Raw genomic sequence first — 115,343 nt, 5'->3', positions numbered from 1 at the left:
CCAGAATAGACAGGGCAAGTGAGTACAACGACCAGTGACGTTTGCGAAAGTAAAGGAAGCAATTTTTATTTATAAATTTTTATTTCAAAAGGAAAGGTGAATACCAATGGCTAAAAAATCTAAAGTAGCAAAAGAAAAGAAACGACAGGCAATGGTAGAGAAATACGCGGAACTTCGAAAGGAGCTAAAAGCGAAAGGAGATTATGAAGCCCTTAGAAAGCTTCCACGTGATTCATCTCCTACTCGTTTAACCGGAAGATGTGAAGTAACAGGAAGACCTCGCGGTTATATGCGGAAGTTCAAAATGTCCCGGATCGCCTTCAGAGACTACGCTCATAAAGGGCAGATTCCAGGAGTGAAAAAATCAAGCTGGTAAGGAAAAAAAGGGGATTTGCTTATGTACAAATGGGTGATTATTGGCGGAGGGATACAAGGGTGCTGTGTAGCGGCCCGTCTACTTGAAGAAAGGGTTGAAAAAGAGGATCTGTTAATTATCGATCCTCATCCTGAACCGATGTACTCTTGGCGTTCGTTGACCGAAAAAATCGGTATGCATTATTTAAGGTCTCCATCCGTGCATCACGTAGATGCGGATCCTTACAGCTTAAACAAATATGCGCAGTCAAATGATTATGCAGAGCCATTCAGAGGGAAGTATGCCCGCCCGCGTTTAGATATGTTTAACCAGCATAGCCTGGATGCTATAGATCATGCGGGGATCAAACAGTGCTGGAAGCAAGGAAAGGTAGAAGGGCTTTCATGGAATTCAGGCTCCTGGGAGGTGGCGGTTGCATCTTCCCACACAATTCAAGCGGAACAGGTGGTGCTTGCGATCGGTACAAACCACGTTCCCTACTATCCTGAATGGGCTCTGTCTTTGAAAGGCGAAAACGTGAACCTTGTCCATCACGTGTTTGAACTGGAAGAATCCCTGCCCGAAAATAAAGCGGCTATTATTGTGGGCGGGGGCATGACGGCCGCACATGCAGCTTATACATTATCAAAAAGAAACCCTGATCAGCCTGTACGTCTGGTGAAGCGGCATCCTTTCAGGGTGGAAGACTTCGACAGTGATCCAGGATGGCTGGGCCCAAAGTATTTAAGAGACTATGAAAAAATTAATTGCTATAAAGAGCGTCGCAGACAGATTCAAGAAGCTAGGAACCGTGGTTCGATTACGAGGGGTCTTCATGTGAAATTAAAGCGCCAAATGAAAGAAGGCAATCTGCTGATGTACACGGATGAAATCAAGACCGCTCATTATGTCGATGGAGCGGTTGAGCTAGGTATGCGGAAGAATGAAAATATCCGTGGCGATTGCCTATTGCTCGCAACAGGTGCAAATGCTGACTGTCCCGGGAAATCATGGCTGCAGCCTGTGATTGACCAGTTGGACCTCCCTTGTGCCCCTTGCGGTTTCCCGATTGTGCAGCCTTCATTGGAATGGAAACAGGGTTTATTTGCTGCCGGGGCTCTTGCAGAACTAGAAATCGGTCCTGTTGCAAGAAACATTGCAGGAGCTAGAAAAGCAGCGGAGCGCATTGTTCAATCCTCTTAGGAGGGATCAATTTGGCCAATCGGTACTCTGGGAAGAAGCTGTAAGGAAAAAGTAAAAAAGTCACAGCGGTTACAGACTGTGACTTTTTTTATAGATCTACCCGGCAAATTCTAAGTCTTCATATACATAAGGTTCATCGGGGACATCGATCGGCTTTATTTCAAGGGGTTCAATTAAAGGAAGTTCCCAGCCGTTGTATTCAGCTTTTTGTAAAGTACCTTTAATTTCTACCCACGTGTCATTCTTAAACTGCTCCAGATTTTCACCCTGGACAAGAATTCCGTACACGCCACCATCGGCAACACAGCAGCTGATGCCGAATCGTCCAACAATGAATTGATTGGAAGGAGAAGAATCCTCACGAAATACGAATCCATGAGTAATAATTTCTTTACCCACATAGCCGTCCATATTGTCTTCCATTAATGTGATGGCACCAATATAGTTCGTATTATTCAGGTGGATCTGATCCGTCTGCTGTAATTCATTGTAGAGGTCAGGGTATCTTTTTTGAGGAGTCAGGATCGCTGAATCATCTATACCTTCTTCAGAAATTGAATCCTCTGCTGAAGAATCATTAGAAGTTCCTGTCGTGTCTGGTGCCGTGGAGTCTGAACGTATCTCATACTTGAAACCTTTATTAGAAGCGGCTGAGCTTCCAATAATGTGGTCGGAAAACATAAAGCCTGACAGGATAGGCACAATGAACAAAAGGTAGACCAGGAATGATCGGAGTTTAGAGGTGGAATAGTCATGACTGTGGTCACATCCGCAATGGATGTCTTCGTGTTGAGAGCTGCTTTTAAAATATTGAACGACAGCAAGTATGCCAAGAACAATCAGAGTAAAGTAGATGTAAGGCATCATCCGCGGGGCAATAAATTTCTGAATATCACCGGAGAGGATCAGCTTAGTAACGAAGAGGAAAAATCCAAAAAGAATAACGCTTCTCAGAAACTGGTGAGCCTGGCGATTCATAGGGGGAGCCTCCTTTTAAAGATAGAATACGTCAAACAGGATCGTTATCGTATAAACCACGATCGTTACAATTAGAATGAAAGCTAGCACAAATCGTTTTCTGAAATAAGCCATCATTAGAATGGTATTTTTTAAGTCCGTCATAGGCCCATAGACGAGAAAGGCCAGGATGGAACTTGAAGAAAATAGCCCTTTAAAAGAAGAAGCTACAAACGCGTCGGCTTCTGAGCATAGAGATAAAATGTAGGCAAGCCCCATCATAACGGCAGGTCCCGCTAGAACGCCGCTTCCAATCTCCAATAACGTTTCCCTGGCAACATACGTCTGTACCACGCTTGCAACCAAAGCTCCTAAGATAAGAAATTTCCCCATATCAAAAAATTCATCACTCGCGTGCTGAAACGTCTGCGCGATTTTATTTCCTCGCTGGTGCTCGTGATCATGACTCTTTGTGATCCCAAGCGTGGTTCTTTGATTTAACTGCCAGCTGTTACCGAAATAGGAATAAATCAACCCGCCAATAATCAGGGAGACCAGAAAAGCCAGTCCCATTCTCGCCCATGCAATTGTAAGATCGGTCTGAAAAGCGTAGAAGGTGGATAAAAATACGATTGGGTTCAGCACAGGTGCCGAAACAAGGATGACCATTCCAACATGAAGCGGCATTCCTTTCTGAATAAGACGTCTCACAATGGGCACGATAGCGCATTCGCAGACAGGGAATATCGCTCCTATAGTCACTGCTGGAAAAAGCGCTAAATAAGGGTTCTTAGGGATGAATTTTTTCAGTGTTTCTTCTTTTAAAAACGTCTGAATAATGGATGAAATAAACACACCAAGAAGGACAAAAGGAATGGCTTCTAACACAATACTGAGGAACATGGTGTTTAAGTCCAAAATGGATGGAGGAATCGCCAGAAAATTGTCAAATGGAAAGTTGTCTCCGAACACAAATAAAGCGAAAAAGATGACCATCAAGAGACAGCTGAATTTGATGGGGGATGAATATGCTTGTTTCACTTAAGAACCTCCTATTAGATAGAGATAATTACCAACTCACCTGATCCATATCAATCTATTAATTTACTTTATGCTAGATTCTTTAATTAATTCGTTAATACGTAATGATTACATTTTAAAAAGGGGTAAGATGTGAACCTCCAGGCTAATTAAGACGCGTGGAGGGTAGGAATTCACATTTAATTTACGCTTTATTAACGAGATGGTTAGTTGTAACAAGCTTTAAGTGAGTAGGATAGGTGAAACTATGTAATTGCAGACTAAAAAGTAATGATTACTATTTACAAATCGTAATCATTACGATAGAATAACCATGTAATTAAAGAAGGGGGAATTTATAATGAAACATATCTTACGTACATCCATGCTCGTTATACTTATATTGATGCTTGCTGCGTGTGCAAATGATGAGTCGACCAGCAATGAAGAAGGCAACAAAGACGAAGGTGCAGACGAGGAACTAAAGATTTTTACAACTGTTTATCCGCTGCAATTCTTTGCCAAGCAAATTGCAGGAGAACAAGCCTCAGTAGAATCTATACTCCCGCCTGGATCGGACCCGCATACATATGAACCCACAACTAAAGAGATGGTTGAAATTGCGGAGGCGGATGCATTTATTTATAACGGCGCAGGGTTAGAACCTTATGCCAAACAAATCTCGGATTCTATTAAATCTGAAGATATAAAAATTCTGGAAGCTGCGAAGGGAATCGACTTAGAAGAACACGTCCACAACCATGAAGAAGAAGGCGATCATGAGGGTGAAGCTCATGAAAAAGAGGGCAGCCATGAAGGTGAGCATTCTAATGAGGGAGAAGAAGGAAGTCATGAAGAAGAGCATGCGCATGAAGGTGAAGAAGGCAGCGACGAAGGTGACCATGCTCACGAAGGAGAGGAAAGCGAAGAAGATTCTCATGAGGGACATAACCATGGGGATCAAGATCCGCACGTCTGGCTCGATCCGATTCGCTCTATTCAATTAGCTGAACACATTAAGGAAACGCTTGTGGAGCTCAATCCTGAGCAAGAGGAAGCCTTTACTAAAAACTTTGAAGAACTCAAAGGGGAGCTTGAAAGCTTAGATCAGGAGTTTCATAACCAGCTAGAAGAATTACCTCAAAATAAAATTATTGTTTCGCATGCCGCTTATGGATATTGGGAGCAGGCTTACGGAATTGAACAAATTGCCGTATCTGGTCTTAGCCCTACGAACGAGCCGTCACAAAAAGAGTTGGAAAACATTATCGAGAAGGCTGAGAAGCATAACTTGAATCATGTATTTTTCGAACAAAACGTAACGCCTAAAGTCGCCGAAGTGGTCAGGGAAGAAATTGGAGCTGAAACATTGCGCCTTCACAACGTATCTGTATTAACAGAGGAAGACATTAAAAATGAAGAGACTTACGTAACTCTTATGAAGCACAACTTAGAACAATTAACCAAAGCTTTATCTAATTCCTCATCAGACGATTCTTCTGAAGGCGAAGAGCAGAGCGAGAGTGAACATGAACACGACCATGATCATAGTCATGGAGATGATGAAGAAGCTAAGAAAATCTATGATGGTTATTTTGAAGACAGTCAAGTAGAGGACCGTCCATTATCTGATTGGGAAGGAGACTGGCAGTCCGTTTATCCTTACCATCAGGATGGAACACTCGATGAAGTGTATGATCATAAAGCGGAAGATTCCGAGGACATGACAGCGGAAGAATATAAAGAATACTACGAGAAAGGCTACAAAACGGATGTAGACCGAATTGTCATTGATGGCGCTAACGTTACCTTTTATAAGGATGGTGATGAAAAATCCGGTGAATACACGTCTGATGGGTATGAAATTTTGACTTATGAAGCAGGAAATAGAGGGGTAAGGTACATCTTTAAGCTTAAAGAAGAGAAGGAAGGACTTCCTCAGTATATTCAATTTAGTGACCATAGTATCGATCCGACAGATGCTGATCACTATCACCTTTATTGGGGCAATGACCGCGAAGATTTATTAGATGAAGTGACGAACTGGCCTACCTACTATCCGTCTGATATGAGTGGCGAGGAAATTGTTCATGCCATGATGCAGCATTAATCTAGATAGCTGAAGACCAGCGACATGGTCTTCAGCTTCTTTTAGTTGGTTGGCTGGACTGCGCATAGGCCGCCTTTATGGTAAAATCATTCTTTAAGGGTACCATAGGCGTGTTTCGGTAAACCGCTTAGGTACAGCGAGGAATTAGGATTTGGAGGTTTTTACATGGATAATAACGACATCGTTATAAGATTAAGATACGCACTTGATATCAAAGATCAGGATATGGCAGAGATCTTTAGGCTGGGCGGCGAGGATCTCACCACCGAAGAAGTCGGTAAGGTGCTCACCAAATCAGAGGATATCGATGAAGAAGAAGAAAGTGAAGATCATATTAAATGTACGAACAGTATGCTGGAGTCGTTCTTGAATGGTTTAATTACCTTTAAACGAGGCCCTCAGGAACCGAAACCCGGACAACCCAATAAGCCCGACCGTTCTATTAAAAATCAGTCCAGTGTGAATAACGTTATGTTGAAAAAAGTAAAAATAGCCCTCAAGTTAACGGCCGAGGATATTATCGATATTCTGGATGAAGTAAATGTGAAAATTACGAAAGGGGAAGTCAGTGCGCTGCTTCGAAAAGAAGGGCATAAAAATTATCGCCAGTTCGGTGAACAATATGCGCGGAATTTCCTGCAGGGGTTAACGAAAAAATATAGAGGGTAGCTTAAGAGAAGCTATTTTATTTTCAGTTTTATACATTAAAAGAATCCCTTCCCTAAGTTTCTTTGCTAGGGAAGGGATTCTTTTAGTTATGGGATAGGTCCCAATAATAAAGAGTTTATTCCTTATTAAGTTGTCTTCTTAATACAAGGAAAATACCCGCTGCAGCCGATACAGTTAATCCTGCGAACATCCCCATTGGATCGCTGGAAGAAGTATCAGGTAGCTCTCCACCTTCATCATTCTTTATAGAAAATTCTTCTTTTTTCAAAAGGTCTTCTGGAGCTTTTCCAATCTCTGAGGAATGGAAATAATCTCGAATGACGCCATCCTCCAAGTAGTTGGCGATCGACACCATGATCATGCCTTGATCAAGGGCGAGGTAGGCATTTGTGACTTTGCCGGTTTCAACATTAACGGAATCTAAGAATCCATATTTGCTGTAGGTATCGAAACGTTTCAATTCCTGGATGTTTTCAAATGCCTTCATAGGCGTATAGTCCAGGGTCAGGAAAGTGGCATGTGGAGTGACGGTTCCATCTGATTTATATCCATCTGTTCCTAGAGGAGTTGCGGCAAATTCCGAGTATCCCTCCGGAGTAGCGGCAGGTGACTCACCCCAGGCTGCATAGCCTTGTTCTTTCGCATGCTCAATTTGAATTTCTGCATGGCGCTGGTTATTCAGCCCAAGAGCATCTTCCCCAAGTTCTTTTTCTTTAAGGACGAGTTGTGGCATGAGTGCTTCAAACATGCTGCCGCCCCAGCTCGGTACATATTTTTTACCGTTGTAGCTGTAGTGGCCCTCAAACACTTCGACACCATCATAAGTAGTGGTATAACCTTCTGGCGTCTGCTGCTGCCAATCCCAGCTGTCCGGCATTGTACGGTTCATTTTCCACCAGTGTTCTTTTGGAACATCGCCTTTACCAATGGCAATGTAGCTTGCTACACGCGGTTCTGTATAAAAAGCGCCGTAGTGATGCTCGGTGTAACTTTCGGCTGCCACATCATAGCCGCCTCTCATCTGGCCGACTTCAGGCGTATATAATTTGGAATAATCCATGTTCTCGACAAGTTCATTGGATTGGTCATAAAGTTCGGGGTAGGCTTCACCGACAACGATTAAACCAGCTGACAGCCAGCCATTGTCCACGGTAGAAATGAATTCGCCCCAATCAGTGAAAAGCGATCCATCAGAGGAGTTATACCAGTTATAAAATAACCCGTTCCACTTTTTCATATCCTCCAGACTATTCAGGGTAGCCTGAATTCTTTCTTTTGATTCTTCGTGGGAAATTAAACCCGTTTCTGCGGCCGAGATCGTGCTCATCATATACATGGAGATGTTGGTGGGAGAGGTATGTTTGTCGGCGTTCATTTCATCGCCGTCAAATCGAACCGCATCATATGTAAGACCGGTCTCCTCAATTGTAAATTCTTCAAAGTATCGATACGTTTTCTTTGAAATCGCTTCCAATTGTTTGGATAAAGCAACCTCTTTACCTTTTGGGGACGCAATTGAAGCAGCTGGGAAAACAGTAACAACGGTTAAAATGAGCACCAGGAACAATAGGCTATACTTTTTCAATACTTCCACTTCCTTTCAAGATTTAGTGAAACGTTTCGATTTATAGGTTACAGTACCATAACTTTGAGGTAAATGATGAAAAAGTATGAATTATGATAATTTTCAGATAGTTAAAAAGTAGCGAGGGCATTGAAAAAAGGTCATCCAGAATATGGATGACCTGAGGTGGAAATTTATTCCTATCGAAATGTTAATATAGGGAAGATCATGGCAGCTGATCTTGTCCTGATTGCTTTTTCTGCCTCAAAAATCCGATTAGGAAAACCATCATTAGTACGCTGTAAAGAGTGAACCAATATAACGTCCAGCTCGACGTAACAAAATTGGAAAAATCCATAACTGTCTTGTGAAGATGGTTAGTCATTGCCCAGGTTAAAATGGCAATAGGAATGATGAAGGGTCTATAGCTCTTCGAGTTGGACAGGTGTTTGAAGCCCATCATGACAACTAGGAAACAGACAGTGATTTTGAAAAAGAGCCCTGTGATCCAGGCAAGGGCAATTAAGATTTCAATTCTTTCAAAGATGGTTGTAAACTCTATATCTCTAAGGACCGAATAGGTAGGGTAGGTTTCCCTTGCTACCATATAAGCTCCATCGTTTCCGATAATAAGCAATACGGCGATGACGAGGGTAATTCCTCCTAAAGATATCCCAGATAAATAAACGAACATCAATTGTTTCTTTTGTTGCACATAGTGAAAGAAATTCCCTATTATTAGGGCTTCAATAAAGGGAAAACCAAGTGTCGCATAGGCTCCTTCAAAAATCGATTGGAAAGATGAGTGAAAAACCGGCTTTATTTCTATAAAGCTGAAATCTTTAATGATTAAGATCAAAGACGTGCCTACGATGAGAAACAGCAGCGGGGATAACAATTCATTTATAAGAAATAAGTTCCTTACTCCATAAAAAGCCGTAAAAGCGACGATTGAAATCACCAGAATTTGATAAATCCATGGGTGAGCATTCGGAAATACACTGGAAACGATGAAATTACTTAAGTTTCTTACAACCATCGCGGCAAGGTGCAAGGCATAGAACATAACAACAAGATTCAATAAAGTGCCGATCCATTTGCCTGCTGCTCTGTCGATTAGACTGAAAAGAGAAGGGTATTGGTGCTTTTTTAAGATCAGGACATAAACGAGATTCAAAAGAAGTCCTATGATGAACGCGAATAGCATGCTGATCCATCCATCCTGTTTAGCGGCTGTGACTGTAAGGGCCGGGGCCATTAAAATGGAGCTGAAGATGACAAAGTTCGTCGTTACTGTAAACAGCTGGTATTTTGTCAATTGTATGTTCATGATGGACCTCCGAATATAGCTGTATAGATAGGTTTATAAATAGCCTTCAGCCAATAAGTCACAGGAAAAAAAGGACGGTCTAGTAAATACCCGATGGTGTAGTACATGGAAAACAGCCACGCTCCGATAATAAACCCTTTTTCTTTCCACGTTTTTTTATTGTGTTTGTTCATTATTATCAACTCTCGCTCCAGGCGATTCCAAGTAGGTTTTCACATGAGCCTGTATTTCCATATTCTTATACAATTCATCCCATTCACCCTTCACCTCTTCCCATTGCTTCGTTTCATTTCGGAAGAGCTGATTGCGGATGCCAAAGTAATCCAGCTGTAACTCGTGAGCCTTCTCTAAGGAAGAAGTCAAATCTTTTTCAAGAGTATTATTGATGAGCTGCTGGAGCTCATCAACCCCCTGATTCGTAGATAATTTCAATGGGCAGGTGAATCCTTCAAGAACGATTTGGGCGTTTAAATTTATGACGTAGGTCAGTTTTCCATTCTCAAGCTTAGGTTTAAAATCCTTTTTCATCTCTTTTAAACGGAATCCAATGGTCCCTTCGCCTTCGTTACAAGAGATGGAGTAGGGTAATGTCTGACGTGTATGACTGGTGATCAGGGCGTAGCTTAGCGTTTCTTTTGGAGTTAGCCAATCTTTTAGCCGGTTGTTTTGAAAGGCTGCTAAACCAGTCAACCTCACTGCATTTTTATTTCCTTCGATATTGTTGAGGATATCTGCATTCGTCGATTGGACTTCCTTATCCACCTTTTCTACTCCAAGAGCTACGGGGTCACGTTTGTCCCCATAGGTCCATTTAATAAAGTCTTCAAGCTTGATGCCATCCTGCATACCGTGAGCACCTCCAGGTATAGCGACCATCCGCTCCATAGTAAACACGGATGAGTTTTCAATCGGAGTAAACAGGTTCATGATGGTTTCTGCTTTTTCACCTTTGGCGATGAATAAAAGGTAACTGTCCCTGATTTCATAATGCCTCTCCATGTAATCAATCAATTCTTTGATCCCCTGGTTTCTTGCGTAATCCTCACCCACGACGAGCGCTGATATATGCGCAAAAAAAGGTTTTCGGCCTAGGAGTTCATTCACATTGGAAAAAGCTCCAATAACGTCTTCACCTTCGCTTACAAATGTATAACTGGGAGCCTGGTTGCTGCCTCCGCTTTCCTGCCCGCTTGTACTAGCTTGTGGGTTGGTTGCTTTAAGAATAACTTTAACTCCACCATCTTCACCTTCATCGATCCCAATCCCTGAAAGGATAAGGATCTCATCCAGCTCGTTTAGTGAGCTGCATCCACTGAGAAGAAGGAAGACAGCTATCATACAGAAAGGAATAATTTTCATAGAATTCAAATCCCCTGACTCTTCCTTTTTTTACGACTCGTCCACCAAAGAGGGAGACGGAAAAAAGTATCTTTTTGTTTTTGTAATTGAAAAGGGGCGAAAGGAGCCATGTAGGGCTGCCCTAATGATTCCAGCGATACCAGGTGGATGCATAAAGCCAGGGTGAAGATGAGCATGCCATAAATGCCTGATGTTGCTGCGAACAACATCAGGACAAAACGAAGCATTCGGGTGGAACCTGCCATAGAGTAATAAGGACTTGCAAAGCTCGCGATAGCTGTCAAGGATACAACAATGACAATGGCTGGCGAAACGAGTCCCGCCGATACAGCAGCTTCACCAATAACGATCGCACCGACAATGGAGACAGCTGGACCTATAGGACGAGGCATTCTTACTCCAGCTTCACGGAGAATTTCAAATACAGTCTCCATAATTAAGGCTTCGATCAAAGCTGGAAAGGGGACACCCTCCCGCTGGGCTGTCAGGCTGATTAACAACTTTGTTGGTATTAATTCTTGATGAAAGGTTGTCAATGCTACATAGGTAGCAGGTAATGAAAAAGCAATCCAAAACGCTATGAAACGAATTAACCTAATAAAAGTGGCCAAATCAAACCGATTATAATAATCTTCAGCAGTCTGGAAGAACGAAATGAATGTAACGGGGCCAATGATGGCAAATGGAGTTCCTTCCATCATAATGGCGAGCTTTCCTTCCACAAGAGCAGCACAGACCACATCAGGACGTTCGGTATTTGAAAGTGTAGGGATAGGAGAATACCCTTTTTTCTCCATCAATTCCTCAAGCATTCCCGTTTCAAAAACCTCTCTTGGCTTCGCATTCGTCAATTTTTCTATTGCCATTTCTAGTGCTGACTCGTTAACAAGCCCTTCTATATAGGTCACAATCACCGGTGTTTGGGTGATTTCACCGACAAGAAATTGTTTAAATCGGAGGGCAGGATTCGAAATTCTTCTCCGAATTAAAGTTGTATTGATAGAGAGCGTTTCAACAAAGCCCTCTCTTGGACCTCTGATCACCGTCTGGGAGCTCGGCTCTTCGATGGCTCTCGTTTCCCATCGCTGATCAGCCGTTATGAAGGCTTCTTTTCCTTTTTTAACAAACAAGATGACATTTCCACGCAGCAATTGATCCAGGATTTGAGAAAAGTTGGATGTTTTACTGAATTTTTTAGGTAGTTGGATATGCTGTTGAAAATCTTTTTTCTCAAAGTCCCATGGAGATCGATGTTCTTTGAACCAGTCCATGAGCGGGAGAATGACTGTTAGCTCTAGTTCGTCGCTGCTGATCATTCCATCTATATAACAAACGGCAAAAGCATTATGTTTGAATGTGTACACTTTTGAGACCAGGTCAGGGGGATACCCGAGACTTTTTGCGACCTGATTGATGTCTTTTTCCACATCTCCTGAAAGGCTCAGGTGACTGTAATTACCTTTGCTCAAGTGAGGTGGAAAAGTCTGATCCTTTCCCATAATAAAACTCCTGACGTTTTTAAACCATTCTTGGCAAAATATCCATGTTTTATACTAGTCAGCGAACCGAAAAGGCAGTCAGGAATGAGAAAGAGCTTGGCTCTTCTAAAGGTGTGTGCCGAGTAGGATGTGCTCCGGCTGCGCAGAGTGTCGTTTTACCAGAGGAGTATGCGGTTGAAGTGGCACAGCGTTTACATGATTGGTTTATGGAATTGGAAAGTAAGAAAGCATCCATCGCACTTTAAAATAAAGAAGACCGGTTCCAGAACGGGAGCAGGTCTTCTTTTTAATGGAAAACAGGTCATCCATATTATGGATGACCTGAGGTGGAAGTTTATTCCTTCAATCAATCCTGGACACTTACGTTAATCTTGGTGCTCCTCCCTTTCCAGATTATGATAAACTTGAAAAAATGACCTCAACGAGGAGATATACTATGAAGAATTCAAGATTTAAATTGAGCACGATGATCATTTTTTATGTGCTTTTAGTTGTCTTATTTTCCTTACTGATTACGGATCTCCTGATCACGGAAAATACAAGCGATACGATCCGTAACCAGCTGGAAGAGAAGGCTCTGATTGTTTCGCGGACGGTAGCGGAATCGCAGGTTGTCCAGGAGGAACTGCAAGATCCTGCTGATAACCAGGTCATTCAGGATTATGCGATGAGTATTCAAGAAGCTTCTGATGTAATGTTTGTAGTAGTTATGAATATGGAAGGAATTCGGCAGTCCCATCCGAATCCTGATTTACTTGGAAAGCAGTTTGTCGGAGGGGATGAGAAAAGAGTTCTGGACGGTGAAGAGTACATATCGATATCTGAAGGAACGTTAGGGCAGTCGGTTCGTGCCTTTACTCCGATTATGGCGGACAACGGGGAACAGGTAGGTGCCGTTTCGGTTGGAATCTCTCTGAATGCAGTAGAGGCTGCGCTGCAAAGCAGCCATCGAAATATTTTGATAGGATCTTTGATCGGGGCACTGGTCGGTGTGCTCGGCGCGTTCTTACTAGCCCGGTACATTAAAAGAAGCTTGTTCGGTCTTGAGCCGGTAGCGATTGCCCGTATTCACGAGGAGCGGAACCGGATGCTTCACTCCGTACGTGAAGGGATTATTGCTGTGGATGCGGACGCAAGAATCACGCTCGTCAATAAGTCTGCCCGAAACATTTTCCAAAAAGCCGGGATTCAAGAGGAAGATCCGATCGGGCTGCCAATATCTGAATATATTCCTCAATCGATGCTCGAGAGGGTTCTCCGGACTGGAAAGGCAGAGCTAGATGAAGAGCAGACGATTAATGGTTCGTCCATTATCGTGAATCGGGTCCCGCTCATCGTCAATGATGAGGTGGTTGGAGCGATTTCCACATTCCGGGATAAAACGGAGGTTAACCAGCTCGCCGAGCAGCTGACTGGTGTAAGGTTATATGCGGAGTCCCTTCGCGCCCAGTCGCATGAATTTAAAAATAAACTTCATGTCATGCTGGGAATGGTGGAACTGGAGTCGTTTGAAGAGGTGAAATCGTATATGAAGCGGCTCGTGGATCATCAGGTTCATGAAGCAGATATCATTACGAATAAAATGAAGGATCCGGTGCTCGCTGGGTTTATGATCGGCAAATTAAGCTATGCCCGTGAACAGAACATCCGTTTATCCGTGAATTGTGAAACTGTCATCCCAGCCTCTTTAGATGAATCAGTGACGCATGAACTGGTTACCGTCATTGGAAATCTGATCGATAATGCGATTGAAAGTCTGGACGGAAGGGAAGAAAAGCGGATCAATCTTGTCCTGTCTTATGTAGATGAACTTCTGGAGATTGAAGTGAGCGACACGGGAGGCGGAATAGAAGCACAACAACAGACAGAAATTTTTCAAAAAGGGATGTCGACCAAGGGCGAGGACAGAGGCTATGGCCTTCATCTTGTGCAAGCAAGCGTCGAATCCCTTGAAGGCTCGGTCGAGCTGGAGTCAGAGACAGGGAAAGGGACGACCTTCCGTGTCATTATTCCTTATGAATCGGAGGTAGAGCAAGCATGATTCAAGTGCTGATTGTTGAAGATGATCCAATGGTGGCGGATTTAAATAAGAAATATGTGGAGCAGGTGGAAGGATTTCAACTAGCGGCTTCGGCTTCCGATGTAGAGGAAGCATGCAAGTGTCTGGAAGAAGCTCAAGTCGATTTAATTCTTCTTGATGTTTATATGCCGGGTCGGAATGGGCTCCAGCTTTTGAAGGAGCTTCGTGAGAAGGATGAGCAGGTGGATGTTATCCTGATTACGGCGGCTTCTGAAAGAGAACAAATTCAGCAGTCGCTCCGTCTTGGAGCGGTTGATTACTTAATTAAACCTTTTGAATTTGAACGTCTTCAAGAAGCGCTCGCAAAATATAAAGAGAATCATTATGTGCTTCAGGACAAGCAGAAGGTAAGCCAGAATGAGCTCGATCAAATTCTTAGCAAGCAGGAGGAACGGCAGGATAACCGCCGCATCCAGGTGCCGAAAGGGCTGACACAAACGACGCTTGAACACATCATCAGTGTGATCAGAAAGAAGGGCGATGCAGCCTTTTCAACCGATGAAATTGCCAATGAAACGGAGATCTCCAGAGTATCGGTTCGTAAGTATTTAAAGTTTCTTAAGGAAATTGATTTCCTCGATGAGACTCTTATTTATGGTGTAGGACGCCCGGTTTATCAATATCAAATGAAGCATACACATGACTTAGACTTAGAGTTTTATCATTAAAAAGCAGCCTCCCCCGGGCTGCTTTTTTTAATTACAATAAGATTTTTACTTTCATATGATGGGCACGTAAAGCGTTTGCATTTACTATGAAATCAATCAATGAAAACGATTTCTTTAAGACGGGAGGTTTAGAAGATGATAAGAGATAACCTTTGTGAAGAAACCCTGAATTTACATCGAGCATTTAGAGGGAAAATTGAGGTGGCCAGTAAACTGCCCGTGGATACGGAAGAGGATCTAAGCCTGGTCTATACACCAGGAGTGGCGGATATATGCAGAGCCATTGCCGACAATCCAGAGCAGGCAGATGAACTGACATCGAAAGGGAATATGGTCGCCATTGTGACTGATGGGACAGCGGTATTAGGACTCGGGGATATCGGACCCAAAGCAGCGCTCCCTGTTATGGAAGGGAAGAGCCTGCTGTTTAAAAAGTTTGCGGGAGTCGACGCCTTCCCTTTGTGTTTGGATACGCAAAATACAGAGGAGATCATTTCCATTATCAAAGCACTGGCTCCGACTTTTTCAGGTGTAAATCTTGAGGACATTTCGGCACCGCGGTGCTTTGAAATTGAAGAGCGCTTGAAGAAGGAGCTGGATATTCCTGTCTTCCACGACGACCAGCACGGAACAGCCATCGTTGTTTTAGCAGCCCTGTTAAACTCGCTGAAAATCGTCAACAAATCCAAACGAAAAACGAAAGTGGTTATCAACGGAGCCGGAGCCGCTGGAATCGCGATTGCTGATTTGCTTTTATATGCCGGATTTACGGATGTGACGCTCGTTAGTCTGGAGGGCGTAGTGATAAAAGGAGCGTCCTGGATGAACTCAAGACAAGCTTCCATGGCAGAAAGAACAAATCTTAAATGCGTGCAGGGAGGTTTGAATGAAGTTATCGCTGGCGCTGATATATTTATTGGTGTATCTGCACCCGATGTACTTAGTAAAGAACAGGTTCAGATGATGAACCGTGATGCGATTATTTTTGCTATGGCAAACCCGGTACCTGAAATTGATCCGGAGGAGGCGCGTACGGCAGGAGCTGCCGTTGTCGGAACCGGACGCTCGGATTATCCTAATCAGATCAATAATCTGCTTGCTTTTCCTGGGATATTTAAAGGTGCTATCGATAAAAAAGTACGAGATATAACGATGGATATGAAAGTAGCGGCAGCTGAAGGAATCGCAAAAGTGGTGACTGATGAGGAGCTGCGACCGGAATATGTGGTTCCAAGCGCTCTTAATAAAACTGTTGCTCTGACAGTAGCGAAGGCCGTGGAACAAACGGTCAGTGAAAAAGAAGAATGCTTAGTTTAACGTTATGCATGACCAGCAAAGGAAGATTGCCTTAGTTGAGCTTTCGATTCTTTAAGATTTGATTTCGAGATACTGGTTATGAGAAAGGTCCTTCGGGGGACGATTTCGCTTTCCGCGGGCATGTGGTGAGCTTCCTCGGGCTTAACAGCCCTGTGGGATCTCACCGATCATGTCCATCCCGCAGGAGTCTACATCGTCCCCCACGGACCTTGCAATATATGTAGCTCGAAATCTTGTTCGAAACGCGCCGGTTTATGATGGAGATAAACTTACAGCATTGAGCGTATGTGTGGATAATTACCGCTATAGAAGGATTTGAAGCGGATCAAGCACCCCTCTTTTGACCCATAATATTTCGAAATGGAGTCTACAATTCCGATCCTATAGTTTTATAACCTGTTTGTGAAACCAACGAGAATGTGTAACAAAGTTAATAAAAAAGGAGAGATTACATGTCCAGTTCAGCGGAGAGAGTTCAGTCCAGTCAGCCAGTCAGTCAAAATGTAACTTCCATAAACAAAGAAAAGAAAGCGATTACAATATATGGCCTTCCTCTTATGTGGTTCTTAATCATTACTGCTCTTACTCTAGTAAGCATGTACACTGGAAATCTGCCAGGCGGAATGATTGGGAGTCTTCTCGTCATGATGGTACTGGGAGAGTTGTTTGGATGGATTGGAGATCATACACCTGTCCTTAAAACTTATTTAGGAGGCGGCGCGATCCTCGCTATTTTTGGTGCAGCTTATATGGTGTATGCGGGCTTCATTCCGGAAACTACCGCTACTATGATTAATGACTTTATGAAAGATGGCGGCTTCTTAAACTTTTACATCGCCGCACTGATCACCGGAAGTATATTAGGAATGAATAAGAAAATCCTAATCAAAGTCGGTCTCCGTTACTTCTTGCCGATTTTTGGTGCCGTGTTCGGTGCTATGGCGATTGCTGGGTTACTAGGTTCTCTCGTCGGGTTCTCGTTACGAGATGCTGTACTCGTCATTACAATGCCGATCATGGGTGGCGGCATGGGAGCTGGTGCTGTACCGATGAGTCAGATATATAGTGAGCTTATGGGCAATGATCCGAGCTATTATATTTCCATGCTGGTGCCGGCTTTAGCTCTGGGTAACGTTTTCGCTATCATTCTAGCAAGCATGCTTAACCTTCTTGGTGAAAAAGTCCCTTCTCTAACGGGAAATGGCCAGCTGCTGAGAGGGTTCGAGTATAAGGAAGAAAAGCCATCCTTTGACATTCAGAAGATGGGAATCGGCTTAATGGCTGCGGTCCTATTTTTCACGATTGGATCCTTATTGGGCGGATTTATCCCTATTCACGCCTATGCAATCATGATTATCATTGTAGCCATAGCTAAAATTGCGGGCGTTATCCCACAAAATATCTTAGAAGGAGCAAACCAGTGGTATAAATTTGTTGCGAAAAACTGGACGCTTGCCCTGCTGTTTGGGATTGGCATAGCCTACACAGACTTAGGTACCGTCATTGAAGCCTTAACACTTCCTTACATTGTTACAGTGCTGGGTGTCGTTTTAGGTGCCGTAATTGGAGCAGGTTTGCTCGGTAAGCTTGTTGGATTCTATCCGATCGAATCAGCTATTACGGCAGGACTTTGTATGGCTAATATGGGAGGGACAGGAGATGTCGCCGTCCTATCCTCCTCAAGAAGAATGGAACTAATGCCATTCGCGCAGATTTCTTCTCGTTTGGGAGGCGCCATTATTCTACTCTTAGCAAGTTTAATCATTCCGTTCCTCATGTAAAAAAAGAGAGTCCGCCCTCAACTTTGGGGGCGGATTCATTTAGTTTTAAAAACTCTTTCTATGGAGCTCTATTAAATTGGTTTTTAAATCCAAGTCCTCAATTTTTAAGGTTGCTTTCACTAAATTGTTAATGAAACAACCTACAAAACCCTTCGATCGTCTGGTATAACTGTAAGTAATGCAATGAAACATATCCCAGTACTATTGGAGGAGATACAATGAAACTTAAATCTATACTTTTTCTTCTGCTTATTATGGCGATCCCATTTCAAGTAGAAGCTCATACTCATTTAGAAAGCTCAGAACCTGAAGAAGGGGAGGGAATCTCCGCTGAAAGCCCAATAATTACGCTAACGTTTGATTCAGCTGTTCAAGAACCGAATGTTATTAGAGTGACGGACGAGTCAGGGGAGGAAACAACGATTGATAATATCACCCATTCCCCGGAAAATGTCATAGAAGTCACGCTTCCTGAGGATATAGCAGGGGGAGAATTGGACTTATTTTACAGCATTGTTGGCGCAGACGGCCATGTGATGGAAGACGAACTTTCTTTTACTTATGAAAGTAAAGAAGAAGCGGAAGACACGGAAGAAATTGCCCAATCTGAAAAAGAAGCCGAAGAACAAGCTGAAGAACAAGCGGCAGCGGAGGATACAGAGTCTGAGTCGCAGGAATCCCAGTCCCAGGAAACAGAAGAAACTCAAAGTGAATCCGCGGAAGAATCTCAGTCCTCTTCGCTTATGCCTGTGCTGATTGTTGTGTTGATTGGTGCCGCTGTGGCCGGATTTTTAATGGTTAGGAAGAAGGGATGATTTACGCGTTAACGAACGGAGGGTTATATGTATGCTTCTCTATACTATTAGGCACGAACATACTGGCTCTCCTTTCTCCCTCCCATAAAGTGGAGATTGCGATCAGAAGACATATCCTAATCCTCCTGGCGGTTCTTATCCCTGTCATTACCATTATTCCTGTCCTCGAACTTACGATTACGCTGGGTGGGTATAGAGATACAGGGCTCTTATCAAGTTTTATCCATGTGTTGACGGAATTAGACTCCGGACGAGTGTGGGGAACTCTTCTACTTCTCGTTCTCTTCTATATTGGTATTAACCTATTCTCGACACAGAGTAAGGTAACTTATATCGCAGGAATATTTTTAATTGTGGCGATGGTGTTCGTTCATTGTACGTCCGGGCATGGGGCTAATATCGAGGGGTACAAAGGCACTTTATATCACACGTTTCACATGCTTGCGGTTTGCGCCTGGGCTGGCATTTTATTAGTGGTCAGCTGGTTTTCCTCAAATGATGAGAATTGGAGACCGTTTGTTCATTGGTTTACGCGCTTTGCAGTAGTCAGCGTATTGATACTCACGATAACAGGAATCATCATGAGCTTTCTTTTTACCGAGAGTATCGTATCTTCCTGGACTCTGCCTTATGGGCAAGCGCTTTTGATCAAGCATCTGTTATTCTTTGCTATGCTGATCTTTGCCTTTATGAATGGATTTCTAATCAAAAAGAAAGTGAAAAATTCTCCTTCTTTTTCTCCCCGAAGATGGTGGAGAGCTGAAAGTTTTCTGATTCTCTCTATTTTCAGTGTGACGGGATTTATGACCGAGCAGGAGACCCCTCAAAATATTGCTCAATCGTTAAGTAGGCAGGATCCATCTATCCTGTTTCAGACATTTACTTCTGTAGATGTCAGCCATGAACTGATGCTTTCTCCTAATCTAATGAGTGTGCTTTTTGTATTCGTTTCACTGTTTTTTACAGCTATGACTATTTATTCTTTTATAAAAAGAGAATCAACGTTGGTCGCATTATTCATGGTCGCCATGGCCGTGTTTAGTTTGTACGTCAGCCTCATGAACAGTGTGGCGAACGTAGTATGATTTTTCTTTGGCATTGGGTACATGAAAATAAATCATTCTCGGAAAATTATTCTCTTAAGGCATGTTGCTCAGATTCGAGATATTGAGTGGAGAAAGGGGCTCCAGGGAACGGCTCGCTTTCCGCGGGCATGTGCTGAGCTTCCTCGGGCTTAACAGCCCTGCGGGATCTCACCGATCATGTTCCTCCCGCAGGAGTCTTCGCCGTTCCCTTCCGCCCCTTTGCAATTATTGAGAGCTCGGAATCCTCTGCATAAACGCCTTCCAATGAACATGTATAACCTGGGATCCTCACCGGGGTTTACGTGGTTAAAACTGTAGGAACCCTGTTATATAAGCATTTTGAGGCAGATATAGAATGGATTCTATCTCCTATAGCAGGGTCCGTGATTCAAAATCATGTCGGGTTGGTGGGGAAATAGCGAGACCCTACAAGGAGCGATAGCGACTGAGGAAGCTCATGGTAAAAGGAGGATCGACTAAGGTCGCCACGTCCTGTGGCAACGTCGATCGACCCTACGTCGTGTAGGGCCATAGGAAAGCGAGTTATTTCCCCGCCAACCCTTTTCCATCTAGAGTAACGGGCCCATTTATATCGAGACTGAGTCTTCCACGAACGGGAGCTAATCTTTAATATCAACGTGGAACTTTAAGAAAGCAAAGAAGGGGCGAAGATCCTGCACGTGATCTTCGTCCCTTCTTTGCTTTTTTAGAGGCTTTTCAAAATCATACTAAAGCAGTCGAAGCTGCATATAGTTAAACAGTGAAAAGAAGGGGGAGAACGATATGAATGATCAGGCGCTGATCAAATATCTCCGTGAAATGGACACGTGGGCGAATCATATAGCGAAAGCGGATGCTTCCCGTAAATTTTATGAGGATCCATCTTTCCAGGAAGAGATAGATGAATTACTGGCTAACATTAAGGAATGGAACAGGGATGCTTCATCCTTTAATTTGGATAATGCTCACGAATTGAATGAGCTTGCAGAAAAGATCCAGAAACGTCTCGGCAGTCATGAGCGGCAGGGGAATGCTGTCCCGATCGGAGGCCATCAATTACCGCCTCTTCCATATGGTTACGCAGCCCTTGAGCCGTATATCGATCGACGGATTATGCAGCTGCATCATGATAAACATCATAAGAGTTATGTGGACGGTTTAAATAAAGCGGAGATTGAGATGCAGAAGGCTAGAAAAAATAATAATTACGATTTAATTAAGCATTGGGAACGTGAAGCAGCATTTAATGGAGCGGGTCACTATTTGCACACGATCTTCTGGGAAATTATGAGTCCAGAAGGCGGCGGAAAACCGGGAGGGGATCTTTTAAAGGAAATTGAAAGCAGCTTTGGAAGTTTTCAGAAGTTCAAAGAACACTTTTCTGCAGCTGCAAAAAAAGTAGAGGGCTCGGGCTGGACCATTCTGGTGTGGGCACCCCGATCGCACCGGCTTGAAATATTGCAGGCGGAAAAGCATCAAAACTTAAGTCAGTGGGATGTGATCCCCTTGCTTCCGCTAGATGTGTGGGAGCATGCGTACTACCTGCAGTATGAAAATGATCGAGGGAAATACGTGGACAATTGGTGGAATGTCGTGAACTGGGATGCTGTAGGGGATCGTTATAAGAAAGCGAGACAAGTAAAATGGAAGAAGTTTTGATATAAACATATCCATACAGGCGTTAAAATATTCAAGGTTACAGGCAGAAACTCAACCTGGAACCCTTAAATATTTGTTTACCGCAAGCAAGGACCCATCTACGACACCATCATCGAGCGCTGGTTTTTCCTGATCCAGCTGTTCCTCCACGTTGCGAAGTCCGTGCAAACCCAGGATGCTAAAGAAATTGTAAAAGGAATAATGGATATATGGGAATATGTGTGCTGTGATATTTGTGCTCATTCTGGTATCTCGATTAATACTTAGAGGGGGAGTGGAGGGGTATTTGTCGAGGATCATCTACAACTACTTTACAACTGTGGCTAGTATCTCCAGTGGGTATAGATGTTTTAAATTGAAATTGAAAAGCTTTCTATTCGTCAAGGGTATCCTATCGTTTATTGTTTCTCGCACGAGGTGTATAAATTAATATCGGATAATCATCCAAACTTAAAAGCCTTTCTTGTTATTTAATCAGAACCATTATTTTATTATGCCTATTTATCTTTCTGCAGTAGGAGAGAAAAAAGCCTCTTCTCCCGGCAATGGATTCTAACAATCTGGTTTCTTGGAACATGGCATTTGATAAATGTCCGTCAAAAATATTGTAAAGTAATAAAAAATATAAATCGACTAATTCCGTGTTGTTAAGTTTTTCATAAGAAGTATTAGCACCAGTCAGAAATTAGCCTCCTCAAATATAAATAGTACAATTGGCTTTTACCTGTGTTTGGAATGGTTAAACAAGAGATTATCATATGGAAATAAATAGATAGCGGGATTATTTCAAATAATAACAGGATTAAGAACCGATTTAAATATTATAGGGAAATAAAAGCCTGAGATATGGAGGGTGAACGAGGGCGGGTGAATAAAATAAAGAAAGTTTCTATAAAATCATCTTATTAAATATTACAAACTAATTTCATAATCTAGTAAATATTAATTATAAAAATCTTCCACCTCAGGTCATCCAGAATCTGGATGACCTGAGGTGGAAGTTTATTCCTTTATTCTTTTATCTTCTTTTTCTTCTTTTCTTACTTTAAACGAAATTTCTTTGCTTTGTTATCGCGACTATTGGTTCCTACGAATACTTCAAATTCTCCTCGGTCACTTTTGTGCTCCATATTCGCATGATAGTACCGGAGCTGACTTTCTTCGATGTGGAAAACGACTTCCTGTGATTCGCCCGGCTCAAGATGAAGCCTCTTGAAATCTTTCAATTCTTTAAGCGGCCGTACAACTTCTCCAGCCAGATCGCGGATATAAAGCTGAACGATTTCCTCACCAGCTGTGCTTCCGGTATTTGTTATCGTAGAGGTTACGGAAAGCTGTTCATCCTGTGTCATCTGGTCGGAGGATAAAGTAAGTTCCCCATACTCAAATTGACTGTAACTGAGACCATAACCGAAAGGATAGAGGGGTTCGTTCGGTATATCCAGATACTGAGATACAAAGCGTTCCGGCGCATCGGGTGCATCTTTCGGGCGGCCGGTGTTGTAACGATTATAATAGATCGGAACCTGGCCGACAGCGTAAGGCATGGACATCGTGAGCTTCGCAGATGGATTGACGATACCAAATAGAATATCAGCCAGTGCGTTTCCGCCTTCAGTTCCTGGATACCAGGCTTCGATGACGGCGTCAGCGTTTGCCGTGACCTCCCTTAAATCCAGAGGCCTCCCGTTAAATAGTACACCCACTACTGGTTTACCGAGTTCTTTTACCCTTTTTAGAAGGTTCAATTGAACTTCAGGGATCCGAATGTCGGCCCGGCTGCCTGCTTCCCCGCTCATATCTGAGTGTTCGCCTAATGCAACAACAATTACTTCCGCATTTTCCGCTTGTTCCAGAGCCGCTTGCAGCTGCTCATCCGTTCCTTGCTCAATGCCACAGCCTTCTGATATAAATAATTGATCACTGTCGAGGTAGTTGGAAAGACCTTTATCTACCGTAATGGTATCTTCTGGAGAACCGCCCCATGACCACGGCCCAAGGATATCTGTACTTGTGGAGAATGGTCCGATCAGGGCTGTCTTCTGTCGACCATCCAGAGGCAGGACATTGTCGTTTTTTAATAATACAATGGATTTACCTGCGAGTTCCCGGGCAGCTTCCCGGTTTTCATCGGTTAAAATGGCTTCAGTTTCTTTGGCTTCACTGGCTCCGCGGTATGGATTTTCAAAGAGTCCGAGTTTTTTCTTCAGCCGGAGAATCCGCAGAACAGCTTCATCCACGATCGATTCTTGCAATGTTTCTTCTTTTATTAATTCCTGGATGTGATTGGTGTAGCAAGCGGTCATCATTTCAATATCCACGCCGGCTTTCATCGCTTTTTCAGCTGCCTGTTTCGCATCTTCTGCTACTCCATGAGGGATCAATTCCTTTACAGCACCCCAGTCGGAAACGAGGGGACCATCAAATTTCCACTCGCCTCTCAGAATGCCTCTCATGAGTGCTTCATTACCAGTGGAAGGGATTCCATTTAAAATATTGAAAGCGGTCATCACCATTTCACAGCCTTCATCGAGTGCAGCTTTATAAGCGGGGAGATAATTTTCACGAAGCTGCCATTCGGACATGTCGACTGTATTATAATCTCGGCCGGCTTCCGGCGCGCCGTAAGCAGCGAAGTGTTTGACACAGGCGGCAACTTTGGAATCATCGTTCTCTAAATCTCCCTGGAATCCTCTAACAAAGGAGCGGGCGAACTCGCTGTTTAAGTGAGGATCTTCTCCTGTTGATTCCATGACTCGTCCCCAGCGCGGCTCGCGGGACAGGTCGACCATCGGAGCAAAAGTAACATGGACCCCTGCAGCAGCAGCTTCTTTGGCTGCGATGGACGCACTTTTTTCAGCAAGTTCTAAGTCCCATGAGCATCCAATAGCTAGCGGAACAGGGAAGATGGTTTTAAAGCCGTGAACAATGTCCGACATAAACAATAAGGGAATGCCGAGACGGTTTTCTTCCATATGTACTTTTTGAATATTCATCGTTTCTTTAGCTCCGGAAGCCCCCAGAACGGATCCAGTAAGAGGAATATCATTTTCACTAATATTCATTTGAACCATCGGACCTGTAATTTCGCCCCGGTCTGTAGCTCCTTTAAAGAAAGGAGTCGCGAGCTGTACAAGCTGTCCGACTTTCTCTTCTATTGTCATTTGTTGAAGCAGTTGATTCACATCGGTCATTTCTAGTCCCCCTCTAAGGTTTAGTGAAACGTTTCGATTTAAACATAATTGAAGTATAAGCAGGTGTAAGGCATTCGTCAACCCAATAAACCCTTAAGTAATAGATATTTAATAAATTTTCAAAAAAATTCAGTAAAGTTATTGAAAGCGGATACAAATTAAATTATAATGCAGTTATCGAAACGTTTCAATTAAAAATTTACCAAAGGGGTGCTTGTTTCGTGAAATGGAAATTAGGAACTTTGTTATCTGTACTTATTCTTACAATGGTGCTTGTGGGATGCTCAAACAGTTCTTCGTCTGAAGGAGATGAAAATACGGTGACCGTATGGGCGATGGGGGAAGAAGGTAAAAAACTTCAGGAATTCAGTAAAACATTCGAAGAAAACAATCCGGATTTGACCGTCGATGTACAGGCTATTCCCTGGGATACGGCGCACGACAAATTACTAACGGCCGTAGCTTCAGGTAATGGACCGGATGTCGTCCAATTAGGAACAACGTGGGTGCCGGAGTTTGCTGAAGCCGGTGCGCTTAAAGACTTGTCTGAATACATGGGAGACTATCCTAACTTTGCGAAAGAAAACTTCTTTGATGGTTCAGTTACGACTATGGAACATGGCGATCAAGTGGTTGGAATTCCATGGTACGTTGACACCCGTGTAATTTACTACCGTACAGATCTCTTGAAAGAAGCGGGTTATGAAGAAGCACCCAAGACATGGGATGAAATGAAAGATGCAGCTACTAAACTAGGCGCACGAGGAGAAGATTCCTACGGGCTTGATATTGACCGGAACGACCAGATTACTCCATTTATTTTTGCCTGGCAGAATGGATATGAAGCAAACCTTGATCAAAACGAGCTGAATTTTGATTCGCCTGAATTTAAGGAAGCCTTAGAGTATTATACAAGCTACTTTGAAGAAGGTTTAAGCCCTACTCAAGAGGGAGTCGACATTGTAGAAGCTTTTAAGTCTGGTTCAAAACCAATGTTCTTCAGTGGACCATGGATGATCAATATCATTAATGATCAGGCGCCGGACCTTGAAGGGAAATGGGCAACAGCGGTAATGCCTACTAAGGAAACCAACACATCAAGTATGGGCGGTTCACACCTCTCTGTCTTTGAAAGTGCAGACAACGTAGAAGGAGCGCTCAAATACATTTCCTTTATGACAGATGTAGATACACAGATGGACTGGCTGGAGGAATCAAATACGCTGCCTTCCCGTACTGAAGCATGGGAAAAACCGAAAATGACGGAAGATCCGAACTATGCAACCTTTGGTAAACAGTTGGAAAATACGAAGCCTGGTCTGCAAACGGAACAATTCGAACGTATTGCTCAGGAGCTGCTCTCTTCGATTGAGCGAATTACAGAAGGCGGAGCGGATTTAGACAAGGAACTAGAAGCCTTTAGACAAGAAGCTAATAAATTGATTGAAGAATAGAAGAGACCAGACTGGATGATGGGATGCTTGATCATTCCATCATCCTTTCTAATCGTTATGATCAGATAGGTGGGTTTCCATGAAACAGTTCAAAAACAGACATCCTTATATGTTTATTGCACCAGCTGTTCTTCTGCTATCCTTATTCAGCTTGATTCCAATCCTGATTGCTTTTTTCATCAGTTTTACGGATATGAACTTGAAGGGACTTGCGGACTGGTCCAATATCACATTTATCGGCTTTGAAAATTATAAAGAATTATTTTCAGACAGTACGTTTCTCAAATCGATTTATAATACTCTTTTTTACGTTGTCATCGGTGTTCCTCTTGTTATTATCTGTTCGTTATCGATTGCTTTGCTGCTCAACTACGGAACGAGCTGGCTGTTTAATACGTTCAGGGCAGTGTTTTACATGCCTTCGATTACCAACATCATCGCAGTTGCAGTGATTTGGGGATATCTGTATAACACCGAATACGGTTTGTTTAACTATCTGCTTTCGGTTCTTTCTTTGGAAAGCGTTCCCTGGTTAGAAGACCCGACGATTGCCAAAATATCGTTAATTCTTCTAGCAGTTTGGAAAGGGATCGGTATTAATATGATTATCTTCCTGGCTGCTCTTCAAGGAATACCAAAATCGTATTATGAGGCAGCAGAAATGGATGGGGCCAATCGCTTTCAAGTCCTGTTCAATGTGACATTGCCTTTACTTCGCTATGCTACCTTTTTTGTAACCGTGACCACACTGATTGGCTGGATGCAGTTCTTCGAGGAACCGTTCGTCATGACCGACGGCGGCCCTTTAGATGGAACGATTTCAATTGCTCTATTCATCTATAAAGAAGGCTTCCAATTCAGTGAATTTGGTTATGCCGCTGCCGGATCCTTTATCCTGTTTGCCATGATCATCCTTGTCACGCTGGTCCAATTTAAGTTCAGAAAATCAGATACGGAATATTAAAAGAGGGGAGTGTGGAAGCTTATGGCTGCAGCAACAAAGAAGAGTAAGTTAGAAAAATCGATTGTCATATTCATCATGGTTGTAGGTGGAATCCTCGTTTCGATTCCGTTTATCTGGATGATTTCAAGTTCGTTTAAGCCGGAGAGTGAGGTACTGTCGATGCCTCCTGCGATTATTCCGGATAATCCAACCATACAAAATTACATTGAATTGTTTACGAATTTAAATTTTGCCGTCTACTTAAGGAACACGTTAGTGATCGTGCTTTTCTCATTCTTAGGACTTCTATTTAATGCGATGGCTGGTTATGGGTTTGCGAAATACAGCTTTAAGGGACGAGAGAAGATCTTTTATATTGTCCTTGCTACCATGATGATTCCCGGTCAGGTGACGATGATACCTGTTTACCTTTTACTTAATGCGATGGGCTTGACCAATACGATGACGGGAATCGTACTTCCAGGTTTAGCGGTGGCTTTCAGTATTTTCTTATTCCGCCAGTTCATGACGACCATTCCGGATGACTTACTTGAAGCAGCGAGACTGGACGGGGCTGGAGAGTTCTATATATTCTTCCGTTTGGTCGTCCCTATCGCGAAACCGATCTTTGCAGTGCAAGGAATTCTGACGTTTATTGCCGGTTGGAACAGTTTCCTATGGCCGTTAATTATTGCAAACGATGAAGGTCTTTACACATTGTCCGTAGGCTTGTCCTTATTACAGGGGCAATACGCCAGTAACTTTGCCTTACAAATGGCCGGGGCCGCATTTATGGTCGTCCCGATCATCATTATTTTCGCTTTCTTCCAGAAGTATATTGTGGAAGGGTTTACCATGTCCGGTCTTAAGTAAAACGTAAGGGTTTAAAAACTGATACAATAGAAGTAACGAACCCATATAGATGGAGGATTTCAATGGCTACGATAAAAGATGTGGCTAAACGAGCAGGAGTAGCTGTTTCAACGGCTTCTTATGCCTTAAATGGCAGTGGGAAAGTCAGTTCAGCAACGATTGATAAAGTCCTGAAAGCCGCAAGAGAGTTAAACTATCAGAAGAACGGATTTGCTTCGGATCTGAAACGAACGAAAACAAATACAATTGCCTTAATCTTAAGCGATATGTCCGGTCCCTACTTTTCTGAATTGATTAAAGGAGTTCAGGAAGTGACTGCAAGTAATCAATATGATTTGATTGCTTGCAGTTCTGTCGGAGGAGATCGGTCGACAGCGGCCAAGTTTTTAAGGGAGAAGCGGGTAGATGGAGCGATCATTTTAGCTACCAATATTTCTACAGAAATGATTGAAGTATCTGCCCGGGAGGACTTTCCTATAGTTGTGCTGGACCGCGATGTAGAGAATCCACATGCCATTCATGTGGAGGTTAATAACCGCCAGGGCGGGTATCAGGCGACTGAGCATCTGATTCAGAAAGGCCACCGGTCTATTGGATTTGTAAGTGGACCGAACGATTCTCATGATAACGAAGAACGTTTTAAGGGATATATCGATGCATTGAAAGATCATGATGTGCCCTTTCAGTCACGTTTTAAAATGGGAGGGGAGTTTACTCGAGAAGGGGGCTATCGAGCAACGAAGATGCTGATTGCTCAACAGAACTTACCTGATGCCATTTTCTATGCGAACGATGAAATGGCCATTGGAGGTCTTCAAGCGTTCGATGAAAAAAAGATCTCTATTCCTGATGATGTGTCCATTATAGGCTTTGATGATATTCAATTATCCGCGTATGTCAGTCCTCCGCTTACAACGGTGCGTCAGCCCAAGTACGAAGCGGGAGCACTGGCGGTCCACATGATCTTCCAGATGCTTGTGGGAGAGAGTGTGGAAAGAAATTATAACCTGTCCACCGAATTCATCGAACGAGCATCCGTCCAACCAAAATAATCATGTAAAAATATCCCACCTCAGGTCATCCAGATTCTGGATGACCTGAGGTGGGATTTTATTCCTTTAATCCTTATTCTTTTATTTCTTTATTTGTAGAGGAGGTATTGTTCTCGGATGTTTTTGAAGCCTTTCAATTCTTTCTCCCAAATCTTCTGCATGCTTGAAACGGATTGACCATTTTCAATTCCTTCACGGACCCAGCCGTTACCGATCAGATAGTCAAAGAATGAAATGCCAGAGCTGTTTTCTTCACGGAACTGGAAGTCCGCCGGATACATATCATGAATGGTTTTCACGAGGTGAACACCTGTAACTACAGGGTTGAACTTATCGCGATCCATCACATGCAGCTGAACTCCGTGTGTTAATTCACCAGCATGCTTCGAGAATGCCGGAGTGAACGAAGCTGCTCGGAACCTTACGCCAGGCAAATCCAGTTTATTCATCGCCTCTGCCAGTTCTGTACTGTTAATGAAAGGGGCGCCAATCAATTCAAATGGACGGGTCGTTCCGCGTCCTTCTGAGACATTTGTCCCTTCAATCAGGGCAGCTCCCGGATAAACATAGGCTGTATCAACCGTCGGCATGTTAGGGGATGGAGCGACAAATGACATATCGGTGTCATTATAGTCCATACTGCGGTCATATCCGTCCATTTCTACGACCGTCAAATCAGCCCCAATATCATATTCATTATTGAAAAGTTTAGCAAGCTCACCAACGGTCATCCCGTGGCGCAAAGGAATCGGATAGTTCCCAACAAAGGACTTGTAATCTGTATCAAGTACAGGCCCCTCGACTTTTTCCCCGCCGATAGGATTTGGGCGATCCAATACGATAAACGGAATATCGTTTTCCTGAGCTGCTTCCATGGCATATGCCATCGTGTAAATATACGTATAGAAGCGTGTACCTACATCCTGAATATCAAACATTAATACATCAATGTCCTCAAGCATCTCAGGGGTCGGTTTACGAGTTTTACCATAGAGGCTGTAAACAGGTAAACCTGTTTGTTCATCTGTATAGAAGTCTACATACTCACCAGCCTGTGCACTTCCTCGCACCCCGTGTTCCGGACCGTAAAGAGCCGTCAAATCGACATCCTTATCGTTATGAAGGATATCAACAATGCTGTTCAACTCCTGATCGACACCAGTCGGATTTGTGATTAAGCCAACCTTTTTACCTTCAATCAATGCTTTTTCTTCATCTAAAAGTTCTTCCACGCCAAGCTGGAAAGATCCATCGTGTTCTTCTTCATTTTCTTCCTCATCTTCATTTCCGTCTTCATCTTCATCACCATGATCTCCATAGCTTAAGCCCGTACCAAATGGGTATAAGGTACCGCCATCTTGAGCTGGAATGGCAACTGGTAACTCTCCGGATGGATCGTTTTCACCAAATAGGGTCTCCGCAGTGGCTTCAAAACTTGCCGCTCTGAATCCGTATTGGGCGATAAAGGCGTCCACTTCCGGATAAGCCATAATGTCATATGGGTTACGGATGCCGATACCGATCACATCGCCATCGGTTGTGTTCATAACGTCGTGCATAAGCTGCATTTGCGGATGATCATCCGCGCGAGTGGATACATTATACGTGTAGGTTCCTACAATAACTTTATCTGCTTCTTCCACCAGCTCTTTTTGCTCGTCTGTCAATGAACCCGAGCTGCTTTTAATGAGGGTGGTGTTCTCATGGTGTTGTTTCACCTGATCGGCTAATTCTTCACTAAATGAATTTCCAATAACCACTAGTTCTTTGTCTTCGTCCAAGTTAAGAGGAAGGACGTTATCGTTTTTCACTAGTGTGGTAGAACGTTCAGCCGCTTTTTCTTCCACTTCCTTATGAGCTTCACTTCCCACCACTTGTTTGGCCTTTTCAATTTTCTCATCTACAGATGTTGGATTCTCTGACTTGATAATGCCGCGATTTAATTTTAACGTCAAAATTCGCTCCACAGATTTGTTGATGGTGTCCATCTCAATCTCTCCAGAATCAATGGCTTCATAAATGCCATTTGCCACTTTTTCCAGACCGACAGGCATCAGTACGATATCTGTACCAGCATTAATGGAACGGATGACCGCATCGACAGGGCCAAAGTGATCCTGAATGGCGTTCATATTCAGCGCGTCAGTAATGACAACCCCTTCAAAGCCCATTTCCTTGCGCATCAGCCCGGTCAGAACTTTTTCCGATAAGGTAGCAGGAAGTGCAATTTCCGTGCCGTCTTTTTTCGAAGTTACTTTCGTATCATCAATCTTCGGGAAGGTGACATGAGCTGTCATTACAGCGTCAATCCCCGCATCCATTGCTTTTTGGAAAGGATACAGTTCTACTTCTTTCAATCGTTCTTTATCATGTGGAACTTCCGGCAGTCCCAGATGGGAATCGACAGCTGTATCTCCGTGACCCGGGAAGTGTTTAGCTGTTGCTGCCACGCCCGTTTCCTGCAGACCTTTCGTGTAAGCTACTCCCATTTTAGCCGTAAGCTCAGGGTTTCCACTGAAGGATCGTACGCCAATGACCGGATTATCAGGATTGTTGTTCACATCTACCACAGGAGCCAGGTTCATATTAATACCTAGAGAAGAGAGCTCCTCACCAATTGCTTGTCCGACATTTTGAGTGATTTCCTCAGAACGTGTGGCGCCTAAGGCCATGTTCCCTGGAAAGTCCGTACCTGATTGTAGTCTTGTTACGATACCGCCTTCCTGATCAATCGTCATAAGTAAACCGTATTTTTCAGCGGCCGTTTGATAATTGGACACAAGTTCAGCGGTTTGTTCTGTTGTAACGACATTCTCACGGAATAAAATCACGCCGCCAAGGTGATACTTTTTCACTTGCTCTTCAATTTCCGGCAGCATTTTCGTTACATTTTCTCCGTCCCATTTTCTAAAGTCCGGCATCAGCATCTGGCCGACTTTTTCTTCCATCGTCATATTTTCAAGTGCGTGAGCCACCAGATTGTAACGATCACCTTTTTCTTTAATAAGGTTCTTACTTATATAGGCTTCTCCATTATCACGCTTCGGTTTGGCGTGCGCCGCAATCCGGTCCGTATGATCCCCGTTCGTAACCGAGATCCACGCTCGGCCCGGTTTTCCTGTAAAAGTAACGTTCCCGTTCTGATCTACCTTTGCGACTCTGGGATTTTCCGAGGACCATTCCAACCCTTCGTTCACCTTTTTGAAATAACCGTCCTCATAGACATTTAAAGCGCTGAGGTCAAAGCTGTCCCCTTCTACGTTTACATCCGACTGCGGAACATTTTGAAGGATGATCAAATCAGACTTGTTTCCCTCATCTGATGCCGTCGCCTTTGAATTTTCAAACATCGACGGAAGCAGCATACAAATGGTCAGCGTGACAATGAACATCCATTTTCCCATTTTTCTCATTCATCATTCCTCCTTAAATTTATCTATTTGAAAAAGGTGGACCGCTATGTAAAAGATCCAGCTTTTGCAAAACATCAGAGATTATGTACGAGATCATAGGTTGTTTGTACGTTGAAAAGAAGGATAAAGAGAGGATAATTGTTGAAAGCGTTTTCAATATGTAATAAAAGCGTACCGTATAAATGATATAGTCGTCTATACCACTTTTGGCCCTGTCTGCCACCTTTGGTCTATTTTTCCATCCCTAAATTCCTGCGACATAGGAACCATTTTTGAAATATCATGTCGGAATAATATATAAAACATAAAATAATAAGTTATGAAAGCCAAATACTGGATGACCTGAGGTGGAAAAGAATGTATGATCTGAGGTGGGGTTTTATTCCATATAATGTAATTAATAAAGAGAAGCGGGGGGTGTTCCTGCTTCTCTGAATGCTGATAGTTTCGTGGCTTATACTTCTTTAAAATTAATGGAATTAATTCGATCTGTATTCGGATTATAAACAACCGATCCCTGAATATTGGTCGTTTCCTGAGGGGAGGTCATGACAAATTTAAAGACTTCTCTAATTTGTCCGCCGTTGACCTGATTTTTACTAACCTTACTATAATCCGTTACGTTATAGTTCGGGTAGGCTGCCTGAATAATCTCGAGCAGATATTTTCCCCATTTTTCTTCTTCCAGCTCAGGGGAGGGCGTAATATCTACATTAATAATCCCTAAATCAATATTGGCACCGAGAGCTTCAAAAGCTTTTCTATGGAGATTTATTTTATTGGCTGGATAATTCGGTACTTTGTCGACCACAGTTACGATCACAACTCTGCCGTTCGTTACATTACGCACCTTAATTGCCTGACCGCATTGGTACGGTGAATTACTGCCTACAGCCGCAGTCATGTACTGGTTATTGGACCAGGGGATGCCGCATTGGGTGACAGTTCCGCCTTCTGTCCATGTGGCCTGACCTCGAACAGGCTGTCTATAGTCGTAATAACTTTGATGGTACGGAAAGTAGTCAGGATAAGAATATCGAGAATAAGATTGCTCTTGATAAGGGACAGGTATATACGGATAGCCGTAAGGCCCAGGGTAATAATGAGAATGCATCCGCTTTCCTCCTTAATTTTCTTTAATATCCTCATTAGCCTATGCATTCCCTCGTTAAGCTGTGAAAAAGGTGATTATTAAGCAAGTCTTTCAGACATCCACCTGGTAATATAGTTGATTAAGAAATTAAAGTGGATAAGGATTTTGTTTCTTTTTCACAGTCTATGAAGAGTCAATCCATTCAATTAAAATATCACCCGGGCAATATTTTTCCCAATCATAATTGTATCCAACGATAATTGAAGTGGATTCTGTTCGACTAGGTGGATTATCTTTCCACGGCAGCCAGATTCATAAGCCATGAAGATAATCCATAGAATAAATCTTTCTTAGTAAGGAGTAGAAAAATGATAGAAGAGATTAAAGTATTTGTGTTAATGATTTGAGTGTAAAAGTAGTAATTTTATAGTAAAACTCTAATACAAAAGCAATACCTGTTGGATTATAGATCCCGCAGGTATTTTTTGTATCCACTCAAATAACATTCAGACAAAAGCCTTCAATTCTAAAAAGAAGAGTTTTAAATATTTCACTAATGAAATATTTAGAATAATTTGAAATATAATGTAAAATAATTTACAGTTGTGTCATGGTAACGATTACATATTCGTTTTAACGAAAAAGGAGGGAGCATGATGAAAATAAGACCAATAAGGCAGGGGCTATTATCGGGAATCATGGTGAGTCTCCTGCTTGTGGCAGGGTGCAGCTCGGACGAATCAGCTGGAGACAGTGATGAAGTCACCCTTGTTTATGCGAGAGGTGTCGATACAACGGAAGGAAACGAAAAGTTGATCGAAGCTTTTGAAGAAGAGCATCCGAACATTAACATCAAATACCGGGAAATGCCATCAGACAGTGGTCAGCAGCACGACCAGTATGTGACCACATTAAGTGGGCGAAGTGCAGAAATTGATGTTTTTGATGCGGACGTTGTATGGCCAGCGGAATTCGCTCAAGCTGGTTATGTGATGGGGTTAGACCGGTTTATCGAAGAAGATAACTTCGATATGAACAAGTATTTTGAAGGAACTGTTGATTCCGTTACGTTTAATGGCCGGACGTGGGCGATTCCTAAATTTACCGATGCCGGCTTATTGTTTTACCGGGACGATATTGTAGACGAGCCACCGGAGACATGGGATGAACTGAGTGACATGGCTGGTAATCTCCAGGGAGAAGCGGGGACCAACTTTGGTTATGTGATGCAGGCAAACCAGTATGAAGGGATTGTCGTGAACGCGATTGAGTTCATCCATGCCTATGGCGGTGAAGTCATTAATGATGTAGGAGAAGTGGTGGTCGATAGCCCGGAAGCGATTGAAGGAATTCGTAAAATGACGGAAATCGCCCAGTCCAACTACGTGCCGAATAACATATTAAACTTTACTGAACTGGAAACGGAAACAGCCTTTATACAAGGAAATACAGTTTTCGCCCGGAACTGGCCTTATTTGCAAGCCTCTTCTGCTAATGAGGAAAAATCAGACGTTGCGGGAGATGTCGGGTTCTCTTTACTGCCAAAAGGCGATGAACAGTCAGCATCTACGCTTGGCGGCTGGGTTACGATGATCAACAAGTATACTGAACATCCAGAAGCTGCCTGGGAATTTGTTAAGTTCATGACGAGTGAAGAAGGTCAGAAAATTAGCGCGACCGCGGGAGGGGTAGCTCCGACCATTAAGTCTCTTTATGATGATGAAGCAGTAAAAGAAGCTTCTCCAGTATTTGCAAATGAGGCATTTGTAGAGACATTACAGAATGCTGTGCCTCGCCCGGTGACACCGAATTATCCGAAAATCACCGACATTATTCAAATTGAAATTTCTAAAGCCCTGGCTGGAGATGTCTCGCCAGAACAAGCGGCGCAGAATCTGCAAAGAGAGATAGAAAGCGTTGTTAACGAATAAAAGCGAGAAGGAGGATGAAAAATGAGTAAGCGTCGATTCTCGCTTAGCGAGAAGCAGCTCGGGTATGCGATGGTAGCGCCTTCCTTAATACTTATCGCTGTCATAGTATTGTGGCCGATCATGTTGTCGTTTTGGAACAGCTTATTTGATTACCGTCTCAATGACCCTTCCTTATCCCAGCGTACACTCGGGAGTGAGATTAACATGGAGCGGTACGCGGATAACTACGATTTCGTAAACAAGACCATAGAAGAAATTCTTGCGGATTCAAGTACGGAAGAAGTAACTAGTGAAGTAGAAAATATTCAGCAGGGAATTAATGAACGGCACCGTACATTCCTTGCAGAGGGCGATCATGAAGAGAAGTTTAATGAAGTGCTGGAAACGGTTCGATCGCATTATGCCGTAAAGGATCAATCACTGAAATACGTATCCATAGATGAATCCTTTAAGGAAGATTATTCTGCTTACTTAACCGAACGGTCGGAGACGCTGGCTTCGCTGTCAAGTGACCAGGACGGTGAGATGGCGACCAGGCTAAGCGACTTATCCGGTCAAATGAAACTAATGGACTCAAGTTTTATGAAGGAGAACTTTGTCGGCTTTGGGAATTACGCTCAGTACCTTCAAGAACCTAGACTATGGTCATCCATTGGTGTAACCACGTTATTTACCGTCGTTTCTGTATTTTTTGAGCTGATATTAGGACTGGCCATTGCGCTTCTAATCAACCGTGCGTTTATCGGGAGAGGAGCCGTCCGGGCATCGGTGCTTGTCCCATGGGCGATCCCAACGGCCGTGTCTGCGATGATTTGGAAATTCCTCTATGATGGTCAATCGGGAGTCATTGCCCACTATTTCGAGCAGCTCGGAATCATTCAGGATGCCGGTCAGCTGCTGACGACGAGTGCAGGAGCGATCTTCTCCATTATCTTCACAGACGTGTGGAAAACCACACCTTACATGGCGCTGCTGTTACTGGCAGGTTTGCAGACCATTCCTAATCAGTTATATGAATCTGCGGAAGTGGATGGAGCCAATGCCTGGAACCGGTTTTACAAGATCACCCTTCCAATGCTCCGTTCTACCATTCTCGTGGCGCTTTTATTCAGAACACTGGATGCCTTCCGTGTATTTGATTTGATTTACGTATTAACGGGAGGAGGACCAGCCAATGCGACAGAGGCTGTTTCCGTGTACGCCTACAAAGTTTTATTCGCACAGCAGAACTTCGGAGCAGGATCCGCTCTCTCCGTAATTGTCTTTATCTGTGTAGCGATTATCAGTACATTATTTATCCGGTTTATCGGTTCTGATCTTATGGCAGGAAAACAAAAAGGTTAAGATACTAAACTTACCCAGTTAGGAGGAGCATTATGCAGCGAAAAGCAGGACCGTGGTTTTACCTATTTTTAATAGTCTTTGTCTTTCTTGTCATGTTTCCATTTCTATGGATATTCTTGACATCGATTAAGCCCCTCGGGGATATATTCGGAGCACCTTTTGCGTGGTTCGGATCTGGTATTTCTTTTCAATCGTATGAATCTGCTTTAACGACACGTCCGCTGCTTCGTTATATGCTGAACAGCTTTATCGTCTCCGGGGCAACAACGGTGTTAGCTATAGGCTGTGCTGCTTTTACAGCTTATGCCGTCACGCGTCTGCCCATCCGGTTTAAGAGTGTGATTCTTGGGGTGGTGCTCGCATCATCCATGTTCCCGCCCATTGCGATTATTTCGCCCATCTATGACTTTGTGACGGACTTTGGGCTGCGGAACACATACCCGGGGCTGGTGATTCCTTACATTACCATCAGCCTTCCGCTTGCGATCTGGATTCTCGCGACATTCTTTCAGAACATTCCTTATTCGCTAGAAGAATCAGCGAAACTGGACGGGGCGACTCCGTTTCAGACGTTTAGAAAAATTATTTTACCGTTAGCCGCTCCCGGCGTATTTACGACAGCCATCCTGGTGTTTATTGCCGCCTGGAATGAGTACTTATTTGCTCTCACGATTAATACACAGGATGCGATGAAAACAGTGCCTGTGGGCATCTCGCTATACCAGAGTCAATATTCCGTTCCATGGGGAGATATAACGGCGGCAACCGTTCTGGTGACGATTCCAATTGTCATTATCGTGCTGATTTTCCAGAGACGGATTGTAGCTGGACTCACCTCTGGATCTGTAAAAGGATAAGAGATTCTGATTAAAAATTGATACATTCATAGGAGGTCGATCAAATGGAAAGAAAATGGTGGAAAGAAGGCGTGGTCTATCAAGTATATCCCAGAAGCTTTAATGATTCGAACGGGGATGGCATTGGAGACTTGCGTGGAATTACACAGAAACTGGATTATTTAAAAGATTTAGGCGTGGATATTCTATGGCTGTCTCCCGTCTATCAATCTCCTAACGACGATAATGGCTATGATATCAGCAATTATCGAGCCATTATGCAAGAGTTCGGGACGATGGAAGATTGGGAGAATATGCTCGAGGAGATTCATAAACGGGAGATGAGGCTGGTGATGGACCTGGTGGTCAATCATTCATCTGATGAACATGCGTGGTTTCAAGAGTCCCGTAAGTCTAAAGACAACCCCTATCGCGATTACTATATTTGGCGTGATGGAAAAAATGGTGCCGAACCAAATAACTGGGTATCCTTCTTCAGCGGGTCTGCCTGGGATTACGACGAGGCCACCGGTCAATACTATCTGCACCTTTTTACAGACAAACAGCCGGATTTAAACTGGGAGAATGAACAGGTCAGGCAGGAAGTGTACGACATGATGAACTTCTGGATGGATAAAGGCATCGATGGATTCCGTATGGATGTGATCAATTTAATCTCGAAAACTCCGGGTCTCCCGGATGCGGAAGTTACCAATGAAGATAACAAGTATCAATGGGGAGGCGAGCACTTCGTCAATGGTCCTCGTTTTATGGAGTTTATGAACGAAATGAATGAACAGGCGCTCAATCATTATGATGTGATGACCGTAGGGGAAACCCCGATGGTGAAGCCTGAAGATGGAGCTGCGTTCACCGACGAGGAATCAGGTGTCCTGAGTATGGTTTTTCAATTCGATCATATGGAAATCGACGGCGATCCGGGAAGCCAGGAAGGAAAATGGTCGGTCAAACCATGGAAGCTTTCCAGAATGAAAGAAATTATGACGGATTGGCAAACCAGTTTGAATGGAAAGGGATGGAACAGCCTGTATTTGGAAAATCACGACCAGCCCCGTTCCGTTTCCAGGTTTGGCGATGCGGAGGAGTATCATCAGGAGTCCGCTAAGATGCTTGCGACCTTCTACCAGTTGATGCAGGGTACTCCGTACATTTACCAGGGGCAGGAAATCGGAATGACCAACGTCCAATTTGATACGATCGAGGACTATCGAGATGTCGAGATTCACAACTGGTATAACGAGCAGGTTACCGAAAAGGGGAAAGACAAGCAGGAAATCATGCATTCCATCTTTGTAAAAGGAAGAGACAATGCGCGTACCCCGATGCAGTGGAGCGATGAAAACTACGCCGGATTTTCAGACGCAGAACCATGGATCAAAGTGAATCCAAATTATACGTCGATCAACGTTGAGCAGCAGCAGGAAGACGAAGAGTCTATACTCAATTACTATAAAGAGCTCATCCAGGTGAGAAAGAGCCATGATGTACTTATTTATGGATCGTACCAGCTTCTCGACCCTGAAGACGAGCAGGTCTATGCTTATACAAGAGAGCTGGATGGAGAAAAAGCATTGATCGTAGCGAACTTTACCAATGAAGCGATTGATTACTCCGTAAGCGAATCCTTTCCAGTGGAACAGGCCGAGCGGCTGATCGGCAATTATCCTTCCGAGCAAGAAGAGGGGGGAAATCTTCAGCTGAAGCCTTATGAAGCGCGAGTGTATCGCGAATAAACGTCATAGAGAATAGTATGATAGACAAGCTGTCTTTGGAAACGGGCAGCTTGTCTTTTTTCTGGGAGACTCTGTTAAAGTTATTTATTAATATTTGTACAATTCAATTGTAAGTTCCGTAATCAAGTCCTCAAATAAGATTGGTGATGGATGTAAGAGCATTCGATTTGCTTAAACTAATCAGAGATTGAATCCATCGGAAAAGGGTTGGACTATCGCATCTTACTGAACTCGTCATCCCCATCGTTGGATGAAATTTATTGAAAGACAGATAGTTATCTCGAAACTGAGTCTTCAAGTATAGGGCAGGTTAGTTGAAGACTCAGTTTCGAGATAATATGATGTTTGAAACGTTTAATAGTACTAATTCGTACGTAGATTAACGACTATAAACAGAATTGAACCGTAGATTATTAATACTAATTTCTAGAGAGGGGATGGAGAATGCACAAAATATTATATCTATTATTCTTTTTAGGCATCTTTATTGTATTTAACATTCTATCGTTAGGGGATTATAATGTACCTTTTGGTGTTAATGTTAAAGAAGTAGATGAACAAGTAACCTTGATTGAAAAATATAATTGGAGAGGTAACATAATTAACCAACACTATGTCAATGAAGGTTCTGTGGAAGGAACCCTTAGTGAGCTTACATATTTGCAGATAAAGGAAAGTCAATTTAAGAAGAACTTTGCATTTATTATTTCTCTAATCTTATCCATATTTTATTTCCCTTGTTCCAGGGCAATATCGAAAAAATTTAACATTAAAGAAAATGAATCTGTTTTAAGCCCTTTTTGGGAAAAGTTTTTTCTGATTTTAGCTATAGGTATTTATATGGTGGTATTAATAAATGTTTTTGTTCAATATCCTGAACTTATGGAGGAGACTCAAGAGTTGATAAATGAACTGGAACCATATATAGAGAAGAAATAATCTCTAAATCGAGTGTTCCTGAAACGGGGGCTTTAGTTGAAAAAGCATAGAACCTATTCTGAGAGAGGTGAATCTATGAAAAAAATATTTTGGATATTCGCTCTATTTTTCCTTGTATATATTATGGTCAATCAATTAAAAGGGGTATTTAATTATAATGAAGTAACTTACAGCTCTTTGACTGATAAGGAAATAACTGAATTCCTATCCAAACAAAACTTTGAGCCCTCACTTATTGAAAACATAAATAATGAGACGGTCATTATTTTTGAAAAGGTAGATTCCTGGGGTTTTTATTCGTTAATGAAGCAAGACAACGAGGGAATTTTATCCAATATAAATGTGTTAGATTCTTCTGATAGTCCAATACAAACGGCAGGCAAGAAACAGCCTAACAATTACCTTATAGTTAAGATCAGTGAAAACTTATCTGAAAACGGTGACAGTATTCTAGCAATAGGTGAAAATGGATCTAAACAGAGGCAAGAAATTACGAAGAATCAAATTTTCTATTTCTCCAATTGGGTAGATAATGAGAAGTTAAAAAACATTAAAATCTTAGATGAACAAAATGACACCATCAGCAATTTGAGAGACATATAAAACTCCCAGAAGTGATTCCTTAATTTATCTTGAATTCAAGTCTTTCGTTATTGGGGGCTTTATCTGAATTACCGATTCCTAAAGTCAGCATCTTTAGCTGGCTTTTTCGCGTTTTTCGTATGATTATGTTGCCGCAGCCTTTTACCACCCAATTAATTATAAATTATTATTATATCTACCAAAGAAGGAGACTAAGAATGAAGCAATTAATTTTCATTATGCTAGTTACAATTGTTTTAGGGGCTTGTTCTCCACTAGGGAGTTCTAATAAGGAGGAGTCTCAAAACTCAAATAAAGCTAGTACGAATCAAATAGCAGACAAAATAGATGTAGATCAACTTGATAAAGTGCAATTTATTTATAACAATAAAGCTTATGAGGCGAAATATAAACTGAAGTGTAAGACTTCTGCTGAATGTTCTGAGGGTAATGATTTGCCATTAAATAAGATAAAGCAAGAAATAAAACCAAAGAAAATTGATGCTAGCATAGGCGATCAAATAGAGATTAGGATTCCAAATACTTTCCCTTGGCCAGATCAAATTCTGTATCATCAGCAACAAGGCGCCACCGGAATTCAAGAAACAGCAGATAAGAATGTTATTGAAGTCACTGGTGATAAGGGAGAGGAAATCACTTATATAGTGAATTTTAATTGGAGAAGCAACGACAGCGACAATACAAAAATCATTTATTCAGTAGCTTACTATTTTGAGGTTCCCAATCCAACATAAAAGAGATAATAACGAGGCCAGTAAGTGTAAAGGGTAGCCGGTTATTATGAAATTGGAGGCTGGCCAAGTCAGTATATGTTTAGAATACCTTGAATTCGAGTCTTATAGAAAAGGGGGCGATTGTTCAATATGAGCAATCGCCTTTTTACTAAACGAGCAGGTTAGTTGAGGATTCATTTTAGAGATAGTAAGTGTAAATGGATAATTTTTGAAACTTTAAAGGTGAGTGTTCGTAATTTATACAAAGGGGTGCTGAAGCTTTTTTTTAAATTCATATATAAAGGAGGGGAATTTTTGAGAAAACCAACAAAGTATTCATTAATTTTAACTGCTTTAATCTTAATTGCTAGTATTTCCGTAGCGATTTTCTTTTCCGCGGGGAATACGGGGCTTGCACTAATTCTAGTTCCAATTATAGCGACTTTTTCATTGGCAGGTATAATACTAGCTTCGAGGGAAATTTATACGGCGCAAAGTAGAAAAGATAAATTAATAAATGTTCCTTGCTTATTTATTCACCTAACTGTGTTTATACTACCTATAATATTCATGTATCTCTTGGAAATTGGAAGTGGTTGAATAGTAAAAAGTCTCGAATTCGAGTATTGATGAAAAGGGGGCTTTTCTTCAATAAGCAACTTTACGAGAACATTCTTCTGCAAGCGCACATAAAGAAAGACGTCTCCCGCTAGGGAAAACGTCTGCAAACTCATTATTGAAATTTAGCAAAAGTGATTTTTCTTGTGTAAGGAATAAGTAAGGTGAGGCTTAAAATGATAATGATCAAACCAGCAAAAGGAATGAATGCCGTCCATATAGGCTGCTGTGTAATGATAAATGGAAAAACACTATAGATCGGTGAGAAAACTTCTAATGATAGGTTTGCTGTAATGATGTGTGCTCCCCAATAAATAAGAAAAGGCAGGGAGAAAGCTAAGATCTTGTTAATTTTCATTAGTAAAAGTAGCGACAGCGAAGCATAAATAACTGTATTAATAGCAACCCAACTAGAATATACGACTCCATAAGTAATTGTTCCATAATTCATTAACTGACTAAAAGTGTGACTGTCCCTTTCAAAGGTTTTCATAACAGTATAATCTACAAAACCTAAGAGAGGCTCAATGTAAAAAGCAAAAAGAAAAGGCAAGAAAATGAATGAAAATGAAAGTAAAAAGAAAAAATATGAATTTAATAATAGACGGTTTTTAATAGGTAACTCATTATTAAGGATTCGTTTTTTCACAGAAGGAGTAAGGTATAAAGCTGTAATAAGTAATGGAAATAATGCTGGCAAAAGACCTTCAAGATGGAGAGTGAAAAAGTCAAACGGTTCAAATAATGTGAAATTAGGCGCTCTGAACAAAGTGACACTCAAGTAAAGAAGGATAAATGCTCCTAATGTGAAGATAATTCTACGATTCACTAAAAATTTCAATTCTCTGATCAAGATGATTTCCCCTTTCAGTTGGAGATTCTAAGTTGTCCCATAATATTATGTGAACAAATTGAAAGGTATGCAATAGTTTATGAAAGGCCACTCACTTTGTAAGTAAAGATTAACGAAAGTAAACTTTATCAACTCTTTTAAAGGCTGAGCGCATTTTAGTAAGATTATCTTGATTTCGAGTGTTCCAGAATAGGGGGCTTTAGTTGAATAAGCCAAATATAAAAAAAAGGAACTTCCATATTATTGGAAGTTCCTTTTTTGTAGTAATATCAACACTAAACTTTAACAGAGCCAAAAAAATAAAAAGAAGTATAGTAAGCGCTCCATCCAGATCCTTCATGCAGTCCCTCCTAAAATAAGTTCTTAGGTTTAATATATTGCTTATTGGAATATTTTACAAAATATATATGTACTGTCCAAAAAGATCAGATACGCACGCCGCATATGAACATTCTTCAGATTATCTTGATTTCAATTCTTAAACAATTGGGGAAGTTAGTTCAAAAAGAAATATCTCCAACATTAAAAGCTAACACAGCCTTCTGGAAAAACATCTCTACAATCCGGCCAGATAATTTCGCGACTTCTGTACCCCGTCTTTTACTTTACTGGGCAGAACTACACGTGGTTCGACCGGGAAATCCTGTTTTTAACAATCAGAAATAAGGGAAAAGAAAACCAATAACAGCAACTTTTTTATCAATTTTATGATATCTGAGATATATTAGAATATCCTTCCTTTTTCATATGCTATCATGATTCTATAAGTGGTACGTTTAAAGGAGGCCCGGCGCATGTTTACATTAAAACAAGCGATAGCTATGCGTTTAGAGAATATACTGGAAGAAAAAAAACATCTAAGGGAAATGATCGAAAAGCTTACAGATGAACAGCAGGATTTAATTCGACGCCTGGAACATCTGGAAGAGAGAAATGAGGATCCCGATACTTCCGCTATTTTAAAGACACTTGCCGAAACGGATGAAGATTTAAAGCGATACGGCGCGAATATTCCTGCCGATCTTTTAATAGAAAAGACTACGAATCATTATAAAGAAGAACATTCGAAAGAACCTACCAAGCATGATTATATTCTATCCACGAACTCTGAAGCCTTTTCAAAGGATTCAGATAAGAGTATGAGTTATAAAGAATTGACCCGTATATTAATTAATTATGCAAAAGAACATAACAATCAGGTGGATCATGAGGCATTTGAGCAATATTTGATCGACCACTACAAATTCGCTCCTGCAAACTTTTCTCAGATTATATGGAGAGCAAGAAAGGTGGATCCGCGCTTAAGAAGTTTAATCAGTGGTAATAGGAAAATTACAATCCTCGATGACAGATCATCCGAATAAACTATATGGAATAATGCTGAAAAGACCTATACATAGGCTTCTGAGAACCTCTCTTACCATTCATGGTTAAAAGGGGTTCTTTTACATTAGCAAGGCTGATTATTTATTATAAATGTATAAATGTGGTATGTGCTGGAATGTGTCGTATCGTGCATGAGGAAATAGATTACGGGTATCGTACTATGACATGTTTACTAGTTAATTATGATCGGAAACGCGGAAGCTTGCACTGGGGTAACAGTGCAGGTTCAATTGGCCGCAATGATTATTTATATAAACCCATATAAATGGAGGAAAGGAGCGCTGTCTATGACTTCCGTTATTGAAACAGATGTGCTTATTATTGGAGCTGGTCCATCAGGGCTTATGGCAGCTAATGAACTGCAGAAAAGAGATGTAGATTTCATCTGTTTAGAGAAGAGGGCGGGACCGTCAGAACTTTCGAAAGCGCTCGGCATCCAGGCAAGAACGATTGAAATGTTTGAACTTTTGGGTATTCATAAATCCTTTTTGAAAAAGGGATATCCTGGCCCCGGGGCTAAGCTTCACTTGGGTGGAGAGAAACCATCGCTGGTTGAACTTTATCATATAAAAAGCAGGTATCCTTATCTGTTCATTATCCCTCAAAGTCAGACAGAAACGATATTAGAAGATCATTTACAAACTTCAGGCGGTAAAGTCGAGCGGGAGCATGAAGTTGTAGAAGTGATCCAGTCCGATCGGGGCGTTTATGTAAGTGCTGTGCATGAGGGTGAGCTGAAAAAGTACTTCTCCAAATACTTAATCGCCTGTGATGGTGCCCATAGTAAAGTGCGTGAAGACCTGGGTGTAGATTTTATTGGTGAAGATGAAGGATTAACATTTTTCCTTGGGGATGTAGATATTCCTGACCTTAACGAGATATACATTGATATGACCCTTAACGACCGTGGCGCCGTCGCTTTTTTCCCTTATGGTGATGGCAGTTATCGTGTGGTTGGTATGGGTCGGGCCAAGCAGGGGCTTCCCCATCAGGACGATCTCTCTTTAAAAGAACTGCAGGAAAGTATGAACACGATTCTTAAATTGTCTTATGAAGTAGAGAATCCAACATGGCTCACCTACTTCGGTACGGCTCATCGACAGGTTCCCAATTATCGGTCCGGACGCGTATTCTTTATAGGAGATGCGGCACACATCCATAACCCGTTGGGCGGGCAGGGGATGAATCTCGGTCTGCAGGACGCAGCGAACCTCGGCTGGAAGCTTGACGCTGTATTAAAAGGGTTTGCTGATGACGCCTTTCTTAACAGCTATCACGAAGAGCGGTCTCCAATCGGAAAGGAGATTCTGAAGGAAACTTCCGCCATGCTCAAGGTCATTAATTTAGTAGGAATCGGAGGTGAAATCCGTAACTGGACAGGGAAAGCAGCATTAACACAGAGCTGGATAGAAGGGATCATAGCTAATCGCTTATCCCATGTAGAGAACGAATACAACAAGACGGAGAGAAATAAGAAGCTGCGGAATTCATCCCTTAAAAGAGGAGCCCTTCAAGCAGGCAAACGAGTTCCGGATCACTTGTTATTCTTTGATGGAACGAATGACGAGAGACTGTACCCTCTTATCGAAAAACATGGATACCTCTGCTTTATTTATATCGACGCTCAAAATCAGGATTTAATCGATTACGCCTACTCCTTTTCTGAAAAGGTTAAAGAAAAATACCAGAATCTCTTAAAAATTTTCCTTGTTGCGAAGGGAGGTACCATTAGAACCGACGGGGACGAACTTCCAATTATTTACGATGTCCATCGGGACTTGAAAAAGGAGCTCGGGATGGACAAAGGCCATACTTTAGTTATTCGTCCTGACGGCCATGTTGCGTTCCACGAAACGTCGACGGATCCGGAAACGATGATGGACAAGCTTAACCAGTTTTTTAGGTAGACTGTACAAGCAGCCGGCACATCTGAAAAGGAGTGTGTTGGCTTTTTTAATGTACGACCTGTCCATAACTATTAACCGTGAAGTCGAGGAGCCAAATCCCCGCTTGTTTTATTTTTTTCATTGTCATCAGCTATTTAATCTACCTAATCCAAGAAATGCATTTCAAATAGGAGTCAACATTAGTAAAGGGATCACTTCTCCAGTGACCCCCTGGCTTTTATATAATTTGAAGGTGTTGGCTCTCCCCTACATTATTTTTCCGTTTTAAAACCGTTAATTTTCCTTGAAGCTCTATCTAAAACGATTTTCCTTTATTATTTATTTGAATGGGCTGTTCTCGAGATTGCAGTCCTTTCTCGATATTGCCAATGTCGCTAAATCTACCGATTAAAAATACCTGCTCCTTCTTCTCCAATAAACGTGGTGCCGGTGGTGTCACCACTATGGAAACGGCTCGAATTAACTTTAGCTAATTCATACACCTCCTAAGTTCAGGATAGATTATTATATGAAGTAGTTATTGATAACGTATAGATTAATATCCTTAATGTGCGAACTATTTTCATTAAGTAAAATAGATATAAAAAATTGATAAGCCAAAGCAGAGATTCACTTAACTGAGTCTCTGCTTTTTTTACATTACTTACTTTCCATGCATGACCATTTTTCAGCGTACCTTAGGCTTGTAATAGGGTTTGAAGGATTCATAAATCCTAGCCATTCCTTAGGAACCCCGCAGGGCGTTGTCAATATGGTGGTTACTCCAAACGAAGCATTTAGCGAAACGGTTCATAACAGTAAAGACGTTCGCAAGCTTACCTTTACCGGTTTCACCGAAGTCGGCAAGCTGTTTAATGAAACAAAGCGCAGATCATGAAAAAAAGTTTCGCTTGAGCTGGACGGACAGGCTCCCTTAAGTGTCCTGCACGATGCGGATGTGAAGCCGCGGGAGAAGGGACCATCGCTTCAAACTTTCGGAATGCCGGTCAAACCTGCATATCCGCTATTTGTAAAAAATTACAAATGCAGGTTTATTACCTATCTGAAAGATGGTAATAAAGAAGGAGAGGTGCCGGGGCTTAGCGGATCCCGGGCCAGTTCGTATTACATAAAGTTTCCGGTGATGAGGATGTCTGTGTTAAGGAGGTGGGTTAACAAATGCAAAGTGACTTGGTTAAAACTATAATTTGGGTAGTAGTGATCATCTTGCTCATCATTGTAGCTCTTTTTGCTCTCGGAATAACCGGTTTAGTAAGCAGATAATAATCAAGCCAAAAAAACTCATGACCGAGGTGCTTTTTCGTAATGCCACCGAATGAAAGTTCCAATTACTACTTAAGGTCTTTTTTCAGAAACTCTTTAAAGCTAATCATATCTTTAAAGCAGGTTCCATTTCTATCTTTCTTCATATGACTTATCACCAGCGCTATAACGGTTTTACAAAGTAAGGGGGAATAGCATTGGATAAGTTGAAAGAAGGAATAATCCAAATCGCAACAAGTATGTTGGCTGCATTAGTCGTCAGTCTTTATTTTTATTCGCGAGGCAGCGCAGGATATACGTTGCTAGTATTTTTAGTTGCTTTTGTAATTTTTGTGGGGAGCGGGATAATTGTTAAGATTATGTACTTATGGGTTCAATGGAGAAACCGCTACCTGACTAATTTTCTCGTGTATTTGTTGAGTGGGGCTGTGATTTGGGGATTGCTTATGTTTTTCCCGCCTATTTACTCCATTATCTTTGAAGATTTTACGGTAGAGGGATTTAAATCATCTACTTCAATAATAGATTTTCTAAGAACTGTTGCAATTGGGGCAATTTGCGGGCTAAGCTTTTATCACATTTATCTCGGACTAAGCGGGTTGTTTGCCAAGGTTGCAAACTTAATGCAGAGTCATTGATTGAAAATCTTACTTTAAGGACGAAGCTGACTCAGGTTGGACTTTATAGATAATGGGGTATCGCTTGATCATGAATCATACTCTGGAAAAGTATTTGACAACCTGGAAATGATATCGATTCTTAACCCATTGAAGGTGATTATCTACTTTAGATAATCGCTTTTTTACTTATATTGGTTCAGTTATAAACTTATAGTCGAAGGAGGATTCCAATGAGTGAAGTAGTTATGCCGGTGATTATTTTTCTATTAATTGCTGGAGGATGGGGAGCTATTATTCTTAAGGATTATGCAAATGCAGAAGGGAGACCTAAGGGGAATTGGGTTCATACAGGAGGTGCTATAATATTTGCTTTATTAATTATTTGGATAGTCACAGGCCTTTGAAGTAGCTGATGAGGGTTGAGTGCGAGCATTTTTTAAAAAAGAGAATTCCGATAACTGGGAAAGTAAATCTTCGTTGAATTTTAGTTATCGTCGCTATTCAAAAGTCACGGCTACAAACGGGAAGGTACTTTTTCCTTCTTATTCAGAGCTTTGTAATGATTGGCTCGGGAAGGAATCCGCGTTAATCATCTATAATGTAAGTAAAAAAGCAGAACCACCATGGCTCTGCTTTTCTTTAAATATCCGGATGGGTAAAAATATCGTGCTCATCTGTACTTGGTGAAGAGTATTCTGCAGTTACCGCTCCGGCTTCCCCGGCTTGAAACCAGTGTTTGGTATTCGGCGGGATGGTATATTGATCGCCTGCCTTAAGAATGACTTCGTGAGCTGCGGTAAAATGCTCTTTCTCTCCTTTTGGAGGTTCAGTTTTGGGATGTTCCGTAGGCTCGCCCTCTACATAAAGGTAGACACTCCCGAACTTCACGCGAAAGGTTTCCTCTTTGCCAGGGTCTCCTTCTGTGACGGGCGGGTGGTGGTGCTCCGGACACGTCTGGCGTGGGAACAGTACCCACTCTTTGGCGCAGTAGCGGTCTGTATTTATATATACAAACAGCTGAAGGCCAATCTCGTCCAGACGGTTAATCCCGAAATCATTCACCTGAATGGATTGGATTTCTTCATCACTTAAGATTATATCGGCCATTTGAAAATACTCATTTGTTTTCCGCTGAACTTCTCGTTTTGATAAGCTTTGTAAACTCATTGAAGTCAGCCTCCTTTCTTATGAAGTCATAATTTGACCGCCGTTTACATGAATACACTGGCCAGTCATGTAGGACCCTTCTTTAGAGGCTAGAAGGACATAGGGTCCTACAAGTTCAGAAGGCTGGCCTGGACGGTTCATTGGTGTATCTGTTCCGAATTTGCCGACCTTTTCTTCATCAAAAGTCGATGGAATGAGCGGCGTCCAGATCGGACCAGGAGCTACCATATTGACGCGGATACCTTGTTCGACGAGGTTAGCAGCCATGCTTCGGGTGAAACCAACGATCGCACCTTTTGTTGCTGTATAATCAATCAGCTCGGGATTCCCTTTATAAGGATTTACTGAAGTCGTATTGATAATGGAATTTCCTTCTTTTAGATACGGCAGTGCAAATTTTGTTAAATGAAAAATAGCGTAAATATTCGTTTTAAATGTCTTATCCCATTGCTCGTACGAAATGTCCTGCAGGTCATCGGTTGGGTACTGAACGGCTGAATTATTGACGAGAATATCAAGTTTTCCAAAGTGGTCAACTGTCTTCTCAATTAACTGTTTACACGTGTCTTCTTCTGTAATATCTCCCGGGACAAATAGACAATCTGCCCCTTCCTGTTCAATCCATTCCTTCGTCTGCTCTGCATCACTTTCTTCACCACTAACAAAGTTTATGGCAATGTCAGCTCCTTCTTTCGCATAAGCAAGAGCTACTGCACGCCCAATTCCACTGTCTCCTCCTGTGATTAGAGATACCTGCCCCTTCAATTTTTCGGCTCCTTTATAATCAAGCGGCTGGACAGGAAGTGGATCCATCTCAGACTCGATTCCCGGCTGTTTCGCTTGTGTCTGTTTCGGCTGGCCGCCCAGCTGGCGTTTTTGGATATTCATACCATTCTCCTTTTATTCTTTATTTTTTGCATATGTAAGGAAAATACCTTTTCCCTTCACCATGTAAACATTTGTAAACGGATGCAAAAAATGTGTATTAAATAACGTGGAGGTTTTTAATATATGGAATACCTTTGGACTACCATTTTATGCTGAACTTAATGCAGATGATTTGAAGTTAAATGATATTGTTAATTTAAACGAGGTGCCTAGACCCAAAATTCGACCAGCTTCCTATTAAACTGGTCCAATACTTTTATAGAAAGATAGAATTCTCAGATCTATTCGGAAATTTCTATATTTCGACGGCCGCTTTCGACATTAAATTCCCAATCCCCGGGAGTATAATATTTCCAAGTACACTAAGGGAATTAATGGAGGAGAGAGAATGAAGCTAAGGAAAATTGCGTTTGCACTGGGGATCTTGGGAATAAGTTTAGGGTTGATGGGAAAGCCGGCTGAAGCGGCACAGAACGAAGCCATTATTATTAACAAAAGTACCAACCAACTGGCTTTTTATGAAAAAGGTAATCTTCAGAAAGTATTTCCTGTGGCAACAGGACGGACGAAGAGTTTAACACCGGAAGGGAAATTTTATCTGGTTAATAAGGTAAAAAACAGGCCGTGGTATAAAGAGAATATACCAGGTGGCGATCCACGGAACCCATTAGGCGCAAGGTGGCTCGGGATAAAAGTTCCGGGAGACTGGGGACATACCTCTGGAAATGTTTATGGAGTGCATGGCACAAATAATTCATCCTCAATTGGAACCTACGCGTCCAGTGGCTGTATCCGAATGTATAATAAGGACGTCATCTGGTTGTACGACCGGGCTGATAAGAATATTCCAGTTTATATTACAAGCACATCATCTTCATTTACGGCGTTAGCGCAAAAATATGGAGTTGGGAAATCCGCCAAAGTAGTCGCGGGATATGAAACCTTTAACGAGACCCTGAGGTATGGCAGTAAAGGGGATTCAGTAAAAATCCTGCAGAGAAAGCTCGCGATTACTGCGGATGGATCCTTTGGCCCGCAGACGTTAAAATCGGTGAAGAATTTTCAAAAGTCAAAAGGATTAGTGGTGGATGGTATCGTGGGACCTAATACAAGGAAAGCATTATTCAGTAAATAAAAACCTCATTGGGAAAGCTCTCCCTGAACACACCCCGGGCTAAGACATTTTTAAATATGTCTTAGCCCGGGGTGTTGTGTGTTCGGAAATCCAATTCTCCCTTGATAATCAAACCAACGATAAAGAGTAAAGTTTATGAATATGCCTAAATCATTAGGACTGATAGGGATTCCCAGCAGCATCATGTAACTGAACCGATTTAACGTAGTTTTTATCTGTAAGAGAAAGACTTTCATATGTTAGGATAATAAGAAGATTTGGTAAAAATAACTAGGATCAGTGTGGGGGACGAGATGAGACGGATCGTAAAAAAGGCAAGCGTGCTCAGCGGAGTATTCATAGCGATGGCAGCCATTGGAAAGGTAATCTATGATACGAATGTTTTTAAACGAAAAAATATTCGTATCAGTCATAAGAAAATACCGCAAGACAGCCGGTTCAGAATCTTGCAAATTAGTGACTTACATAATAAAGTATTTGGAAGAAACAACAAGAAGCTCCTGCGGACAATTGAAGAAGCAAAGGCCGATATGGTGGTGATCACCGGAGATTTAATAGACCGGAACACAAAGCAATGGAATCAGGTCTTTTCTTTAATTGAGCAGATCGTCAGGGTGTATCCACATGTTTTTTACGTTACCGGCAACCATGAATGGGACCATCCTTTAACCCAGCCTTTTTTGGACGGTCTTAAGGAGCGGCAGGTATCGGTTTTAAGAAATGAGCACACGTCTGTCCCATTAAATGAGACTTATAGAATGAACATCGTTGGAATTGATGACGTTAATTCCAGTCGAGAGAATGTGGAGAAAGCTTTCCACGGGATGGATGAGCAGCGTTATACCATCCTGCTTTCTCACTCTCCCGATTTTGTAAATGAATATGAAAATAAGCCGGCTGATTTAATCCTGAGCGGTCATACTCACGGAGGAAAAGTGAAGATTCCGTGTATCGGATCTTTGGTAGCGCCTGGACAGGGGCTGTTGCCAAAGTATGATGAGGGGATGTACTCCATTGACTCAAATCAGCTTCTTTACGTCGACAGAGGTCTAGGAACAAGTGTAGTTCACGTACGTTTTTTTAATCAAAGTCAGTTAAGTTTAATTGAAATTACTCATGAAGACTGAAAAGTAGATATGCCGTTTACTATGTACAGTCGGTCAGGGTAGCTATTTATTGTATGGAAGGAAGAGAGGAAAATGGCTAAAAATATCATCACTGGAGTCGCAGCTGCCTCCCTGGTCTCAACCTACAGTCATCACGTAAGCGATACAGGCATGTCTACGATTTTCGTCTTTTACGTGGCAGCGTTTTGGTTCATTGCCAGTGGACTCGGGTTAAAAGCTTTACAGAAACAATTGGAATGGAAGAAAACTTACGGGGTCAATCTCTCGGTTTATTCTCTCACAGGGGGATTGATTATGATGGCTTTGCTGTTTGGTGTGCATGTATTTGATCTCGCCTCAGGAGGCAGCGTGGACTCCTTGTACTTTAGCGATATCAGCAGTATGTTTGGAACCGGAGTGATCTGCGGGTTTACTTATTTTCACCTGCATCTCTTGGTAAGCGCAATGGCAGCTAAGCTTGCAACTCAATACAAATATACAGAATCATAGGTTGTTGAATGCCGGCAGGAGCGTAAAGTTCTGTCGGTTTTCTTGTTTTATGTAAAGTATAGCATTCCCTCCCACTAGAACTGAAAATATTTCTGTAAGTCTATCGTATTGAATATTAATGCTCTTTTATTTAGAAGTTTTCTGGCTAAACTGTCAACAATTTTGGAATTATGTCGAAAATATAAGTAAAGAATTAAAAGGAGTAATGAATAAGTGGTGCCTAATGTGGAGTGTTACTTGGAAGTTATTGATCAGACTGACCACTATACATGCCGTAGATGTTCGACCCTGATGAGTCCGAGGAGAATCATATTTATCAGTGAAGTTAAAATAGATATATTACTGGAGTGCGAGGGCTGTGGTACGGCTTTATCTTTAATGATAGATAAGTAGCACGTGTTTTTCTAGAGAAATACGTACGATCGAAGTTATCGGAGGTGTAATCGTTGGGTTTCCTGTCAGACGCCATCCAGCATTTCATCCATTCCGAGGTGAATGAACCGGCTGCTAAATTAGCCGTTCTCTGTGTGTGCTTATTTATAGCTGTTTTTGCCGTTAATTTCTTACTCCGGTTTATTCCACTACCGAGAAAAGTGAAGGATATTGTTCTAATGTGTTCAATGGGAGGGGGAGCTTTTCTCTGGTATTCGGTTACGTTTATTTGAAAAATATAGGTTAGATTGAAGAAGGGATCCTGAGTTGATCGCTTCTTTTTTATTGCCTCTATTTTTTGATTTATTCATAAGATGTTTATTACACAATAGGGCCGGATAGTTGAAGACTCAGTTTCGAGGTAATTTGGGTCCTTTACGATATTTGAAGATGGCTGGTGGGGAAATAACTCGCTTTCCTATGGGGGAACGGTGAGCTTCCTCGCTCGTTACACTCCCTGCGGGATCTCACCTAGTTCCTTCTCCCATGGGAGTCTCGCCATTTCCCCACCAACCCAGCCACGGGAGAATAACGGACCCTCTGAAAAGAGAGTATCCTATCCTCCTTATCCCGCCTGACTGCTTATATAACAGGCAATCCCGCACAGTTTCAAACTGGAAAAGTATATACGCCCATATGATTATTTCTTCTCAATGGGGTGAAGGATGAAGCCGTTTCGAGTTTCTGATTCGGCCAGGTCCGGAGGGGAACGGGGAGACTCCTGTGGGATGAACATGATCGGTAAGATCCGGGAAGGCGAAGCCTGAGGAAGCTCAGCACAAGGGATGTTCGACTAAGACCGCCACGTCCTGTGGCAACGTCGAACGACCCTTCGTCGTGCAGGGCCGGAAAGCGAAATCGTCCCCCGCAGGACCTAATTCTCACAAAAGTCTCGAAACTGAGTCTTCCAGTAACGGGAGCTTTACTTTAAATTCAACACGGAAGATTAACAGAGCTTTTTATTTGAGAAAAAAGAAGGAAGGGACAATGATTCTAACGTTCCTCAAGTTAAATAATCCGCTTATTAAAAGCGACAACATTTAACAGGAGTGTAAAACGAACATTTTTAATTAATATTTAAGATTCGTTCGTTAAAATACCTGTTTATCCTTGAAATATACCTATAATTGAATTTAGAATGACTATAAACCCAAACATTCAGGAGGAGAAGCTATGTACGGAGCACCGAACAATCGTAATTCAAAAAAGATGATGATGCTTGGCTCAGGAGAACTCGGGAAAGAAGTAGTTATGGAAGCCCAGCGGATGGGAATCGAAACCATTGCCGTAGATCGTTACGAAGGTGCGCCCGCCATGCAGGTAGCTCATCGATTTGCTGTCATTGATATGCTTGATGGAGTTCAGCTTCGCCGCGTCGTAGAAAAGGAACAGCCGGATTACATAGTTCCTGAAATCGAAGCCATTGCGACCGAGACGCTATTGAAGCTTGAGGAAGAAGGCTATAACGTTATCCCTACCGCTTACGCCACGCAGTTAACGATGGACAGAGAGGGAATCAGACGCCTCGCCAGTGAGAAATTAGGTTTGCCAACCGCAAAATACGAGTTTGCTAATTCGTTAGAGGAACTGAAGGAAGCGGTTCAAACCATTGGTCTACCATGCGTCATTAAGCCGATTATGAGTTCTTCCGGAAAAGGGCAGAGTCTCTGCCGCACAGAAAGTGAGATCGAGGATTCCTGGCAGGAGGCTCTCGGCAGCGGTCGGGGAAACAGCACGCGGGTGATTGTGGAAGAATTTATCCATTTTGACTCTGAGATCACACTACTGACTGTAGAGGCTGCCAATGGTACCTTTTTTTGCCCGCCCATCGGTCATAGGCAGGAGGGCGGAGATTACATTCAATCCTGGCAGCCGCATGCGATGAGTGAGGGACACGTCAAGCAGGCGGAAGCTATTTCTAAAAAGATCACAGGTGAAATCGGTGGATACGGAGTATTCGGAGTGGAACTGTTTATTACCTCCAATGGGGTGTATTTCAGTGAAGTCTCTCCGCGTCCCCATGATACAGGTATGGTGACTATGGTCACCCAGGAACTCTCTGAATTTGCCCTTCATGTGCGGGCAATTCTTGGACTGCCGATTGAGGATATTCAGCTTGTTTCGCCAGGGTCAAGTCATGCCGTGAAATCGTCGGTTGAAAGCAATGACTACTTCATTTCCGGTCTGGAAAAAGCGTTAGCGGTCCCGCATACAGAGGTGCGATTATTTGGAAAACCATCAGCCACGATCGGACGCCGCATGGCTGTTGCGCTAAGTACAGGGGAAAATGCAAAAACAGCCTGTGATCGGACGGAAGAAGCTGCCTCTTACCTGAATGTTCTCAATCGCAACGATACGAAATCATAAATTTAATGGACCATCCTGACTCTTGAAGAGCGTCAGGATGGTTTTTTTAATTGTTCAGCCAGTCATAGTACAGAGTGGCTGGGTCATCCATCACTTCTTTACGCACGGTCTGTTGGAAAGCTGCAAGCATCCCGCCATAAAAGTAGGCAAGAAACGTTTTCTTGATTGAGCCATTCTGTTTAGCAAAAACCGCCTGTTTGAACGTCTGCGAAATGATGGTTATGTAATGATCGACAGGGTAGCTTAATTTCGTTTGCTGGTAGGCGTAATAAACCCTTTTCCATGCACCAAGGATATCCTTTACATTCAAAAAGGTTTGAGAGAGCTGAATAAATGCTTTTGGTATGTAAGTGGGTAAATAATCGGTATCTATAGCCGGTTTGGCAGCAGAGGATACATGCTTGACTGGTTCTAGGGTTTCAGTTTGTTCAGGTTTATCAACTCTTTCAGCTGTCTTTTGACTAGCGAGGTCTTGTTTCTCAGGAAGTGGAGTTTCCTCTGCCGGATTGATTACCAGAATGTTAACTCCGCGCTTTCCATTCGGACGAATCGTAGGAATGCGTGCAAGCAACCCCGCTTGCTCGAGAGTGTTAATCGCTCGGACAATGGTTCGGCGGCTGCGTTTTGTAGCTTTTTCAATGGTTTCTATTTTAGCAAAAGAGACACCAGGATATTTAACGGAATGCCGCCAGATAAAAGTTAATACTTCCAGGGAAGCTTGAGAAAGTGAGGCTTTATGGTGGTACAGAAAAGAACGAACGCGTAGATCTAATTCTTTTTACTCGGAAAGGATTGAAGCTTGCTAATGTCATGGATATTCATTTTTCATCACCTATTCTTGTCTTGTTAATCTATTAATCGAAAGTTTTAAGAATTTGGTGTCGAAAAAAATAAAATATTTTTTATATCGTGTTTTATTTAAAATCTTTTTTTAATTAATCTTAGTTTATTCTTTGTTTCGGTGGATGATTTTGCTGGATGGGTTCAGCCGTACCATTGGTTTGGTGGTGGTGCATGCCGTGTCATCTGCCGTGTCAAATAAGGGTGACAATCATCCTTAGTGGTACAGGAAGAATCTATTAAAGGATAATCATTGGGAGAGATGTGTACTGCCGGTACCCTTAAAGCCATATGAAAAAGCCCTATGGTAGCTGATGGGATCCATCTACCATAGGGCTTTTAAATTATAATATAGGCCTTGTCCTTTACCCCGCCTTTTCTTTCCTTTTATCAGTACTTTTAATGGAGGCTGAAGAGGGTTTTACGCTAAGTACGATAACCGTAACCAATATAATTGCCATTCCAAGAAGTTGAATAATGGTCAAGTGATCTCCGATAAGCAGAAAACCAAATAATGAAGCTGTTACGGGCTCAACCATAGCGACCATTGAAGCAGTCGTTGGCGCAGTCCATTGAATGCCAATCACATAAAGAATAAACGAAACCCCAGCTCCCAGGACCCCCAGTAAAACAAACCAGCCTATGTCGTTTGAGGTCATTACGCTAGCGGCTTCATCCATGTCGGCGATAAGCAAAAGGATAAGACAAAATGAAAAGAAAGCGATAGTTAAAGTGGTCTGTGGCTTTCCGATGGAGGAGGCGTTTTTAAAACCGAATATAAATAAGGCGTAGGAAAGACCTGCAGCAAGCCCGGTTGCCACCCCTAGTAAACCCACGGATAGCGAAGCGGTATTGTAGGCCCCTGTAAGCATCACAATTCCTATAAGTACCCCTAAGATGCACCCCCATTTAAACCAGCTCGGACGCTCGATTCGTAATAAAAAAGAGATGACAAGGACGAACACCGGGGCTGTGTACATTAAAGTAGAAGCAACAGCCACGCCTGACGCCTGGATCGTGAAAAAATAAAAAGTGAAATTTCCAGCAACTCCTACGCCAGCCAACGAAGACCAAATGTATAAGCGAGAAGAGGAGCTCCAATTTTGTTTAAAGCGTAAAAGAAACCAAGTAAAAAAACATACAAAGCCAATAACCCCTCGATAAAGAGAAATTACGATAGGATCCCAGCCTTTATTCATTAAAATATCTGCAATTCCTCCACTAACGCCCCAGCATATAGCTGCAAGAATAACCAAACTTACACCTACTGATCTCACCGTTTGTACGCCTCCTAAAAAAATAATAGAAATCTAAAGTGGACTTAATAACCATGAAACTTCAAGAGCCAAGCCAGTTCTTAATAAAAAGGTATGTTTTTTAGAAGGCGTACATGGCAATTTTTCATTCGACTTAACTTTCAAGTGGCATACAATATGTAGTTAATCTTGTACTGGAAACTCAAGTGCTTTTCAGAAAACGAAGGAGATGCAAGAAACTTAATAAACATTAGGATGGAAATAATTAGTAAATGCATTTTAAGCTTAGCAGGGAGATATCTATTAATCAACCAAAAAATAGAAAATATGGTATTTATAAGAGGTTTAGGCAGATTGGTGAGCATAGGAGTAATTAGTTCTTACTGGGATGGATATTTTGAGAGAATCGTAGAAAGGGTATAGTTGGTTACACAAGTTTCTACCAAAGGGTGAAGGGATATGAAAATATATACGATTGGGCATTCCGACCATGACAAGCAAAAATTCTTGCAGATGCTTGAGGCTGCAGATATCGAATATGTAGCTGATATCCGCGCCTTCCCTGCGAGCCGTAAATACCCGCAGTTTAACAAGGAAAGAATGGAAGACTGGCTTAGCGAAGCAGGCGTAGCGTATCAGCATTTTTCGGTACTCGGTGGCAGGCGGAAGCGGTCAGGCGAGATTGGGGAGAATCTAAATGCCGGATGGGACAATCGCTCGTTCCACAACTATGCGGATTATACATTAACGAAAGAGTTCCAGAATGGGGTGGAGGATTTAAAAGCGGAGGCTGAAGGAAAGAATCTTGTCTATATGTGCTCCGAACGGCATCCAGCCAAGTGTCACCGCCTGTTAATTAGTAACTGGCTGCAGGCGAATGGCTGGGATGTTTTTCATATGATCAACGACTCCAAAGGAAATACAGAGCTGGTCGGCCATGAACTTGGGCGGTGGGGTGCGATGCCTATCGTGGAAGAGGATGGAACAGTAGTGTATCCAATGCTTGAGGAGTAAGGTACTAAGCCGCAGAGATAAGACTGAATAGGCGGAGAGTAGGACAGGAATGTGGGGGAATATCGATAGAATGATAATTTACTTTTTGAGGAGGAATATCATGTGGATCGTGTTTATGATCATTTTTGTGGTAGCGGTAATCGCTGCTTTAGCCTTGCCGATTCTACTGCCTTCGAAAAGAAATAAGGAAAATCCGGATAAATATCATGAGTCGCGCTGGATGTAGCAAATAGAGGTTTTAATGAGCGGGTCTATAAGAACCTACTGCTTACATAAAAATAAATAAACAAGATGCACACGAGGGTGGTAAAGTGAAATTTCTTTTGCTTATGTTCGTTACGATATTGATTACTGACTTTTTATCGACACAAGTTTATGCCTGGATTAATTTGGAGTACCGCTTATTTCAAGATTCTTTTAATCTATGGTTGTTTTTACTAGACTTCGGTATCTTTCTCTTGATTGCTATGGGAGTTTATTCTCTACTGAGTAAACTATTTTCAAAAGAAAGTTCTGCTCGTTCATAGGATTGTTAAGGGCTTGGAACTTGGCGGGGAACACGGCAAAAAGCATGATAAGAGAATTAGGCGTACCGGCATGTTAAAATGGACTCATCTTATGAAAGTATCGATAAGGGGAGAAACATGCCGAAATATAAATGGAAAACAAAATTTAAAAAAGCCGTTTCGGAAACATTCGTAAAAATTATTCTGCCTATCATTCTCGTAATCGGCGGTATTTATCTGCTTACAAGCAGCAATCTGGGAGCCGGTTTAACCAGCAGCACCAATGAATCTACCGGCTTGTCCGATCAGGTGCTGCAATATGAAGATGAAGTTCGAAAGTATGCAAAGCAGGAAGGAATAGAGGAACACGTAGATGTGCTATTAGCGTTAATGATGCAGGAATCGGGTGGAAGAGGAGATGACCCTATGCAAGCCTCCGAATCCTTATGCGGTTCGGTCGGTTGTATTGACGATCCAGAGAAGTCGATCGAACAAGGAGTGTCCTACTTTGCCGATGTGTTGGAGCGGGCTGATCAGGACGTTAAATTAGCGCTTCAATCCTACAATTTTGGCGCGGGTTTTATTAATTATGTCATGAATAACGGTGGAGAATATACTCAGGAATTGGCCATTGAATTCTCTGCGCAGAAATATGAGGAGTTGAAACATACGGGCAAGTACGACTGTATTCGTGAGGAAGCGGAGCAGTATGACGCCTGTTATGGGGATATTTATTACGTGAATGCGGTTCTTGATTATTATGATGATGAAGAAATTCAGGATTTGTAATGTAGCGGCTTTAAAAATAGAAATGGGAACTTCTATTATAGAGAAGTTCCCATTTTTTAATGGAGTGGATGATCAGTTTTATTCTTCTGCAGCTATCGCTTCAGCCTTCGTAGCATGCACGGTGCCGAACGGATGATTAGGCGGGGCGTAGATCGAGTATAGTTTGAGCGGCGTATTGCCCGTATTGGTTAAGTTATGCCACGTGCCTGCCGGGATGATGATAGCCGAATCGTCCATCACATTTCTTGTGAAGTTCAGGTTGTTTTTTTGTTTGCCCATCTGTACAAATCCCTGGCCCTGCTCAACACGTAAGAATTGGTCGAGATTTGGATGCCTTTCTAAGCCGATATCTTCTCCTGGTTTAATACTCATCAGGGTCAACTGCAGATGGTCACCGGTCCATAATGCTGTGCGAAAGGTCTTATTTTGCTTGGTGGCTTTATTGATGTCCACTACAAATGGGTTGGGGCCATAATCTTTTAGCTGGATATTTCCTTGCCCGTGCGAAGGACGCCAGGCATGGTGCCCGTAGTCCTGAGGGTATGCCCAGTACCCCGCCTGATTCCCATAATTGTACATAGGTACATTTCCATCATAAGGATAACGATATGGATACATATAAGGATTATAATACACTTTTCTTCATCCTTTCTTAGTTCCTAAAGTTATCCTATGCATGAGCCCAGTGAATGTACATAAAAATTAATCCAGAAATCCCCGTTAGCTCATTCTCATAGCACTTATAATGGTAGGTTACTAAATGACTATGTGGATATTTTAGAAAAGCTCCCTTTTCTGGAAGACTTGATTTCGAGATATTTGTTGAGCGGAAGGTCCTCCGCGGGAATGCGCGGAGCCTCCTCAGGCTTCGCCTTCCGGGGTCTCCCCTGTCATTTTCATCCCGCAGGAGTCTACATCGTCCCCCTCCGGACCTGGCTGAATCAGAAACTCGAAACCACTAAATACACGGTTTGCTTGGCGAGAAAAAAAGATGGGATGAAGAGTGTATTTTCATGCTAGAACGATGTAAAAAAAGCTTGTCATAGAAGCATTTAGCACCTATTTAGAAGGAGAGCATTCTCTCTTCTGGAAGGATCCGTTATCCTCCTGTGGCTGGGTTGGTGGGGAAATGGCGAGACTCCCATGGGAGAAGGGACTAGGTGAGATCCCGCAGGGAGTGAAACGAGCGAGGAAGCTCACCGTTCCCCCATAGGAAAGCGAGCTATTTCCCCACCAGCCCTCCACCAACTAACGTAACGGACCCAAAATATCTCGAAACTGAGTCTTCCACAATCCGGCCCTTTAGTTTAATAAATTGCTTATGAATATTCCGCAGCAATATTTTACGGGATTAGAAAAAAGATTGAGATCGAGCAGTGGATTTGAAATAATAGATGAGATCTTAAATGTAACGAATAGCGACTCAACCAGGAGGTATCATCATCCATGAGTAAAATCCGCCAGCTTTTCAGCGGGCCCATTTTTTCTGAAAAAATCGATCGTTTTATTCTGATCCCGCTCGCCCTAATCGGAGTTCTTCTTGCCAGGTATTTAAAATCAGCCGGGTGGACCACAGGCGATGCTTTAGGCATTCTGGTGCTGGCAGCTATCCTGTTGACCATCGGCTTGCGTATCATAGGTGCTCGTTGGAAGGAAAAGAAAAACATTAGCCATTAAAAGCCGTCTTTTCATAGAAAAGGCGGTATTTTTTAAAGGTATGTGTACAAAAAGGGTCGGTTTTTTAATAAGGACGATCTACAGAGCAGAACAGAAGTGAGAAGTGAGTAATTATCAGTAAAAAATTGAGGGGGAGAAAAACTATGGAGATAATTATTCGAAAAGCCAAAAAAAGCGATTACGATCCTTTACTTCCATTGTTTAAGCAAATTCATGAACTACACGTTTCGATAAGACCGGATGTGTACAAAGAGAATTCTACTCCAGTGGAGCCGGAGTTATTTGAAAGCCAGTTGAATGATGATCAACAGCACATTTTTGTGGCCGAGAAAGGTCAAGATTTAGTCGGAGTAATAGTTACAGAAGAAGAAGAGATAACTGAAAATTCATTTGTCAAAGCGAGAAAAGTATTAGTCATACACAGTTTATGCGTTGCTGAAAACTATAGAAAACAAGGGATCGGACAAAAGCTGACTGAATACGTTTTTGATTTTGGAAGGCACCTGAGTGTCGATAGTATTGAGTTGGGTGTAACTGAGAAAAATTCTTCTGCCATTGAATTCTATAAGTCTATTGGGATGACAACAAAGAGTAGAAAAATGGAGTTAAAATTAAATTAACCTGGAGTTTCTGCGTAATCATTTATTAAAATGATCTCCAACTCAAGTTTTCAGGAACGGGGGCGACTTTTTTGATATGCTCCTCCTTACATAGTTAGGAATTTTTCTTTGGGCAATACGATTTCACAAAGGAACTAAAGCAAGAAAAATAGCTACGAAAAAAGGTCCACGATCGTTAGCGGGACCTTTTTGTAGCAGAATTATCCAGGGTTTTGCACTCATTATTTTCATCACTGGATTGTTTGATATACACTACACTCTGCTTCGTATAAGTCTCTCTCTCTTCTTTCCTTAACGGTTCTAGTGGGCTCAATTTACAGGTTCTCATTAAAAAGAGTGATGTAATTAGGTAGACTGATTAAAATTATATTAATAATGAAAATTGAATAAACAGTCATGAAATAGAGTCTTCCAAAAAATGCAGGATTGTGGAGACTCGATTTCGAGGAGTACTCCCTCTAACTCACCTAATTTTTCTTCTAGAAATTTTCAGAATAGAAAAAATTTTACTTTTATTTGAAAACGCCTTCATATATATCACTAGTGCCTTTATACTGAAAACGACAGGAATAGACAAAAACGGCAGAATTATGAATTTTCACTTGCCGTTTTTTTATTTTTTGAGAAAAGAGAGGAGAGAACCGTATTGGCTGACAAACGAAAGGGTATGTTTCAAAAGGGATTGGATGCCATTGAATATGTGGGGAATAAGCTGCCTCATCCAATCACACTATTTGCTATTTTGGCGCTACTGGTAGTAGTATTATCTGCTATTGTTTCCAGTTTTGGACTGAGTGTTGAACATCCTGGGGAAGAAGGGGAAATCGTTGAGATAAACAATCTTCTTAGCGCAGAAGGTATCGAGTACATCTTTTCCAGTATGACAGAGAACTTTATTGGATTTGCTCCTTTAGGTGTCGTTCTCGTCACAATGCTAGGAATCGGAGTAGCCGAAAGAACTGGGCTGATCAGTGCTTGTTTGCGCGGATTTGTGCTATCCGTTCCAAGAGCATTGATTACCTATGGTCTTGTATTTGCAGGGGTCATGTCCAGTGTTGCTTCTGACGCTGGTTACGTAGTATTGCCTCCGTTAGGTGCTGTCATTTTTGCTGCTCTTGGACGTCATCCATTAGCGGGACTAGCTGCTGCTTTTGCAGGGGTTTCTGCAGGATTCAGTGCGAACTTGTTTTTATCAGCGACGGATCCTTTATTAGGAGAGCTAACGATTGATGCTGCTGCGATTATTGACCCTGCTTATGCTGAAAATATGAACATAGCTATGAACTACTATTTCATATTTGTTTCTGTATTCTTGCTGACGTTTGTAGGAGGATGGGTCACAGAAAAAATTGTAGAACCACGTTTGGGAGAATATAAAGGCGAATTCCGTGAAGAATTAAAAGGACTGGATGCTACTGAAAAGAAAGGTCTAAAGTGGGCAGGTATTTCTGTCGCTATAGCAGCCGTTCTAATTGCTCTATTAGTTCTTCCAGCTGGTGCTCCTTTAAGAGGAGAGGATGGAGGTATCATTCAATCTCCATTTATGAGTTCCCTTGTGCCTATTATTACCATTCTTTTCTTTATTCCTGGGTTGTTTTATGGCATCGCAGCAAAAGAGATTAAAAATGATAAAGATGTTGCTGACCAGCTTTCTGAGACGATGGCGTCCATGGGGATGTTCATTGTACTTGCTTTTACTGCCGGACAATTTGTAGCTTACTTTTCAGAAACTAACATGGGACTCGTGATCGGGGTGTACGGTGCGGAATTGTTAGAATCAGCTAACCTGTCAGGCATACCACTCATTCTAGGTTTTATTTTGGTGGCAGCTGCAATTAACTTGTTTATAGGCAGTGCGTCTGCAAAATGGGCTATGATGGCTCCGGTATTTGTACCCATCATGATGCAGCTCGGTTATTCACCTGAATTAACCCAGATGGCGTACCGCGTTGCAGATTCTACAACAAATATCATTACGCCGCTCATGACTTACTTTGCCATTATTATCGCATTTGCGCAAAAATACGATAAACAAATGGGAATCGGAACTTTAATTTCCGTTATGTTCCCATACACGATCTTTTTCCTGATCTCCTGGACAATCATGTTAATTATTTGGATGCTGACTGGGGTTAATTTGGGACCAGGCTCACCAATCCACTATTAACGGATAACGAACTTGGAAGAAAGTACAGTTGTAAAAAATGGAATTCCATATCATTGGAATTCCATTTTTTTGAGATTCAACCGTGAAAACAGCTTAGAAGTCTTTACCCGTTTACAATTATGCCGCCGTTGACATGCAGTGTCTGACCAGAGACAAAACTTGCATCCTGGCTCGCAAGATAGACGTAAGCCGGGGCTACTTCTTTCGGCTGACCGGGGCGCTCCATCGGGTTGTCGGAACCGAATTCGGCAACCTGCTTCCGGTCGAAGCTTGCAGGGATCAAAGGTGTCCAGATGGGACCAGGAGCTACACCGTTCACACGAACCCTCTGACCAACAAGAGATTTTGCAAGCGCGCGGGTGAACGATGTAATGGCTCCTTTTGTGGATGTATAATCAATCAATCAATTGCTCGTTTCCGGCATAGGCCGTAACAGAGGAAGTGTTGATGATCGAGCTTCCTTTTTTCATATGTGGGAGTATGGCTTTTGTCATGTAGAAATAGGAGAAGATATTGACGCGAAAGGTGCGCTCAAGCTGTTCATTCGAGATATCCAGAACACTGGTCTGCGGATATTGAACGGCTGCGTTATTGACCAGCACATCGACCTGACTGAATTTACGCTTGATTTGTTTTACAGCATCTGTACAAAAGTCAGGATCGGCAATATCCCCGCTGATCAGTAGACAGGTGCGTCCTTCTTGTTCAATTAAGCGTTTTGTATCCTCGGCATCTTTATGTTCATCGAAGTAAAGGACAGCTATATCTGCTCCTTCACGTGCGAAATGCAGACTTACCGCCCTGCCTATGCCGCTGTCGCCTCCAGTTATCACCGCGATTTTTCCCTCAAGCTTTCCGCTGCCCTGATAGTTTTCATCAATATATTCCGGAAGTGGCTTCATTTCATATTCAAATCCCGGCTGACGGTTTTGATGCTGTTTCGGCTGGATATCTTTCTTTTGATTGTTCATAGGTCTCCTCCCAAATAGTGATTGGCTATTTCTAAGGTACCCATTAAGGCAGAGAATATTTGTGCCGTCCATTCAGGATTTGCAAGGTCTTTTTCATTTAGGGAATGCTTATATCTTCCAGTTTAATTTGCTCTTTGTTGTGGTAAAATAAGAACAAATGTTCGATAAGAAAGGAAGATACCTCATGGATGGCTTGTTTGCACGATCCCTGGATAAAAACGAGAAGCTGGTGGTCATCTATATGGACAGCCGGGGCGAGGTCTCCCAGCGTTCGATTCGGGTTATGGATGTACGTGCCGATGATATTTTGGTGTATTGTTTTGCGAGAGAAAAGGTAAGAACGCTTAAAAAAGACAGAATTCTATCGGTTTTTCCAGCAAGAACTGTAAAGCGAAGAAGAAGTGCCGCAATGGAATAGATTGCTCTATGGTCTGAGGTGGCTGTTAATAGATTTTTTTAAGTTCCGTCGTATTTACCATCATAGTCCTTCTCATTTCCGCATATCCTACAACTAACGAAATGAAAGTAAGGAGAGGGATAGGATGGGCTTCACTTATGGAAAAAGAGAGTTAATGCAGGATTTGCAAAGGGTGTTTGCCAAACATAATGTCCAGTCCATTAAAGTCAATAAGCCAGGCACACTGTTTAAAATAGAGGATGATGGATCCATGAAAGTGGAAGTAGGAGCAACGATCACAGCTTTCGATTATAAGCCAGGTGAAAAACCAGTGAGCAAATTCAGAGTCGTAAATGGTGGGAATCGAAAGAAGCAGTAAAAAATCAGCGCGTTTGACCGGGATTCTGGTCAAACGCGCTGTTCGATTTTTCGAAGAATAAACTTTTCTAAGTGCTTTTGCCCCTCTGTTAGATGTTAATAGTACATGAAGGCGATCATTCCAGCTAGCGCAATACGGTACAAAGCAAAAGGTAATAACTTGACTCTATTAATGAGCTTTAAGAAGAACCGAATCGTGATCAGAGCAAAAATAAAGGCGCTGACAAAACCGATCGCAAAGAGAGGAAGAGCCTGGGCTGTGAAATACGCCAGGTTATCGATGATAGAAAGACAGCTTGCGCCAAGCATAATCGGTACGGCCATAATAAAGGTAAAGTCTGCAGCCGAGCGGTGGGTCATACCAACAACCACTCCGGCAGAGATGGTCGAACCGGAGCGGGAGAAGCCGGGCCACAAGGAAAAGCACTGCATCAGTCCAATTAGAAGAGCCTGCAGGTAAGTGATTTGGTCGACACTCTTTAAAGAGGGATTGCGTGCTCCATAAAGATCAGCGAAAATCATAAAAAAGCTTCCTAATAGGAGTCCTATGATGACGGTTTCGACCGTAAATAAATGTTCATCGATATAGTCCTCAAAAAGAAAGCCGAGCAGAGCTGCCGGAAGCAGCCCTGTCAGGACATGACTGATTTTAAGACGGCTAGAGTTATCCTGAGCACGCGATCTCGCACCCAGTAAATCCATAAACCGATGTCTGAATGTAATGACTACCGCAAGAATTGAACCAAGCTGGATAACGATTTTAAAGGTGTTGGCCGTATAGTAGCCTAAAAATTCGCGGGAATGTAACCACATTTCATCGATGATAATCATATGGCCCGTAGAAGATACGGGAGCGAATTCAGTTAATCCTTCAAACATCCCGAGAAGCATCACTTTGATGACTTGAATAATGTCCATTCTGATCCCCTTACGCGCTTAGTATTTTTTTACGAATGATAATGAACATCAGGAGGGCGCACCCTGTTCCAAGTCCGACATAAGTGATGGTGGAATAAACCTCCAAAAGCCGGGAAATTTCATTCCACGATTCCCCCATCAAAGCACCCACTAAAATGAGGATGGTATTCCAGACCATTGTGCCAAGGATGGTGAACAGTAGAAACAAGGACAGCTTCATGTTAGCCATTCCGGCAGGCAAGGAAATCAGACTGCGGATGAGCGGAACCATCCGGCCGAGCAGCACCGCCCATATTCCGTAGCGGTGAAACCATGATTCTACTCTCTGGACGTCTTCTTTTTTTATGCGAAGACGATGTCCATGCCGCTCTACTAAGGATTCTAATTTTTCTACATCCATCAAGGATCCGATCCCATAAAGCACAACCGCTCCTGCAAGAGATCCGGTCGTTGAAACTACAATTACCCCAGCTATGGATAGATTGGCAGCTTGAGTCATAAATCCGCTGAACGGAAGAATAACCTCAGATGGAATGGGAGGAAAGATATTCTCTACCGCCATCATGATAAAGATGCCTGCATACCCATAGTGACTCATAAATTCAGTAATCCAATCCGCCATTGTGTACCTCCGTGATTTTGTAATAACTGGACTTCAAGCAGTTTTTTCAGCCGCTCTAAGCCCGTCCGCTCTATTTACAATCCTATGATTTGTTTCAGTTCTTTTATGTTAACCATGCTCCAGTGAAATTCAATCCAGTAGTCCTGCCATTCCACACCTGTAAACAGACCGGACGTCCAGATCCCGCCAAATAGTAATAAGAAAATCACGAACGTAACTGAGTAGTAGGTGATCCAATCGTTCATGTTTGAATTTTTCATTTCAATCTCCTTCAAATGTAGTTAAAAACGCACACGAAAAATAAGCTTTCCTATAGTGCTCAAAAGAAAAGCTGTGAAGCCTCTTCGTAAAAAGGAGACGATGTATTTACAGATAATTGGAATGGAATTTTTCTATCGTAAAGAAACCGGATGAGTCGGCAAGTGGTTCGAGGGTGCCCGTGGACGCTGAAAATAACCCTTTAACATCCAACTGGGCAGGAGGAAACAGGAAAGGTGGTAAAGCGTAATCTGCTTTTCCTTTAGGGAGAAGGATCGGAGAGATAGCCAGGGCTTCCTGTTCCACATCCGTGAAACTGGCCACGAGAGCATCCGTCTGTTCGATAGTCTCATAAGCCTGTAAAGACACGGCAGGGCTCAAACCTAAGAAATAGGCAGCAGTGAGCACTGTGAATAGAACTTTAATTATATTCATGTCCTTCTCCCTCCTTTCCAGTTATTAGATCTACAATACCCTAAGCCTATGGGAATGGGAAGCTTTTTTTTAATATATGGAAGGGGAGGCTCATCCATGCCAGTATGGGTCATAGAAGTGGTATTGATTCCTGCGATCGTGGCGATTATGACGCTCGTATTTAATTTGGTTCTGCACTGGGGGAAAACGAAATTTGAATACCGCATTGATACCACGAAGTTCAGGCGAGAGCACGATTACTTGCAGTTGAGTGAACTGTACATGGAGCTTTATGCAGTTATTGCGCAGTCAGAATTTCTAAGAGTTTTTCACCATTTAGAAGATTTAAGCTCTTTGCATGACCTTCCTTTTGTAGAGGTGGAGCACAGGTTAAAACGGTTTACAGATGATTTATTTCCAGGCGAGTTCCAAGTACACCAGGGGGCGATGGCGAATGCCGCCATCCATTCGTTTAATAAGATGCAGCTGGTAGAACTGATACTGGAGAAGAAGCCATACGCCTCTCAGGAACTCATCAAGCTTGCGGTCGGCTACCGGTACTGTCATGAATTTTTAAATAAAGATGGTCTCGTGGAGACGCAATATGAAAAATTTCTAGTCAGCGGGTTGGAATATATTTATAAAATCGTGACCACAGTTGTGCGGGAAACGAATGAAAAACGGGAAAGCTGTCATTTGGAGTTTATTGAGTCGGAGAAGCAAGAAGGGATCATGGAGCACGACATATTCAAGCTGCGGCATAAGGGGGGAAAGAGTTGATCATTCCAATATGGAATAATTTAACATTCATATAAAAAATGTACTTAAACAAAGGATCAGGGGCGTTTGGTGAAAGTTTTTACCAAGATATCTTGATTTTGAGCCTTCTGTTAACGGGACTTTAGTTAAAGATGCTCAATATAGATGCTAACTCGGGACGTAGCTTATCCAGGATTGCCATAATAGCTTAGTTCCTGTTATCAGATGAATAATGGTTCATTACTGCTGCAGTTATCCAAATTAATCGGCTTCCAATCGAACAAATTCCAATAACTGATTTGAAACACTGGAAATGAAGTATTCAATTTCTTTCTTGCTCGTTTTTTTTATAAACAGTGCTGATAACTAATTTACTTAGAGACGCAGGAATAAAACGCGCCTCCTTACGAACACTATATAAAAAGGGGGTGGGTCTTGTGAAAACAGCGATTATCGGGGCAGGGCTTGCCGGTCTTTCATGTGCAGTGACATTGGAAAAACATGGGCATACTGCTGATATATTTGAACACAAAAAGGAATTAGGTTTTCGCTATGACATTGCGGAACTAATAACGCCTATACTTGACTCACCCATCAATGACGCGGTGAAATTCTTTTCTGAAACATATGATATCCACTTAAAGCCGTCCAGTAATGTACAGAAAATATATGTCCATTCCGAAAATGAATCCGCCAATATAGAAGGAAATATTGGTTTTATCAATCTGCGGGGCGAACATAAGGATTCCTATGAAAGCCAATTAGCCCAACAGCTGGTGCATAGCAAAATCCATTATGACAGCCAGGCGACTTATGAAGACATCTCAAAAGAATATACCCATGTGGTATTAGCAACAGGCGATCCACAGGATACACAACAAATTCAGCCATATGACATAGCATTACCTTCCGCATTTGCCGGTGCTATCATCAAAGGGGATTTCGTCCGTAATGAGGTACATACCTGGTTCGATAATCGTTTTGCTCCAAAAGGTATGGGTTACTTGCTACCTCACTCCCAAACACAGGCGACTCTCGTGATCGTCTATCCGCAATATGAAGACGATTGGTTACAAAAAAGAAGTGAGTTCTGGAAAGAAATGGTGAAGCAAGCCTCCCATACCCTAAACCAGGAAATTATAATTGAAAAAGAATTTACGATCTCCGATTACATGGTAGGAAAGTGCAATTATCCACGAATCGGCAACACGTTTTTTGTGGGCAACTGTTTCGGAGCCACAACTCCATTCTTAGGTTTTGGTCAGACGGGATCTATTCTCAGTGGCATTTATGCTGCTCAGGATATCTGCGGGCTGGGGAATTATGAAGCCCTGTGTAAACTCCTCTATAAGGATTATGATGATTCCCTGGTACTCCGAAGAGCTATCGAAAGCCTGAGCAATCATCAACTGGATTTAGTGACTAAATCTCTTCACAATTCGATGGTGAAGAGAATTATCACCCAGCCGAATATGAGTGTTTTGAAAGGACTCAGCCACTTGTTGAAGCCTTTTACGTCCACATAACTAACACTTTCCCTTTTAAAATTGAAAAAGCCTGACTCCTTTTTTACGGGAGGTCAGGCTTTTTTGGTATAATTAAAAAATTCGCTAAAATCATTTGGTTAATTCATTATAAATAGAATCTAGCTGTTCTTCTAACTATTTTTTAGAAATTGAGCAGAAAAAAATGACAAAAATAATAATATTGGCAGGATTGACTCCAGGGGTTTTTGTTCAATTAAGAGCATTCGCTTTTTTGTTAACGTAGAGGTTCATGGAATACTAAGGTACAAGATACTAGAACCTAATATTGAAACATCAGTATGGTTTTTCGTATGTATACAAAGGAGGTACAGAAGTTACATGAATAAGCTCTTAAATTTTCTGTTTCTATGCTCAACCCCAAGTAAATAAACGGAAAGGTACACTGTAACCATCTGCTAAAGGTTTAGTCAGCGTGAGGAACCACATTTATCTTGACTGAAGGGGAGGTTTGAAACTAAGATCGCCTTAATCAACATATACACTTTGTGTTATTTTAAGTACATACTAATCAAATGGAATAATGTAAATGGGAGAGGAAAGAAGATGGATAATCAATATTTTGTAGGCTGGGGAACTCTCGCCTTGATAAATGCTGGGCTTGCTCAAGGAAAGAACAGGACGGGACTAAACTGGTTTTTTCTTTCTCTAATAATAGGGCCAATAGCCACACTAATACTTTTATTTGTGGAAAAAAGAAAGCAGATCGTACCTTGAGATAATGTGGTATTAGTGATCCACTAAAAGAGGGCGCTGGCTGAACAGGGGTCCATCACTTAATTCATTAACGGAGCAGGCTTGGTTAATAATCAAAGACAAATACTATACATAACTTACAAAAAAGCTTAGAGCCAAATCATCTCTAAGCTTTTTTGTATTCTATTTTTTTACATGTCTTAAAACACTTTTTAAAGGGTTCCTTCGATTTTCTAAGATATCACTTTCTTTTGTACAGATGCTTCAGTCACTTTCGGTTTGATATAAATAATACTTCCGATAAATACGGCTAGTACATTAAGGAATAGGGTCAAACCTACGACACCAGCGGCGTGCAGGGATTCATAGAACATTGCGTTAACGACAACTAGCACGGCAGTGGCAGCCAGCACAACGGCTCCTTTAACAGAGCGGTCGTTGGTAATCTTCCAATTTCCATAGTTGAAGGCAACGGTAAACAGGACCATGACAAGAATATTGACGCTCATTCCTACCCAAACCGGATGGATGTTCAAGAAGAAATCAGCCGGGTGCCAATTACTTAAGTGATACCAGGTTAATCCTGCTGCGAACCCGCCAAACAGGGAACCGAGGACGGCTCGTTTTGTGACAAGCGGCCAGAATAATGCGGCCACTACTGGTGCGAAAGTGGCCGAGTTTCTCATTGTCCAGGCGAGTACGTTCCACCAGGCAGATTGTTCTGTGCGCAGGAAGCCGAAGATGATCATGAGTCCTGTCAGCAACAGCAGCGACCATTTGGTGTATTTAACAAGCTGTTCTGGAGATGCACCAGGGAAAATGGCGCTTCCGACGTCTTTTCCAAGACTGGTTGCCCCTGAGAACTGACAAGGAGCACCCCACCCGAGAGCACATGCCCAAATGCCTAAGAAGAATAGGCCCACGAAAGGAGCAGGCAGTACTTCCATGAGATATTGGGGAAGAGCAACGAGTCCGAGACTTGCGTCAGGAACGACCGCAGCGGCTGACAAGCCAAATAGAATACCTAATAGAATAAAAGGAACACTCATCACTTCTGCAACAATTAAGCCTTTGCGACCTTCTTCAGGTGTTTTACAGGATAAGGCCATCTGAAAAGCGGCTTGCGCTAAAATCACGTTTACTAGGAAAGTGGCAAACCATACGAGGATCACTTGAAGGCCGGCGCCACCCCAATCAAACATGCTCGGCTGATCGGCTGCAAGCTGCTGTAATCCGGAGATGCCTGGGTTGATAAAGAAAGCCACAGTTCCAATAATGAACATAATGGCAAAAATAATCGTGTTCATGGTTTGTGTAAAGGCAACCGCCCACATACCGCCTGACTGCAAATAAACAAATAGTAAAATAGCCGTAAAAGCGACGGACAAGGATAACGAAACGCCGGTAAACACATGAAAGGCAGAAGCAAAAGCAATCGCTGTAGCGACGGACCACATTGGGAAGGCGAATGCTGTAATCGCACCTGATAAAGCTTTAGCACGTCTGCCGAATTGATCTCCGATTAATCCTGAGATCGTTACAACTAACTTTTCACGGAATGATTTAATTAATAATAGCGCAATCAGTAAGACTTGCAAGGTTTCGGCGACACCGTACCATATGGCTGAAATTCCTGTAAGATAGGAAAGTTCGACAATCGATATGTACGTTGAACCCGAGAAAAGGCCGGTTATACAAAAGGCCACCGTCCACCATCTAAATGTCCGTCCCCCTACGAAATATTGCTCGCCGCGGTTGGCTTTTCGTTTCGCAATATTACCCACGATGATGAGGGCGAGCGTGTATAATAAGGCGAGTGAAATCATCCAAATTCCATATGAACTCATGTTTGTACCTCCTTGTTGATTTTCCAAATGACTTCAATTTCTACGTTTGCATCCTTAAACAAGTTGTAAGCCGGGCAGCGTTTTTGAACGTGTTGAATAAAATCTTCTTCGTCTACTTCTTCCTGCGCAAATGTAACGTCCACCTTAAGCGTTGCCGTTTGAAAGTGGGGGCTCACATCAACGGTCCGAACAGTCCTCTGCGATCGATGGCTCCACTTGAAGAAGCCTCCAGCTTTTCAATGGTTAACTCTTTTTCCTTTGCCACCATTTCAACAACGATCATGAAACATCCGTTTAGCGATCCAATGATATATTCCATAGGAGTTAACGCTTCATTAGAACCGCCAAGCTTCTCAGGTTCATCAATCGTAAACGTAAAATCCCGAATGGCGTGCTCATTCTGAAACTGGCTGGTGCGCTTGCTTAGTGTGTCAATGGAACGTAATGCTGACTTCTTCTGTGTTTGCTGATCGACCATTTCATTTCCCTCCATTTTTGAATATAAAAAAACCCTTCTACTTTTCTGTAAGAAAAATAGAAGGGTTGGTTTGAACGTCCCGGCTCTTATCTTTCAGACAGAAAATGTCTGCTGGAATGAGCACCTTGTTTTTTAAACAGGTTGCCGCGGGATCAAAGGACCAGTTTCCTCCACCGCTCTTGATAAGAAGATTATGAATTTAACGAATATTCTACTTGTAAACTTAATCATCTGTCAACTGCTTTTTAGAAAATAGCTTTGGAAACAAGAAGAGACAGGGTGAGCGATCCGTTTAACGGTTGCCAGGTTTAGGAAAAAGAGTTTAACCCGCCTGACGTCTTTGTTCTTTTTGCCCAAGCTTACCGCCGAACTCATTTATGAAAATAGCCGCAAGGATCAAAATAATGCCGGTCCACTGGACAAGAGTGACCGTTTCTGAAAGGATCAGCATAGCTGAAATAATCGCCACCGGAAGTTCCACAGAGCTCAGCACATTAGCGAGCCGGCCTGAAATAAGGGGAGCACCTCCTGCGAAAAACAGGGGAGGTATAACGGCACCGACAAGCGCAATCCCAGCACCTATCGCCCATAAGCGCGTGTCCAGGACGGGAATGGTGGGGATGTCGCGGATGAACACAAGCATCACGAGCACTAAAGATCCTGTCACCATAAGAGAACTTCGCAATATAGGGTGGGAGTTGACAGCCACCTGACCGCTGAAAAAAATAAAGCCGGCATAGGCAAACCCTGACAGCAGTCCGAGTATAAGACCGATCGGGTGTAAATCCAGACCATCACCGCCTGTAAGTCCGGAAGCTAACACGACTCCTGTAAGTGTGACGGCCAATGAAATCAAGTGGAGGCGTTCGGGTGGAGTTTTCGTGAAAATCCATTCATACAGCATACCGATCCAAACAAATTGGAAAAGCAGAATAATCGCAATAGAGGCAGGGAGGTACTGCATAGCTCCGTAATAAAAAATACCCGTCAGTCCCACCGTGCTGCCCGTGGCGATAATTTTGACAAGATCTGATTTCTGAATTTCTTTAATACGAAGTCCTTTCCAAAGAGACAAGCCCCACAGGAAGACAAAGGCGGCGAGCATTTGGACTATATTTAACTGACCCAGGGAGTATCCGTATTGAAAGCCTGTTTTTACAAATATGGGGGTAAATCCAAAGCTTGCCGCCCCCAGGAAGACCAGGGTGATTCCTTTCCCATTCATTGCTTAAAACCTCCGATCCTAACGATCTGCTTCTATTATTCGACACACTGATGCTATTATTTCAAAGCCCCCTTGAAAACTCAATGTAAAAGAGGAAAATAATTCAAGTATGTCGTATTTTGAGGTGAATGCTTGCAAATCATAGCGATAAATGTAAAACGATTTTTACAGGGATTTTCTCCCTTTCGTCGAAATGATTGGTATAAGGAAATCACTATAAATCAGAAAAAAAGGGAGTGTTCGTGGGGATGTTCAAGAATAGTCTATTAAAGTTAATGCCGTATAAAGAGCAGGGTATGGTGGAAACGAATCTGGTCAATGTGATGAAGCGTTTGAAAATTGAGGATTTTACATTCAACTGGGACCGCAGCAGTTGTTATGTGGAATTTAGTTATAAAGAAGAGCCATATAAACTGGAACATTCGTTAGAAAAAGCGCGGAAACAAGGGATCATCTTAAAAAATGGGATGGATTGTTTAATAGAACTGACTCAGTCACTTGAAGATTTATGCGTAATTATTGACCGTGGCACCTATAAGTTCGAGACTTGGATATCCGGCATGAAGCAGCAAGAAGCTATGAATGAGACCCCTATTTATCAAGAAGAGTTTCATATCAGTTACAAATCTACCGGCGAACAGGCTAAAAAGGAAGTTTCCAAACAGGAATCTTCAGATCTGGAAGAGCCATCTTCTGATAGAAACGAACAGCTTTTCCCTTTTGGACCTGAACTGTCACTCAAAGATTTTTATTTAAATCAAATCACTCAAAGTGCGGAGCGGAAATTATAGGATAGTCAGCCAACTGATTTGTATAAGTATATAAAAAAGAACTCCCCAATCAGGAGTTCTTTTTTAATGGTCCTGCCAACCTCCATGTTAAATGTTGAAGAAAAGCTCCCGTTTCTTTAAGACTCAGTTTCGAGATAACTCGGGTCCATTGCCAGAAAAAGGAGGGGGCGGCTACGGAAACAACTCGCTTTCCTGCGGGGGAACTGGCAAGCCTCCTCAGTCGTTAACACTCCTTGTGGGGTCTCGCCTCGCTCCTTCTCCCGCGGGAGTCTCGTCGTTTCCCTGGAGCCCCTATCTCTACAAAATATCTCGAAACTGAGTCTTAAAGTATACGGCCCTTTAGTGCAACAAGCGTATTTGAAAGTCAACAACATTGTTTAACAGACGCCTTTCACTATATAAACTTATCTCTTCATTCCGCTTACAGACTTAGCTGTACTTTCCTGAATACGCAGTTCAAAGAAAAAGTCAGGTCCTTTGTTTAAAGGACCTGGCTCTCTGCGCTCATTTAAATAGACCAGAAGGTTTGAAAAACGCCTCCGGTATTGAGAAGTGAATCATCTGAAACGGGTATCAATGACTCACTACTGTATTCATACTAGTTATAAAAAGAAGCTCCAACAATAATCAATAGAATGAACAAAACAACGATCAAGACGAAAGTACTACCTCCGTAGTTTCCGCCACCGCCGCCGTATCCACAGCCACCATACCAGCCCATATCTTCACCACCTTTTTTTGTCCTATACGATAGGCTATGAAAATTCAGGCAAGTTGGGAGGGCGGATGACCAGGGTGGTTTTAAAATAAATCAGGAGCCCTTTTGAATGCGTTCTTGTTCATTACGGTCATTTAATTCACTCGGACGGAGCAAGCCGGACGTTATCGCTTGTTTGTAAATGCTCCAGAAGGTTTGCTTTAATTTTCTGCCCATGTTCTACCATGGTCATGTCGGTGATATCAAGTTCCATCATCGTCCTCTGCTGTTCCATAATTTTTTCCGAAGATCCTTCTGTGTTTGCGCTTAACTGCTGAGTGAGCCGGTGGATTTCCGCGAATTTCTCCTGGGTCTTATCCTTTTCGTTCATAACATCAGCGGAATGAATCTGCACTTGTTTGGATTGGACATGGAGTTCAGAAATATTTTCAATAACCTGATCGAAAATCCCAGTCATCTCTTCGGCTTTCTCTTTCCCTGAATTTAGGGCTTCTGTTTCCGTATCATACGACTTTTTCTGGTCAGAAATACTTGCGTTGACCTGGCTGATGACATTTTCAATCGTAGCGGCACTCTCTTTCACCTGAGCGGAGAGCTTACGGATTTCGTCTGCTACGACACCGAAGCCTTTTCCATGCTCACCTGCTCTTGCTGCCTCAATAGAAGCATTTAAGGCCAGCAGATTGGTCTGATTGGAAATGTATTCGATAGCTCCGAGTGCTTCCGTTACTTTTTTCATTTGTTTCAGAAGTTTCTCATTAAAACTGCCAAATAGTTAGGTGAACCGTATGATCTCGGTAAACACATGATTAAATTCATTCACTTTTTCTTTCCCGTCATTCGACAAAGAGCGGACATTTTCAGACGTTGAAGCAGAGGTTTCAATGATATCACCGAGAGACTGGATCATTTCATTGATGCTTTCCATCTGGCTCTGGAACTGTATTAAGTGTTCACCTTCGATCTGGATGTCTTCTACCATTTCCATTAACTGCGTACTGACCTGCTCAGAAGACTAGGTTACTTGTTAATTCATCTTATTCAAATGTTCACTATGTGCTTCGACGTGCCGAAGTTCTTTCAGGGAGTGACGGATAGATTCATATTCACTTTCTTTTTCTTCCCTATGAGCTTGCTCTTCCTGCCAATTACGGCTCTTTGCAGTGGTAAAAAGCAAGATCAGAACGACGACAGTTATAATGGTCAATCCTCCGGAAATCGAGAGCCCGGCTGCGGGCGTGAAATGGAAGGATAGACTGTAACATAAAGCACCATAAATGATTATGGCTAAGCTGATAGATAAAGGTGAGAGATCGTTTCAGTTTCATAAAAATGCTCGCTTTCTTTTAGAATTAATGATTCTGTCCAGACGGAAGGAGAAGGGTAGGCCGACTCCATACATCATCACAATTTTTGCGGGCGAAGAAAAATTCCTGAGTATTTAGTCAGTAATTTTCATCATAAGTTCGTTGTAAGTAATCAAAATTACCTGTTAAAAAAAACCTATTAAATTGGATCCGTATCCTTTCTTTTATTCCATCGGATGATTGACTGAAGAGTAAAGATAAATGCAAAAATTAAGATAAAAAAGAAAAAAAGAAAGTACGCTTGAAGCCGCATACCTCATGGCATACAAGCATGTAAGCGCTTCACTTTTATGCTGAATAATCTAAGTGTTCAGAAAATTTACTTAAAACCTGTTGACCTTCTGGCGAAATCCGTTTAAAGTAGTCCTCAATCAACTTCACCGGTAATTCTCTGAAACGCCAACGGAAGGTTGATCATGTGGAAGGACCCCTATGGGACCCTGCTCATATAAACGAATGTAATTTCCCTGAGTCAGGGTCCACTATTTTTTCCTTCATAAATCTATCGTTTCAAACATTAAATATATAAAAGAAAGGAGTGCTAAGGATGAGCAGCCAATGGATTTATTTAAGCGGCGAATTTGTAAATAAGAATGAGGCCGTCGTATCCGTTTACGACCACGGTTTCTTATATGGAGACGGGGTATTCGAAGGTATTCGAGTCTATGAAGGCAACATCTTCAAATTAGACGAACATTTAAACCGCCTCTATGATTCAGCAAAATCAATCATGCTTCAGATGCCTTATGAGAAGGAGGAGATGAAAGAGATTATTGCTGAAACCGTCCGCAAGAACCAGTTGGAAACAGCTTACATTCGAGTGGTTGTCTCCCGGGGAATGGGTAATCTCGGTTTAGACCCTTCCAGTTGTTCAAATCCAAGAGTGGTTGTCATTGCTGAAGCACTTGCTTTGTTTCCGAAAGAACTATATGAGCGCGGGGTAAGGCTCGCATCGGTTTCCAGCAGACGAAACCGTCCAGACGTACTTCCGCCTCAAGTGAAATCATTAAACTATTTAAATAATATTCTAGTGAAAATGGAAGCAAATCAGGCTGGAGTAGACGAAGCGCTGATGATGAATGATCAAGGCTACGTAACAGAAGGCTCAGCAGACAATATTTTTATCGTAAAAAACAGTACCATCTATACACCCCCTACTTATTTAGGGGCGCTGGAAGGCATTACAAGAAATGCGATCATTGATCTTGCTAATGAGAAAGGCTACGAGATGAAAGAACAGCCATTTACTCGTCACGATGTGTACGTTGCTGATGAAGTATTTCTCACTGGCACAGCAGCCGAGGTCATTGCAGTGGTAGAAGTGGATCAGCGTCCGGTCGGGGATGGAAAGCCAGGGGTAGTAACCAACCACCTGCTTTCTGAATTCCGCAAGATTACGACAACGGATGGCTATAAAGTGTATAACAAAGATAAAGTTCAAGTAAGCTAGACTTTAAAAAGTTAATAGAGACTAACACGAAGACGGGAATAAAGGAATAAGTTCTTGTATTCACAGAGAGCCGGGGTTGCTGGAAGCCCGGAAATACATCTTATTCTGACATCATCCTTGAGTGTTCACGCTGAACGGTTTACTAGTAGGCGGGACCAGGTGTTTTTATTCGCACCTGTTATCAAAAGGAGTTCTAAGAGAACTCCCTGAGGTGAAGCTTATACGCTTCACGAAACGAGGGTGGTACCGTGAAAGTAAAAGACCTTTTCACCCCTCTCTTTCCTTATACCGACGTGTATATGAGGAAGTGAGGATGGAAAGGTCTTTTTTATTTTAATAATAGTGGAAGAGATTGGCCGCAGTGATTTTCTAAATACTCTAAGGAGGGATTAAAAAATGAAGGCAGAGGCAAGTGTGAAAGAGCAGGCAGTCACTAAGACAGGAGCGGATTTGCTGGTTGAATCCTTGATTGAACAAGGTGTCGATACTTTATTTGGTTACCCGGGAGGTGCCGTTCTCCCAATTTACGATGCCATTTTCCGGGCAGAAGGAAGCTTTGATCACGTCCTTCCCCGTCATGAACAGGGAGCGATTCACGCAGCTGAAGGATATGCTCGAGTAGCGAACCGTGCAGGCGTTGTTATTGGTACTTCAGGGCCGGGGGCAACCAACCTGGTAACCGGCATTGCGGATGCGATGATGGACTCGATCCCACTGGTTGTTTTTACAGGCCAGGTAGCCAAAGGAGTCATTGGAACGGATGCTTTCCAGGAGTCAGACATTATGGGCATCACGACCCCAATAACGAAACACAATTATCAGGTTCAAAATATCGAGGAGCTTCCGCGGATTGTGAAAGAAGCCTTTCACATTGCCACTACCGGGCGTCCGGGACCAGTGGTAGTTGATATACCAAAAGATATCTCGGCTGAAGTTTATGCAAAGGATGTTATTCATCACTTTCATCTTCCTGGATATCAACCGACGCTGAAACCGAATCCACTCCAGATCTCGAAGCTTCACGAAGCGCTAACGCAGGCGAAAAAACCTGTCATCCTTACGGGTTCAGGTATCATCCATGCAGGAGCTTCGGAAGAACTTAGAACTTTCGCAAGAAACTATGAAATCCCGGTCGTATCTACCTTGCTAGGCCTTGGAAGTTATCCTGGCAGCGATCGTTTATCGCTGGGCATGGGAGGCATGCATGGAACGTACGCTGCCAATATGGCCCTATATGAATGTGATCTTCTTATCAACATCGGTGCTCGCTTTGATGATCGTCTTACAGGCAACTTAAAGCATTTTGCACCAACAGCCAAAGTGGCTCACGTCGATATCGATCCGGCAGAAATCGGGAAAAACGTTCCGACATCAATCCCGATCGTATCCGATGCCAAGGCGGCTTTGAAGGCGTTAAATAACAAAGAAGTAACGAAGCTTGATCATAAGGAATGGCTCGATCAGAGCTGGGCACGTAAAGCGGACTATCCATTGTGGTATCACCAGAAAGACAAAGATATTGTTCCGCAGTGGCTTGTGAAGAAAGTATATGACTATACCCGCGGTGAAGCAGTAGTAACCACCGACGTTGGCCAGCATCAGATGTGGGCGGCTCAGTACTACCATTTTGATCAGCCGAACCGCTGGGTAACATCAGGCGGACTTGGCACGATGGGGTATGGATTCCCGGCAGCCATCGGCGCACAGCTTGCGGATATGGAATCCACCTGCGTAGCTATCGTAGGTGACGGCGGCTTCCAAATGACACTTCAAGAACTGTCCGTTCTTCAGGAACGCGGATTGCCGGTGAAGATCATCATTGTAAATAATCAGGCGCTCGGCATGGTGCGTCAGTGGCAGGAGAAGTTTTACGACGGTCGTTTCTCTTCCTCCATCATTGATACGCAGCCTGACTTCGTAAAACTTGCGGAGAGTTATCAAATCCCTGGTTATTACATTGATTCACCGAAAACGCTTGAAGAGGTTCTTCCGGACATCCTTGCAGATGATAAGCCGGCCGTTGTAGATTGCCGAGTACTTCAAAGTGAAAATGTGTATCCAATGATTGCACCAGGCAAAGGACTACACGAAATGATCGGGGTGAAACCATGAAAAGGATTGTAACTGCGATTGTCCATAATCGCAGCGGCGTATTAAACCGAGTAACCGGGCTGCTCGCTAAACGGCAGTTCAATATTGAAAGTATTTCCGTCGGCCGCACTGAAACAGAGGGCGTTTCCAAAATGACGTTCGTGGTCGATGTGGAAGATAACCGTAAACTTGAACAGCTGACCAAACAGCTGAATAAACAGATTGATGTACTGAAGGTTTCCGATATTACAGACAAAGCGATTGTCGCTCGGGAACTCGCCCTGGTAAAAGTGATCAGCAACCCGCAGATACGAAGTGAAATCCAGGGCATTATCGAACCGTTCCGGGCTACGATCATTGACGTAAGTAAAGAAAGCGTAACGGTCCAGGTCACAGGAAAATCCGATAAGGTCGATGCGCTGATCGAACTCTTACGACCTTATGGAGTCAAAGAGCTTGCAAGAACCGGCTTAACTGCCTTTAAACGGGGTCATCAGCCTCAATCAGCAGAAGTAAAATCTTATTCTCTATTAAACTAATTACTCTATTACAGAAAGGAAGATTTTAAATGGCACATGTTTACTACCACAACGATATCAAAGATGAGGTTCTACAAAATAAGAAGGTTGCCGTTGTAGGCTATGGCTCCCAGGGCCACGCTCACGCACAGAACTTAAAGGAAAGCGGCCACAACGTTGTCGTTGGCTTAAGAAAAGGGAAGTCATGGGATAAAGCGGAACAGGATGGACTGGAAGTAAAAGAAGTAGCGGACGCTGTAGCAGATGCTGACGTAGTTATGGTTCTTTTACCAGACGAACACCAGCCAACCGTTTTTGAGGAATCCATCAAGCCGAACTTGAAAGAAAATGCAGCTCTTGCATTTGCACACGGCTTCAACGTTCACTTCAACCAGGTCGTTCCTCCATCTAACGTAGATGTATTCCTGGTAGCTCCAAAAGGGCCGGGACACCTTGTAAGAAGAACATTTGAAGAAGGAGCCGGCGTACCAGCACTTATCGGAGTCGAGCAGGACGTATCAGGAGAAGCAAAAGAAATCGCATTAGCTTACGCTAAAGGCATCGGCGGCGGCCGTGCCGGTGTTCTGGAAACAAGCTTCCAGGAAGAAACGGAAACGGATCTATTCGGTGAGCAGGCTGTACTATGCGGTGGACTAACAAGTCTTGTCAAAGCCGGTTTTGAAACATTAACCGAAGCAGGATACCAGCCGGAAGTTGCGTACTTCGAATGTATGCACGAGCTGAAGCTAATCGTTGACTTGATGTATGAAGGCGGACTTGAAGGCATGCGTTATTCTATCTCTGACACAGCTCAATGGGGCGACTTCGTATCTGGCCCGCGCGTCATCAACGAAGATACAAAAGCCCGCATGAAAGATGTGCTGCAGGACATCCAGACTGGTAAATTTGCAAAAGGCTGGATCTTAGAAAATAAAGTGAATCGTCCGGAATTCGAAGCAATCAACAACTTGGAGAGCAATCATCCAATTGAAAAGGTGGGTAGAGAACTCCGAGAGTTAATGCCTTTTGTTAAGAAATCCCAATCTAAAGAAAAGGAAGTGGTCTCTCATGGCTCACGTTAACGTATTCGATACAACTCTTAGAGACGGAGAACAGTCAGCTGGCGTAAACTTGGACCGCCTGGAAAAATTGGAGATTGCGAAGCAGCTGGAACGCCTTGGGGTAGACATTATGGAAGCGGGTTTTCCTGCTTCCTCCCAGGGAGAATTTGAATCCGTCCGTGAGATTGCGAACACGGTGAGAAACGTTTCAGTTACGGGCCTTGCGAGAGCTCACAAGAAAGATATCGACATTGCCTGGGAAGCCTTGAAAGGCGGAGCAGAGCCTAGACTTCATGTGTTCTTGGCTACCTCAGCCATTCATATGACTCATAAGCTTAAGAAAACACCAGATGAAGTGGTGGAAACAGCGGTAGAAGCTGTATCTTACGCGAAAGAGAAATTCCCTCACGTGCAGTGGTCTGCAGAAGATGCGAGCCGTACCGATATCGATTTCCTTGTTCATATCATTGAAAAAGTGATTGATGCTGGTGCATCCGTGATTAACCTTCCGGATACGGTTGGGTATTCAACGCCGGATGAATACGGGCGCATGTTCCGTGAAGTAAGAGAACGCGTTCCGAATATTGATCAGGCGATTCTTTCGGCTCACTGCCACGATGATCTAGGCATGGCCGTCAGCAACTCCATTGCTGCTATTGAAAACGGAGTGCGCCAGATCGAAGGTACGATCAACGGAATTGGCGAACGTGCTGGAAACGCGGCCCTTGAAGAAATCGGAGTCGCTCTTGAAATCCGCAAAGACCGTTACGATTATCAAACGAACCTTGTCTTGAAAGAAATTAAAAGAACAAGTGATTTGGTCAGCCGTATGACCGGAATGATGGTTCCAGGTAACAAAGCGGTTGTCGGCCGTAACGCATTTGCTCACGAATCCGGTATTCACCAGGACGGTATGCTGAAAGATGCTTCCACTTACGAAATTATCACACCAGCGATGGTGGGAATCGATTCCAATCGTATGGTTATGGGTAAACACTCTGGCCGTCACGCTTTCAAACAAAAAGCTGAATCGATGGGCTATGAACTGACAGACGAGAAATTGAAAGAAGCGTTCGAATCATTCAAGAACTTAACGGCGAAGAAGAAAGAAGTCACAGACGACGACTTGTTTGCCATCTTGACTGATACGCAGACCGAAGACAAAGATCAGCCGAAATACGAGTTGAAAGCCTTCCAGGTTCAATACGGAAGCATCAATCGACCGACGGCCACCGTACTTCTTACCAAACCGGATGGCGAAGAAGTCGAGAAAGCCAATACAGGCGACGGCAGTGTAGAAGCCATCTACAACACGCTGGATGACTTGATCGATGCCGACGTGCATCTGCAGGACTATCAGTTAAGCTCGATTGGTAGAGGGAGAGATGCACTGGCTGAAGTACACGTCCAGCTAACCGTAGATGATGTGAAAGCTTCCGGACGCGGATCTGCTCAGGACGTTCTTGAAGCATCTGCTCATGCTTTCTTAAACGCCGTAAACCGCACATTATATAGAAAGAACACGGAACCAGTTCAAAAGCAGGTTCAAGTATAAAGGGGGAAATCTTATGAAAAAGCACATTGTACTTTTACCGGGAGACGGGATCGGTCCCGAAGTTACCAAAGCCGCTAAGCGCGTGCTTGAAACGATAGCTGAGCAGCATCAGCATACGTTCACCTTCGAAACACAGAACATCGGAGGGAGCGCCATTGATCAGGACGGCACCCCTTTACCGGAAGATACAATTGAAGCTTGTCATAAAGCGGATGCTGTATTTTTAGGCGCTGTAGGAGGGCCGAAGTGGGATGACCTGCCCGGCCATATGCGCCCTGAAAAAGGACTGCTTGGCATTCGCAAACAGCTGGGATTATTCGCTAATCTGCGCCCCGTAAAGGCATTCCAGCAGCTTCTCCATGCCTCCCCCTTAAAGCCTGAAGTCGTCACAGGAAGTGATCTGCTGATCGTACGTGAGTTGACAGGAGGCCTCTACTTCGGGGAACCGAGCGAGAGAAGAAATAACGGTGCGGAAGTCGTCGATACGCTTGCTTACTCAAGACATGAAATCGAGCGGATCGTTGAACAGGCTTTCCAGAGTGCAAGACTAAGAAGAAACCATCTGACCTCCGTGGATAAAGCAAACGTATTAGAATCGAGCCGCATGTGGCGCGAAATTGTTGAAGAGAAAAAGCAGGATTATCCGGAAGTAACGGTTGAGCATATGCTTGTCGATGCTGCAGCGATGAAGCTCGTAACGAATCCTTCGTACTTTGACGTCATTGTGACAGAGAACATGTTTGGAGACATTTTAAGTGATGAAGCGTCTGTATTAACCGGATCGCTTGGTATGCTTCCGTCGGCAAGCATCAGAAAAGACGGCGTCGGTTTATATGAGCCGGTTCACGGCTCAGCGCCTGACATTGCCGGTCAAAACAAAGCGAATCCACTGGCATCGATTTTATCCGTTGCGATGATGCTGAAGCATTCTTTCAAAATGGAAGAAGAAGCTGAACAAGTTGAGAAAGCGGTCCAGGACGTGTTAGCAGCTCGTTACCATACCTCAGATCTCAACATTAACGGAGGTATCCCGGTCAGCGGAAGTGAACTTGCCAATAAAGTGATTGAACAATTAAGCACGAGTGACACGACTGAAAATATCATGAGGTGCTACGTGTAATATTCGAAGAAGGGAGCGGTACACATTGAGTCAACCGAAAACAATTATTGAAAAAGTTTGGGATCAGCATGTCGTTCATAAAGAAGAAGGGAAGCCGAACCTCCTCTATATCGACTTGCATCTGATTCATGAGGTAACCTCTCCCCAGGCGTTTGAAGGTCTGCGCCTGAGCGGGAGGAAAGTCCGCCGGCCGGACCTGACGTATGCCACCATGGATCATAACGTTCCGACCATTCACAGAAACGTCATTAAAGATCAGATTTCCAAGAAACAAATGGAGACGCTCGAAAAAAACTGTGAGGAATTTGGTATCAGCCTGGCCGATATTAATCACCCGGATCAAGGGATTGTCCACGTTATTGGACCAGAGCTAGGGTTAACACAGCCGGGCAAAACCATTGTCTGCGGCGATAGCCATACCTCTACTCACGGAGCTTTTGGTGCATTAGCTTTCGGAATCGGTACAAGTGAAGTGGAACACGTGCTTGCGACGCAGTCGATCTGGCAGGCGCCACCGAAGACGCTTCAGGTTCATATCGATGGCAGGTTAGGAACAGGCGTAACAGCGAAAGACTTGATCCTCGCCGTTATTGGCCGTTTCGGTGTTCGATTCGGAACCGGCCACGTCATTGAATATACAGGCGAAGCGATCCGTAACTTGTCCATGGAAGAACGAATGACGATTTGCAACATGTCCATTGAAGCAGGAGCAAGAGCCGGACTGATCAGCCCGGACGAGACTACGGTCGAGTACTTGAGAGGGAAACGTTACGTGCCTGAAGGAGAAGAATTTGATAAAGCTGCCCAGCAGTGGCTGAACCTGGCATCGGATCCAGGAGCACGGTACGATATGGAGCTTGAAATACACGCCGATGAAATCGAGCCGCAAGTCACCTGGGGAACAAATCCTTCTCATTGTGTACCTGTTTCCGCTCAAGTACCAGATCCACTCGATGCCGAAACTGATGATGAAAGAGACAGCATCGAGCGTGCGCTGGAGTACATGGGACTGGAAGCGAATCAAACCATTCAGTCCATTCCTATTGAGCATGTTTTTATCGGTTCCTGCACGAACTCAAGGATCAGCGATTTGAGAAAAGCGGCTGATATTGTGAAAGGCGGCCGTGTCCATGAAGGGATTAGAGCCCTTGTCGTACCAGGCTCCCAATCGGTGAAGCTGGCGGCTGAAGAAGAAGGATTGGACAAGGTATTCATTGACGCCGGTTTCGAATGGAGAGACGCAGGCTGCAGCATGTGCCTGGCGATGAATGATGATATCGTACCACCTGGTGAACGCTGTGCCTCAACATCGAACCGAAACTTTGAAGGACGTCAGGGAAATGGAGCCAGAACCCATCTGGTCAGTCCTGAAATGGCAGCAGCTGCTGCACTTGAAGGCCGCTTCGTAGACGTCAGAAAACAGATGAGTACCGTTTAGGAGGGTGAGCAGATGGAACCTTTGAAAAAGCATCACGGAATCGTCTATCCACTGAATCGATCCAACGTTGATACCGATCAGATTATTCCTAAGCAATTTCTGAAGCGGATTGAACGAACCGGATTTGGACAGTTTCTTTTTTACAACTGGCGTTTTAACGACGACGGTTCGCTAAAAGAGAACTTTTCATTAAATGATCCCAAGTATAAAGATGCCTCGATCCTGGTGGGAGGTGAAAACTTCGGCTGCGGCTCTTCAAGAGAGCACGCACCCTGGGCGATTCAAGATTATGGTTTTAAAGTAGTGATTGCTCCGAGTTTTGCCGATATCTTCTATAATAACTGCTTTAAAAATGGAATTCTGCCGATTCAGCTGCCGAATTCCGCTGTAGAAAAATTAATGAAAAAAGCAGACGAAGAAACTTATGGATTATCGGTTGATTTGGAAAAACAAGTCGTTTATGGTAGAGAAATGGAAGTTAATTTTGATATCCAGCAGTATCATAAAGAAATGTTACTCAATGGCTGGGATGAAATCGCGGTCACCTTGACCCACGAAGACAAAATTGACCAATACGAAAATAATACAAAGGGAGTGAAGACGTTGGGGATTTCTTAACGCTAGCTAAAGTGATGGAGGCTCATGAAAAATTACAAGGAGTGGTGCACCGGACTCCGCTTGAGACCTCCTCTACATTTAATCAGCAAGCCGGTCAAACCGTCTATCTCAAGATGGAAAATCAGCAGAAAACAGGAGCTTTTAAAGTACGGGGAGCTTCTTATAAAGTGGCCTGCTTGTCAGAAGAGGAAGCCGAACGAGGGGTTATTGCCGCTTCAGCCGGCAACCATGCCCAGGGCGTCGCTGTAGCCGCCCGTAAAAGAGGAATCAGTGCCCGCATATTTATGCCGGAAGCGACGCCGAAAGCTAAGGTGGAAGCGACAGAAGGGTATGGTGCCACTGTGGTATTAACCGGAGAATCGTTTCAGGAAGCTTATACCGCTGCTCTTGTTGAACAAAAAGAGAGTGGTGCGACTTTTCTTCATCCATTTGATGATTACGAGGTCATGGCCGGACAAGCGACGATCGCGGTGGAAATGCTGCAGCAGCAGCCGGACATCGATACGCTGTTTGTGCCCATTGGCGGCGGCGGATTAATCAGCGGAGTGTCCTTTGCAGCTAAGCAGCTGAAACCGGATATTCAGGTAATCGGCGTACAGGCTGCCGAAGCTTCATGTGTCTATAACTCTTTTTACAAAAAAGGACCTGAAAAACTAACATCAGTCGCTACCATTGCTGATGGGATTGCCGTCAAGGAAAAAGGAAAACTTACCTATCCTTGTATCCAGAAATATGTGGATCAGGTAATCACTGTAGAAGAGCATGAAATCGCTCAAACGATGCTTCACTTGCTGGAACGAGAAAAAACGCTGGTGGAAGGTGCGGGAGCTTCTGCTCTAGCAGGAGCCCTGTATCACCAGGGAGAATTTCAAAGTAAACAGGCGGGTGTGATTGTAAGTGGCGGAAATATGGATATATCCAAACTTCCCTCTATTTATCAAGCAGCGCGCCCAAAGCAAGCAGCGTTAGTTTAAGAAGATAAGGTAAAGGAACAGATGCTCCTGACGGGGCATCTGTTTTTATTTGGCGGAACTTCATTAAATGATAAGGGGAAACCTCCTTGGTTTCCCCTTATCATTTAAATATGCATCCTTGGATCCATTTGACGTTGTGCTGGCGTTTTTCTCATTTCTAGAGGAGGTGTTCCATGCATATAGTCGGGTGCAGGGTTTAAAGATGGTTTCTGACCCATAGCTTCAGGATTTTGGATGTATTCAAAATGCCCCTGGCCATCAAGCGTCTGTCCGCTTGCCCATCTGCCTACACGACTTTCTTCTCCTTCTGAGTAATTCATGAATGAGTAGGATACTTCCTGTTTTTCATACTGTTGGTTAAATGTGCTTGGTACGACTGATCCCTGGGTTTGTTCAAGTTCTTCGATGGCTGCCATCCATTGATTCTGGTGCATAGTATCCCTTGCAATCAGGAACGACAGCATATCTCTAACCCCGGGGTCTGTCGTCATCTCATAAAGACGGCATACTTGCAGCCTTCCTTGAGATTCCGCATTTAAATTGGCACGAAAGTCTGCCAGCAAGTTTCCACTGGCAATGGTATAACGTGCTGACCATGGGTAACCCACACTGTCATTTGGCTGGGCCCCCAATCCATTTACAATCGCGTGCTGTGGGTTCATTCCGCCCAGAACAGCTTCTACCGCCGGGTCTTGTGCGGCCTGGTCCTGATCGCCTGCAGGGGCACCATCCAGAAGCTGAGCAATCATGGTTGCAATCATTTCTACGTGGGCAATTTCCTCTGTACCAATATCAAGGATCATGTCTCGATATTTGTCTTCCGCACGGCAATTCCACCCTTGGAAAAGATATTGCATCATAACTGACATTTCCCCGTACTGACCTCCCAGGATCTCCTGGAGCTTCTTAGCATACACCGGGTCCGGCTGGCTTGGTTTGGCATTATATTGTAATTCTTTTATATGATAAAACAAACGTTTTCCTCCTCAACGATATTAATGAAGCATTACTTATTATCCAAGGAGGACGGTAAACTCATACGAACCAATATTCGCCTGCTCGTTATTTGTTTTAAGTGATCCTATAACTTACATTTACTTTAGGTAACTCTTATAAAAGATTGGCACTGTTAAGGATTATTGTTGATTTTTCATAAGATGTTTATTACGCAATAGGGCCGGATACGTGAAGACTCGAATGCAAGATAAATGGGGTCCGTTGCCGAAAAGTAGATGAGTGTGGCTACAGAAACAACTCGCTTTCCTGCGGGGGAACTGGCAAGCCTCCTCGGTCGCTGTCACTCCCTGTGGGGTCTCGCCTAGCTCCTTCTCCCGCGGGAGTCTCCTTGTTTCCTTCGCCACCCTATGATTGAAGAGCGAACGGACCCTTCTATATGCGAAAAGGAGAGTTTGATCCGCCTCAAATGCCTATATAACGGGATTCATATAGCTGGATAAGCTCATTGTTAATAATGTCTCTCCACCATAAACCAGAGTTTTTTAAACATGATTTCGAGCTCCATATTTCGCAAGGTCCGGAGGGGAACGGGGAGACTCCTGTGGGATAAACATGATCGGTGAGACCCCGGAAAGCTTTAGCTTGAGGAGGCTCAGCACAAGGGATGTTCAACTAAGATCGCCACGTCCTGTGGCAACGTCGAACGACCCTGCGTCGTGCAGGGCCGGAAAGCGAGTCGTTCCCCGCAGGACCTAACTCTCTCACTAAATATCTCAAATCTGAGTCTTACAGTATCGGGAGCTTAACTTTCACATCAATCATTGACTTCATGGTCTGAAAGGTGGCTGAATTTCCTAAGGTTTTAGCACTACTTTGATACAATTGTCTTCCTTTTTGTTAAAGATTTCATAGCCGTGAGCAGCATGATCCAGGGCCATTTCATGAGTGATTATTTTTCTGGGGTCAATTTCACCACGTATGATTTGCTTGTAAAGGGGTTCCATAAAAGAACGTGCATGGGCCTGTCCCATTTTCAATTGAATGTTACGTGAAAAAAAGGCACCTAAAGGGAAAAGGTTATAATTTCCTCCGTACACTCCAGTAATTTGAACGGTTCCACACTTTTTCACCGCTTTTGTGGCTATTTGAATGGGGCCAATCGTTCCTCCCTGCAATTTTAATTTTTGCTCCACGAATTCCAAGGGAGACTTCTTGCCGTCCATACCTACACAGTCAATGACGATATCGGCGCCACCCTTTGTGATTTCCTTCAGTGTTTCGCCCATATCTGGATATTGGGTGAAATTAAAAATCTCTGTTTTATTCATTCTCTTGGAATGCTGCAGACGATTTTCAATATAATCAACAGCGATTACGCGTTCGGCTCCCTTTTGCCAGGCAAACTGCTGGGCCATCAAGCCGATCGGGCCACAACCAAGAACGATCACCGTATCTCCTGATTTCACGCCAGCATTTTCTACACTCCAGTATGCTGTCGGAAGAACGTCAGAGAGAAATAGAAGAGACTCATCCTCTAATTCACAGGACTCTGGAATTTTAAAGGGTGTATAATTTCCAAAAGGTACACGCAGATATTCAGCCTGGCCTCCGGGGTGATCTCCGAATTTTTCACTATAGCCAAAATACCCTCCGGAATCATAATGAGGATTTGCGTGATCGCATTGACTTTCACGATGAGAGTCGCAATAAATACACTGCCCGCATGCCACTGTAAATGGAATGACGACTCTATCCCCTCTTTTTAAATTTCTTACTTTAGGGCCGATTTCCTCGACAACTCCCATGGGTTCATGTCCAATGATGTAACCAATTGGAAGAGGAAAGTTCCCCTGATACAAATGCAAATCTGACCCGCATATCGCAGTTGAAGTAATACGGATAATCACATCTTCTTCATGTTCTATTTTGGGAAAGGGGACCTGTTTGACCGCAACAGAGTTTTTCCCTTGATACGTAACGGCTTTCATTATATGACTCACCTCTAGTTTATACTTAACCCTGTTAGTGTGACCTCTCATTGAAGGGTTCATTCCAATTAATTTCGAGGGTGTTCTAAGTAGTCTTAGGCTTAAAAAACTCCGTTAAATGTTCCTTTGAACAAATGAGTGAAAAGTTACTAGATTAACTATTAAATGCCTTATGATTATGATTGACAGAGGGATAGGGGTTCGTTATGATTGGTAGTACAATGAAAATGAGAATCTTTATCAATTAAAGTCTGTTTATACATAGAACGGCTCAGGTTGAAAGGGTTAATTTTTAGGAGAGGGTGTAAGAAATATGAAAAAAATAGGATGGCTTATCCTGGTATTATTAGTCGTTACGTTAACCGCCTGCGGAAATGGAGCGGATGAGGGTGGCGAAGCTTCTGAAGGCTCAGGAGATCAGTCCAAAGAAGCGAAGGAAGAAGAAAAAGATGAACAGCGCACTATAAATATTCAGGATGCAATGGGAGAGAAGACGATCGAAGGAACTCCTGAAAACATCGTCGTTTTAGAATGGACCTATGCTGAAGATCTGCAGGCGCTTGGAATGGAGCCTGCGGGTGTGGCTGATCTGGACGGCTATGGCAAGTGGGTCGATGCAGGTAAATCGTTAAGCGATTCGGTTGAAGATGTAGGCACACGTCAGGAGCCTAATCTGGAAGCCATTTCCCGGTTGGATCCCGACTTAATTATCGGCGTGAAATTCCGCCACGAGGCAATTGCTGATCAGCTGGAAGATATTGCGCCAACCGTAATGTTTGCTCCTTATTCCGAGGAAGCGGCGAAAGACCAGTATCAGAATATGCTGGACGAGTTCAATACGGTAGCTAAAATTACAGGTAAAGAAGATCAAGCTAAAAAAGTGGTTAAAGACATGGAGAAAACGTTCCGTGAGCAGCAGGCACGCATAACTGAAGCCGGCAAGGAAGATACGGAATATGTAATGACTCAAGCTTTTACATCTCAAAACACACCAACATTGAGACTTTTCACACCTAATTCTATCGTTTCAAAAGTAATGAAGAACATTGGTTTGCAAAACGCTCATCAACCAGACAAAACTGAGGTTTACGGATACACATCCACAACTGTGGAGACTCTCCAGAATTATCAGGATGCTCATTTCTTCTACATTGTGCAGGAAGAAGATAACATCTTCACAAATCAGCTGAAAGGCAATCCTGCCTGGGAGGACCTTAAATTTGTTCAGGAAGATCGCACATACAAGATGCCGGGAGATACTTGGACCTTCGGCGGGCCACTATCGGCTGAGGTACTAGCGAAGCAAGTGACCGATGCGATGCTGAACGAAAACCAAAGCGAGTGAAGCTTATGAATTTGAACTTAAAACAGACGATAATCGCGGTTCTCACCTTCGGAGGTGGGACCGCATTATTATGTTTATTGACATTTATACATATTAATCAGGGGAACGTTTCCATTCCACTTGGGACCGTCGTAGATGCGCTTTTTAACCCTCAGGATACGATCAAACATCACACTGTCCGGATTTTAAGGTTGCCGAGAGCTGTTATGGGGATACTTGCCGGCGGTGCACTTGCGGTTTCCGGTGTAATTCTCCAAACGGTAACAAAGAACCCGCTTTCTTCAGCAAGTACGCTCGGCATTCATTCGGGTACCTATTTTGCTGTTGTTCTGACGACGATTTTCTTCCCATTTATTATGTTTGCGAATGGAATTGTGACAGCCTTCCTCGGCGGTATCCTTACGTTCGCTGCGGTTTATCTATTGTCAGGGGCGGGGAACGCCACCCCGGTCCGCATGGTGCTTGCGGGAATGATTGTTACGTTTCTCTTCTCATCTCTAACGTCTGTGCTGCAGATCTTCTACGAGAACGAGACGCAGGGGCTTTTTCTATGGGGGTCTGGGACACTGATCCAAAATAACTGGGACGGCGTCCAGTTCTCCCTTCCCTTAATAGCCGCAGGAATGCTGACAGCCTTTGTGTTTTCACAGAAGCTGGATACGCTTACACTTGGGGATGATGTAGCGACCGCGCTTGGTCAAAATGTCCGTGTTGTGAAGCTGATTACGATCCTCGCAGCGGTTTTGTTGACGAGTGTAACTGTAAGTGTCGTCGGTCCGATCGGATTTGTCGGTTTAGTTGCGCCCCACATTATTAAATTAATCGGTTACCGTTCGCATATTCCGCTCGTAATCGGTTCCTTTTTATGGGGAGGCAATGTGCTGCTACTTGCCGATATTTTTGCAAGAATCATTGATCCGTCATTCTCCGAGCTTCCCGTCGGGGCGATTACCGCACTGATTGGATCTCCGTGGCTCATCTGGCTGGTCATGCGCATGAAGCAAAGTTCGGGGAGCGGAGATACAGGAACGATTATGGCAGGAAGCGGAGCGGTCAATCTTTCGTTGAATAAGCTTCTGCCTATGCTTGGAGCCGTTATTGTTTTAACTATTCTAATCAGTATGTCTTCAGGCAACTATGGATTTGAACCATTGGTGGCCTGGGATGCATTCTTTGGTTCCTCCAATGAATTTATTCGTAATTTCATTCTTAATTTAAGACTTCCGCGAGCTCTTGTAGCTTTATTCAGCGGGGCGATTCTAGCGGTCAGTGGTCTGATTTTTCAAGGAGTTCTCCGCAATCCACTTGCCGATCCATCTGTCATTGGAATTACTTCCGGTGCAGGGGTCGGGGCATTGATGACCATGTATGTCTTCAGTGTCTCTGCTGTCTGGATTCCTGTCGGAGCTATGATCGGCGCGTTTGTTTTTTTCTTAATCGTTATGGGACTAGGGGCGAGAGCAGAATTTCAGCCTACGATTCTAGCCCTGCTTGGAATTGGAGTATCTGCTTTTGGATCGGCCATTATCCAAATTCTTGTGGTTCAGGCTGACCTGGGAGTTGCCTCTGCTTTAACGTGGTTGTCCGGCACCACTTACGCGAAAGGCTGGTCTCAGCTGCTGCAGTACCTGTTATGGCCAGTTATTCTGTTTATACCTCTACTTGTTTTCTATATCAAGACGCTAGATGTGCTGTCTCTAGGGGATGACACCGCGAAAGGGTTGGGGCTGAAAGTGAGATCGGTCCGGTTCCAAATGGCGATGATCGCTACTTTGCTTGCAGCATGCAGTGTGGCAGCCGTCGGATCGATTGGATTCGTTGGCTTAATTGCTCCGCACGTGGCTCGTCTGTTGGTCGGGAGTGCTAACCAGAAACTTCTGCCGGTTACGATGCTGCTCGGAGGATTACTGCTGCTCGTCGCAGATTTATTCAGCCGGACGCTGCTTGCTCCGAATGAGATTCCATCGGGGATTTTAGTGGCTCTTATCGGTGCCCCTTATTTCTTATGGCTGATGAAGAAGCGTGCAGCCTGACAAAAAAGCCATGCGATGATGGTTTAATTTCCATCACCGCACGGCTTTTTTATTAGTTCTGTTATACGTTCCTGATGATATCCAGCAGCTTATTGCTAAATAGGGCCGGATTGTTGGAGACTCAGTTTAGAGATAACTTTTAGGTCCGTTACCCACAATTGAGGAGGGTGGCTACGGAAACAACTCGCTTTCCTGCGGCCCTACACGAAGTAGGGTCGATCGACCCTGCGTCGTGCAGGGCCGGAAAGCGAAATCGTCCCCCGAAGGATCTTCCTCATAACCCAATTATCTCGAAACTGAGTCTTCTAGTATAACGACACTGAGTTTTTTTATTAAATCACAACCTGGCTACAGGGAATGGCCGAAGTAATGGAGTAATGCTTTGGTCAACTGGTCGGTTTCCGTAATTGAGGTGTGGAGCAGCACATAAGCATCAGGCCGGATGACCATCATATCCCCGGGAGTTAAATGGAGCCGTTGATTGGATTCTTCATTCAAATCCAAATACAATTCCGAATCCATGTCCGTGGTTTTTCTGGGATCACCTACTTCTTGGAAGGTAACAAAAAGCGGCTTAAGGATGTCTCCCACACGAGTGTTAAAAGCGTTGACGGCGTTGTGCACGGCTTCCTGATACTGTGGCGGATGTTCTTCTCCGGCGATGATTAAATAGAGACATGGGTGATCCCGGAGCATAGAATAGAGCGTTTTTTCTTCTTTTGCAGGAGTTAGAAAAGAAACATCAGGCACACGGTTTCCTGATTCAACCTTCTTTACGTTGGTAAACTTCCTGAAGCTTTTCGCAAATTTGGTAAAAGAATAATCCACATCCAGCTGGGCCATGTTTTCCGTTACTTTTGTCTGGACTTTTTTATTTGGAAGCAGCCACTTCATTCCTTTATTACGTGCTTTAATCCCGTAATGGCTCTTAATGGTCATGCCTTTCATAAGGTAACTGGTTTTCTTAATGACCTCCTCAGCGACAGGAGCTCTTTCCGCATGATAAGAATCAAGCAGCGTTTCATTTAACTGATGCTGCACGGTATAGGCGAGCTTCCATCCCAGGTTCATCACATCCTGTATACCTACGTTCATCCCCTGTCCACCGATGGGGTTATGAATGTGAGCCGCATCTCCAGCGAGGAATACGTTTCCTTCGCGATAAGTGCTCGCCTGCCTGTGGGAAGCGGAAAAACTTGATATCCAGTAAGGTTCGTGCAGGGATAAAGTTTCAGGATAAATCTCCGCAAGGGAGTCTTCGATATCAGCAAGCGTTATCTCTTCCGGGAAATCCTCGCCTTGTTTTTTGTAGTCGATTACAATGACCCGGGTATATTCTCCTTGAAAGGGAGCCACAAAAACAAGACCCCGGTCACTGCTTGTGAGCGAAATGCCGTTTTTCGAAGGTGAAAGTTTCACGTCGGCAAGCATGACGTTAACTTCCTCGGACTCTCCAGTAAAAGGAATTTGCAGGAGGTGACGGGTGGTACTGTGAGCGCCGTCGCAGCCGATCACATAGCGGGCCGTAATGGTTTCCTCACTAGTTGCTTTTTGTATCGAAGCGTGGACGAGCTCTTCCTGCTGCTCTAATCCTGTTAGCGTTACTGCCCTTTCTACACGAGACTGAGCTAACCCGCTTTCGAGAATCTCTTCGGTTTTACTTTGGGGGATAACGTTTACAAAGGGGAAATCAGCTGAAACGCTGATATTGGAGAAATCCAGCACAGCGAGCATATCTTCATTATAATAAAAATCAATTTCTTTATAGGGGGTCCCGGCTTGAAGAAACGATTGAGACAACCCGAGTAAATCCATCATTTCTAAGGTTCGGGGGTGCATCACGAGGGCTTTGGAGAAGCGGGATCTTTCTTTGTTCTGGTCAATAATCCGGTACCGGACTCCATAGCGTTCCAGCTGATTAGCGAGTGTCAGCCCGCTTGGTCCTGCACCGATAATTAATATATCTGTGTGTGTTTCCTGCATGTAAAACCTCTCCTAACGAATTGAATTAGATTCATGTATGATTGCTTCTTCCTAGTTCTTTTTCCGAAAAGGGTCGTTTTCTAACCTCTTCCTTTAGAATAGTGTGCTGCAAGCAGGCGGATTTCTATCCAAAGAAGCTTTCCTGCTTCATTCACATTCGTTTTAGCTCTAATAAATCATAGAGGAAAAGTTTTTTCAAACTCGCCTATCAAAAGACTCTTTTGAGACTTAATTAAGCCCGTGGGCCAGACGGATTATGGCGTCTGGGTTGTAAATCTTCGAAACTCTTAGGCTAATCACTTTGGGGTTCAGATCCTTCCGTATATTCTACCATTCCTTCCCATTGGATATCATCAGCAGCTTGACCAATGGCAAGTAACTTGGTATATTTTTAATAGTTTATAAGGGGAGTAGCTTTAACAGTATTGTCGTCATTACAGAGTGAACGTACTTCACTCTCGGCACTACTGGCGACTATATAGTTGCTAGCAAGACCTTTGCCAGCGGGGTAAAGGTCTTTATTTTGAGGTCTTTACCATGAAAAAGTGGTAAAGACCTCTGTGTTTTTTTAAGAGAAGGGAGAATAACAATTTGGATTCTATTTGGTTGGAATATGGATGGACTTTATTAATACTGATCGGTCTTGAGGGGCTCTTATCGGCAGATAATGCGTTAGTTTTGGCTGTAATCGCCAAGCATTTGCCTGAGGATGAGAAAAAACGAGCGATCAATTACGGAATTATAGGAGCATTTATTTTTAGGTTCGGTGCATTATTCGCTATTTCATTTATAGCCAATGTTTGGCAAGTCCAAGCCATTGGAGCTGTTTATCTTATCTACTTAGGCGTGAAGAGTCTGATTGGTAGGACTCACGAAGAAGAAGCGGAGTCCAATGATGATAAACCAGTAAAAGGAAAAGGCTTCTGGCCTACTGTTGCTAAAATCGGCCTGGCGGATCTCGTATTTGCGATCGATTCCATTCTTGCTGCGGTGGCTCTGGCATTAGCTCTTCCGAATTCGCCGCTGCCGACTTTTGGCGGAATGGACGGAGGTAAATTCATCGTCGTCGTAATTGCTGGAATTGCCGGACTGATCCTGATTAAATATGCAGCCACCTGGTTCGTGCAGCTTCTCAGAGTACGGCCAAGTTTAGAAACAACCGCCTATTTAATCGTTGCATGGGTCGGTATTAAATTAGCTGTCATCACATTATCTCACAAAGACGTGGGCGTATTGGATGAACACTTTGCTCATAGTGTTGGCTGGACGGTTACATTCTGGGCCGTGCTGCTTTCGGTAGCTGTTGGCGGCTGGTTCTGGTCAGGCAGACACTTACGTAAAGATGAAAACAAAGAACTTTATAGGAACTCTGGATCTTAATGACCAGGGAAGCCCTCCATTTACTGGGGGGCTTTTTTAAAAGGTTAAATGTTGGATTAACAGCTTGAAGCGGATTTGTTCACGAAAGACTGCCGTTAGCAGGGAGATCAAATATCATCAAAAGGAGAGTGAAAACATGGGCGCGGAGTATTTTATAGGAATTGTACCACCGGATTCATATAAAGAAAGAATTGAACATTTTCAAAAGAAGTGGATGAATCATACTATCGTAGAACCTCATATCACGTTGAAAGCCCAGGGAGGGTTATCGCCCGATAAATACTGGGTAGAGCGAATTGCGAAGGTCTGCGAAAGCGTCAGTGCTTTTTCTGTTCAGTTAGCTGATCCTTCCTACTTTGGAGATCACATATTATATTTACGTGTCCATTCAGATCATTTATTTAACCTTCACGAACGTATTGTCCATGAAATCTCTCCGTCAGATGAACAGATCAGGAAGTACTTTGAACTGGATGATTTTGTTCCTCATGTAACCCTGGCTAAAGAACAATTCGGTCTCTCAAAGCGTGAGTTATTAGAGATGGAAAAAGCGGCAGCCATAGAATTATCCCCTTATCCTCAATTTGAAGTAACCTTTATAAGAATTTATGAACGCAAGACTCATGCGGATAGGTATGAAAAGTTAGAGGACATTTATTTGAATACAAGAGATTTCCAATAAATGTTAGACCTGAGGTGGAAATATAAGGGGAATATTTGGAGCATATAAAAACAGAATTTAGACATCAAAATAGGCTTTTTTCATACAATATGTTGGGGTGAAAAAATGCCAAGAGTAAAATACAGGGATTCAGACGTTGCTTTAATGGCAAGGATGATGAGAGCAGAAGCAGAAGGTGAAGGAAAACAAGGAATGCTTTACGTCGGAAACGTTATTGTTAACCGGGCTCAAGCAGATTGTTTAGACTTTACAGAAGTACGAACCATTCCGCAGGTCATTTACCAAGTGCAAGGCGGAAATTATGCTTTTGAAGCTGTCCAGAAGGGTAATTTATTTTACAACAGAGCGAGGTCCGTAGAAAAAAGATTAGCCAAAAGGAATTTGGATTACTGGAGACAGCACCCGGCGAAATATGCTCTTTGGTACTTTAATCCATATGGTCCATGTCCACCAACGTGGTACGATCAGCCTTTTACCGGACAATTTAAAAATCATTGTTATTATGAACCAATAGCAGGGACTTGTGCCAGCGTTTATACTTAGCATTCATAAAAAACTTAGCCTCCCTAACAAAGACGATTACTCCATAAGAGTAGTCGTCTTTGTTTATGGTTAAAACGTGTCCCATCGATCTTAAAGATGAACAAGGAAAAATCTGACTGGTTTCTTTTGATTGACGCCCTAAAATACAATTGCTATGATTACCTTACGACCGTTCGTAAGTTAGAAGTGTATGTTATGAAAATCATGAATAAAAGGAGAAATATATATGAATCGTGCATGGTTGTTTGTAGTGATTGGATCTTTATTTGAAGTAGGCTGGGTTATGGGACTGAAGCATGCTTATAATAGCGTGACCTGGATCGGGACGAGTATAGCAATTGTCATTTCTTTTGCTCTGATCTTTAAGGCCACGCAGAAACTTGCCGTAGGAACGGTATATGCTGTCTTTACAGGTCTTGGCACAACCGGTACAGTATTGATGGAAATGCTGGTTTTCGGAGAGCCCGTCCAGTTTTTGAAATTATTTCTAATTCTGATCCTCCTTATTGGAGTCATAGGTCTTAAACTAGTCACTGGAGAACCTGAAGCAGAAAGGAGTGCATCGTGATGGCATGGATTTTTCTTCTGTTGGCAGGAGGCTCTGAAGTTATTGGAGTAACAGGGCTGAATTTAATTCTGCGTAATAAAAATGTTTTATCCTTTTTAGTACTATTTTTAGGAATGGTCAGCAGTTTCGGTTTCTTAAGTTTTGCGATGCAATCCCTGCCGATGGGTACTGCTTATGCCGTTTGGACGGGGATCGGCACCGTAGGATCCGTCCTCGTTGGCATCCTGTTTTTTGGAGAATCAAAAAACTGGCTTAGAATTGTATTTATGGCTATGGTATTATCGGCAGCAGTAGGGTTAAAACTGATCAGTTCATGAAGCAGTTTAATTAAGGATAGAGGAAGGACGAGTCAAATGAGCATAACTTCGCTGCAAATTAAGGAATATTCATTAAAGAATTTCGCGCGAAATGGCTATGAAGGGGCATCCATGGCGGAAATAGCTGATGAAGTAGGAATCAAAAAACAATCGATTTATACTCACTTTAAAGGTAAAGACGACCTTTTCCTTCATCTGTGCCAGGATGCTTATGAGCACGAAGTGAATTTTGTAATGGATTACATTGAACAGAATAAGGATCTTCATTTAAAAGACTTTCTGTACGGGCTTCTTCTGCAAAGTATTAATCGTTACGAAAAGAACGATTCCACCAAGTTCTGGATCCGTACAGCGTTTTACCCGCCGGTTCACCTGAACGATCAGGTAATGGGCCTCACCTACGAATACCTGGACAAATCAGAGGAATTATTGCTTCCGGTTATAGCTTCCGGTAAAGAAAAGGGAGAAGTTGATGCTGAGGTCGGAAAGCAGGAGGCTGCATCAGCGTATTTTGCCTTGCTGGATAGTCTTTATGTGGAAATGCTGTATGGCGGTCCTGGCCGTTTGGAAAGAAGATTAGAGGCTTCCTGGTATCTGTATTGGCGCGGACTTTCGAATCAATCATGAATGGGATAGATATCAAGAATAGTAAGGATAGAAGAAGCAGTATCATTGCCGCACAGGTAATCGTACGTCGATCAGTGCAGGAACGGAGGAATAATTATGAGCTTCTTAAGCTGGTTTGATTGGATCAATCCAACGAATCCATTCGCTTCGTTATTTATGGGGATTTTGTTTTCCATCTTACTCGGGATTACGGTATGGGTGGAAACCAGGGAACGAAGGAAAGCTACTCTTACCACGGTTATAGGAGTCGTCGCCACATGTATAGGGGTTGGGCTTTTAACTGCCTTTGGTTATTTTGGATAAATTAACCGTTACAGAGCATTTCTTTGTCATGAAGAATGCTCTTTTTTTGTCTAAAAGGAAAGGTTACTATCGATAAAAATTTATTGTAAAACAATAAATAATGATTTATGATTGTAATGACTTAAAAATTAAAAGAGGTGCTCTTATGAAGCGAGGCTCAACATTATTTTTAAAGGTTTCTGTTTTTCTCATAGGACTTCCTGTAATTGCTTTGTGTATATTTGCGCTGCCCTCCATTGCTAGGGAAGCCTCCGACACGGAATATGCTTCGTACATCTATCCCGTTTTGGCAGCGATGTATATAGCTGCGATTCCATTCTTTATGGCGCTGTACCAGGCGCTAAGGCTGTTAGGCTTCATTGACAAAAATAATGCTTTCTCAGAGTCATCTGTAAAAGCCTTGAAGAGAATTAAATTCAGCGCTGTCACGATCAGTGTCGTATACATGGCGGCCATGCCTTTCTTCTATTTAATAGGAGAGCTGGACGATGCTCCAGGTGTCATAGTGATTGGACTGGTCTTTGTATTTGCCTCCCTGGTCATTGCCGTGTTTACGGCCGTTTTACAAATGCTATTGAAGAATGCCATAGCAATCAAATCAGAAAATGACTTAACGGTATGAGGTGATTACATGGCGATTATAATCAATATCGATGTCATGCTGGCTAAAAGGAAAATGAGCGTTACAGAACTTTCGGAAAAGGTGGGCATAACGATGGCCAATCTGTCCATATTGAAGAATGGCAAGGCAAAAGCCGTGCGGTTTTCGACTTTAGAGGCAATCTGCCAAGCATTGGACTGCCAGCCTGGGGACATTTTGGAATACAAACGTGAGGAAGACGATGAAGATTAGTCAAGCTGGAAACGGGAGGTGGAAATGATGAGAGCCTTGAAACAACTCGTTTACTTTGGCTGGGAACAGGCTCTCTCGTGTTTGTTTCCCGTCGTTATTTTTGCCTCTCTGGCTATTACTCAAATGGTGCCCCTTCCTTTTCTGCCCCGGTATGACTGGCTGCTGATCATCTGCCTTCTGATGCAGTGGTGGATGGTTCGTTCCGGCCTTGAAACACGGGATGAACTCAAGGTCATTACTTTGTTCCACGTGATTGGCCTCGCCCTTGAACTTTTTAAAGTACATATGGGTTCTTGGTCCTATCCAGAGGAAGGCTATTCCAAGGTCTTTGGCGTACCGTTGTACAGCGGCTTTATGTACGCAAGTGTGGCAAGTTATCTCTGCCAGGCTTGGAGGAGGCTGAAAGTCCGTCTGGTTAAGTGGCCGTCTTCTTTGGTCGTTGTACCTCTTGCAGCTGCCATATACTTGAATTTCTTCACCCATCACTATTGGCTGGACGTACGCTGGTGGTTATCTGGACTTGTCATTATCGTATTCTGGCAAGCGTGGGTGATCTATGAAGTGAACGGAACCCGTTATAGAATGCCGCTGGCTCTTTCATTTGTGCTCATCGGATTTTTTATATGGATAGCGGAGAACATCGCCACGTACTTCGGAGCCTGGGAGTATCCTTATCAGCGTGACGCGTGGAGCCTCGTTCATTTAGGAAAAGTAAGTTCCTGGCTGTTATTAGTGATTGTAAGCTTTCTGATCGTGGCGACCTTGAAGCAGGTAAAAGGAGAAACTTCCACCAATGATAGCGCCAGGATGTCGAAGGTGAACAGCAAGACTTCCTAATAACATGCAAGTCTATCGTCTGCTTTATAGGAAGATATATAGGTAAAAGAAGACCCCACACATTTCCGTTCAATTGTGTGGTGTTTTTCGTGGTGAAAAAAGTCGTCTACTGGAAAATGCATGTCTAAAAATTTGAAAAATATGTTACGATTTAGATGAATAATAGATTGCAAATAAACATATAAGAGGCATTTAATTTTTGGTTTCTCTTGTTGTCTAAACAGCAAATAGATTTCTAGTGATGAATTTTGAAAGGGGATACAAAACGTTGAATACTAAATACTTGGACCTGCTCGCCCAAAAATTTGATAGTGAAGAGAAAGTGGTCACTGAAATTATTAATCTTAAAGCTATTCTTAATCTGCCCAAAGGCACAGAGCATTTTGTCAGTGATTTACACGGGGAGTATCAAGCTTTTCAACATGTATTAAGAAATGGTTCAGGGAAAGTAAAAGAGAAAATAACCGATCTATTTGCCGAGGAGTTATCCGAAAAAGAAATTGATGAGTTCGCCACTTTGGTCTATTACCCGGAAGAGAAGATCAAGCTCATCAAAAATAGCTTTGACAACGAAAAAGAATTAAACGATTGGTACGCTCAAATCATTGAACGTATGATGAAGCTCGTTTCTTATGCTTCCTCTAAATATACACGCTCCAAACTGCGAAAAGCCCTGCCCAGCCAATTTGCCTATGTTATTGAAGAACTGCTTTACAAAACAGATGAACTCACGAATAAGGAGCAGTATTATTCCAAGATTCTTCAGCAGATTATCTCCCTCGGGCAGTCGGATAAGCTCATCATCGGCCTAGCTTATACCACCCAGCAGCTGGTAGTGGACCATCTCCATGTGGTTGGGGATGTTTATGATCGAGGACCCGAACCTGACAAAATCATGGAAACCCTTATTAATTATCACTCCGTTGATATTCAGTGGGGAAATCACGATGTCCTCTGGATTGCCGCTTATGCAGGCTCAAAGGTATGTCTCGCTAATATCATCCGTATCTGTGCCCGCTATAACAATTTAGAGATTATCGAGGACGTATATGGCATTAATCTTAGACCCCTTCTTAATCTTGCGGAAAGGTATTATGATGACAATCCTGCCTTCCGGCCAAAAACCCAGCCGGATGATGAACCATCGGAGCATGAAAAATTGCAAATCACCAAAATCCATCAAGCTATTGCCATGATTCAGTTCAAGCTGGAAAGCCCTATTATAAAAAGGCGCTCTTATTTTAATATGGAAGATAGGCTGCTGCTCGAGAAAGTCGATTACGACAACAACGAAATAACGATCCACGGGGAAACCTACCCACTGGAAGACACCTGTTTTGCCACGGTTGATTCTGAGCGTCCTGACCAGCTATTAGAGGAAGAAGAGCAAGTGATGGAAAAGCTGTTGTTTTCAGTCCAGCATTCTGAAAAACTAGCCAGACACATGAATTTTTTCATGAAAAAAGGCAGTCTTTATTTGAAATATAACGGAAACTTATTAATTCATGGGTGCATTCCGTTAGATGAAAAAGGAAACATGGAAAAAATGACAATCGAAAATCGCACCTATGGCGGACGAGAATTGCTTGATGTTTTTGAGCATTATCTACGCTATGCGTTTGCCCACCCGGAAGAGACGGATGATCTTGCTACAGACATGTCCTGGTATCTATGGACAGGCGAATATTCCTCCCTATTTGGGAAGCGGGAAATGACCACTTTTGAAAGGTACTTCATTAAGGATAAGAAAGTCCATAAAGAAAGAAAAAATCCCTATTACCACTTGCGGGAAGATGAAGAAACCTGCCGTGAAATCCTGAATGACTTTGGCCTGGACCCTAATCAAGGCCATATTATCAATGGTCACACCCCGGTTAAAGAAATCGATGGGGAAAATCCAATTAAAGCAAACGGAAAGATGATTGTCATCGATGGAGGATTTTCTAAGGCCTATCAGTCCAAAACCGGGATAGCTGGATATACGTTACTGTTCAATTCCTACGGTATGCAGCTTGTCGCCCACAAACACTTTAACTCCAAAGAGGAAGTACTGAGAAATGGAACGGATGTATTATCGGTTAAACGATTGGTGGATAAGGAGCTTGAGAGGAAAAAGGTTCTTGAGACAAATGTGGGAGAAGAATTATTGCAGGAAATCTATATTTTGAACAGTTTGATGGAGTATCGTTATATAAATTGAGTATGTTCCTTTCAAGAAGCCGGCTAAAATAGCCGGCTTTTCTTTTAGTTATCTCGAAACTGAATTTCCATACTATTGTGTAACCTATATTTTTCTAAATCTAGCCACGATCATTCGCTGAATGATTCAGGTGTTTCTATCCATTTACGGAACATAAACAACATAAGGAGTATAAAGAAGTCTCCGTAGAAAAGTACGTTTGATATGTATGGGCTTTGGGAATATTCTCTCTCATGTGCGGAAGCTGTTTAGATAAAGTTCGAGACTGTTAATGAGCCCAAGGCTTCACTATAAATAAGGCAATTCTATTAGGGATTTTTAAATTTAAGGAGTGATTACGATGGTAAATAGAAAATTTGTAATGATTACAGGTTCAACATCAGGTTTGGGTTTTGAGTTAGCGAAATTATTTGCGAATGATGGTTATGATGTTGCGATGTCTGGGTCCAGTGAAAATATTTATCAATCAGCTGAAGAAATTGAAAAATTAGGTGTGGAAGCTTATCCTTTCAAAGCTGATGCATCCACTTATGATGGCGTTGAAGAATTTTGGAAGTTTGTTAAAAGTAAAGATAGAAAGCTAGATTCAGCTGTTCTGAATGTTGGTATCGGTATGGGAGGTTCCTTCTTAGAAAATGATTTACAAGAAGAGTTGAAGTTAATCGACATTAATATTTCCGGAACGGTTCATATGGCTAAACGTGTAGTGCAGGATATGGTTCCGAATAAAGATGGAGATCTGCTTATCGTTTCTTCTGTATCTGCGACGTTACCCACGCCTTACGAAACGGTGTATGGTCCATCTAAAGCATTTGGGTTTATGTTTGCCGAATCTTTAAGAGAAGAGTTAAAAGGAACAGGAGTCAATGTAACAGCCATGCTTCCTGGTGCTACGAATACTAGTTTCCACCATAATGCCGGCATGGATTCTACTTACTTTGGAGACGAAAGAAACAAAAATGATAAAGAATTAGTAGCACAACAAGGGTATGAAGCTTTAAAAAATAAGCTAGATCATGTTGTGTGTGGGGATGAAGCTACGAAGAAAGAAGCAGAAGAAAATAAACAAACGCCTGAAGAAGTTAAAGCAGCTAGCCATGCTGAAAAGGCAAAACCTAAGCAGTAATTTCAGTTTATTAAGGGACGATTTCACAAAAAGGAATCGTCCTTTTCTTCTTCTAATACTATATAGAAGAAATGCGAGTCTTATAGCAGGGTTTATCTGTATTCGAGATAAGCCTCTTTTTATTGGAAAAACGAGTTCATGTTTTTGGTTGATATTATCGGTATTTGTAAAGTCTCATACGCCCTTCATCTCTTCCTAGGATTTTCTTAAAGACCCCCCACGAGTTATATCATTCGCATGGTAGGCTAAGGGTCAAAAGCTATCCTTTCTTTAGAATGTGTGTTCAGATCGTAGGTGGTGGAGGAGAGTAATATGTAAGGAGGACTGGTGTATTGCATGTTAATTATCTCGAATTCGAGTCTTCAAGTAAAGGGCAGGTTAGTTGAAGACTCAGTTTCGAGATATTAGACTCAAAAATTACTTTTTTTACAATATTTTGAAATGTTTTGGATTATGTGAGTAACCCAACTTTCGCATTTAGAACAACGTAATTCAATCTGCCTATAAGGATAGTATCTGTTGAAGTGTGGTCATTGACTTGGCCAAACCGTAATAAAAGAGGGGGCACCGATCGCGGACAAACACTGGAACTTCGGTTTTTAGAATAAGTACCCTAATCCAACTTCTTTTTATCTGTTCCTTCTATATTAGGTATTATGCCTATACAATTATCATTCACATGAATAAAACTATTAGAAATGTTCATTCTTTCCTGTGTACTCAATAAAAGGAAAGGAGGATGATCATGCCTAGTGAAGTATTTGTACCAAGTGAATATGCAACAATTCAAGAGGGGATTGATGCGGTCGATGCCGGCGGTACCGTGAATGTGGCAGCAGGTTTGTATAGTCCTACTGCAACGATAATGGCGAACAAATCAGTGTCGATCCTTGGTCCTCAAGCCAATGTCGATCCGCGTCCGAATTGTATGACCACACGCATTCCAGGAGATCCTGCGACGGAAGCAATTGTTGATGGAACGCTTTTCAACTTAGCGAGGATTTTTAGGATTACCGCGGATGATGTAACGATAAATGGCTTTGAAATAAGAAATGGCACAGGTGACCTGGTGGATGCACCGGATGCGGCGCCTACCAAGCTACGACCTAACGTAATTTATAACATCATCCACGGAGCAGCAGATGAAGGTGTTCAACTACGCAGAATCGTGGAAGGAGCAATTAGTTATAATCATATTTATGATACAGCCGGTGATGGCATTAACATTTGTTGTAGTTCGGACAACAATACGATCAGTTATAACGAGCTGCATGCCATCCGATCCACTGATGCCGGCATTGCGCTCTACCAGGCTACTAATTCAATCATTGAATATAACATTCTCTACGATATGACGGCCATGGTTTCGAACGATGGTATTAAGTTGGGAGATGATACGGGTGTAGACGAAAACCTTCCCGGCGGTATCATTCGTAACAATATCATTTATAATATTAACGAAGATGGTATCGTTGTGATCATGAGTGATACGTTGGTGGAAGGAAACGAGGTTTACGATAGTCGTGGCACAAACGGCGCCCTGTTCCTCGACGGGCAGACCAATAACATCACCATTATTAATAATTGCATCCATGATAACGGGGACGGCCCTAATACCACATATGGGATTGTAGTAGGTAAAGCAGGCAATGTGCCAACCAACGTAAGGGTCAATGGCAATAATATCTTTAATAACCCGGATGGCGGCCTTTTCTATAACTCGATGGCAGCACCACCACTGGATGCAGAAAACAATTGGTGGGGAAGTGAGGATGGACCGAATACGCCAGGGGGTGATACGACGGTCGGGAACGTGGACTACACTCCTTGGCTGACAGAACCAGCAGCAGTATGTAACCCGAATATCTCGTGCCCTGTTGATATTACAGTAGCAAATGATCCTGGTGTATGTTCGGCCACCGTCTCATACGAAGTGGTAGCCAGAAGTAATGATTGTGGAATTACAGAAATTTCGTGTAATGGCAGAACCGAAACCATTTCCCCACCCCTTCAAACAGTCACTTTAGTAGAAGAGCAGTCATTCCCAGTCGGCATGACAGAAGTAACATGCTCCACAACTAATACAAGCGGAGATTCAGCCACGTGCAGCTTTTTAGTCATTGTTGAAGATACAGAATCTCCAACTATTCATTGTCCTGAGGATATTCTGGTCGGTGTTCCCCCTGGGGATACAGGAACAGTGGTCACCTATCCTGATCCTACTGTATCGGATAATTGCTCGGTCGTCACACACATCTGCTCCCCTCCTTCAGGCTCTTTCTTCCCCCTGGGTGTTACTTCAGTCACGTGTATGGCGGAAGATTCAGCAGGAAATATGAGCTCGTGCTCCTTTGACATCACTGTTATAGAACTCCCTCCACTTTCATTAGAGCTTAACCTAACACTGGCAAAAGAAGTTCAGGTAGTAGCGGAGGTGAATCTGGAAATTCAAGTCAATGATACTCAGTCCGATCTACAAGGAACGAACTCTCAACCATCTAAGGAATGTATCCGCGCCCAAAGAGTCTACGATTGGGTGGTATTTTGCACCGAATCATTACGCACAGTGTCAGTACCTGATGAATGTATCATCCCAATTCTAAACTGCCAAAATGAAGGAAACGAAGTGACTTCAAGCTGTAAAGTGCTACCGAATGCCTCCACCTTCACCATACTCGACGACGTCAGGCGGGTTACGGCAAGACCAGGATTCAGTACCGTCCCCATCCGATTCTCTGTACCGATCATGATCAGGTACACGTGCAACAACCGTACGATATGTGAATTCGAAGTTACAATTGACACAGTAGATGAAGTGGAAGTGTGTTATCCGGAAGGAACCTCAATTACAGCAATCGTTACAGCAGGAAACTGTTTTATAATAAGGTAAAATATAGCCCTTACAAGGAAAGTCAAGAGGAAAAATGTATGGCCAGTGGCAGCAAATAACCTCACCTCCTGAAACATGACATCCTAATGCTCAGACCAATGTTTACCCCGGTCACAGCGAGTGAGAGATTATTGATTCTGATGGGGTTATTATCTCGAATTAAAATCTTCAGTTATTGGGGGCTTTTCCGCAATAATACATTGATAACTTATTGACAGTAAAAAACAACCAAAAAATGGTTGTTTTTTAACGATTTAAATTAGTAGATTCCATATGTATTTTATTCCATCCCACAATGCTATACCTAAAATTACTGCGAGTATAAGTTTGAAAATGTCTTTCATCATGCACCTCCAGATATGATTACATGTATTACGGGAAATTACTACTCTACGTTTCATTATATGGGTTGATAATTTCAATTCACGAAAAAATAGCTACCTGCTTTAGGTAAAGGGACAGTTAAATTAAGATAACGAACTTAAGAATATCTCGAAATCGAGTCTTATGGAAATGGGGGCTTTAGTTGTAAAGGGACTATTACTTTAGTGTGAAGGCTAGCGATATAAAAATTATGAAAGGATGGTGTATATGGAAGTTACTTATCCAGCTGGTTTTAGGAACAGGTTTTTAGCAAGTGTTTTAGATTTTATTATTATATTTGCGGTAACAGGAATTATTTCTTACTTTCTATATGGAGTATTTTATGATGGTGAAAACTCCTACCCTACTGATATTTTAGGATTATTTTATACCTTGTTATTACCTGTTTTATGGTCTGGGTACACGTTAGGGAGAAGAATGGCAGGCAATCGTATCGTAAGAATTGACGGAAGAAAAGTTGGGGTTGGTACAATGATATTAAGGGTTATAGTATCAGGAATTGCCTATGCTCTCACATTAGGAATTGGATTGATTGTAAGTGCCTTTATGATAGGGGTAAGAGAAGATAAACGAGCAATACATGACTTTATTGCGCAAACTTATGTGACAACATCCCCACCAATCCGGAACTAAATTATGAGTAATGGAACTTAATCTATAGGGTGCTAAAGTAAAAGAGCATTATGAAATATCTTGAATTCGAGTCTTACATAAACGGGGGCTTTTGCCTAATACCGTTCTCGCTCCCTCAATACATAAGTGAAGGTCTGAAAAATGTTAGTTTGTTGAGTGTTGGCACAGTTAGTTGAAAAAAATTACTGGAGGAGATATCAATTAATGGTACTTTAAAATATTTAACTTATTTTGTAGTTATTCTGTTCATTATCCATTTAGCCATTAGTTTATGGACAGAGGAAGGGATAGAATGGGCTACCTTCGTTGGTACCAGTCTTGGTGGGATAATAGGGGTAATAATTGTTAATAAGCTTAGTAAAGCCTTTGGAAAGAACGGTAAGCAACCTTAAGAAGTATTTAATAATCATATATATATCAAATTCGAGTCTTAACCTAAAGGGAGCGATTGTTCAATAAAGCCTTAGCCCTTTATTATCTAAGCACAAGGAATATCAGGTCATTAAGCTATTTAACTGACAAACCAGGATACTTTAAGATGGTACGGTATATGTAAATTCCTGTTACTAAACACCAAATTGTTTTAAATGGTGGTCAAGATGCTTGTAGATTCCTTTTCCCCATTGTTCGGAAGTAAGTTTTCCGAAAAAAGGATGTGGATGATCTGTACAAGCCTCTGGTCCATTCTTTTGAAATATTATTATTTTTTGTTTCAGTTTTTCTCTTTCTATATCAAAATCTCTTTTACTTGTAATTAAAATGGTTGGAATAGTCGACATGTTGTGGTCTAAAGGTTTGTCATTATAAAAAATGGGTTTTGCAAATCTACCTACTAATAACCCTAACCAACCTCTTGGGGGTAAAGAGTATCCCATTGCGATATCTTGGAAAGCTGAGCAATGAGCTAACATTTGAGAGACATCCATTTTTCCCCATTTTGGTTGTGAATCTACATTTAAGTTTTCGATACGATTTAATATCTCATCTGAGTACGTAATCTCAAAAATATTATTCATTAGTATACTCCTTTAGTTTTTTATTTTAACCCAAAAATGCTCTTGATTATTTAATATATAATTCAACGCCAACGTTATTTAATCCTTTTAACTCACGGGTGCTTACCTTTAAACAATCTGTTCAGTTTATTTAATAATAGAAGGGAGTTTATTGGTGATGTAGAAATTAATGTTTAGGTAATTTAATGTATGTATTGGTGGAATATTGATTGAAGTGTTGGCAAATGTATGTGGGTGAAATTCATCTATTTTTTGAGGGGAAAGGTGAGATATATGAAAACGACCCAGTCTAAAGACGGCACAACCTTGGCGTACGATGTTTACGGAAGTGGTCCAGCGCTCATTTATATTACGGGAGCAAGCTGCCATCGCTCATTTAAGCCCATAGTGCGAGATGCCAAAATATTTGCCACAGAATTCACTGTTTACAATTATGACCGCCGTGGACGCGGCGATAGTGGTAACACACTGCCTTATACTATAGAACGTGAAATTGAAGATATCGAAGCAATGATTGATACTGCAGGCGGCAAGGCGTATTTGTATGGCCATTCTTCTGGTGCTGTAATCGCACTTGAGGCAGCACTTCGACTTGGCAACAAAGTGCAAAAAGTCACGATGTATGATGCGCCATATGTACGTGACGAGAAAGAAAAAGCCGAATACAACCAATTAAGCCAAAAAATACACAAACTTCTCGATAACGAGAAAAATGCAGAAGCAATGATTACCTTTTTAAAGGGGATTGGGATGCCCAAAGTATTTATTTTAATGTTGCCGTTATTTCCTGGCTGGAGAACGACGAAAGATCTAGCTCCAACCCTTGCTTATGATATTACTCTAACTCAGGATATGCCACCCGTTGAACGAGCTACTCGAATTTCCATACCTACGCAAATAATCGTGGGCGAAAAAAGCCCGGCCTCAATATATGATGTTGGTCGTAGATTAACAAAGGCAATTCCAAACGCAAGGTTTGTACAACTTGCAAAGCAAGACCACATGGTTAATGGAAAAAAACTGTTGCCAATACTTTCGACCTTTTTCAAGTAATAAAAGTGGATGGACTTTGTGGTCTAGACTATATAAGATCATGGATTGGAGTTTATATTAAGGTGTAAAAGGCTATCGGGACGTTAGTTTAAGTTCTGCTCCAAGTTATCTCGAATCCAAGTCTTCCGCAATAGGGGCTTTAATTGAAGAAGCAATTGAAAATAAATAGAAGAAAAATTTCAGTTCACTGAACTGAGATTTTTTTAATTTTAATTACAAATACCACTACAAATACTGTGCAAACAGTAAAGCAAATCTAGTTACATTTTAAAGTGTAATTTCGAGTTTTGCGATAGGGAACGGAATCCGCTATGTCCACAAACACTTCTTTTCTAGTGTGAGCCTCGTCCAGGAGGTGGAGAGTATGGAATCTCCCACCATAGTTCCATATTTCAAATAATTTCAAATAGTTTGATTTTTTCCGCCGCCCGTTGTATCCTATTTTATGGATCCGCTTACAAAAAGAGTGAAGGAGGTACATAATATGCAAGCAATGAAAAACAGATGGTTAATTGCTTTATCAGCTATTTCCATCCATCTTTCCATCGGAGGTGCCTACGCATATAGCGTATATACCACCCCCGTAAGTGAACAAATGGGTTGGACCCCAACTCAAGTAACGATTGCATTTACCATTATGATGGCACTGGCCGGGTCATCCGCAGCATTGTTTGGGAAGTTTGTTGAAAGAAATGGTCCAAGAAAATCAGCAATCCTGGCTGGTGTTTTGTTTGGATTAGGACAAGCCTGTTCAGGAATTGCGATCGCGATTGATTCACTTCCATTTTTCCTATTGTCCTACGGGGTAGCAAGTGGACTTGGACTTGGCATTGGCTATATTTCACCCGTCTCCACTCTTGTGAAATGGTTCCCTGACCGAAGAGGTTTAGCAACCGGATTAGCGGTACTTGGTTTTGGAACAGGAGCTCTCATTACAGCGCCCGTTGCAGCCAACTTAATGACTGCAATTGGAATATCTAACACATTTTACGTATTAGGGGCAGCTTACTTTGTTTTTATTATACTAGGTGCTTCTTACATTGCCCCACCCCCAGAAGGCTGGATGCCAGCTTCTATGAAACAAAATATGGCCTCTGGGAATAAAGTTTATAAAAAGGATTTACAACAATTGACTTCAAAAGAAGCGGTTAAAACAAAGCGTTTTTGGCTGCTCTGGACGATGATGCTTATTAATACGACCGCAGGGATTATGATGATTTCAGTTGCTTCACCGATGGCCCAAGAAGTTGTAGGGTTATCAGCCGTTTCAGCTGCTACGATGGTCGGGCTTATGGGTGTGTTTAATGGTGGAGGTCGTCTTGGCTGGGCAACAGCTTCAGACTATATTGGCCGCCCTAATGTTTTTATGATCTTTTTCTTAATACAAACTGTTGCTTTTTTTATGCTTCCGATTACAACAAATATCATCTTATTCCAGCTTCTAATTTTACTCGTTGTTAGTTGTTACGGCGGAGGATTCTCTAATCTCCCTGCATTTATTGGTGATTTGTTTGGAACGAAACAACTCGGTGCCATTCATGGGTACTTGTTGACAACATGGTCTCTAGGTGGCGTATTTGGACCTATGATTGTTTCTCAAATTCGGGCTAGAACCGATAGTTACACTGCTGTATTTTACGTTTTTCTTGCTTTAATACTCTTAGCGCTTGTCGTCTCCATTCTTATGAAGTTGGATATTAAAAAGACTGAGAAGGATCTAAAACAACAACAACTAGAAGAAGAAGCCGTTAATTATTAATTAGGAAACCAAAGCATCTGCATTGTAAAGTTGGATCACGTCTTACCGACGAGATTCAACTTTTTTCTTAGGGATGGGATTGTTGATCGGATCGGAACCTGGTCGCTTTCCTCAGGAGTCTTCCAGATTGCCATCCAATCAACGTCATAAGAGAAAAGTGAACGAATGTCAGAACTTAAAATCTAACTTGTATAAAGCCTCACTTACCTTCTACTGAAATTTAAATAATTTGCATTTTTTAGCTGTTCATAGTTAATCAGCAATCACAGAGCTCTGTAGAACCGAGGGGACGATTCCAGCGCTTTCGACGAGAGGCATTAGAACCACACCTTGGCTTTAGTTATCTTGAATTCGATACTTAAGGTAAAGAGGGGATTTAGTTCTTTTTTTGTAAATAATTAGCTTAGCTTGAGTAATTTGACTAAATGTTGGTATTACCCCGAGTACTAGTTTTGTTTACATAAGGCATAAAAAATTGCTCCCCTCTAAGTAAAGCAAATGATTTATCATTCATCGGCAGAAGACTCCCTCTTCAAGCGCCGTGTCGAAGACCGGTGGTAAGGGGGAGATGAATGCCGTCGCCGTAAGGCGAATGCCTTTGAATATTCTCCCTACCGTGATATCCTAAAGTAAGAACGTATGTTCTTGATAAGGAGGTGGAAAGGTTGAAGCATAAAGCGTATAACTTTCGTATCTATCCAAATAAAACCCAAGAATCGCTCATCGCTAAGACAATCGGTTGCGCTCGTTTTGTCTTCAATCATTTCCTCTCCGAATGGAGCCGTGCCTACAAGGAAACCGGAAAAGGTTTGAGTTACTCTACTTGTTCCAAACAACTACCCAAGCTTAAAAGAGAATTCCTTTGGTTAAAGGAAGTGGATAGCACGGCCATCCAAACTTCGGTCAAACATCTTTCTGACGCTT

The 115,343-nt window shown here is 42.7% G+C and carries 107 protein-coding genes, 3 pseudogenes and 1 riboswitch; of the genes and pseudogenes, 74 read left to right on the top strand and 36 right to left on the bottom strand.

Going from position 1 to position 115,343, the window contains the following annotated elements; genetic code table 11:
* Window positions 1-106 precede the first annotated feature (106 nt).
* Both rpsN and ACTWPM_RS08230 read left to right on the top strand, forming a co-directional pair.
* Entirely contained in the window at window positions 107-376 is a 270-nt protein-coding gene (gene rpsN, locus ACTWPM_RS08235) for a 30S ribosomal protein S14 (RefSeq protein ID WP_443132579.1), read from the top strand.
* Window positions 377-397: 21 nt separating this feature from the next.
* Window positions 398-1,558 (top strand): FAD/NAD(P)-binding protein, encoded by a 1,161-nt coding sequence (locus tag ACTWPM_RS08230; protein WP_443132578.1) that lies wholly within the window; start codon window positions 398-400, stop codon window positions 1,556-1,558.
* A 96-nt stretch (window positions 1,559-1,654) separates the two neighbouring features.
* Here the strand turns inward: ACTWPM_RS08230 and ACTWPM_RS08225 are convergent, their stop codons facing one another.
* Window positions 1,655-2,536: a TIGR03943 family putative permease subunit gene (locus ACTWPM_RS08225; protein WP_443132577.1), complete on the bottom strand. Its 882-nt coding sequence runs from the start codon at window positions 2,534-2,536 to the stop codon at window positions 1,655-1,657.
* Between the two features lie 15 nt (window positions 2,537-2,551).
* A complete protein-coding gene (locus tag ACTWPM_RS08220) occupies window positions 2,552-3,511 on the bottom strand; it encodes a permease (protein WP_443132607.1) in 960 nt (319 codons plus the stop codon).
* Between the two features lie 385 nt (window positions 3,512-3,896).
* Between ACTWPM_RS08220 and ACTWPM_RS08215 the strand changes: the two genes are divergently transcribed.
* Both ACTWPM_RS08215 and ACTWPM_RS08210 read left to right on the top strand, forming a co-directional pair.
* The gene (locus tag ACTWPM_RS08215) at window positions 3,897-5,645 is read left to right on the top strand and encodes a metal ABC transporter solute-binding protein, Zn/Mn family (protein ID WP_443132576.1); all 1,749 of its coding nucleotides are present in this window, start codon (window positions 3,897-3,899) and stop codon (window positions 5,643-5,645) included.
* Between the two features lie 165 nt (window positions 5,646-5,810).
* Window positions 5,811-6,314, top strand: a complete 504-nt coding sequence (locus tag ACTWPM_RS08210; protein WP_443132575.1) for a DUF1456 family protein — start codon at window positions 5,811-5,813, stop codon at window positions 6,312-6,314.
* Window positions 6,315-6,429: 115 nt separating this feature from the next.
* Here the strand turns inward: ACTWPM_RS08210 and ACTWPM_RS08205 are convergent, their stop codons facing one another.
* The 5 genes from ACTWPM_RS08205 to ACTWPM_RS08185 form a co-directional block, all read right to left on the bottom strand.
* Window positions 6,430-7,908: a glucoamylase family protein gene (locus ACTWPM_RS08205; protein ID WP_443132574.1), complete on the bottom strand. Its 1,479-nt coding sequence runs from the start codon at window positions 7,906-7,908 to the stop codon at window positions 6,430-6,432.
* 196 nt (window positions 7,909-8,104) lie between these two features.
* Complete coding sequence (locus tag ACTWPM_RS08200; protein WP_443132573.1) at window positions 8,105-9,208, bottom strand: GerAB/ArcD/ProY family transporter; 1,104 nt, start codon at window positions 9,206-9,208, stop codon at window positions 8,105-8,107.
* The gene (locus ACTWPM_RS08195; protein WP_443132572.1) at window positions 9,205-9,381 is read right to left on the bottom strand and encodes a hypothetical protein; all 177 of its coding nucleotides are present in this window, start codon (window positions 9,379-9,381) and stop codon (window positions 9,205-9,207) included. Before ACTWPM_RS08195 ends, ACTWPM_RS08200 begins: the two co-directional genes overlap by 4 nt.
* Entirely contained in the window at window positions 9,365-10,567 is a 1,203-nt protein-coding gene (locus tag ACTWPM_RS08190; protein ID WP_443132571.1) for a Ger(x)C family spore germination protein, read from the bottom strand. Before ACTWPM_RS08190 ends, ACTWPM_RS08195 begins: the two co-directional genes overlap by 17 nt.
* 5 nt (window positions 10,568-10,572) lie before the next feature.
* Entirely contained in the window at window positions 10,573-12,066 is a 1,494-nt protein-coding gene (locus tag ACTWPM_RS08185; protein ID WP_443132570.1) for a spore germination protein, read from the bottom strand.
* A gap of 44 nt (window positions 12,067-12,110) precedes the next feature.
* Between ACTWPM_RS08185 and ACTWPM_RS08180 the strand changes: the two genes are divergently transcribed.
* The 8 genes from ACTWPM_RS08180 (at window position 12,111) to ACTWPM_RS08145 (ending at window position 21,471) form a co-directional block, all read left to right on the top strand.
* The gene (locus ACTWPM_RS08180; RefSeq protein WP_443132569.1) at window positions 12,111-12,311 is read left to right on the top strand and encodes a hypothetical protein; all 201 of its coding nucleotides are present in this window, start codon (window positions 12,111-12,113) and stop codon (window positions 12,309-12,311) included.
* 191 nt (window positions 12,312-12,502) lie between these two features.
* Window positions 12,503-14,107 carry a DcuS/MalK family sensor histidine kinase gene (gene dcuS / locus ACTWPM_RS08175; RefSeq protein WP_443132568.1) on the top strand — a complete coding sequence of 535 codons (1,605 nt, stop codon included), beginning with the start codon at window positions 12,503-12,505 and terminating at the stop codon, window positions 14,105-14,107.
* Window positions 14,104-14,814, top strand: a complete 711-nt coding sequence (locus ACTWPM_RS08170) for a response regulator (protein ID WP_443132567.1) — start codon at window positions 14,104-14,106, stop codon at window positions 14,812-14,814. The genes dcuS and ACTWPM_RS08170 overlap by 4 nt, the downstream gene beginning before the upstream one ends.
* A gap of 135 nt (window positions 14,815-14,949) precedes the next feature.
* Window positions 14,950-16,131: an NAD(P)-dependent malic enzyme gene (locus ACTWPM_RS08165; protein ID WP_443132566.1), complete on the top strand. Its 1,182-nt coding sequence runs from the start codon at window positions 14,950-14,952 to the stop codon at window positions 16,129-16,131.
* A gap of 452 nt (window positions 16,132-16,583) precedes the next feature.
* Window positions 16,584-17,912, top strand: a complete 1,329-nt coding sequence (locus tag ACTWPM_RS08160; RefSeq protein WP_443132565.1) for a 2-hydroxycarboxylate transporter family protein — start codon at window positions 16,584-16,586, stop codon at window positions 17,910-17,912.
* A gap of 218 nt (window positions 17,913-18,130) precedes the next feature.
* Window positions 18,131-18,727 carry a copper resistance CopC family protein gene (locus ACTWPM_RS08155; protein WP_443132564.1) on the top strand — a complete coding sequence of 199 codons (597 nt, stop codon included), beginning with the start codon at window positions 18,131-18,133 and terminating at the stop codon, window positions 18,725-18,727.
* Entirely contained in the window at window positions 18,724-19,812 is a 1,089-nt protein-coding gene (locus ACTWPM_RS08150; protein WP_443132563.1) for a copper resistance D family protein, read from the top strand. The genes ACTWPM_RS08155 and ACTWPM_RS08150 overlap by 4 nt, the downstream gene beginning before the upstream one ends.
* 783 nt (window positions 19,813-20,595) lie before the next feature.
* Complete coding sequence (locus tag ACTWPM_RS08145) at window positions 20,596-21,471, top strand: superoxide dismutase (RefSeq protein WP_443132562.1); 876 nt, start codon at window positions 20,596-20,598, stop codon at window positions 21,469-21,471.
* 51 nt (window positions 21,472-21,522) lie between these two features.
* On the opposite strand, the gene ACTWPM_RS08140 is transcribed toward ACTWPM_RS08145, so the two are convergent.
* Together ACTWPM_RS08140 and ACTWPM_RS08135 are read right to left on the bottom strand one after the other, a co-directional pair.
* Complete coding sequence (locus ACTWPM_RS08140; RefSeq protein ID WP_443132561.1) at window positions 21,523-21,714, bottom strand: hypothetical protein; 192 nt, start codon at window positions 21,712-21,714, stop codon at window positions 21,523-21,525.
* Window positions 21,715-22,511: 797 nt separating this feature from the next.
* On the bottom strand, window positions 22,512-24,665 hold the full coding sequence (locus ACTWPM_RS08135; protein ID WP_443132560.1) for a glycoside hydrolase family 3 N-terminal domain-containing protein: 2,154 nt from the start codon (window positions 24,663-24,665) through the stop codon (window positions 22,512-22,514).
* A 221-nt stretch (window positions 24,666-24,886) separates the two neighbouring features.
* Here ACTWPM_RS08135 and ACTWPM_RS08130 point away from each other — a divergent pair, with 221 nt between their 5' ends.
* The 4 genes from ACTWPM_RS08130 to ACTWPM_RS08115 all read left to right on the top strand — a co-directional run bounded on the left by ACTWPM_RS08130 (window position 24,887) and on the right by ACTWPM_RS08115 (window position 28,987).
* On the top strand, window positions 24,887-26,119 hold the full coding sequence (locus ACTWPM_RS08130) for a sugar ABC transporter substrate-binding protein (protein WP_443132559.1): 1,233 nt from the start codon (window positions 24,887-24,889) through the stop codon (window positions 26,117-26,119).
* Window positions 26,120-26,198: 79 nt separating this feature from the next.
* The gene (locus ACTWPM_RS08125) at window positions 26,199-27,083 is read left to right on the top strand and encodes a carbohydrate ABC transporter permease (protein WP_443132558.1); all 885 of its coding nucleotides are present in this window, start codon (window positions 26,199-26,201) and stop codon (window positions 27,081-27,083) included.
* Between the two features lie 21 nt (window positions 27,084-27,104).
* Complete coding sequence (locus ACTWPM_RS08120) at window positions 27,105-27,935, top strand: carbohydrate ABC transporter permease (protein WP_443132557.1); 831 nt, start codon at window positions 27,105-27,107, stop codon at window positions 27,933-27,935.
* A 62-nt stretch (window positions 27,936-27,997) separates the two neighbouring features.
* Complete coding sequence (locus ACTWPM_RS08115) at window positions 27,998-28,987, top strand: LacI family DNA-binding transcriptional regulator (RefSeq protein ID WP_443132556.1); 990 nt, start codon at window positions 27,998-28,000, stop codon at window positions 28,985-28,987.
* 89 nt (window positions 28,988-29,076) lie between these two features.
* Here the strand turns inward: ACTWPM_RS08115 and ACTWPM_RS08110 are convergent, their stop codons facing one another.
* From ACTWPM_RS08110 to ACTWPM_RS08100, 3 genes and pseudogenes are all read right to left on the bottom strand, one after another.
* On the bottom strand, window positions 29,077-30,798 hold the full coding sequence (locus tag ACTWPM_RS08110; protein ID WP_443132606.1) for an exo-beta-N-acetylmuramidase NamZ domain-containing protein: 1,722 nt from the start codon (window positions 30,796-30,798) through the stop codon (window positions 29,077-29,079).
* Between the two features lie 147 nt (window positions 30,799-30,945).
* Window positions 30,946-32,337 (bottom strand): annotated as a pseudogene (locus tag ACTWPM_RS08105) (glycoside hydrolase family 3 N-terminal domain-containing protein); the annotation flags it as partial.
* Window positions 32,338-32,854: 517 nt separating this feature from the next.
* Window positions 32,855-33,514 carry a DUF3889 domain-containing protein gene (locus ACTWPM_RS08100; RefSeq protein WP_443132555.1) on the bottom strand — a complete coding sequence of 220 codons (660 nt, stop codon included), beginning with the start codon at window positions 33,512-33,514 and terminating at the stop codon, window positions 32,855-32,857.
* A gap of 632 nt (window positions 33,515-34,146) precedes the next feature.
* Between ACTWPM_RS08100 and ACTWPM_RS08095 the strand changes: the two genes are divergently transcribed.
* The 8 genes from ACTWPM_RS08095 to ACTWPM_RS08060 all read left to right on the top strand — a co-directional run bounded on the left by ACTWPM_RS08095 (window position 34,147) and on the right by ACTWPM_RS08060 (window position 42,213).
* The gene (locus ACTWPM_RS08095; RefSeq protein WP_443132554.1) at window positions 34,147-35,424 is read left to right on the top strand and encodes an ABC transporter substrate-binding protein; all 1,278 of its coding nucleotides are present in this window, start codon (window positions 34,147-34,149) and stop codon (window positions 35,422-35,424) included.
* Between the two features lie 21 nt (window positions 35,425-35,445).
* Window positions 35,446-36,768 (top strand): carbohydrate ABC transporter permease, encoded by a 1,323-nt coding sequence (locus tag ACTWPM_RS08090; RefSeq protein WP_443132553.1) that lies wholly within the window; start codon window positions 35,446-35,448, stop codon window positions 36,766-36,768.
* 32 nt (window positions 36,769-36,800) lie between these two features.
* Window positions 36,801-37,625 carry a carbohydrate ABC transporter permease gene (locus tag ACTWPM_RS08085; RefSeq protein WP_443132552.1) on the top strand — a complete coding sequence of 275 codons (825 nt, stop codon included), beginning with the start codon at window positions 36,801-36,803 and terminating at the stop codon, window positions 37,623-37,625.
* Window positions 37,626-37,669: 44 nt separating this feature from the next.
* Window positions 37,670-39,358, top strand: coding sequence for a glycoside hydrolase family 13 protein (locus tag ACTWPM_RS08080; protein ID WP_443132551.1), 1,689 nt, complete (start codon window positions 37,670-37,672; stop codon window positions 39,356-39,358).
* Window positions 39,359-39,802: 444 nt separating this feature from the next.
* Entirely contained in the window at window positions 39,803-40,297 is a 495-nt protein-coding gene (locus ACTWPM_RS08075) for a hypothetical protein (protein ID WP_443132550.1), read from the top strand.
* 75 nt (window positions 40,298-40,372) lie between these two features.
* Window positions 40,373-40,900: a hypothetical protein gene (locus ACTWPM_RS08070; RefSeq protein WP_443132549.1), complete on the top strand. Its 528-nt coding sequence runs from the start codon at window positions 40,373-40,375 to the stop codon at window positions 40,898-40,900.
* Between the two features lie 197 nt (window positions 40,901-41,097).
* Window positions 41,098-41,634 (top strand): hypothetical protein, encoded by a 537-nt coding sequence (locus tag ACTWPM_RS08065; RefSeq protein ID WP_443132548.1) that lies wholly within the window; start codon window positions 41,098-41,100, stop codon window positions 41,632-41,634.
* A 294-nt stretch (window positions 41,635-41,928) separates the two neighbouring features.
* A complete protein-coding gene (locus ACTWPM_RS08060) occupies window positions 41,929-42,213 on the top strand; it encodes a hypothetical protein (RefSeq protein ID WP_443132547.1) in 285 nt (94 codons plus the stop codon).
* Between the two features lie 133 nt (window positions 42,214-42,346).
* Here ACTWPM_RS08060 and ACTWPM_RS08055 read toward each other — a convergent pair whose 3' ends face one another.
* Entirely contained in the window at window positions 42,347-43,084 is a 738-nt protein-coding gene (locus tag ACTWPM_RS08055) for a hypothetical protein (protein ID WP_443132546.1), read from the bottom strand.
* Window positions 43,085-43,878: 794 nt separating this feature from the next.
* On the opposite strand from ACTWPM_RS08055, the gene ACTWPM_RS08050 reads away from it, so the two are divergent.
* From ACTWPM_RS08050 to ACTWPM_RS08030, 5 genes are all read left to right on the top strand, one after another.
* Window positions 43,879-44,448, top strand: a complete 570-nt coding sequence (locus ACTWPM_RS08050) for a hypothetical protein (protein ID WP_443132545.1) — start codon at window positions 43,879-43,881, stop codon at window positions 44,446-44,448.
* A 309-nt stretch (window positions 44,449-44,757) separates the two neighbouring features.
* Complete coding sequence (locus ACTWPM_RS08045; protein ID WP_443132544.1) at window positions 44,758-46,377, top strand: FAD-dependent monooxygenase; 1,620 nt, start codon at window positions 44,758-44,760, stop codon at window positions 46,375-46,377.
* Between the two features lie 652 nt (window positions 46,378-47,029).
* Window positions 47,030-47,254 (top strand): aldehyde dehydrogenase family protein, encoded by a 225-nt coding sequence (locus ACTWPM_RS08040; protein ID WP_443132543.1) that lies wholly within the window; start codon window positions 47,030-47,032, stop codon window positions 47,252-47,254.
* Between the two features lie 583 nt (window positions 47,255-47,837).
* Window positions 47,838-48,278, top strand: a complete 441-nt coding sequence (locus tag ACTWPM_RS08035; protein ID WP_443132542.1) for a hypothetical protein — start codon at window positions 47,838-47,840, stop codon at window positions 48,276-48,278.
* A gap of 212 nt (window positions 48,279-48,490) precedes the next feature.
* Window positions 48,491-48,664, top strand: a complete 174-nt coding sequence (locus ACTWPM_RS08030) for a hypothetical protein (protein WP_443132541.1) — start codon at window positions 48,491-48,493, stop codon at window positions 48,662-48,664.
* A gap of 235 nt (window positions 48,665-48,899) precedes the next feature.
* Here ACTWPM_RS08030 and ACTWPM_RS08025 read toward each other — a convergent pair whose 3' ends face one another.
* Window positions 48,900-49,427 (bottom strand): D-lyxose/D-mannose family sugar isomerase, encoded by a 528-nt coding sequence (locus ACTWPM_RS08025; RefSeq protein WP_443132540.1) that lies wholly within the window; start codon window positions 49,425-49,427, stop codon window positions 48,900-48,902.
* An 18-nt stretch (window positions 49,428-49,445) separates the two neighbouring features.
* Window positions 49,446-50,315 carry an SDR family oxidoreductase gene (locus tag ACTWPM_RS08020; RefSeq protein WP_443132539.1) on the bottom strand — a complete coding sequence of 290 codons (870 nt, stop codon included), beginning with the start codon at window positions 50,313-50,315 and terminating at the stop codon, window positions 49,446-49,448.
* Window positions 50,316-50,703: 388 nt separating this feature from the next.
* On the opposite strand from ACTWPM_RS08020, the gene ACTWPM_RS08015 reads away from it, so the two are divergent.
* The 5 genes from ACTWPM_RS08015 (at window position 50,704) to purT (ending at window position 55,865) form a co-directional block, all read left to right on the top strand.
* The gene (locus tag ACTWPM_RS08015; protein ID WP_443132538.1) at window positions 50,704-51,450 is read left to right on the top strand and encodes a L,D-transpeptidase family protein; all 747 of its coding nucleotides are present in this window, start codon (window positions 50,704-50,706) and stop codon (window positions 51,448-51,450) included.
* A 293-nt stretch (window positions 51,451-51,743) separates the two neighbouring features.
* Entirely contained in the window at window positions 51,744-52,577 is an 834-nt protein-coding gene (locus tag ACTWPM_RS08010) for a metallophosphoesterase (RefSeq protein WP_443132537.1), read from the top strand.
* Between the two features lie 72 nt (window positions 52,578-52,649).
* Window positions 52,650-53,066 (top strand): hypothetical protein, encoded by a 417-nt coding sequence (locus ACTWPM_RS08005; protein WP_443132536.1) that lies wholly within the window; start codon window positions 52,650-52,652, stop codon window positions 53,064-53,066.
* Window positions 53,067-53,512: 446 nt separating this feature from the next.
* A complete protein-coding gene (locus tag ACTWPM_RS08000) occupies window positions 53,513-53,731 on the top strand; it encodes a hypothetical protein (protein WP_443132535.1) in 219 nt (72 codons plus the stop codon).
* Window positions 53,732-54,671: 940 nt separating this feature from the next.
* Window positions 54,672-55,865 carry a formate-dependent phosphoribosylglycinamide formyltransferase gene (gene purT / locus ACTWPM_RS07995; RefSeq protein WP_443132534.1) on the top strand — a complete coding sequence of 398 codons (1,194 nt, stop codon included), beginning with the start codon at window positions 54,672-54,674 and terminating at the stop codon, window positions 55,863-55,865.
* Window positions 55,866-55,911: 46 nt separating this feature from the next.
* Here purT and ACTWPM_RS07990 read toward each other — a convergent pair whose 3' ends face one another.
* The 3 genes and pseudogenes from ACTWPM_RS07990 to ACTWPM_RS07980 all read right to left on the bottom strand — a co-directional run bounded on the left by ACTWPM_RS07990 (window position 55,912) and on the right by ACTWPM_RS07980 (window position 57,982).
* Window positions 55,912-56,436 (bottom strand): hypothetical protein, encoded by a 525-nt coding sequence (locus ACTWPM_RS07990; protein ID WP_443132533.1) that lies wholly within the window; start codon window positions 56,434-56,436, stop codon window positions 55,912-55,914.
* A 6-nt stretch (window positions 56,437-56,442) separates the two neighbouring features.
* Window positions 56,443-56,613: pseudogene (locus ACTWPM_RS07985) on the bottom strand (helix-turn-helix domain-containing protein); the annotation flags it as partial.
* A gap of 457 nt (window positions 56,614-57,070) precedes the next feature.
* Window positions 57,071-57,982, bottom strand: coding sequence for a DMT family transporter (locus tag ACTWPM_RS07980; protein WP_443132532.1), 912 nt, complete (start codon window positions 57,980-57,982; stop codon window positions 57,071-57,073).
* A gap of 438 nt (window positions 57,983-58,420) precedes the next feature.
* Between ACTWPM_RS07980 and ACTWPM_RS07975 the strand changes: the two genes are divergently transcribed.
* From ACTWPM_RS07975 to ACTWPM_RS07960, 4 genes are all read left to right on the top strand, one after another.
* Complete coding sequence (locus tag ACTWPM_RS07975) at window positions 58,421-58,975, top strand: DUF488 domain-containing protein (protein ID WP_443132531.1); 555 nt, start codon at window positions 58,421-58,423, stop codon at window positions 58,973-58,975.
* A gap of 100 nt (window positions 58,976-59,075) precedes the next feature.
* Window positions 59,076-59,201: a hypothetical protein gene (locus ACTWPM_RS07970; protein ID WP_443132530.1), complete on the top strand. Its 126-nt coding sequence runs from the start codon at window positions 59,076-59,078 to the stop codon at window positions 59,199-59,201.
* Between the two features lie 85 nt (window positions 59,202-59,286).
* On the top strand, window positions 59,287-59,502 hold the full coding sequence (locus ACTWPM_RS07965) for a hypothetical protein (protein WP_443132529.1): 216 nt from the start codon (window positions 59,287-59,289) through the stop codon (window positions 59,500-59,502).
* Between the two features lie 117 nt (window positions 59,503-59,619).
* Window positions 59,620-60,270 (top strand): lysozyme family protein, encoded by a 651-nt coding sequence (locus tag ACTWPM_RS07960; protein WP_443132528.1) that lies wholly within the window; start codon window positions 59,620-59,622, stop codon window positions 60,268-60,270.
* Between the two features lie 78 nt (window positions 60,271-60,348).
* Here the strand turns inward: ACTWPM_RS07960 and ACTWPM_RS07955 are convergent, their stop codons facing one another.
* A complete protein-coding gene (locus ACTWPM_RS07955; RefSeq protein ID WP_443132527.1) occupies window positions 60,349-60,906 on the bottom strand; it encodes a cupin domain-containing protein in 558 nt (185 codons plus the stop codon).
* An 810-nt stretch (window positions 60,907-61,716) separates the two neighbouring features.
* On the opposite strand from ACTWPM_RS07955, the gene ACTWPM_RS07950 reads away from it, so the two are divergent.
* From ACTWPM_RS07950 to ACTWPM_RS07940, 3 genes are all read left to right on the top strand, one after another.
* Window positions 61,717-61,947, top strand: coding sequence for a hypothetical protein (locus ACTWPM_RS07950; protein ID WP_443132526.1), 231 nt, complete (start codon window positions 61,717-61,719; stop codon window positions 61,945-61,947).
* Between the two features lie 143 nt (window positions 61,948-62,090).
* Entirely contained in the window at window positions 62,091-62,567 is a 477-nt protein-coding gene (locus tag ACTWPM_RS07945) for a GNAT family N-acetyltransferase (RefSeq protein WP_443132525.1), read from the top strand.
* A 646-nt stretch (window positions 62,568-63,213) separates the two neighbouring features.
* The gene (locus tag ACTWPM_RS07940; protein ID WP_443132524.1) at window positions 63,214-64,734 is read left to right on the top strand and encodes an AbgT family transporter; all 1,521 of its coding nucleotides are present in this window, start codon (window positions 63,214-63,216) and stop codon (window positions 64,732-64,734) included.
* Window positions 64,735-64,837: 103 nt separating this feature from the next.
* Here the strand turns inward: ACTWPM_RS07940 and ACTWPM_RS07935 are convergent.
* A pseudogene (locus ACTWPM_RS07935) lies at window positions 64,838-65,705 on the bottom strand (SDR family oxidoreductase).
* 184 nt (window positions 65,706-65,889) lie between these two features.
* On the opposite strand from ACTWPM_RS07935, the gene ACTWPM_RS07930 reads away from it, so the two are divergent.
* Entirely contained in the window at window positions 65,890-66,123 is a 234-nt protein-coding gene (locus tag ACTWPM_RS07930) for a hypothetical protein (RefSeq protein ID WP_443132523.1), read from the top strand.
* Between the two features lie 124 nt (window positions 66,124-66,247).
* On the top strand, window positions 66,248-66,481 hold the full coding sequence (locus ACTWPM_RS07925; RefSeq protein ID WP_443132522.1) for a hypothetical protein: 234 nt from the start codon (window positions 66,248-66,250) through the stop codon (window positions 66,479-66,481).
* Window positions 66,482-66,576: 95 nt separating this feature from the next.
* Here ACTWPM_RS07925 and ACTWPM_RS07920 read toward each other — a convergent pair whose 3' ends face one another.
* The 4 genes from ACTWPM_RS07920 to ACTWPM_RS07905 form a co-directional block, all read right to left on the bottom strand.
* Window positions 66,577-67,398, bottom strand: a complete 822-nt coding sequence (locus ACTWPM_RS07920) for an undecaprenyl-diphosphate phosphatase (protein WP_443132521.1) — start codon at window positions 67,396-67,398, stop codon at window positions 66,577-66,579.
* A gap of 10 nt (window positions 67,399-67,408) precedes the next feature.
* On the bottom strand, window positions 67,409-68,020 hold the full coding sequence (locus ACTWPM_RS07915) for a DedA family protein (protein WP_443132520.1): 612 nt from the start codon (window positions 68,018-68,020) through the stop codon (window positions 67,409-67,411).
* A 74-nt stretch (window positions 68,021-68,094) separates the two neighbouring features.
* Entirely contained in the window at window positions 68,095-68,280 is a 186-nt protein-coding gene (locus ACTWPM_RS07910) for a hypothetical protein (protein WP_443132519.1), read from the bottom strand.
* A 106-nt stretch (window positions 68,281-68,386) separates the two neighbouring features.
* Complete coding sequence (locus ACTWPM_RS07905; RefSeq protein ID WP_443132518.1) at window positions 68,387-68,713, bottom strand: hypothetical protein; 327 nt, start codon at window positions 68,711-68,713, stop codon at window positions 68,387-68,389.
* 96 nt (window positions 68,714-68,809) lie between these two features.
* On the opposite strand from ACTWPM_RS07905, the gene ACTWPM_RS07900 reads away from it, so the two are divergent.
* Window positions 68,810-69,472: a hypothetical protein gene (locus ACTWPM_RS07900; protein WP_443132517.1), complete on the top strand. Its 663-nt coding sequence runs from the start codon at window positions 68,810-68,812 to the stop codon at window positions 69,470-69,472.
* 416 nt (window positions 69,473-69,888) lie between these two features.
* Window positions 69,889-70,977 (top strand): NAD(P)-binding protein, encoded by a 1,089-nt coding sequence (locus tag ACTWPM_RS07895; RefSeq protein WP_443132516.1) that lies wholly within the window; start codon window positions 69,889-69,891, stop codon window positions 70,975-70,977.
* Window positions 70,978-71,924: 947 nt separating this feature from the next.
* Here the strand turns inward: ACTWPM_RS07895 and ACTWPM_RS07890 are convergent.
* The 4 genes from ACTWPM_RS07890 to ACTWPM_RS07875 form a co-directional block, all read right to left on the bottom strand.
* Window positions 71,925-73,538, bottom strand: coding sequence for a sodium:solute symporter family protein (locus ACTWPM_RS07890; protein ID WP_443132515.1), 1,614 nt, complete (start codon window positions 73,536-73,538; stop codon window positions 71,925-71,927).
* On the bottom strand, window positions 73,535-73,681 hold the full coding sequence (locus tag ACTWPM_RS07885; protein WP_443132514.1) for a hypothetical protein: 147 nt from the start codon (window positions 73,679-73,681) through the stop codon (window positions 73,535-73,537). Before ACTWPM_RS07885 ends, ACTWPM_RS07890 begins: the two co-directional genes overlap by 4 nt.
* Before the next feature lie 29 nt (window positions 73,682-73,710).
* Window positions 73,711-74,016, bottom strand: a complete 306-nt coding sequence (locus ACTWPM_RS07880) for an OsmC family protein (RefSeq protein WP_443132513.1) — start codon at window positions 74,014-74,016, stop codon at window positions 73,711-73,713.
* Window positions 74,017-74,099: 83 nt separating this feature from the next.
* Window positions 74,100-74,205: riboswitch (SAM riboswitch) on the bottom strand.
* 133 nt (window positions 74,206-74,338) lie between these two features.
* The gene (locus ACTWPM_RS07875; RefSeq protein WP_443132512.1) at window positions 74,339-75,241 is read right to left on the bottom strand and encodes an EamA family transporter; all 903 of its coding nucleotides are present in this window, start codon (window positions 75,239-75,241) and stop codon (window positions 74,339-74,341) included.
* Between the two features lie 248 nt (window positions 75,242-75,489).
* Here ACTWPM_RS07875 and ACTWPM_RS07870 point away from each other — a divergent pair, with 248 nt between their 5' ends.
* Window positions 75,490-76,032 carry a hypothetical protein gene (locus tag ACTWPM_RS07870; RefSeq protein ID WP_443132511.1) on the top strand — a complete coding sequence of 181 codons (543 nt, stop codon included), beginning with the start codon at window positions 75,490-75,492 and terminating at the stop codon, window positions 76,030-76,032.
* A gap of 598 nt (window positions 76,033-76,630) precedes the next feature.
* Here ACTWPM_RS07870 and ACTWPM_RS07865 read toward each other — a convergent pair.
* The 4 genes from ACTWPM_RS07865 to ACTWPM_RS07850 form a co-directional block, all read right to left on the bottom strand.
* Window positions 76,631-76,753 carry a YjcZ family sporulation protein gene (locus tag ACTWPM_RS07865; RefSeq protein ID WP_443132510.1) on the bottom strand — a complete coding sequence of 41 codons (123 nt, stop codon included), beginning with the start codon at window positions 76,751-76,753 and terminating at the stop codon, window positions 76,631-76,633.
* 136 nt (window positions 76,754-76,889) lie between these two features.
* Window positions 76,890-77,498 carry a methyl-accepting chemotaxis protein gene (locus ACTWPM_RS07860; RefSeq protein WP_443132605.1) on the bottom strand — a complete coding sequence of 203 codons (609 nt, stop codon included), beginning with the start codon at window positions 77,496-77,498 and terminating at the stop codon, window positions 76,890-76,892.
* Between the two features lie 27 nt (window positions 77,499-77,525).
* Window positions 77,526-77,738, bottom strand: coding sequence for a hypothetical protein (locus ACTWPM_RS07855; RefSeq protein ID WP_443132509.1), 213 nt, complete (start codon window positions 77,736-77,738; stop codon window positions 77,526-77,528).
* A gap of 39 nt (window positions 77,739-77,777) precedes the next feature.
* Complete coding sequence (locus ACTWPM_RS07850; protein ID WP_443132508.1) at window positions 77,778-77,957, bottom strand: hypothetical protein; 180 nt, start codon at window positions 77,955-77,957, stop codon at window positions 77,778-77,780.
* A gap of 707 nt (window positions 77,958-78,664) precedes the next feature.
* Here ACTWPM_RS07850 and ilvE point away from each other — a divergent pair.
* The 9 genes from ilvE (at window position 78,665) to ilvA (ending at window position 88,942) form a co-directional block, all read left to right on the top strand.
* Complete coding sequence (ilvE, locus tag ACTWPM_RS07845; protein ID WP_443132507.1) at window positions 78,665-79,567, top strand: branched-chain-amino-acid transaminase; 903 nt, start codon at window positions 78,665-78,667, stop codon at window positions 79,565-79,567.
* Between the two features lie 396 nt (window positions 79,568-79,963).
* Entirely contained in the window at window positions 79,964-81,679 is a 1,716-nt protein-coding gene (gene ilvB, locus ACTWPM_RS07840) for a biosynthetic-type acetolactate synthase large subunit (protein WP_443132506.1), read from the top strand.
* Window positions 81,676-82,197 carry an acetolactate synthase small subunit gene (gene ilvN, locus ACTWPM_RS07835; protein WP_443132505.1) on the top strand — a complete coding sequence of 174 codons (522 nt, stop codon included), beginning with the start codon at window positions 81,676-81,678 and terminating at the stop codon, window positions 82,195-82,197. Before ilvB ends, ilvN begins: the two co-directional genes overlap by 4 nt.
* 29 nt (window positions 82,198-82,226) lie before the next feature.
* Window positions 82,227-83,258: a ketol-acid reductoisomerase gene (ilvC, locus tag ACTWPM_RS07830; protein WP_014642813.1), complete on the top strand. Its 1,032-nt coding sequence runs from the start codon at window positions 82,227-82,229 to the stop codon at window positions 83,256-83,258.
* On the top strand, window positions 83,245-84,792 hold the full coding sequence (locus tag ACTWPM_RS07825) for a 2-isopropylmalate synthase (protein ID WP_443132504.1): 1,548 nt from the start codon (window positions 83,245-83,247) through the stop codon (window positions 84,790-84,792). Before ilvC ends, ACTWPM_RS07825 begins: the two co-directional genes overlap by 14 nt.
* 13 nt (window positions 84,793-84,805) lie before the next feature.
* Entirely contained in the window at window positions 84,806-85,912 is a 1,107-nt protein-coding gene (leuB, locus tag ACTWPM_RS07820; protein ID WP_443132503.1) for a 3-isopropylmalate dehydrogenase, read from the top strand.
* A gap of 25 nt (window positions 85,913-85,937) precedes the next feature.
* Window positions 85,938-87,350: a 3-isopropylmalate dehydratase large subunit gene (leuC, locus tag ACTWPM_RS07815; RefSeq protein WP_443132502.1), complete on the top strand. Its 1,413-nt coding sequence runs from the start codon at window positions 85,938-85,940 to the stop codon at window positions 87,348-87,350.
* A gap of 12 nt (window positions 87,351-87,362) precedes the next feature.
* A complete protein-coding gene (leuD, locus tag ACTWPM_RS07810; RefSeq protein WP_443132501.1) occupies window positions 87,363-87,968 on the top strand; it encodes a 3-isopropylmalate dehydratase small subunit in 606 nt (201 codons plus the stop codon).
* Window positions 87,969-87,982: 14 nt separating this feature from the next.
* A complete protein-coding gene (ilvA, locus tag ACTWPM_RS07805) occupies window positions 87,983-88,942 on the top strand; it encodes a threonine ammonia-lyase (protein WP_443132500.1) in 960 nt (319 codons plus the stop codon).
* A 104-nt stretch (window positions 88,943-89,046) separates the two neighbouring features.
* Here ilvA and ACTWPM_RS07800 read toward each other — a convergent pair whose 3' ends face one another.
* Together ACTWPM_RS07800 and ACTWPM_RS07795 are read right to left on the bottom strand one after the other, a co-directional pair.
* Window positions 89,047-89,916: a manganese catalase family protein gene (locus ACTWPM_RS07800; protein ID WP_443132499.1), complete on the bottom strand. Its 870-nt coding sequence runs from the start codon at window positions 89,914-89,916 to the stop codon at window positions 89,047-89,049.
* Window positions 89,917-90,753: 837 nt separating this feature from the next.
* Window positions 90,754-91,887: a zinc-dependent alcohol dehydrogenase gene (locus tag ACTWPM_RS07795; protein WP_443132498.1), complete on the bottom strand. Its 1,134-nt coding sequence runs from the start codon at window positions 91,885-91,887 to the stop codon at window positions 90,754-90,756.
* Between the two features lie 313 nt (window positions 91,888-92,200).
* On the opposite strand from ACTWPM_RS07795, the gene ACTWPM_RS07790 reads away from it, so the two are divergent.
* Both ACTWPM_RS07790 and ACTWPM_RS07785 read left to right on the top strand, forming a co-directional pair.
* A complete protein-coding gene (locus ACTWPM_RS07790; protein ID WP_443132497.1) occupies window positions 92,201-93,232 on the top strand; it encodes an ABC transporter substrate-binding protein in 1,032 nt (343 codons plus the stop codon).
* 5 nt (window positions 93,233-93,237) lie between these two features.
* On the top strand, window positions 93,238-95,265 hold the full coding sequence (locus ACTWPM_RS07785; RefSeq protein ID WP_443132496.1) for an iron ABC transporter permease: 2,028 nt from the start codon (window positions 93,238-93,240) through the stop codon (window positions 95,263-95,265).
* Window positions 95,266-95,613: 348 nt separating this feature from the next.
* Here the strand turns inward: ACTWPM_RS07785 and ACTWPM_RS07780 are convergent, their stop codons facing one another.
* Entirely contained in the window at window positions 95,614-97,248 is a 1,635-nt protein-coding gene (locus ACTWPM_RS07780; protein ID WP_443132495.1) for an FAD-dependent monooxygenase, read from the bottom strand.
* A 591-nt stretch (window positions 97,249-97,839) separates the two neighbouring features.
* Here ACTWPM_RS07780 and ACTWPM_RS07775 point away from each other — a divergent pair.
* The 14 genes from ACTWPM_RS07775 to ACTWPM_RS07710 all read left to right on the top strand — a co-directional run bounded on the left by ACTWPM_RS07775 (window position 97,840) and on the right by ACTWPM_RS07710 (window position 110,591).
* Window positions 97,840-98,628, top strand: coding sequence for a TerC family protein (locus tag ACTWPM_RS07775; protein ID WP_443132494.1), 789 nt, complete (start codon window positions 97,840-97,842; stop codon window positions 98,626-98,628).
* 136 nt (window positions 98,629-98,764) lie between these two features.
* Entirely contained in the window at window positions 98,765-99,310 is a 546-nt protein-coding gene (locus ACTWPM_RS07770; RefSeq protein ID WP_443132493.1) for a 2'-5' RNA ligase family protein, read from the top strand.
* A gap of 105 nt (window positions 99,311-99,415) precedes the next feature.
* On the top strand, window positions 99,416-99,853 hold the full coding sequence (locus tag ACTWPM_RS07765; protein ID WP_443132492.1) for a cell wall hydrolase: 438 nt from the start codon (window positions 99,416-99,418) through the stop codon (window positions 99,851-99,853).
* 226 nt (window positions 99,854-100,079) lie between these two features.
* Window positions 100,080-100,421 carry a DMT family transporter gene (locus ACTWPM_RS07760; RefSeq protein WP_443132491.1) on the top strand — a complete coding sequence of 114 codons (342 nt, stop codon included), beginning with the start codon at window positions 100,080-100,082 and terminating at the stop codon, window positions 100,419-100,421.
* Complete coding sequence (locus ACTWPM_RS07755) at window positions 100,421-100,738, top strand: DMT family transporter (protein ID WP_443132490.1); 318 nt, start codon at window positions 100,421-100,423, stop codon at window positions 100,736-100,738. Before ACTWPM_RS07760 ends, ACTWPM_RS07755 begins: the two co-directional genes overlap by 1 nt.
* 36 nt (window positions 100,739-100,774) lie before the next feature.
* The gene (locus ACTWPM_RS07750; RefSeq protein ID WP_443132489.1) at window positions 100,775-101,365 is read left to right on the top strand and encodes a TetR/AcrR family transcriptional regulator; all 591 of its coding nucleotides are present in this window, start codon (window positions 100,775-100,777) and stop codon (window positions 101,363-101,365) included.
* A 96-nt stretch (window positions 101,366-101,461) separates the two neighbouring features.
* On the top strand, window positions 101,462-101,668 hold the full coding sequence (locus ACTWPM_RS07745) for a hypothetical protein (RefSeq protein WP_443132488.1): 207 nt from the start codon (window positions 101,462-101,464) through the stop codon (window positions 101,666-101,668).
* Between the two features lie 145 nt (window positions 101,669-101,813).
* The gene (locus ACTWPM_RS07740) at window positions 101,814-102,290 is read left to right on the top strand and encodes a DUF2975 domain-containing protein (RefSeq protein WP_443132487.1); all 477 of its coding nucleotides are present in this window, start codon (window positions 101,814-101,816) and stop codon (window positions 102,288-102,290) included.
* A gap of 9 nt (window positions 102,291-102,299) precedes the next feature.
* The gene (locus ACTWPM_RS07735) at window positions 102,300-102,521 is read left to right on the top strand and encodes a helix-turn-helix domain-containing protein (RefSeq protein ID WP_443132486.1); all 222 of its coding nucleotides are present in this window, start codon (window positions 102,300-102,302) and stop codon (window positions 102,519-102,521) included.
* Window positions 102,522-102,548: 27 nt separating this feature from the next.
* Entirely contained in the window at window positions 102,549-103,358 is an 810-nt protein-coding gene (locus tag ACTWPM_RS07730) for a DUF817 domain-containing protein (RefSeq protein WP_443132485.1), read from the top strand.
* A gap of 268 nt (window positions 103,359-103,626) precedes the next feature.
* Complete coding sequence (fbp, locus tag ACTWPM_RS07725; protein ID WP_443132484.1) at window positions 103,627-105,558, top strand: fructose-1,6-bisphosphatase; 1,932 nt, start codon at window positions 103,627-103,629, stop codon at window positions 105,556-105,558.
* Between the two features lie 340 nt (window positions 105,559-105,898).
* Window positions 105,899-106,684: an SDR family NAD(P)-dependent oxidoreductase gene (locus ACTWPM_RS07720; protein WP_443132483.1), complete on the top strand. Its 786-nt coding sequence runs from the start codon at window positions 105,899-105,901 to the stop codon at window positions 106,682-106,684.
* Between the two features lie 745 nt (window positions 106,685-107,429).
* Complete coding sequence (locus ACTWPM_RS07715; protein ID WP_443132482.1) at window positions 107,430-109,574, top strand: HYR domain-containing protein; 2,145 nt, start codon at window positions 107,430-107,432, stop codon at window positions 109,572-109,574.
* Between the two features lie 591 nt (window positions 109,575-110,165).
* Window positions 110,166-110,591, top strand: coding sequence for an RDD family protein (locus ACTWPM_RS07710; RefSeq protein ID WP_443132481.1), 426 nt, complete (start codon window positions 110,166-110,168; stop codon window positions 110,589-110,591).
* Window positions 110,592-111,157: 566 nt separating this feature from the next.
* On the opposite strand, the gene ACTWPM_RS07705 is transcribed toward ACTWPM_RS07710, so the two are convergent.
* The gene (locus ACTWPM_RS07705; protein WP_443132480.1) at window positions 111,158-111,607 is read right to left on the bottom strand and encodes a DUF1569 domain-containing protein; all 450 of its coding nucleotides are present in this window, start codon (window positions 111,605-111,607) and stop codon (window positions 111,158-111,160) included.
* 273 nt (window positions 111,608-111,880) lie between these two features.
* On the opposite strand from ACTWPM_RS07705, the gene ACTWPM_RS07700 reads away from it, so the two are divergent.
* The 3 genes from ACTWPM_RS07700 to ACTWPM_RS07690 all read left to right on the top strand — a co-directional run.
* Window positions 111,881-112,660 carry an alpha/beta fold hydrolase gene (locus ACTWPM_RS07700; RefSeq protein WP_443132479.1) on the top strand — a complete coding sequence of 260 codons (780 nt, stop codon included), beginning with the start codon at window positions 111,881-111,883 and terminating at the stop codon, window positions 112,658-112,660.
* A gap of 484 nt (window positions 112,661-113,144) precedes the next feature.
* Entirely contained in the window at window positions 113,145-114,419 is a 1,275-nt protein-coding gene (locus ACTWPM_RS07695) for an L-lactate MFS transporter (RefSeq protein WP_443132478.1), read from the top strand.
* Window positions 114,420-115,075: 656 nt separating this feature from the next.
* Window positions 115,076-115,343: helix-turn-helix domain-containing protein (locus tag ACTWPM_RS07690; RefSeq protein WP_443132477.1), on the top strand; the 268-nt coding region annotated here is incomplete at its 3' end.

Source organism: Halobacillus sp. K22, assembly GCF_052246795.1.
Lineage (GTDB): Bacteria > Bacillota > Bacilli > Bacillales > Halobacillaceae > Halobacillus.
Note: the sequence above shows the minus strand (reverse complement) of the source record. Positions and strands in the feature narration are given on the sequence as shown.

Coding starts and splice junctions, on each gene's coding strand:
- ACTWPM_RS08025 (WP_443132540.1), bottom strand. CDS start 49,427: ATGAGTTTACAAAGCTTATCAAAACGAGAAGTTCAGCGGAAAACAAAT.
- ACTWPM_RS08215 (WP_443132576.1), top strand. CDS start 3,897: ATGAAACATATCTTACGTACATCCATGCTCGTTATACTTATATTGATG.
- ilvB (WP_443132506.1), top strand. CDS start 79,964: ATGAAGGCAGAGGCAAGTGTGAAAGAGCAGGCAGTCACTAAGACAGGA.
- ACTWPM_RS08145 (WP_443132562.1), top strand. CDS start 20,596: ATGAATGATCAGGCGCTGATCAAATATCTCCGTGAAATGGACACGTGG.
- leuB (WP_443132503.1), top strand. CDS start 84,806: ATGAAAAAGCACATTGTACTTTTACCGGGAGACGGGATCGGTCCCGAA.
- ACTWPM_RS08230 (WP_443132578.1), top strand. CDS start 398: ATGTACAAATGGGTGATTATTGGCGGAGGGATACAAGGGTGCTGTGTA.
- ACTWPM_RS07970 (WP_443132530.1), top strand. CDS start 59,076: ATGTGGATCGTGTTTATGATCATTTTTGTGGTAGCGGTAATCGCTGCT.
- ACTWPM_RS07890 (WP_443132515.1), bottom strand. CDS start 73,538: ATGAGTTCATATGGAATTTGGATGATTTCACTCGCCTTATTATACACG.
- ACTWPM_RS08010 (WP_443132537.1), top strand. CDS start 51,744: ATGAGACGGATCGTAAAAAAGGCAAGCGTGCTCAGCGGAGTATTCATA.
- ACTWPM_RS08210 (WP_443132575.1), top strand. CDS start 5,811: ATGGATAATAACGACATCGTTATAAGATTAAGATACGCACTTGATATC.
- dcuS (WP_443132568.1), top strand. CDS start 12,503: ATGAAGAATTCAAGATTTAAATTGAGCACGATGATCATTTTTTATGTG.
- ACTWPM_RS08165 (WP_443132566.1), top strand. CDS start 14,950: ATGATAAGAGATAACCTTTGTGAAGAAACCCTGAATTTACATCGAGCA.
- ACTWPM_RS08050 (WP_443132545.1), top strand. CDS start 43,879: ATGTTTACATTAAAACAAGCGATAGCTATGCGTTTAGAGAATATACTG.
- ACTWPM_RS08120 (WP_443132557.1), top strand. CDS start 27,105: ATGGCTGCAGCAACAAAGAAGAGTAAGTTAGAAAAATCGATTGTCATA.
- ACTWPM_RS07750 (WP_443132489.1), top strand. CDS start 100,775: ATGAGCATAACTTCGCTGCAAATTAAGGAATATTCATTAAAGAATTTC.
- ACTWPM_RS08220 (WP_443132607.1), bottom strand. CDS start 3,511: ATGGTCATCTTTTTCGCTTTATTTGTGTTCGGAGACAACTTTCCATTT.
- ACTWPM_RS07920 (WP_443132521.1), bottom strand. CDS start 67,398: ATGGACATTATTCAAGTCATCAAAGTGATGCTTCTCGGGATGTTTGAA.
- ACTWPM_RS08095 (WP_443132554.1), top strand. CDS start 34,147: ATGATGAAAATAAGACCAATAAGGCAGGGGCTATTATCGGGAATCATG.
- ACTWPM_RS08150 (WP_443132563.1), top strand. CDS start 18,724: ATGATTTACGCGTTAACGAACGGAGGGTTATATGTATGCTTCTCTATA.
- ACTWPM_RS07875 (WP_443132512.1), bottom strand. CDS start 75,241: ATGAATGGGAAAGGAATCACCCTGGTCTTCCTGGGGGCGGCAAGCTTT.
- ACTWPM_RS07745 (WP_443132488.1), top strand. CDS start 101,462: ATGAGCTTCTTAAGCTGGTTTGATTGGATCAATCCAACGAATCCATTC.
- ACTWPM_RS07870 (WP_443132511.1), top strand. CDS start 75,490: ATGTTCAAGAATAGTCTATTAAAGTTAATGCCGTATAAAGAGCAGGGT.
- ACTWPM_RS08030 (WP_443132541.1), top strand. CDS start 48,491: ATGAGTGAAGTAGTTATGCCGGTGATTATTTTTCTATTAATTGCTGGA.
- ACTWPM_RS08005 (WP_443132536.1), top strand. CDS start 52,650: ATGGCTAAAAATATCATCACTGGAGTCGCAGCTGCCTCCCTGGTCTCA.
- ACTWPM_RS07760 (WP_443132491.1), top strand. CDS start 100,080: ATGAATCGTGCATGGTTGTTTGTAGTGATTGGATCTTTATTTGAAGTA.
- ACTWPM_RS07910 (WP_443132519.1), bottom strand. CDS start 68,280: ATGAAAAATTCAAACATGAACGATTGGATCACCTACTACTCAGTTACG.
- ACTWPM_RS07715 (WP_443132482.1), top strand. CDS start 107,430: ATGCCTAGTGAAGTATTTGTACCAAGTGAATATGCAACAATTCAAGAG.
- ACTWPM_RS07730 (WP_443132485.1), top strand. CDS start 102,549: ATGAGAGCCTTGAAACAACTCGTTTACTTTGGCTGGGAACAGGCTCTC.
- ACTWPM_RS08020 (WP_443132539.1), bottom strand. CDS start 50,315: ATGAATATCCAAAAACGCCAGCTGGGCGGCCAGCCGAAACAGACACAA.
- purT (WP_443132534.1), top strand. CDS start 54,672: ATGTACGGAGCACCGAACAATCGTAATTCAAAAAAGATGATGATGCTT.
- ACTWPM_RS08115 (WP_443132556.1), top strand. CDS start 27,998: ATGGCTACGATAAAAGATGTGGCTAAACGAGCAGGAGTAGCTGTTTCA.
- ACTWPM_RS08125 (WP_443132558.1), top strand. CDS start 26,199: ATGAAACAGTTCAAAAACAGACATCCTTATATGTTTATTGCACCAGCT.
- ACTWPM_RS07705 (WP_443132480.1), bottom strand. CDS start 111,607: ATGAATAATATTTTTGAGATTACGTACTCAGATGAGATATTAAATCGT.
- ACTWPM_RS08075 (WP_443132550.1), top strand. CDS start 39,803: ATGCACAAAATATTATATCTATTATTCTTTTTAGGCATCTTTATTGTA.
- ACTWPM_RS07795 (WP_443132498.1), bottom strand. CDS start 91,887: ATGAAAGCCGTTACGTATCAAGGGAAAAACTCTGTTGCGGTCAAACAG.
- ACTWPM_RS07975 (WP_443132531.1), top strand. CDS start 58,421: ATGAAAATATATACGATTGGGCATTCCGACCATGACAAGCAAAAATTC.
- ACTWPM_RS07855 (WP_443132509.1), bottom strand. CDS start 77,738: ATGGAAATGGTAGAAGACATCCAGATCGAAGGTGAACACTTAATACAG.
- ACTWPM_RS08170 (WP_443132567.1), top strand. CDS start 14,104: ATGATTCAAGTGCTGATTGTTGAAGATGATCCAATGGTGGCGGATTTA.
- ACTWPM_RS08100 (WP_443132555.1), bottom strand. CDS start 33,514: ATGCATTCTCATTATTACCCTGGGCCTTACGGCTATCCGTATATACCT.
- ACTWPM_RS08015 (WP_443132538.1), top strand. CDS start 50,704: ATGAAGCTAAGGAAAATTGCGTTTGCACTGGGGATCTTGGGAATAAGT.
- ACTWPM_RS08080 (WP_443132551.1), top strand. CDS start 37,670: ATGGAAAGAAAATGGTGGAAAGAAGGCGTGGTCTATCAAGTATATCCC.
- ACTWPM_RS07880 (WP_443132513.1), bottom strand. CDS start 74,016: ATGGTCGATCAGCAAACACAGAAGAAGTCAGCATTACGTTCCATTGAC.
- ACTWPM_RS08195 (WP_443132572.1), bottom strand. CDS start 9,381: ATGAACAAACACAATAAAAAAACGTGGAAAGAAAAAGGGTTTATTATC.
- ACTWPM_RS07900 (WP_443132517.1), top strand. CDS start 68,810: ATGCCAGTATGGGTCATAGAAGTGGTATTGATTCCTGCGATCGTGGCG.
- ACTWPM_RS08155 (WP_443132564.1), top strand. CDS start 18,131: ATGAAACTTAAATCTATACTTTTTCTTCTGCTTATTATGGCGATCCCA.
- ACTWPM_RS07755 (WP_443132490.1), top strand. CDS start 100,421: ATGGCATGGATTTTTCTTCTGTTGGCAGGAGGCTCTGAAGTTATTGGA.
- ACTWPM_RS07695 (WP_443132478.1), top strand. CDS start 113,145: ATGCAAGCAATGAAAAACAGATGGTTAATTGCTTTATCAGCTATTTCC.
- ACTWPM_RS08200 (WP_443132573.1), bottom strand. CDS start 9,208: ATGAACATACAATTGACAAAATACCAGCTGTTTACAGTAACGACGAAC.
- ACTWPM_RS08040 (WP_443132543.1), top strand. CDS start 47,030: ATGCATGACCATTTTTCAGCGTACCTTAGGCTTGTAATAGGGTTTGAA.
- ACTWPM_RS07825 (WP_443132504.1), top strand. CDS start 83,245: ATGGCTCACGTTAACGTATTCGATACAACTCTTAGAGACGGAGAACAG.
- ACTWPM_RS08190 (WP_443132571.1), bottom strand. CDS start 10,567: ATGAAAATTATTCCTTTCTGTATGATAGCTGTCTTCCTTCTTCTCAGT.
- ACTWPM_RS08065 (WP_443132548.1), top strand. CDS start 41,098: ATGAAGCAATTAATTTTCATTATGCTAGTTACAATTGTTTTAGGGGCT.
- ACTWPM_RS07960 (WP_443132528.1), top strand. CDS start 59,620: ATGCCGAAATATAAATGGAAAACAAAATTTAAAAAAGCCGTTTCGGAA.
- ACTWPM_RS08045 (WP_443132544.1), top strand. CDS start 44,758: ATGACTTCCGTTATTGAAACAGATGTGCTTATTATTGGAGCTGGTCCA.
- ACTWPM_RS07905 (WP_443132518.1), bottom strand. CDS start 68,713: ATGAATATAATTAAAGTTCTATTCACAGTGCTCACTGCTGCCTATTTC.
- ACTWPM_RS07865 (WP_443132510.1), bottom strand. CDS start 76,753: ATGGGCTGGTATGGTGGCTGTGGATACGGCGGCGGTGGCGGAAACTAC.
- ilvE (WP_443132507.1), top strand. CDS start 78,665: ATGAGCAGCCAATGGATTTATTTAAGCGGCGAATTTGTAAATAAGAAT.
- rpsN (WP_443132579.1), top strand. CDS start 107: ATGGCTAAAAAATCTAAAGTAGCAAAAGAAAAGAAACGACAGGCAATG.
- ACTWPM_RS08090 (WP_443132553.1), top strand. CDS start 35,446: ATGAGTAAGCGTCGATTCTCGCTTAGCGAGAAGCAGCTCGGGTATGCG.
- ACTWPM_RS07950 (WP_443132526.1), top strand. CDS start 61,717: ATGAGTAAAATCCGCCAGCTTTTCAGCGGGCCCATTTTTTCTGAAAAA.
- ACTWPM_RS07770 (WP_443132493.1), top strand. CDS start 98,765: ATGGGCGCGGAGTATTTTATAGGAATTGTACCACCGGATTCATATAAA.
- ACTWPM_RS07780 (WP_443132495.1), bottom strand. CDS start 97,248: ATGCAGGAAACACACACAGATATATTAATTATCGGTGCAGGACCAAGC.
- ilvC (WP_014642813.1), top strand. CDS start 82,227: ATGGCACATGTTTACTACCACAACGATATCAAAGATGAGGTTCTACAA.
- ACTWPM_RS08180 (WP_443132569.1), top strand. CDS start 12,111: ATGTTTTATACTAGTCAGCGAACCGAAAAGGCAGTCAGGAATGAGAAA.
- ACTWPM_RS07930 (WP_443132523.1), top strand. CDS start 65,890: ATGGATGGCTTGTTTGCACGATCCCTGGATAAAAACGAGAAGCTGGTG.
- ACTWPM_RS07735 (WP_443132486.1), top strand. CDS start 102,300: ATGGCGATTATAATCAATATCGATGTCATGCTGGCTAAAAGGAAAATG.
- leuD (WP_443132501.1), top strand. CDS start 87,363: ATGGAACCTTTGAAAAAGCATCACGGAATCGTCTATCCACTGAATCGA.
- ACTWPM_RS07915 (WP_443132520.1), bottom strand. CDS start 68,020: ATGGCGGATTGGATTACTGAATTTATGAGTCACTATGGGTATGCAGGC.
- ACTWPM_RS07925 (WP_443132522.1), top strand. CDS start 66,248: ATGGGCTTCACTTATGGAAAAAGAGAGTTAATGCAGGATTTGCAAAGG.
- ACTWPM_RS08225 (WP_443132577.1), bottom strand. CDS start 2,536: ATGAATCGCCAGGCTCACCAGTTTCTGAGAAGCGTTATTCTTTTTGGA.
- ACTWPM_RS08085 (WP_443132552.1), top strand. CDS start 36,801: ATGCAGCGAAAAGCAGGACCGTGGTTTTACCTATTTTTAATAGTCTTT.
- ilvA (WP_443132500.1), top strand. CDS start 87,983: ATGGAGGCTCATGAAAAATTACAAGGAGTGGTGCACCGGACTCCGCTT.
- ACTWPM_RS07710 (WP_443132481.1), top strand. CDS start 110,166: ATGGAAGTTACTTATCCAGCTGGTTTTAGGAACAGGTTTTTAGCAAGT.
- ilvN (WP_443132505.1), top strand. CDS start 81,676: ATGAAAAGGATTGTAACTGCGATTGTCCATAATCGCAGCGGCGTATTA.
- ACTWPM_RS07945 (WP_443132525.1), top strand. CDS start 62,091: ATGGAGATAATTATTCGAAAAGCCAAAAAAAGCGATTACGATCCTTTA.
- ACTWPM_RS07765 (WP_443132492.1), top strand. CDS start 99,416: ATGCCAAGAGTAAAATACAGGGATTCAGACGTTGCTTTAATGGCAAGG.
- ACTWPM_RS07790 (WP_443132497.1), top strand. CDS start 92,201: ATGAAAAAAATAGGATGGCTTATCCTGGTATTATTAGTCGTTACGTTA.
- ACTWPM_RS08070 (WP_443132549.1), top strand. CDS start 40,373: ATGAAAAAAATATTTTGGATATTCGCTCTATTTTTCCTTGTATATATT.
- ACTWPM_RS08140 (WP_443132561.1), bottom strand. CDS start 21,714: ATGAGCACAAATATCACAGCACACATATTCCCATATATCCATTATTCC.
- ACTWPM_RS08185 (WP_443132570.1), bottom strand. CDS start 12,066: ATGGGAAAGGATCAGACTTTTCCACCTCACTTGAGCAAAGGTAATTAC.
- ACTWPM_RS07740 (WP_443132487.1), top strand. CDS start 101,814: ATGAAGCGAGGCTCAACATTATTTTTAAAGGTTTCTGTTTTTCTCATA.
- ACTWPM_RS07785 (WP_443132496.1), top strand. CDS start 93,238: ATGAATTTGAACTTAAAACAGACGATAATCGCGGTTCTCACCTTCGGA.
- ACTWPM_RS07720 (WP_443132483.1), top strand. CDS start 105,899: ATGGTAAATAGAAAATTTGTAATGATTACAGGTTCAACATCAGGTTTG.
- ACTWPM_RS08160 (WP_443132565.1), top strand. CDS start 16,584: ATGTCCAGTTCAGCGGAGAGAGTTCAGTCCAGTCAGCCAGTCAGTCAA.
- ACTWPM_RS08135 (WP_443132560.1), bottom strand. CDS start 24,665: ATGACCGATGTGAATCAACTGCTTCAACAAATGACAATAGAAGAGAAA.
- ACTWPM_RS07700 (WP_443132479.1), top strand. CDS start 111,881: ATGAAAACGACCCAGTCTAAAGACGGCACAACCTTGGCGTACGATGTT.